The sequence below is a fragment of the Streptomyces sp. NPDC016562 genome, from assembly GCF_043076955.1.
In the GTDB taxonomy this organism is placed as follows: domain Bacteria; phylum Actinomycetota; class Actinomycetes; order Streptomycetales; family Streptomycetaceae; genus Streptomyces.
In genome coordinates this window covers 112,641-225,659 of the sequence record NZ_JBIBRZ010000009.1, presented here as the reverse complement: position 1 = coordinate 225,659, position 113,019 = coordinate 112,641, and the positions used below count along the sequence as shown (strand labels likewise).

Sequence of the window (113,019 nt, the reverse complement as noted above, 5' to 3'; positions counted from 1 at the left end):
AGCCGGCGATGTCGGGGCCCGTCGCGCTCACCGTGGCAGGGGAACGCATATCCATCAGCCCCGCCGTCATCGGCGAGCACCTCACGATGACGCCCGACGACGAGGGCCGTCTCGCCCCCGCCCTGGACTCCAAGGGCCTGCTCGCCGACCCGGCCGTGGCCCGCCCGATCGCGGCGGCCACCCACCCCCGCGGCGCCCAGCCCGGCACGGGACGCCAGGTCACCGAGAACGCGCTCGGCCGGGCCGTGATGCCCCTGCTGACCCGCACCGGCGCGGCCCGGAGCGGCGAGGTGGCCACCGTCCCGGCCCGGCTGGACCTCACGAGCGACGAGGCGCGGCGCCTGGGCATCAAGGAGAAGGTCTCCTCCTTCACGGTCGCCTTCCCGGCCGCCCCGTACCGCACCACCAACATCGGCCGCGCCGTCGAGCTCATCAACGGCTCCGTCGTCCAGCCGGGGGAGGAGTGGAGCTTCAACCGCACGGTCGGTGAACGCACCGTGGAGAACGGCTTCGTCGACGGCCTCATGATCAACAACGGCCAGTACGTGAAGTCGCCCGGCGGCGGCGTCTCGGCGGTGGCCACCACCATGTACAACGCCGTGTTCTTCGCGGGCCTGAAGCCCGTCGAGCACGGCGCGCACTCCTTCTACATCGAGCGCTACCCCGAAGGCCGCGAGGCGACGGTCGCCTGGGGCACCCTCGACCTGCGCTGGATCAACGACTCCGGCCACCCGCTCTACATCCAGGCCGAATCCAACGACACGTCGCTGACCATCACGCTCCTCGGCACGAAGAAGTACGACGAGATACGCGCGACCAAGGGGCCGCGCACGAACATCACGCCGCCCGCCAAGCGCACCGGCAGCGGACCGCTCTGCGAGGTCCAGACCCCGCTCGAAGGCTTCGACGTGACCGTCGGCCGCGTCTTCGTGCAGGGTGGCCAGGAGGTGAAGAGCGAGGAGTTCAAGACCCACTACACGCCGCGCGACGAGGTCACCTGCACGCCGGAGCCCGCGCCGACCCCGTCCACCACGGCGACGGCCCAGGCCCCCGCCCCGGCGGCCTAGGCTCCTGCCCCGGCGGCCTAGGCTCCTGCCCCGGCCGTCCAAGCCCTTGCCCCCACCCGCGCCCCACGTCCCTGCCACGGCCATGGCCGACGGCGGCCCGCTGACAGGGAGCCGGGGGAGGGGGGTCAGCCGAACTGGGCGGTGATGCGCTGGAGCGGAACGAGCTTGAAGTTCTGGTTGCCGCTGGAGCCGGGGGTTCCGTTCGAGCCGTCCTGGCAGATGAACACACCCTGCGGGAAGGCCGGGCCGAGGTCGGCGGCGGTGGCGTCGATGCCGTCGGTGTCCTCGCAGTCGTCGGCCGAGGTGCCGTTCGCGACGGAGAACCGGCCGAGGTATGCGCGGGTGGTGCGGTCGTAGACCGTGAAGTCGTTGCTGCCTTGCGAGGAGACGTAGATCCGGTTGCCGGCCGCCGTGATGCCCTCCGTGTCGGCGTTGATGTGTCCGCCGGAGCCGGTGGAGTCGAGCGGGGTGCGGCTGGTGCCGGCCGTGGGCTCGGCGCCGTAGATCCACACGCCGACGTCCTCCTCGCCGAGGTAGAGCTTGCCCGTACGGTCGTCCGCGTAGCAGCCTTCGACGGCGGAGCCCGCGTCCCACAGCCGGACGGAGGTCGCGCTCACCGAGTTGCCGCTGACCGCGAGTTCCCACTGCTCGACGCGGCCGGAGGTGGAGTTGGGGAAGGCGTACAGCTTGCCCGAGACCGGCGAGGTGTAGAGACAGACGCCGTGCGCGGTGACCTCGGTGGGAACGTCCTTCAGCCAGGTGAGCTTCCGGGTCGCGGGGTCGATGCGGTAGACGTGCAGGGCGCCGTTGCCGTCGGCGGCCTCGTCGTCCGCCGAGACGACGATGTCGCCGCGCAGGTCGACGTTGTTGCCGAAGTCGCCGCTGATCCGTTGGATCCGGGTCCCGGCCAGGTCGTAGACCTCCAGCGCGCCCTTCTTGTCGGTGCCGATGACCACGGACCGGGCGGGGTCGGTCGGGTGCACCCAGATCGCCGGGTCGTCGGCCGCGTCCCCGCTGTGCGAGACCGGCGCGGTCTCCACGGTCGCGGTGACGGCGACGGCGGCAGAGGCCGAGCTGGAGGTCGCGTGCGCGGGTGCGGCCGGGAGGGTCAGGGCCGCCAGGAGAGCGGCGGCCGTGACGGCGGACGGCAGGGCGGCTGTACGGGCGGATTCGGTGAAGGACACCGGGTGCTTCCCCTCGGTCGGTGACGGACAGAGGGAGGCTAGGCGGTCAACCCGGCAGGCCCGGCGGGCGTGATGTGAACGGCAGTTGAACTGCTGAGACCCGGCCGGTCCGGCCGTCGGGTCGGCAGACGGTTCGCCTACGTCCCGGCCCCGGCCTCCTGGAGCACGGACAGAATATTGCCGGCGGGGTCCTTGAACCAGGCGATCGACGTGCCCTCTTCCTGGCTGCGGGCGATGCCCTTCGCGTCCTGGCCGAAATCCTCGTAGCGCTCGAAGCTCACACCGCGCGCGACCAGGTCGTCGACGGCCTGCTCGATGTCGGGCACCGGGAAGTTCAGCACGGTGAACGTCGCGGGGACGTGGTTGTCCTTGGGGTACAGCAGGACGTCATGGCCGCCGCCGAGGTGCAGGAACAGCATCCCGTGTTCCTCGGAGACCCGGAGGCCGAGGGTCGAGCCGTAGAAATCCTTCACGTTGTCGATCGAGTCGACCGAGAAACCACTGAAAGCCTTGCTGTCGCCCAGCATGATCGCTCCCTTCCGCCCCGACCGTCCGCCCCGACCTTCGCCCTGACCTTCCTCCCTGTCCTTCCACCCACCCGCCCGGATCCGACCGCGGGCCGCCCCACACGCTCCATCGTCCCCCCGATCCCGGGCACCCGCACGGCCGCCGCGCAGCCCCGCAGCGGAGGGGCCGCGGCCGGTGTCCCTCACACGGCGCGTTCCATGCACACCAGCTGATCGCGCGCGTCCCATGACGCGGTGACGGTGAAACCGAGCCGCTCGTAGAGCGCGATGGCCCCCACCCGCCACTTCCACACCGACAGCCGTACCGTACGGACGCCATCGGCCGCGGACCGCGCGAGCGCGGCGTCGACGAGACGGGAGGCGACCCCGCGGCCCCGGAAGGCCGGGTCGGTCCAGATCCGCTTGACCTCGGACCGCCCGTCGACGGGGGCGGTCAGTACCAGGCACCCCACCAGGACGTCCCCGCTCGCGGCCACCATCACGACGTCGTCGGCGAAAGCGGACCGCGGATCCGAGATCTCCGCCCGGTAGCGGTCGGGCAAGCCGTCCACGTCGGCCACGGCCGCGCCCTTCTCCGCCTCCGTCCGCAGGTGGTAGGCCGCCAAGAGCTCGGCCAACCCGGCTTGGGCGGCAGGGCTTTGGCGTGGCCAGAGGTCGATGACAACCTGACACTGATCAGTCATGTCGCCAGTCTCTCCTGTCAAAGAAGTTGAATCCGGGCTTAGTTCAGGATGCGACCCCGGGCTCACGGTGCTGTGATGAAGAGAAAGCGATGACCAACAAGGCAAGGCACCAAGGCACTGGTGGAGATGGTAGCGATGGCTTCCTTCAAGCTCGGAGAACCAGTTGAACAGGAACGGAACGGACTGACGAAGTTCTCTTCCGCGTCTGCCGCGGCGGCGCCGCCCGTCGTCCTGCGCGTCCAGCCCGAGTCCTACATCCGTCTGCAGACCCCGGAAGACCTGCGGGCGTGGGAGGAAGGGGTCCGGGCCACGACGGGCCTGAAGATCGATGCCAGCGAGATGGCGGGCTCGGCATCCGAATCCTGCTCGTGCGGGTGCAGCGACGACTGCTGCGTGGACTGTCCCGAGTAATGATCCTCACGGTATCGATCAAGGACGATCTGCACACGCTCGCCATCGGCGAGGCAGCTGCCCGCCGCGGCTACGAGCCGTTCCACGTCGTCGAATGCGACCGGATCGGCGGGCAGCGCAGCCTCAGCTGGAGCTCGCACGGAGACTCACCCGCCACGGTGCTGACCTCCGACGGGACCACGGTCGCGCTGGAGGACGTCTCGGTGCTGTGGTGGCGGAGGATGAGGGCGAACCAGCAGACCTCCGCCGGTGCGGCGAGCGACCACGAGCGACGGCTGGTCAACAACGACTGCCGTGGAGCACTCGGGGGCATGCTGGCGGCCGCCTTCACCGGCCGGTGGGTGTCCTCCCCGGAGGCCACCGACCGCGCGGCGGACAAGCTGTACCAGCTCGCGGTGGCACGCGAGGAGGGCTTCCGGGTGCCCCGCACCCTGGTGTCGCAGTCGCGCCAGGAGGTGATCGAGTTCGTACGCCGCACCGGGCGGGTCATCGTCAAGCCGGTGCTGGGGGCCAGCGGGCCGCTGATGTTCACCCAGTACCTCGACGACCCGTCGTCGATCCCCGAGGCGTCCTTCCAGGCGTGTCCGGCCGTCTACCAGGAGTACATCCCCGGCCGGCGTCACGTCAGGCTCAACTGCTTCGGCGAGGACATGTGCGCGGCGCTGATCGAAACGGACAACCTCGACTGGCGCCCCGACCTGAACGTCCCCATCTCCCGGTGGAAGGTCGCGGAACCACTGGCCCGGCGGGTCACGGCCGTCCTGCGACGGCTCGGGCTGCGCATGGGGATCATCGACATCAAGCTGACGCCCGACGGCGAACCGGTATGGCTGGAAGTCAACCCGCAAGGACAGTTCCTCTTCCTTGAGCCGCTCCTCGGCGAACCGCTGGCCGACCGCTTCCTGGACTTCCTCATCGCAGAGGCCGCCACCTGACCGTCACCGGCGGCCGGCCCGGGCCCATGCACATACGCCGCCTCCCTGCGGACACCGCACTGGGTGTGCCGCCGCACCTGCACGCCGCCTCGGTCGTTGATCACTGGATGCCGGTGGCGCGCAGGGCGCCCCGGCCGTCCGGGGAGCACGAGGGGAACTGATGGCGTTACTGAAGGCCGTACCGACGGGGTTGCGGGGCGCAGCGCCAGAGCACCGGCCGGCGCGCGGTGGGGTGAAGGGCCGGGTGGCGGCATGAGTGCCTTCAGCCGCGTCACGGAGGTCGCCGTCCACCTGCCCGCCGGACGGCAGACCTCCGCGGCCATCGAGGACCGGCTGCGCGAGCACAGTGCGGGCTCCCGGATCCCACCCCGGCTGCTGCGGCGGCTGTACGGCCTTGAGGAGCGGGTCGTCGCTCAGGACGGGGACCTGCCGACGGACCTGGCCGCCCGCGCCGTCGAACAGGTGCTGCGGCAAGCGCAGGTGGAGGCGGGGGACGTCGACCTGCTGCTGTTCGCCGCCGTCAGCGCCGACCTCCAAGAACCGGCCAACGCCCACGTCGTCGCGGCCAAAACCGGCCTCACCTGCCCGGTGTTCGACGTGTCCAACGCCTGCAACGGCGTCCTGAACGCGCTGGAGGTCGCCGACGCCTTCATTCGCTGCGGCCGGTACCGCAGGGTGCTCATCGCGTGCGGGGAGGTCCTGAGCCGGCTCAGCCGCTGGTCCCTGGGTCCCCACGAGCTGGTCACCGGGCTCGCCTCCCTGACCGGCGGAGACATGGGCGCCGCCCTGCTCGTCGAAGGCAGCGAGACCCCGGGGATCCTCGCCAGCACCTTCACGGCGAACTCCGCGGGCTGGCCCGCCGCGGTCCTGTACAACCCGCACCAGGCCCCCGGCCGACCGGCCGGACTCCACATCGACTCCGAGCAGCTGCGCGCCTCCTTCCTCGGACTGGACACCCACGCCAGGCAGTGGCTGAAGGAACAGCGGACCGATCCCGGGGACCTCCCCCTGGTCTGCGTCCACCAGCCCTCGGTCCCCTTCGTCCGCCTGATCTGCGAAAGCCTGGGCGTCCGGGAGGAGGCCGTCGTGCCCGCCTTCCGCACCACCGGCAACATGGGTGCGGGCTCACTCCCGCTCCAGCTCGCCCTCGCCAGGGAGCAGGGCCGCCTGCAACCGGGTGCGAGGACGGCGCTCTTCGGTCTGGCCAGTGGCGCCAGCAGCGGAGTCATGCTGATCGATTGGTAACCGGGTTCCGGCGCGTGTCGGCGGGCAGGGGCCGGGCAGTCGCGCCGCTGCCTTGATGCCTTGACAGCCGGAGTAGTTAGCCGCCATATTACGTGCATGACGAGGGACGGCATCGACGGCGAGACGCCCACGCTGGACCAGGCCGCACGGCAGGTGGAGCGCTACGGCCTGGAGGTCGATCCGCAGGCGGTGCTGGTCGCGGTGCGGTTGATTTCGGCGGGCGCGCGGGTCGGCCGGGCGGCCGAGGCGCACTTCGCGCGGTTCGGGCTGTCGACGGGGCGCTACCGGCTGCTCGCCGACCTCGAAGACCACGGCGGGGAGAAGTCCCCCTCGCACCTCGCCCTAGACCTGGGCGTCTCCAGGGCCACCGTGACGGGCCTGCTGGACGGGCTGGAGCGCGAGGGCTTGATCGCCCGCCGCCCTTCCGCGGAGGACGGCCGGGGCACCGTGGCCGTCCTGACCGCGCGCGGCGCCCAGCGTCTGCGTGACATGGCGCCGGAGCACTTCGGGCGACTGGAGTCGATGGTGGGCGGGCTCTCCGCTGAGGAACGTGCCGTGTTCCTGGAGCTGCTCGCCCGCGTCGTCCGGGGGAGTGAAGCCCTGTCCGCCGACTGATCCGCTCTCGTTCGGCTTGGCCCCGCCCCTTGGGCAGGGCCCTTTTTTCGGGGTGATAGTTAGGCCCCTAATCAAATGGGAAGAGGTCAGCGTGCCAGTCACCGAGCACAGAACCAGACGCAACCATGCAGTCTCCCGGCCGGCCCGGCCGTTCATCCTGTGGCGGGAGGTGCTGACCGCCTACGCCGCCCCCGCGCTCACGGCCGGCGCCGCGGGAGTCGTCACCGGGCAGCAGGACCTCACCGTGGCAGCCTGCACCTCCATCGCCGGCACCTCCGCCGTGGTGGCCCTCCTGGTCGGAGTCTGGCTCCAGCGCGGCGGCCGGCCCCGGCGGTGGACCACCACCGCGCCGCTCGCCGCCCTGGCCGTCGGGCTCGTCATCGCCACCGCCGGCGCGGCGGCCCTGCTGGGATGGTTCACCGCCGGGTGGCTCCCCGCCCACACCCCGATCCCCGCCACCCCGTGGCTGGAGCGGCTGCGTATCGACCTGCCCGTCTCCGCGGCCCTCGCCACCACCATCGTCACCCTGCGCTGGCGCGGCACCCTCACGCCCCCGTCAGCCGACCACCAAGGAATGAGCACACGATGATCGTCGTCATGGGAGCCTCCGGAGCGACCGGGAACGCCCTGCTCCGCAGCCTCCTCACGCGCGGCACACCCGTACGCGCCCTGACGCGCACCCCGCACAGGCCGATCCCCGGCCTCACCGGAGCGCAGCCACCGGCCGTCGAGGTCCAGTACGCGGACGCCACCGACCCCCACTCCCTGCGCTCGGCCTTCAAGGGCGCCGACCAGCTCTTCCTCGCCATGGCCAACGGTCCGGCCCAGGTCGAGCTCGAAACCCGTGTCATCGACATCGCCGCCCAGGCCGGCATCCGGCACCTCGTCAAGATCTCCGCGCCCGCCGCCGAACCCGACTCCCCGGTCGCGGTCTCCCGCGGACACCACGCCGTCGAGGAGCACCTGCGCGCCAGCGGACTCACCCACACGATCCTGCGCCCCTACGCCTTCATGCAGAACCTCCTGCGCCTGGCCCCCACCGTCGCGCAGGGTGTCATTCTCGGCACCATGGGCGACGCGGCCTGCACCTACATCGACTGCCGCGACATCGGCGACGTCGCCGCGGCCGCCCTCACCGGGCCCGGCCTGGCCGGCGGCACCTACGCCCTGACCGGCCCCGAAGCCGTCTCCTACCCCGAACTCGCCGCACGGCTCACGACTCTGACCGGCCATCAGGTACGGTACGTCGACCTCGCCCCGGACGACCTGCGGGCCCACCTCATCGGCAAGGCCCACATGCCCCCCTGGCTCGCCGACCACGTGACGGAGATCCAGCGCCTGGCCTTCACCCGGCCCGACACCCCCACCAGCACCGTCACCGACGTCCTGGGCCGCCCGCCCCGCACCCTGGACGCCTTCCTCCACGAACACCGCGCCGCCTTTCGCCGGTGAAGCAGGGCGCCCCCAGCCCGTGCGCCGGGCCCCACCGCCGCAGCGGTGGGGCCCGGTCCCATGAGGAGCCGGGCCTTTTATCCGGCGTTGACGGGGCTGTCAAGTCCCGACTTTCCGGAACGTGACCCTGGTGTGCCGGTCCGGCTTACTGGTGATGCGGGCCTCACCGGAAACGAAACGAGGCGGCAGGAGAGAGACAGAACATCCCTCCAAGGGGTTCTTCCTCTCACCGGCATTACCGCACCGTCCCGAATTCCCGGGCACTCAATAATTCATCCCAATCGGCAGGAGAAAGTCATGAACCGCAAGATTCGCACCAACAACGTCGTCCGTCCGCACCGTCGGGGCTTCCGATTCGCGACGCTGGCCGCCTCGGCCGCAGTGATCGCAGGAGGGGTCGTCCTCCCGGCCTCCATGGCCAGTGCGGCTCCGATGCCCGCTCACGTGGCTACCGCTCTCCCGGCCGCCGGCGGCGCCGGAGGCGACGGTGGCGCCGGCGGTGGCGGGCTCATCGGCGGCGGTGGTGGCTCCGGCGGCTCCGGTGGCGGCAGCGTCCTGGGCACTGGTGGTAAGGGCGGTAACGGTGGTGCCGGCGGGAACGGCGTCCTCGTCGGAGGCGGCGGCGGCGGTGGCGGCGGCGGCGGTGAAGGCGTGATCGGCGGCGACGGCGGCAAGGGCGGCAACGGTGGCTCCGGCCTCTTCGGCGGCAACGCCGGCAACGGCGGCGGCGGCGGTGACGGCGTCCTGAAGGGCGGCAACGGCGGTAAGGGCGGCAACGGCGGCTTCGGCGTCTTCCAGGGCGGCAACGGCGGCAAGGGCGGCCTGGGCGGCTTCGGCGGGCTCTTCGGAGGCACCGGCGGCGCGGGTGGTGCCGGAGGCGGCAGCATCTTCTGATCCCCGGACCGACCGACCGACGGGGTGGAGGCCTCCCCGGCCTCCACCCCCCTCACCCCCCAGCCCCACCAAACTCCCGAACCACCCTCCCCGAACCACCCCACCCCCACAGTCCTTGGCATACGGATACGGAGAACCCCCCATGTTCACGACTACCTGGCAGCGTCCGATCGTCCTGGCGGCCGCCTCACTGGCTCTCGTCACGGGCACGGCGTGCGCCGCGCAAGCGTCGCAGTCACACGCTCCGGTCGGCGTCAGCTCCTCGGCCGTGGCCGACCAGCCCTCGCACTGCATCCCCGGCGGAGGCGCGGGCGGTGAAGGCGGCAAGGGCGGAGAAGGCGGCAAGGGCGGCCAGCCCGGTCAGCCGGGCGAGCCCGGCAAGCCCGGCCGCGCGGGTTGCCTCCGGTTCGAGGACCTGCCCGACAAGCCCAAGTCGGAGCTTTCGATGGTGGACAAGGTGCGCATCGTGATCACCCTGCTGACCGACGACTCGGACGCGACGAAGGAGAAGATCGCCAAGAAGTACAAGATCTCGAACGAGGAGCTCGACACCTGGAAGCGGCAGTACGTGCAGGGTGACTGGTTCGCCCTGATGGGAAGCAGCCTCGCCTCCACCTGAGGCCGGAGGGCGCCAGGCCGGGTGGGACGGAAAGGGGCAAGGAAAGGTGGTGCCCCGGCCTTCGGAGGGCCGGGGCACGCTGTTCTTCCCCTCACCGGAATTCCGCCCCGTGTCGCCCCTCCGTATCAGTTCCCGCATTCTGCACCGCTTTGACCGACACCCCGAACAGACATTCTTGGCAGACATTCTCGGCAAGGGAGAATTCTCATGCGTATGCGCTCTTGGAAGTTCCGTGCAGGTCTCGTCCTCTCGACGACTCTGATCGGTGCCGGTGCGATGGTGCCCGCCGCGACGGCCGCGCCGGCGCAGCCGAGCCACGTGACCGCGGCCCCCGCCGGCCAGCAGTTCGGCTCCGGGTTCGGCAGCGGTGACATCCGGCCCGGCGGAAGCCGCTTCGGCAGCGGCACGGCGCTCGGCGGGGTCAAGGTGGGCAACGGCAGTGTCCGCGTCGGAGACGGGGTCTGTGCGGGCAACTGCAACGGGTCGGTCAACGGGACGAACGGTGGCAAGGGCGGGATCTGCGCGGGGCTGTGCAACGGCAGCGCCAACGGCGGCAACGGCACCACCGGCCAGCCGGGAGGCAACGGTACGAACGGTGGCAAGGGCGGGATCTGCGCGGGCGTGTGCAGCGGCAGCGCGAACGGCGGCAATGGCGGCAACGGCGGCAACGCGCTGCCCGGCGGCGACGGTGGCAACGGCGGTGCGGGCGGCGACGGCGGGATCTGCATAGGCGTCGGCTGCCAGACCAGCGGCCAGGGCGGCCGCGGCGGCAACGGCGGCGACGGCTGACCCGCCCCCGGCTCCACCTCCCGGCCCAAGGCCGGCGGCGATCTCGCCGCCGGCCTCTCGGCTGCCCGGCCGCCCGTACGTACTGGCCCCCCGTGCCTACTGGCACCCGTACCTACTGGCCCCCGTACGCACGAGCGTCTGCGCGAGTGGGCGAGTTCGCGTGGACACGACGAAGCGCGGGGATCCACCTTCTCGGTGGATCCCCGCGCTCAGTAGCCCGCCGGGCGGGCCCGGGTCGTTGTGGCGCCGGTCGTTCGGTCAGAGGCCCAGGGAGATGGCCAGCCGGGTCAGTTCCGCCGTGCTGTGGATGCCCAGCTTGGCCCGGATGCGGCGCAGGTAGGCGTCGACCGTGTGCTTGGAGAGCCCCATGTTGCGGGCCGCCTGCAGGTAGGTGCACCCGGCGGCGATGTGTCGCAGTGCCTCCTGCTCACGCGGGGCCAGCGCAGGTGCGGTCGCGGTCGCGGATGCGGTCGCGGGTGCAGGGGCTTCGGTGTGCGGCGCGATGAGTGTGAGGCTCATGGGATTTCCTCCGACGAATCGGTTCGGTCATCAGTGCTCACGCCCTCGGAAGCAGGGGACATATCGCTGAATGTGGCTGTATGTCCTTGTTGAAGAGCCTGTCGCTCCGACTTCATGACCGTGTCCGCCGACTGTCACAGGCGTGTCACAGGGACCGCCCGCCGCCCTCAGAATCCGACGAGGGACTGCTCCGCCCAGATGGTCTTGCCGATGGGGGCGTGCCGCGTGCCCCAGCGCTGGGCGAGCTGGGCGACCAGCATCAGACCCCGCCCGCCCTCGTCGAAGGTCCGCGCCCGCCGCATGTGCGGGGCGGTGTTGCTCGCGTCCGAGACCTCGCAGATCAGCGTGGAGTCCTCGTGGATGAGCCGCAGCTGGATGGGCGGCTGGCCGTAGCGGATGGCATTGGTGACCAGCTCGCTCACCACGAGCTCGGTGACGAAGGCGGCCTCGTCGAGCCCCCAGGCCGTCAGCTGCTCGGTGGCCTGACGACGGGCGTCGCCGACGACGGAAGGATCGGACGACAGGTCCCAGATGACGACCTTGTCGGCGTGCAGGGCCCTGGTCCGGGCGACGAGCAGGGCGACATCGTCATCGGGACGGTGGCTCAGCATGGTGGTCAGTACGCGGTCGCAGACCGTCTCCAGCGTCGCGGCCGGACGGGCGAGGGCCGCGAACATGCTGTCCAGGGCCTCGTCGATGTCGTGGTCGCGGGCTTGCAGCAGACCGTCCGTGTACAGGGCGAGGATGCTGCCCTCGGGTAGCTCGACCTCGATCGTCTCGAAGGGCAGGCCTCCCAGGCCCAGCGGCGGCCCCGCGGGGACGTCGAGGAGGTACACGGAGCCCTCGGGGGAGACCACGGCGGGCGGGGGGTGCCCGGCCCGGGCGACGGTGCAGCGGCTGGTGACCGGGTCGTAGACCACGTACAGACACGTGGTGCCGATGCCTCCGGCGGATTCCCCTGCGGACTCCCGGTCGGCCTCGTCGGCGGACAGGTGGATGATGAGGTCGTCGAGATGGGTGAGCAGCTCGTCGGGTGGCAGGTCGACGTCGGCCAGCGTCCGTACGGCGGTGCGCAGCCGGCCCATGGTGGCGGAGGCACGGATGCCGTGGCCGACGACATCGCCGACGACCAGGGCCACCCGGGCGCCGGACAGCGGGATCACGTCGAACCAGTCGCCGCCCACCCCGGCCTCGGTACCGGCGGGCAGGTAGCGGGTGGCGATGTCCAGCGCCGACTGGTTCGGCAGCGTGTGCGGCAGCAGGCTGCGCTGCAGCGTCATGGTGCTGGTGTGCTCCCTGGAGGGCCGGCTCGCCTTGTGGACGCTGAGGGCCGCCCTGCTCGCCAGTTCCTCGGCCAGCCGCAGGTCCTCCGGCCGGAAGGGCTCCCGGTGCTGCTGGCGGCTGAAGACGGCCAGGCCGACCGTGGTACCGGCGGCCCGCAGCGGCACCAGCATCACCGAGTGGGTCCCGTACTCGTTGATCCAGGCGGCCCCGGGGTCCTGGCCCGCCCACCGGGCGATGGCCGGGTCGGTGGTCGCGAACACCGCGCCGCGGCCCGCCGCCAGACATGCGACGGGAGGGGACTGCGGCGGATAGAGGGTCGTCTCCCCGACCCCGACAGGCGACTGCGGGGTTTCCTCCATGGCCGACCGTACGGCGGTGCGGCACACGGTGACCGGCCCGGCGGCCGGGCTGAGGGACGCCTCGTCTTCGCGCGGGAGCGGCTCCAGCAGGTCGATGACCGCGAAGTCGGCGAGCCCGGGGACGGCGGCTGCGGCCAGTTGTTCCGCGGTGCGGGTGGTGTCCGAGGTCGTGCCCACGGGGGCGCCGGCGAGGTTCGGCAGCAGCATCTCCTGCGGGGCCACCGGCGGCGCCGTCCTGCCGTGCGCGGCCAAGTACACGGCGCGCACCCGGCCCTCGGGGTCCCGCAAGGGAGCGAGCGAGGTCGACCAGCCCTGCTCCGCGCCCGCGCCCGCGCCCCGGGAGGGGACGAAGGCGTCCACCTGCTGCGGTTCGCCGGTCTCCAGTACCCGGCGCATGCTCCGCTCGGTCGCGTCGCTCACGGGATCCGGCGCGATGTCCGGCAGCCGCAGTCCCCGCATCTCGGCCTCCGTGAGGGCGAGCATCTTCTCCATGCCGGTGTTCGCCCGCACGAGCCGCAGGTCGGCGTCGAAGACCGCCAGCAGGCAGGGGGACTGGGCGAAGGTCCACTCCTGCAGCGGTTCGGCCCAGGACGTGCCGGGCTCGCCCGCCACGGCGGACACCACCAACCACTGGGCGATACCACTGGTGGACGTCCAGCGGTGTGCGAGCAGCGGCACCTCCAGCCGTCGGCCGTCGCGGTGGCGCAGCGCCACGGTGCCGTTCCACCGCTCCTGGCCGGGCGCCGGGATCCGCCGCACCGTCTCGCTGCCGCCGTCCGCGAGCAGGCGGGAAGCGGGGGACCCCACGACCTCGGAGGCCGCGTAGCCGAGGAGTCGGCGGGCGTCCTCGCTCCACTCGGTCACGATCCCCTCATCGCTGACGGTGGCGGTGGCGGTCGCGGTGGCCGTGGCGGCCGTGGCCGTGGACGCCCGCTCGTCGTGAGCCGCCCCGTGCACGGGGTTCGTGTCCTCCGGCCGCTCACCAGGAGAGGTGGGAAGTTGCTCCATCGCCGCTCATCTCACCCTCGCTAGTTCCTCTGCCGCCGTTCCTACGGCGACCTGCACGGCCGGGGGCTCCACTGACAAGCATGATCCGGCAGGGCAATGAGCACCAACGCAGTGCTCTCACGGACGGGGGGCACGGACGGGGCTGGTGTCACGCCCGCGCGAGGACGAGGGCGAGGACCGCATCCTCCTCCTGCCACACCATCGCGCGGCGCGGCCCGCTCAGCACGGGTGGCCGCAGGCCGAGGATCGCGATGCGACGCGGAGCCGCGCCGAAGATCCCGCTCCGGTCGGCCTTCGCCGCCGCTTCCTTCAACGCCCAGGCACCGGCCATGGCCTCCGGCCGGTCCGTCCCGATGAGGGAGAGCTCCGCGGGGGAGAGGGCATGGTCCGCGACACGGCGTACCGCGTCCGCCGAGGCGGTCGGGCACAGGTCCACGCCCACCGGTTGCGGGGCGACGGCGGCGGCGACGTGACCGGCGGTGTGGCTGAGGGAGACGTGGACCGAGGGCGCCGGGCTGCCGCCGACGACGGCGTAGGGGCTGCCGTCGTCGCGCGGAAGGATCTCCACAGCGCTCTCCGGCGCGGCGAGGACCTCGCCGACCAGGCGCTTGGCGAGCAGCCGGCCCGCCAGCCACTCGGATTGCCGCCAGGCCGGCAGCGCCCGTACCACGCACTCCTCGGCCGGTGAGAGAGCCGGTACCTCACGCAGGCCGGGGCGCCGGGCCACGAGGAGGGCGGCTGCGCCCCACCGCTGTACGACGCCCGGCGCGATGGACGGGAAGATCGACGGGAAGTAGGTGTGCATGGCGATCGCCGGTCAGGCGGCGGCGAGGACGGTGGGGTCCAGGCGCCGCAGCTCGCGCCCCAGCGTGGTCACCGCCTGACGGATCTGTTCGGGCGTGTGGTCGCAGGTGAGGAAGAACCGCAGCCGGGCCAGCTCCTCGGGTACCGCCGGATAGAGGATGGGGTTGACGCTGATGCCCTCCCGGAAGAGGGCCTCCGCGAGCCGCAGCGTCTTCATCGAGTCCCCGACGATGCACGGGACGACCGGCGTGTCGTGACTGTCCCCGGTGTCGATACCCGCTTCGTTCGCGAGGCGGACGAACAGGGCGGCGTTCTGCGCGAGACGGGCCACGCGCTGCGGCTCGGCGCGCAGCACGCGCAGGGCGGTCAGCGACGCGGCGGTGTCCGCCGGGGTCATGCCGGCGCTGTAGACGAAGCCCGGCACGGTGTAGCGCAGGTACTCGACGACCGAGCGGCTCCCGGCGACGTAGCCGCCGCAGCTCGCGAGCGCCTTCGACAGGGTGCCCGACCACAGGTCGACGTCCGAGCGGTCGACGCCGAAGTGCTCGCCCACGCCGCGTCCGGTCGCGCCGGTCGTTCCGATGCTGTGCGCCTCGTCGATCATCAACAGCGCGCCGTGCCGGCGCTTGACCTCGACGAGGGCGGGCAGGTCGGCGATGTCGCCGTCCATGCTGTACACGCCTTCGATGACGACGAGCACCCGCCGGTACTGGTGGCGGACCTGCGTGAGGATGGCGTCGAGGGCGGCGGCGTCGTTGTGGGGGAACGGCCGCCGGGTCGCGCCGGAGAGCTTGCACCCCTGCAGGATGCTGTCGTGGGCGAGGGAGTCGTGGATCACGAGGTCCTCGGGTCCGACGAGGTGCCCGATCACGGTGACGTTGGTGGCGTGCCCGTTGGCCAGGGTGATCGCGGCCTCGCATCCGAGCAGTCCGGCGAGTTCCGTCTCCAGTTCCACGTGCAGGGGACGGCTGCCGGACAGCAGCCGGCTGGCGGACACCGAGGTGCCACAGCGTTCGATGGCCTCCTTGGCCGCTTCGCGCACCCGGGGGTGCGTCGCCATGCCGAGGTAGTTGTAGCTGGAGAACGAGAGGAGTTCGCGGCCGTCGACGACAGTCGTGTCGGTCATGCCGCCCTCGTGGACGAGGAAGTACGGATTGGACAGACCCAGCCGGGCGATCGTGCCGACGCGCTCAGCGTGGGCGGTGACCTCGGGGAAGCGCTCGATCCGCGTGTGCTCCTCGGACTGCGGGGTGGGGGCGGGGGTGGGGTCGGCGGGCGCTGCGGGCGGTGCGGACTGTATGGGAGGCGCCGCCGGGGACGCGTCGCTGGGGACCGGGCGGGGCCCGGGGACGGCTGCCGGTACGGCGTCCGCCGAGCCGTCCGCGGAGCCGTTCGCGATCAGTGCGGCGATCCTCCCGACGGTCGGCCGGTCCGCGATCGTCTCGTCGAACATCCACCGCGGCCACTGCCGCTTGAGGGACGTGAACAGGTCGGTGAGCATCAGCGAGTCGAAGCCGAGGTCGTCGATGAGCAGCTGGTCGTCGCGCAGATGACTCACCGGAAACGCGCTGATCCGGGCCACGTGTGCCAGTACGGCCTCCTTGACCTCGTCCAGGTTCCCGATTAGCGAGGGCTCCCTGGCGGCCACGGAGCGGCGGGGAGCGGGCGGGGGCGGGGCCGGCGCCGGGGGCGCGGCTGCGGCAGGCGCCGGTGCGGCGACCTCGGCGGGGCGCTGCTCGCTGAGCGCCTCCCCGAGGCGGGTGAGCAGGCTGACCTGCTGCTGGACCAGCTGGAGCAGTTCGTTCATGCGGTCGTTCACGGGGTCGTGCATCGAGATCTCCTGGGTCTGTACGGGCTGTACGGGCTGTACGGGCGGTTGTGCGGGCTGTACGAGCTGAAGGGGCCGCGGCGGGAGGGAACCGGCGGAGGCCGCCTTCCGCGCCGGGCGCGGGCCCTGCACCCAGTACGACTGGGTTTCGAGCCTCGCCACCGGCAGGTCCAACAGACGCCGTTCCGCTACGGGAACCAGCGCGCGCGGGTCGACCGGCGCGCCCAGCACCGCCAGCCGGGCGAGGGCCCGTACGAAGGCGCTGCCGCTGTCCGGCGCCTCCCCTGCCGCGGGGATGACGTGCACGTCGCCGTGGCCGGTGAGGTTGCGGCGGACCGAGCTGAGGAGCGAGCTCCCGCCCGTCACCTGGAGGAAGACCCGCGCACCCTCGCCGTAGGCGGTGCGTACGGCGTCCCCGAAGTGGACCGGCGCGGACGCGTGCCGCGCCCACAGGTCGCGCAGGCGGTCGGGATCGGTGCAGACCTCGCCGCTGACCGACGAGACGAACGGCAGGGCGGGACGGCTGATGCGGCGGTCCGCGAGGTCCGCGCGCATGGTCTCCTCGGCCGAGGCCACCAGCGGCGAATGGAAGGCGTGGGACACCTCCAGCGCCACCGTGACGATCCCGGCCTCCGCGCAGGCCCGCCGCGTGGCCGCGAGCCCGTGCGCCGTGCCGCTGACCACGACCTGCCGCGGCTGGTTGAAGCAGGCCAGCCACACGTCGTCGATGCCGTCGATCAGTCGGCGGCAGGTCTCCTTGTCGCTCTGCACGGCGAGCATCCCGCCCCCCAGACCGGCCCCGGGACCGGCCCCGAGACCGCCCCCGAGACCGGCCCCGGCCTGCCGGAGGGCCGCGCCGCGGCGGGCCAGCAGCCGAACGGTGTCCTCGTCGGTGAGGGCTCCCGCCGCCGCGGCCGCGGCGAACTCCCCGACGCTGTGGCCGAGGGCGAGGTCAGGCTCGATACCGCAGTCGGCCAGCAGCCGGGTCGCGGCCGTCTGGACGGTACCGAGCAGGGGCTGGCACACCTCGGTGGCGGCGATCCGCCGCCTGAGCTCCTCGGGGTCCCGGTGCGGCGTGGCCGCCTCGCGGTACAGCAGGCCGCTGAGGTCGAGGCCGGTGTCCTGCCCGGCCACGGCGCTCAGGGTGTCGACGGTCGTCCGGAAGCCGGGGAACCTCTCGTACAGGTCCTGCATCATGCCCGGCTGCTGGCTGCCCTGCCCGGGGAAGAGGAAGGCGATGCGGCGCTGCCCGGCCGGCAGGGGAGCTGCGGCGGCGTAGGCGCCGTCGCCGAGGTCGCCCGTGGCCCCCTCGGCGAGCCGGCGGCGCGCCCGGCGCAGCCGCTCGGTGAACTCCTCCGTGTCGGCGGCGACGATCGCGAGCCGCGCCTTCATCGGTGCGCGTGCGCCCAGGGTGTGGGCCAGGGCCGTGACCGGCGGCCGGTCCGCCGGGTCGAGGCCGTCGAGCAGGTCGAGCACGGCGCTGGCGTGCTGCTCCAGCAGCTGGAGGTTGCCGGCCGAGAGCAGCACCAGCTGCGGCCCGGCGGTCGCGGCGCCCACCGGGGCGGGACGGGCGGCCGCAACCGGTCGCTCCTCCAGTACCACGTGGACGTTCGTGCCGCCGAAACCGAAGGAGCTGACGGCCGCACGGCGCGGAGCGCCCGCGCCCGGCCAGGGCCGCGCCGTGGGGGAGAAGCGCAGGCCGGCGGCGGAGATGCCCAGGTCCGGATGGGCGGCGGTCTGCGGCTGCGGCACGATCGTGCGGTGGTGGACGACCAGGGCCGTCTTGATCAGCCCCGCGATGCCCGCAGCGGACAGCGCGTGCCCGATGAGGGCCTTGCCCGCGCCGAGGTAGCACAGGCTGGTGTCGTCGTCGGGGAACTCGGTGCGCAGTCGGCGCAGCGCCTCGATCTCCGCTCGGTCGCCGGCTCCCGTGGCCGTGCCGTGGGCCTCCAGGAAGCCCACGGAGGAGGGGGCCACGCCTGCGTCCTCGTAGGCACGGCGCATGGCGCGCAGCTGGCCTTCGACGGTGGGGAGCAGGGGGCCCGGTGACGCGCCGTCGTTGGCGGAGCCGATGCCCTTGATCACCGCGTAGACGCGGTCGCCGTCGGCCAGCGCGTCGGCCAGCGGCCGTATCACGACGACACCGGCGCCCTCGCCGAGGACGAACCCGTCGGCAGCCTCCTCGAACGGGCGGCAGACCCCGCTGGCGGACAGCGCCCGGAGCCTGGAGAATCCGACCAGACTGTCGGGGGTGAGGTTGAGGTAGACCCCGCCGACGAGGGCGATCCGGCAGGTGCCCTGGCGCAGCTGCGCAATCGCCTGGTCGAGGGCCACCAGGGAGCCGGAACAGGCCGCGTCGACGGCGAAGCTGGGGCCGCCGAGGCCGAACTGCCGGCTGACGGTGCCGGCCGCCATGTTGAGCAGGCTCCCCGGCAGGGTGAAGGCGTCGACGGAGCCGAGCCGCCCTGACTCCTCCCGGACGGCGCGCTGCCCACCGGGGCGGCCCGCCGCATCAGCCGTATCCGCTGCATCCACTGCCTCCGCCGGGTCTGCCTCGCCGGCCAGGCTGATGGCCCGGAGGGGGGCCGTCACCAGGTCCTTGTAATCGGACACCGACACGCCGAAGAACACTCCGGTGTTCTCCCGGTCGAAGTCCCCCCGGCCCAGCCCCGCGTCGTCGAGCGCTTCACGGGAGACGTCCAGCATCAGCCGGTGCTGCGGGTCCATCGCCCGGGCGCGTGCCGGCGGCACCCCGTAGTGCAGGGCGTCGAAGCGGTCCACGTGCTTCAGGAAGGCGACCTGGTCGGTGTACGCGGTGTTCGGGGTCGTCCGCCCGGCGGGTTCGTGGAAGGCCTCGTGGTTCCAGCGCTCCGCCGGGACCGCGGAGAACTGCCGTTCCCCGCTCATCAGGAGCTTCCAGTACGCGGGGAGGTCGGGGGCGCCGGGGAAGCGGCACCCGAGTCCGGTGATCGCGATGTCGGTCATGAGGGTCTTCCTTGTCCTGGTGCCCTGGGTGGCAGCGACCGGAGCGGCGCGATGGGACGAGCGCCACGCGGTCGGCACGGCTGGAATCTCACCGTGCCCGGACAAGGCCGGAGGCCGTAGCCCCGGTTATTCGTACCTTGACAGACCCGACGGAGCAGTGGCCGCTCCCCGGCGTGCGGAGGAGCGGCCACATGCGGCCGGGCGACGATCGCTCACGGGGCGATGGCGTCGTACTGCAGCACCCGGTACGGCGACTGCCCGACCTGACCGTTCCACTGCGACACGATCAACGTCAGGGACGACGGGCCGGCGCTGCCCGGATGGATGTATCCGCCGTAGAGGAAGGGCAGCTCCGGCTTGCCCCAGTGCTGGGGCGGCCATGCGCTGTTCCCGACGATCTGCGGCTTGGGCGCGGTCCACACGGCATCCGGCCGGGGCGCGGTCCGGGTGCAGATCGAGTAGTCGGCCACGTCGAAGTAGCTCATGCAGTACGTGCCGCCGATCCGCTTCACCGAGAACTCCCCGATGTTGTTCCCGGTCAGGATCGGCGTGGGCTGGACGTCCCTCGTCCACTGCCAGCGGTTGTCCGCGAAGGCCCAGTTCTGCTGGGCGCCGAAGTTCCCCGCGCGGAAATCGTCCGGCCAGATGCGGAACAGCTGGATGGCGCCGCCGTCGGCGGTGTTGCGGTGGCTGCCGTTCCACCGCTTGGAGAAGATGTACAGCCAGCCGTCGGGGTCGATGCCCGCGAAGGACCACATCCCGTACATGGACTGGTTGACGCCCTGCGTGTCGCCGGCCCAGTGGTAGGGGTAGTCGTGCCAGGAGACGCCGTGGTCGTCGGAGTACGCCACCCCCGACATCAGCGAGCCGTCGTAACCGGCGGGCGGGTTCCACACGGCCACCGACGTGTACTGGATGTAGGTGCGGCCGCCGAACTCGATGCAGTCGTTCGGGATCCGGCTGACCTCCCAGCCGTGGCCGTTGTCCTGCTCGTGCCGGTAGTCGAACATCTGCCAGGCGGCCCCGCCCCTCGGCTGCGCCCAGGTGAAGGAGATCGGGGTCGCGCCCGAGGCGTCGAAGGAGGCCTGGTTGAGCATGACCGGCGAGCCGAGGTAGGTGCCGCTCAGGCCGGGACCGGCCCAGGAGTCCCCGAAGACGTAGCCCCAGGAGTTGTCGTGCTCGCGACGGTAGGGGATGGCGAGGTCACCCGAGCCCAGGCCCTGCGCGTTCGCCGAGTCACCGGGCTGCTCGCACAGGGGCGTACCCCGCTGGACGGTGGGTGCCGCGGCGGCGGGCGTCGCGCCGGCCGCCAGGCCCGTGCCCGCCGCGAGGGCGACGCCGGCTCCGGCCCGCAGGACCGTCCTGCGGGTGACGGCGGCGGAGTCGTCGCCGGAACGTGAAGGCTGGGACATCGGTCATTCCTCCAGTGGGTGGTGATGGGGGAGTGGGGTGGGGATCGGGGATGGGGGCGAACGCGGCGACGCGATGGAAGAGCCCCGTCCGGTCACTTGGCAAGGGACCCTCAAGCCACCCTGACCTGCGGACCTGTGAAGTTACCCACAGGTCCGGCGGTGCGGAAAGCGAAGTCGCCGCGCCTGCGGGCGGGTTGGATATGGCCATGGACCTCGCCGCCGTGCTCCCTGCGGCCCACCGGTGCCTCCCCACCGGAGGGCGCGGGTCTCCCCGTGGCCCTCCGGCAGGAAGGGGCCCGGAGTACGAGGTCACGTGGCGCTCCCCCGCCTCTCGTACGCCGTGAACCGGCTTCATTCAAACCGGAGTCGGGCCTCCCTGTCCCGGCCCGGTGACCTCGTCGGACAGTTCCCGGACAATCGCCGGACATCGCAGCCTGCCCGCCCCGCCCTCGCGGAGAAGGAGGACCACGACATGGGACGCCAGGAACAGCCGCTCGATCCCGGGCAGGGCCCCCTGGCCCGCTTCGCCCATGACCTGCGCGAACTACGACGGCGGGCGGGAAGCCCGCCGTACCGTGAACTCGCCACCCGCGCCCACTACTCCGCCTCCACCCTGGCCGACGCAGCGTCCGGCAACCGGCTGCCCAGCGCCGCGGTGCTGGCGGCGTTCGTCAGCGCGTGCGGCGGGGACCCGCAGGAGTGGGAACAGCGCCGCATCCGGACCCACGAGCTCATCACCGCCCCGCGGACGGACCCTGCTTCGCCTCCGGCACCGCCCGCGGACCCGGCCCGGCTGAGCGCGGCGTCGGCGACCCGGGTCGGACCGCCACGCCGAGGACGCCCGTCCAGGCCCCACGGGGCAGCGCCGATGAGGCGACCGGCCGCTCTGAGCATCGCCGTGGCCGCCCTGCTGGCGCTGGGCGTGGCCGTCTCCGGCGATGCGGGCCCGCGGCACACCCCCGTAGCCGCCCAGGGCCGATCGCAGCACGGGGCGGCGCCGCCGACGAGCCCCCGGCCTCCCGAGGACGCCGCGTGGTTGCGTACGGACGCCGACATCCCACCGCGCTACCGGAGCCTGATCGTCGAGGCGGGCCGGACGTGCGGCGTTCCGCAGGTCACCCCGGCGCTGGTGGCGGCCATCCTCAAGACCGAGAGCGGGTTCGATCCCGGGCTCAGCGATCCGGCCAAGGACGAATACGGCATCGCCCGTTGGACCCCGCGCGTCTTGCGGTACTACCTGCCTCCCGACCGGCAGCACGCCGTGCCGCAGCCCCCGCTCACCCCCGAGGACTCGATCCCGGCGCTGGGCAGGATGCTCTGCGCCATCGCCCCCGAACTGGAGGGCGTCCCCGGCGATCCCGCGCTCAACCTCGCCGCCGCCTACCGGATCGCCACCTGGAGGGTGCAGAAGCAGGGCGCGGAGCTCGAACGCATCCGGCCCTACCTCGACCAGGTGCGCACCGCGATGCTCGACTACCGCCCACCGTCGAGCCCTCCCTCGGCGAGCGGCGGCGCCCCCTGACCCCGGTCCGGGCCCGGGGGCCGGCTGCCCCCGCCCACCGGTTAGCATCGCGGCCATGCAGAGGCCCGAGGAAGCCGGTCCCACCGCGGGGGCGACGCCGACCCCCTGGCGTGCCACCGTCGTACGGCACCGACGGAAGGCCGGCGACCCGCCGCGGGAGCCGGACCGCACCGAAGGGCAACCCCTCGCGTGGCGCGACGACCTGCGGATCCACGGCACGCAGGGGGAGATCAGCTGCGTCGACGCGGCCGGCCGCACCCGGTGGACCCAGCGGTGTACCGGCATCCCCAACGCCGCCCACATATCCGGCGGTCGGGTCCTCGTCACCACGGACTCCACCGAGTACACCGCCTGGGGCCACCTCGGCCCGGCCCTGCTCGTGGACCTGGCCGAAGGCACCCTCATCGCCGAACTGCGCGGCGAGCGCGGCGCGGCGCTGAGCGGCGGCCGTTTCCTGCTCGGCCTTGAGGGCTACGACGTCTTCCACACCTGGCAGTACGACCGCGACGGCACCCTCGTCGACTCGTGGCGCAGCTACGGTCACTACGTCATCGGCAGCGGCGTCCGCGTCGTCGAGACCGACCGCAACCTCCCGACCGAGAGCAGGGTGGTGCGTCTGCTGCCGGGCGGCGTCATCGAACGCGGTCCCCGGCTCACCGGCTGCTCGGTCCCGCGGCCCGTGGTCCTCGACGACGGAACCGTCCTGGTCCTCGACGCCGGGGTGCTGCGCGCCGTCGACCGCCGGCTCGATGCCACCGTCCTCGCCGAGCTCCTCACCGTCGAACCCGACCGGGCGTGGGCGTACACGGCGACCCTGCACCGCGACGGGGACCTCCTCACCGCGCGGATCGGTGCGCCCCATCCGCGCCGCCAGGACCGGCACACCGTCCACACCTGGACGATCTCCCTCCACCAGGGCTCCTGAGCGCTCCAAGCCGGCCCGATTACACCTGAATTCCGGGCCCAGTCGCCACTACTCCTCGTACTCCCCTGCATGCAAAGGGTAGTTCCGGCAGTCGGACGATGAGTCCCTTGAGGTACTCCGGAAAGGCCCGGATGGCATTTGTCAATATGCAAAATGCACGGGGACGAATGCGGAGTGAATCTGTCTGACGTCACCTTCGACTGCTAACGTCGAAATTGCTTCCAGGGGCCGAGGCCGCGGTAACTGGCGGATTATTCGTGGTTACTCGCAACACAGCGGATCGATGATGTCAGGCGGCCGTCGACGGGGGTCATGCCGGGGGAGTCAGGTCGTGCCGTACCAATCTACAGGCCGTATTGCGCCGCGGGGTGAAGGGGCGGATTTCGCCGAAGACACCCGACCGTGTACTCACACCGGCTCCGCCTGACCATCGAGACGAAGCTGGATGGCGAGCGGTACGAATCGCTGGACCAGGAGTGAAAATGAAGCCTCACCGGAAGAGTTGGTTCACATGCACTGCAAGACCGATATAGATGTAACTTCCGAGGAAGTCAACGAAAAGGTCAGGCAGCTTGACCCGCTCAAGCTGGACGAAGACCTCCGCACTCTGTCGAAAATGAACGACTCCGCGGACGTCGGCGCACTGGCGCGCGTCCTCGGTGAGGCCCTTCCCTCCAGGGAGCGCATCGCCGACTTCACACTCCCCGAGTGCATCGCCGCGATGCGGGACCTCGGCATGTACCTCGGAAGTCTCAAAAGGCACGGCGTGTCGGCCTTCGACGTCATCCCCAGCGCCACCGAGTCATTCCAGCTGCTCGGGCAGCGCACGCACATGATCCCGCGGGACACGGTGTATCACTACACGTGCTGGAATCCGGTGGGTGAGCGCGAGCGGCTCTACAGCGGGCAGCAGATGGAGCGCAATCTCATCGGCGCGGTGCGCGCGTGCGTGCCGGACCTCGCCCACGCCGTCGACGTCGGCCGCACGCTGCAAGGCGACGATCCGGCCAGTCCTGCCTACGCGGACAAGATGGAGTGCCTCGCGGCGCACCTATCGGCGGCCGACAGGGCGATGGTCAGTGTCATAGAACACGTCACCCCGGAATTCTTCGCCCAGGTGCTCAGGCCGTTCTTCGAGGACGTCCACATAGCGGGCCAGAAGTACATGGGACCTGCTGCCGCGCACATCCCGCTCTTCCTCATAGACATCCTCCTCTGGGCATCCGACCGAGGGAGCCCCGAATACTTGAAGTTCTGCGACGAAGTCGCCCTGCACACCCTCCCCAGCTGGCAGGAACGGTATGCGGACTGGGCGCACATGCCGTCCATCTCCTCCCGCGTCACCGACGCCCTCGGCGATACCTCTGCGTCACCCGAGGTGGAGCGCGTGCAGTCCAGCGCGAGAGGCCTGCGGAAAGCCCTCAGATCGCTCACTTCGTTTCGCGGTAAGCATCTGGTGATGGCACGGCGTGCTTATCACGTCGAGGTGGGGCTCTATGAACTGGGCAGTGGGGGAGGGAGCGTGGAGCTCCTCGAAGAGATCCTCACCCTCACGCGGCACAATGGAGCCATGATCGGCGCGCCCGGAGCGCCCGCCGCACCGCGCATTCCTACGCCGTGATTCCTACGCCGCGACCTACGGGACGGGAGTGAAGTGAAGGCGACGAAAATCATCGTTGCCGGGTCCGGGATAGCCGGACTGGCCGCCGCGATCAGTCTGCACGCGGCAGGATATGAGGACGTCACCGTCTTCGAGTCCGATTCCGACCTCCGCTCGCTCGGGCTCGGTCTGAACATACTGCCCAACGCCGTGCGCGAGCTCGCCGAGCTCGGATTGCTGGACGAGTTACTGCAGTGCGCGATCCGCACGCAGGAACTGGCGATGTACAACCCGCACGGACATCTCGTGTGGCGGGAGGACCGCGGACTCCTGGCCGGCTACAAATGGCCCCAGATCTCGATCTCCCGCTCCCACCTCGTCCTGGTCCTGGCCAAGGAAGTGCGCCGCCGGCTGGGCGACAGCGCGATCGTCACCGACGCCAGACTGGTTGCCCTGGTCAATGAGCCCGGGCGGACCTGCGGCATCTTCGAGGACCGGGACGGCCGTCGGCGGACCGTCGAGGCCGATGTGCTCATCGGCGCCGACGGCATCCATTCGGCCGTACGAGCGCATTTCTACCCCGACGAGGGCCCCCCGCCGACCAACGGGATGACCCTGTACCGGGGGACCGCTTGGGGGGACAGCTTCCTCACGGGACGTTCCATGGCCGTCCTGGGCGATGACAGGCGGCGGCTCGTCCTGTACCCGATCGACAAGGACGAAACGACGGGCCAGACCCTCATCAACTGGGTGGCCGCCTTCCCGGACGTCCACGCCGACGGAGCCGACGGTGCCGAGCGCCCGTCGGAGGACGACGCAGCACGGCGGACATGCGTCCTCAGCCAATTCGGCACCTGGTCACCTCCTGGAGTCGACCTCGCGGCCCTGCTGGAAAGCACCCCGCGCGTACAGCGGTATCCGATGATCGACCGGGATCCCCTCCCGCGGTGGACGTTCGGCAACGTGACGCTGCTGGGCGACGCCGCCCACGCGATGTACCCCGCCGGATCGAACGGGGCCACGCAGGCGGTCATCGACGCGCGCGTACTGGCGTGGCACCTCGCCGCACACCGCGACGCCGACACCGACGCCGACGTCGGTGAGGCGTTGCGGGCGTACGAAGACGAACGCCGGCCGCAGATGACGGAACTGCAAAGGAGCAACCGCTCCATGGGCCCGGAAAGAGTCATCACCCTGGCCCATGAACGAGCCCCGCACGGTTTTGAAGACGTGAGGGACGTCTTCAGCGAAGAGGAACTCGCGGAGATCTCCCGCACCTACGCCGTGACGGGGAAATTCGATCAGGACTGGGTCAACGCACGGCCCTCACTGTCTGTCAGTTGATCACCACCATCAGCCGGCCATGCGGCGGCGCAACACCAGGAGCACAGAGTGACGGACACAGCCCGGCCGGATGACAAGTCCGAGGCCGTCAAGGAGACCAGTTTCATCACGGCCGTCATCAGAGCCATGGAAAACGATCTCCCGGACCCGTACCTGGTGGACCGTCATGCCACGCTGCTGAGCACACCCCGGTCGAAGACGATGGCGGAAGAGGCGCTGGCCGCAGGCGGTACGGTGGGCTCAGTGATCGTGCGAGGCCGTTTCGGCGACCTCGCACTCACTGAGGCGGTCGCCGAGGGAATCACGCAGGTGGTCTGCCTCGCGGCGGGAAGCGACACGCGCGCGTGGCGCCTCCCTCTTCCCGAGAGCACCCGGTTCTTCGAAGTCGACCTGCCGGGCCAGCTGGAGGCGAAGGAGGAGCTTCTCGCGTCCGTCGAGGACCAGCTCACCTGCCGCCGCGTCTCCCTCAGCGCGGACCTTCGGGACGAGACGTGGCCCCGCCAGCTGGAAGCCGCCGGCTACGAACCGGACAAGCCCACGGTCTGGATCATCGAAGGCCTGCTTCCGTACCTACAGCTCGACCACTTCACCCGGCTGATCGCGAACGTCACGAAGCTGTCGAGCCGTGGTTCGGTGCTGCTGATCGACGCACCGCACGCCGAGTTCTACCGTGACCCGGTCAATGAGAAGTTCCTGGCGTTCATGAAGTCCCGAGGATCTGCCTTCCAGCTGGGCTTGGAGGACTTCGGCACCTTCCTCGGCCAGCGCGGCTGGCAGGCCGAGGCCTACACCTTGAGGCAGCTGTCAGAAGGCGCCTGCACCTGGCTGCCGGCTCCCCCCGAGCGCCTCTGCCCTTCCCACGACCACCACTGGGTAGCCCGCGCCCACCTCGCCTCCTGACGGCGAGCGGAAGGCGCCGGCCCTCGGAGCGGCCTGATCTGGTCGGGCCCCGGCGACTCGGGCCTCGCGCGTGTGGCAGCCTGCCGTCATGCCAGCCGAGCTGCGAGAACATGCAGGACGTCACTACGCCGTCCAGTTCCACTACGCCTTGCCCGACGACGCCTGGGCCGTGGAGCTGAGCGAGGCCGTGCCGGCGCCAGCCGCGGGCGCCGAACACCCCAGCACAGAGAGGCACCTGCCAGGAGCCGCCTTCTTGGTGGCGTTCGTCCCCGATGAGGATCCGGGTCTGGAACCGACCGTCCACATCCACAGCCATGACGAGCACGTCATCCCCTACGAGATCATGCGCTGGTTCATGGAGCATGTGGCCGACCAGGTAGAACGCTGCCGCATCGCGTTCGCGCAGGAGGGTCGGTAGCCGACGGCACGGGGGCTACCCGGGCACCGGCCTTCTCATGCTCCGCCGCCGCACCCGCGCGAAGAGTTGCCGGCCTGGAAGCGCGAGCACGGGCGACGGGTCCGACACGCGATGCTCGGCGTCGCAGTCTCGGAGGAGAATCAGTCGAGGCAGAACTCGTTGCCCTCGATGTCCTGCATCGTGATGCACGACTCGTTGACGCCATCGGCGCGCTGCGTCAGCACGTGTTTCGCGCCGAGCGCCATCAGCCGTGCGCATTCGGCCTCGAGTGTGGCCAGGCGCTCGTCACCCACGAGCCCCGCGCCGACCCGCACATCGAGATGCACCCGGTTCTTAACGACCTTGCCTTCGGGAACGCGCTGGAAGAGCAGACGCGGGCTCACCCCCGAGGGATCCGCGCACGCGAAGTAGATCTCGTCCTCGGGCGGCAGGGTGCGGTGGTACTCCTCCCACGTGGCAAAGCCCTCAGGGACCGCGGGTACGACGTACCCCAGCACCTCGCACCAGAAGGCGGCGAGGCGCGCAGGCTCCGCGCAGTCGAAGGTCACTTGAAACTGCTTGATCGTTGACATCGGCGCACGATAACAGGGGCCAACCTCCCCTCACCAGGCGGGTGGATCCCCACGCCTGCCGGAAGGACGGCCCCTGCCATCCGCTGCTGTGTCGTGCCGACTCCGCCAACTGACCGAGCAGGAGGGCCGAAGCTCCAGCCCATCGTACAGAGGGGCACTACGCGCTCGGTGCGGTTTCGCCGGGCGATGATCCTGCTCGCCTCGGCTGGCCGCAGCAGCAGCGCCCCGGCCATCGCGCGCCTGGCCCAGGCAGACGAGGACACCGCCCGCGCCGTGATCCACCGCTTCAACGCGATCGGGCTTGGCAGGCCTTAACCCTCATGGGGAGGGGGAGTCCCGCCTGCTCAGGCTTGACGACGAGGACCTCGTCATCCAGACGGCCACCACCCGCCCGTTCCACGTCGGCAAGCTCTTCACCCGATGGCCGTTCCGCAAGCTAGCCGGTTGTCAATGGGCCCTCCACCAGCATGCTTGAATCACCGGATGGTCGACTGGTCCACTCTGCACGATGCCTACGGCACGGCGGCTGCGATACCCGGGTTGCTGGAACGGGCAGCGGATCGTGATCAGGACGCGATCAGCCGGCTTTGGGACCGCTTGTGCCATCAGGGGACGATCTTCTCGGCGAGCATTGCCGCGCTACCGCAGCTGGCGGACATCGCCGACGACACCGGCTTCGGAGACTGGGCGCTCGATTTGGCCGGCGCCATCGCGGGCGGCCTGCTCCAAGACCATCATGGCGCCGACGAAGAGGTCACCCGCCAGAAGCCGACCCTGGCTAGGCTGAGGGGCTTGGCCGCCGCGCGCCTGGCACCCGGCCAGGACAGGCGAACCTACCTTGGCTTGCTGCGGGCGATACTCGCCTTCGATCTCCAGCCCCTGTGGTTCGAGACTCTGGACGACTTCACGGACTCCTTCTACACCGTCGCCTGCCCGCACTGCCGCGCAGCCGTGACGATCGCGATCGGCGACTACGGCTGCTACTCCTCGATCCGGGACTGGGATCTGGGGGACGTCCACCGGATCCCCCTGCGGCCGGCCACGGCAGACGGGCTGACCGGTGCAGGGACGATGCTGCATGAGTTGGCAGAACGGGACTCACAGACAAGGCTCGCCTGGGGCCTCACCTATCTGTTCGGCCGGGCGGAGTGCCCCGGTTGTGAAAGCATCTTCGGTATCGCCTCGGAGTATGAGGCCGCGAACGCACCCGCCCCGCGGGACTTCGTCCGTCGCCCCACCACGGAGACCACCTGATTACCGGCGCGACGTTCACACCTCATGCAGCTGCGAAGGCGGCCAGCAGGGTGTCCGCCCGGACCTTGAGTTCGGGCGTCAGGTCTCCCTTCACGGCCACCATGAGCTCGTCACCGCCGACCGCACGGGCAAGCCGCACCTCGACCTGTCGCTGCGCACCGACCAGGGGGTACGAGTACCAGCCGTCGGGCCGCTCGTCATCGGTCCCCTCGACCGCCAGTGCCACCGTCTCCCAGTCGGTGGCATCGAAGCCGTAACCCACGTAGTGCGACAGCAACTCCAGGAACGACCGCAGGTTGCGTTCCCAGATCCATCCCCCGACCTCCGGGCTGCACGACGCCGCCCCGGGCGCATCAGAGATCCAGAACATCGCATTGCACGGGGACCACGAGGCCGATGCTCTCGGCCGCCACGGCTACCGCGTAGTCGAAGAAGGCGGCCTCGTCCTTGACGCTGTCGTGGGTCCGGCTGAAGACCTGGAATACCAGGAGTCCGATGAGGCTGCTCCACAGGACGATGCCGCGCTCGATGACGTCCGAGTACGGGGCTTCCGGTACGCCGCCGAACAGCTCCACCGCCGAAGGCAGGAGCAGGGGTGGTCCGGGCAGCGTACGTCGGGGCGGGAGGAGTTCGCCGTTGAGGAGCGCTGCCCGCACGATGCCGGCGAGTACCGCGGGGGTGCGTGACGCGGGTGGGACCGTGTCCTGCGGGGCGTGGTAGCCCGGGACGGGCGAGCCGTAGATCAGGGTGAACTCGGCGGGGTGCGCGAAGGACCACTCCCGCAACGCGCGCATGACGGCCAGCAGCCGCGCACCCGCTGACGCGTGAGCGTCGTCGGCGCTCTGATCGGCCTGCTCCATCGCGGCGCCGGACGCGTTGTAGGCGTCGATGACCAAGGCGGTCAACAGGTCGTCCCGCTGCGGGAAGACGGCTTCCACCTCGGTCACTGCAAGGCCACAGGCATGCGCGACGGAGTCCAGAGACAGCCCAACGGCGCCTGTCTCCATGAGCTGTTGACGCGCGGTGTTCTTGATGATGGTCGGCAGCGACATGGCGCCGTCGGTCGAACTTGCTGCGAGAACATCCATGTTCACACCGTACCCGCGGGCACCGGCAGGCCGGACTGGTCCGTCCCGCCAAGCGCACGGGGTCGTCAGTTACCGCTGCCGAAGTGCCAGGCGCCGATGTCGCGGTAGTGGATGGGGCCGGGACCGCGGCCGAAGTTGCTGGCGACGAGGTGGAGGCGTTCGGTGTGCCACGGGCGGCCGGAGAACGCGGTGAGCCGGGTCGCGGCTTCGACCGCGGAGGTGACGTCGTTGCGGCGGGCTCGGGCGAGTGTCAGGTGGGGGCGTAGCGGCCGGTCCTGGAAAGCGATCCCGCACTCCTTGACCAGCTCACGCACCTGGGTGGCGAGGCGGTGCAGCCCGGGGACGTCTCCGTCGATTCCGCTCCACAGGACGCGCTCGTCGAAGTGGCCGCCGCCGCGCAGGGCCAGCCGGAGCGGCTCGTGAGTTGCCGCGAGGTCTGCGAGGCCCGGCTCCAGCAGGGCAATGGCCGTCACGGGGAGCTCCCCGAGGAACGCCAGGGTGATGTGCCAGTCCTCGATGCGGTTCCACCGCATGCGCGGGTAGTCCTCGTACGAGGGGCGCAGCTCCCGTGCCAGTTCGTCCTTCGCGTCGTCGGGCGGGGCGAGGGCGATGAATATCCGCACGGTCGCGGGCCGGGTCTCATGGTTCACAGGAGTCTTCGTACCGTGTCCGGGGCCGTCCCGTCACCTTCGGCCCCCTCGTACGGGCAGCCGGACGGCGAGGCGCCAGTGGTGCGGGCCGTCCGGGGCGGACTGGAACTGGCCGTGGAGGAGGCGAACGCGTTCGGCCAGGCCGGACAGGCCGTGGCCGGAGGTCGGGAAGGTGCGCGGGCTGGTGCCGGTGTCGCCACGGGTGCCCGTGGGTGCGCCGGTTCGGTTGATCACGGTGAGGTCCAGTCCGTCGGGGGTGGCCGTGACGTGGACCTGGATGGGGTCGCCGGTTCCGTGGCGCAGGGCGTTGGTGAGTGCTTCCTGGAGGATGCGGTAGGCGGCGCGGGAGAGGGTTCCCTGGACGTGGGTGAGGTCGCCGGACAGTTCGGGTTCGACGACGGCGCCCGCGTGGCGCAGGCGGTCGAGGAGTTCGGGGAGGTCGGCCAGGGTCCGGGTCGGCGCGGTGCCGGACTGTTCCTCGCGGAGCACTCCCAGGACGTAGTCCAGGTCCTCCAGCGCGGCGCGTGTGGATTCCTCGATGCTGCGCATGGCGGCCCGTGCGGCGGTGGGGTCGGCGGCGAGGACCTCGCCGGCCACGGCGGCCTGGATGGTGGCGGCGGTGAGGGTGTGGCCGATCGAGTCGTGCAGTTCGTGGGCGATGCGGTTGCGTTCGGCCAGGAGGCGTTCGCGTTCGGCGGCCAGGGCGAGCCGTTCGGCGGCCGAGGGTCCCAGCAGCCGGGGCGCCGACCACCGCAGGGTCTTGGTCACCAGTACGCACACCGCCGCCGCCAGCAGGAGGCAGCCGAGCCCCGTCACCCAGCTGCCCCAGCCGTCCTCCACCCGCGCCGACCAGCCGAACAGGCTCAGCTCCAGCTCGGCGCCGAGCCGGCCGCCCGGGAGGGTCAGGCCGGCGAGCAGGAGAACCCCGCTCGTCACCACCCCCGCCCAGCCCAGCGCCACGTGCAGCACGAGCCAGAGCGGGGTCCGCCAGCGGTCGGGGCGAGGTGAACCGGGGGGCCGGCGCCCGGCCACCGGATCCGGCAGCTGCACCCGCAGCAGCCGACGGGCGGACGCGACCAGCGCCCGCCGTACGGGACGCGCCAGGCCGACCAACGCGACCAGTACCGTCCAGACCGACAGGACCAGTACGGTCTGCGCTCCCTTCGGAGCGGATTCCCACATCACCAGCGGCAGCAGAGCGAAGGGCAGCAGGGGCAGGCTCGCCAGCGCGCCGCCGAAGGCGAACAGCGCACCTGTGTACGTGGAGCCGCGCAGCAGCGGCCGGATTCCCCTGATCATCATCGGCCAGTATCGCCGCACGGGTCACCGGAGAGCTCCCTGGCGGTCGCCCCGAAGCCCCCCGCCTGTCAGAGCCCTCCCCGGTACCCCGGGTCCGGGTCCTGGCGGGGCATCCACCACTCGGTGAGGCCCCACAGCCCCAGTGCGAGCGCGGCCACGGCCACGAGCGCCGCGACCCAGGGGCGCCGCGCCCACCGCCGGGTCAGGGTCCAGGCCGTGAGCGGAATGAGGATGCCGCCGAGCACGATGAGCGGCAGATCGACGTAGATCACGCTCAGGTCCCTGGCGTGGCCCTCGAAGCCGCCGTCGATGCTGAAAGCCGCCCGTGGCACCCAGACGAGCACCCCGGCCGTCGCGCCCACACCGGCGATCACGCGTCCGACGGTCTCCGTGCCCTGCGCGTGCGCACCCGGTGTCCGGCTCATGGTCGTCTCCCTCGTCCCCCGTTCTCGCGACAGACGCACGGGCGTGGTGCGCGGTTCCGGCGTCAGCGTGACTGCGGGGAGAGGTCCGGACGGGATACCGCGCTCGGGCCGCTCGGGCCGCTCGGGCCACCCAGGGAGGCGGGAGTCGTGGGCAGGTCGCGGGAGCGCCGGATCGGGGAGAAGAGCAGGATCAGCGCGGCGAGCGGTACTCCCGCGGTCGTGATCCACAGGGCGGTGCGCAGGTCGTAGACGGTGCCGAGCCAGCCGCCGAGCAGGGCCCCCAGCGGGATCGTGCCGTAGTTGAGGAAAGCCGTGCTCGCGGTCAGGCGCCCGAGGAGCTCCGGCGGGCAGTAGCGCTGCTGGAAACTCGCCTTGATGACGTTGCCGGCGACCACGCCCGCCGCTACGCACCACCCGCCGACGACGAAGAGGACCAGCCCGGCTCCGCCGAAGGTGGCCGGTATCAGCAGGGCGAACATCGCGAAGCCGAGCTCGAACAGCAAGGTGGCACGGGCCGTCCCGATACGGCTGGAGGTACGGCGTGCGAGGAGCGCCCCGGCGATACCGCCCGCGCTGGTGGCCGCGATGAGTCCGCCGACCGCGCCGGGTGCCAGGCCGACGGTATGAACGAGGAAGACGACCTGGATGGACTGGTAGCCCATGAGCGCCAGGTTCGAGGCGGCCCCGAACAGGGTCAGCGTACGGAGCCGCGGACGCGCTGCCGTGGAGTTTGGCATTGCCCTCGGGCTGGTCCGCGGGGTCGAGGAGGCTGGGGAGGTAGGCGCTGTAGGCGGTCTGGAAGAAGACCGCGGCCGTGCCCGTCAGCAGGGCGACGGCCATCAGCAGGCCGATGCTCAGGTGGCCGGTCCGCTGGGCGAGGGGGACGAGGGCGAACAGTACGAAGGACACCGCGGCAGCGGTCACCATGATGGGCCGGCGGCGCATGCGGTCGACCCAGACACCGACGGGAACCCCGATGACGAGCCATGGCAGCCAGGCCGAAGCGCTCAGTAAGCCGACCTGCAACGGGTCGGCGTGCAGGGTGGAGACTGCGATCAAGGGCATCGCCACCGCGGTGACGGAAGCACCGAACTTCCCGGCGGTCTCACCGCACCACAGCAGACGGAAGTCCCGATGCCGTCGCAGGAGACCGAGGTTCGCTTTGGGCTTCCCTCTCCGTTTCGAGTTCATTCTCCGGCGCTCCGTTCCACGGTCCTGCGGGGGAACGACTGGATCTGCACGATGACCGGCAGTGCCCCGGGCTGCGGCTGTGCGTCCGCCGGGAGGGTGTGACGGGCTACGACGGCCATCAATTTCTCGTTCATGGTGGCTAGCTGAGCAGGGGTCAGGCGTAGGTCACGCCAGTCGGAGATGGTTCCGGCACGCCGCCAGTCCCGGTCCCAGCTCTCGCTCAGGTAGTGGGTGACCCGGCTGAAGTACTGCTACACCAACTGGTGCATGTAGACGGAGAGCGGACCCCGGGTGTCGGGGTCGTCGCTGAAGTCGGAGGTCTCCAGGACCTTCGTGCCCTCCACGACTCGCCACCAGCGCTCCCGCTTGGTGCCCCGGCCCGTCTCCTCCTCGATGAACCCGTGCTCGGCGAGGTGCCGCAGGTGCCAGCTGACGGTGCCGGTGCTCTCGCCGAGACGAGTTGGCGTGGTGTCAGCGCAGGTCGAGCCGCATCAGGACGCGGGGGTGGCCGGCCAGGACCGAGGTGGTGTCGGCGGCGTGGCTGAAGCCGGCGCGTTCGAAGTTCTTCCGGATGCCGGCGTACGCCATCGTCAGGTCGACCCTGGCGTCGCCGTTGTCCAGCGGGTAGGCCTCGATCGCCGGCGCGCCGTGGGCGCGGGCGCAGTCGACGGCGCCCGCGATGAGGGCGTGGGAGATCCCCTTGCGCCGGTGACCGGGGCGTACGCGGATGCACCACACGCACCAGACGGGCAGGTCGTCGACGTGAGGGATCTTCCGGCTGTGGGCGAAGGAGGTGTCCGAGCGCGGCCCGACGGCGGCCCAGCCGACCGGCTCGCCGTTGTCGTAGGCGATCACTCCCGGCGGGGGCTGCTCACGGCTCAGCTCGGCGACGTAGGCCCCGCGGGCCGGGCCGCGCAGCTCGTTGTTGAGCTTGGACGGGATGCGGTAGCTCAGGCACCAGCAGACGTTGGATCCGGGGGACTTCGGGCCGAGCAGGGCACGGACGTCCTCGAAGACCGAAGCCGGGCGCACTTCGATGGTCATGGCACCACGATGTCACGGCGCCTGTGTCGCAGCCCGCCCGGACCAGGCCGTGGCGACGGGCGGACGGTGCCGGAGGCGGCCGTTCTGCGTCCTGTCAAGCCACGAATGTCCGAGACATGACCTGCGGCGTTCTGATCATGCCTAGTGGTCTCCAGAGCCGGCGACACCATGGGAGAGGAGCGTGGCGATGAATTCCTCACTTCGTCACAGGTGCGGATCGCGTACGTCGACGCAGCGGGAGGCCAGGCGGTGGGCGGCCGCCGAGCAGGTTCCGGACGCAGCCGACGGCATTTCCCTCGCCCGGTCCGTCACGGAACACGTGCGGCGGACCGGAAAACATTTCCTACCGGATCATCTTCTGATCCAGCTCAGTGAGATCCGTCGCCGACATACCGAAGGCCGCCCCTTTCTCGATGCCTTTCTCGACTGTGCGCTCGACAAACACGAGGGACGTTTCTGGAATCGCACTTACCTGTCATTGCCGGTCCTGGAGCTGCTCATGGACGGCGAACAAAAGTCCGCGCCGAGCGCCGAACGCATGTCCACGCTGCTCATATCCGACATCGTCCGCTTCGAGGTCAAGGCGGCGTACGGGTCGGGCGAGGGGCCCGGCGCAGGTCGCCCGGACGAGGCGACACTGGCCACACGGTTGCGGCACGCCCTGCGCCTCGCGACGCATGGCCACAGTCGGCCGGAAGCCGACAGCCTGCCGTCGCGGCTGGGGGAGGTATCCCGGGCCCGCCTGGAAGACCTCGCCGATCAGCTGCCCCGGCCACCCACAACGGAGACCTGGAGGTGGTTCGACGTCACCGTGCAGCCCGTCTCCGTCCTCCATGACGAATATTTCTTCATCCGCGTCCTGCAAGCGCATGAAATGCTCTTCACCGCGCTGGCGGCAGACGTGCAGGCGGCGATCACAGAATTGCGTGTCGGGTGCCCGGGCGGAGCTGCAGAACGCATAGACCACGCGGTGGCCCTGTTCGAGCGCGCCGCCGCATTGTTCCGTATAGCCGCCACAATGCGGGCGGGCCAATTCTCCGCTTTCCGGCAGTTCACGCAGGGGGCCAGTGCCATTCAGTCCGAACAGTACAAACGGTTCGAGATTCTCTGCGGCCTTCCGCCCGCGTCGCGCTTGCAATCGGCGGCCTTCACGAGCGTGCCGGCCGTTCGCGCCGAGGCGGTGGACGTCGGCCATGACTCCCTGGCCCGGGCCTATCGGGACCTCCGGGGAGAGGGCGGCATCGGCGGGGCGGACGGGGACCGCCTCGACGCGGCGCTGAGCCGGTTGGAGAGCCGGCACCAGCGGTGGAAGTCGGCGCACCGCAGCCTCGCCGTGCGCATGCTCGGCGACGAGCGCGGCTCGGGGCACACCGACGGTGTTCCGTACCTGACGCGATGCCTGGAGAACCGGCTGTTCTGGCAGCTGGGTACGAGCGGATGAGCCGCAGCGTCCACCGTCGCCGGAAAATGCGGAGACGGTCACGGCCGCGGCTGCCTACGCTCACCTCATGCCGGACCCCGACCCCGCGCCGCAACCCGACCCTGCGCTGCAACCGATCAACGCCTTCCTCTCCGCCTTCGCCCGCCGCCAGGCCGCTCGTACCGTCGACCTGCCCGGCGGTTTCGCCGTCTACGACGACGCCTTCGCGCACTCCCGCGCGAACAACCAGGTCGTCATCGACACGGCCCTGGACCCGGAGGAGCTGCCCGCCGTCACCGAGGAGGCGCTCGGGCATCTCCCGCACCGGCTCGTCTCGGTCCTCGACGACGAGGTCGCGCGGGCGTGCGCGGAACCGATGCTCCGGGCCGGATACACCCACTCCACCTATCTGGTCATGTTCCACGAGGGCCCGGTACCGGCCGGGGGGGCCGCCGAGGAAGTGGACCTCGACGCGCTGCGCACCCCCCTCACCCGGCGGTGGCGCGGCTTCCTCCCGGACGTCGGTGACGAGGTCCTGCGCCACCTCGTCGACCGGCGCGAGGCCCGCCGCCGAGGGGCCGACGCCGTGCACTTCATCGGTGCCCGTACGGAGTCGGGCGAGGTCGCCTCGTGGGCCGATCTCTATCTGGACCCGGCGACCGGCGTGGCCCAGATCGAGGACCTGATCACTTCGGAGGCCCACCTCGGGCGCGGTTACGCCGACGCCGTCCTGAGTACCGCCTTGCGCTGGGCGGCCGACGAGGCGTGCGGCACCCGGTTCCTCACGGCTGACGCGACGGACTGGCCACGGCACTGGTACGCACGCCGCGGCTTCCGCGTCATCGGCCACTCGCACTGCTTCGAACGCGGCTGACGAGCGGCTGCCGAGCACCACGCGTCCCGGCCGCCCGGTACTTCGCGCGATTGCGCGCGGAAACGGAACCTTTCAACAGGATTTCGGCTCGGCCGTTCGACGGGAATCGCATGAATAGCATCGGGCCGCGGACTCGCACATGGATCCGCTCGCCGGCGTGCTTCCGGATGGCAGCGGGCACGCCATTCCCTCATGAACGGGGTTTCTTGAACCATGGAGAACGCGTCTGCACCCAGGCTCCCGCTGACCGAAGGCCAGGCCGGAATCTGGTACGGACTCCAGCTGGACGACTCCAAGCTCGCCCACTTGATCAACGAGTTCCTGGACATAACCGGTCCGGTGAGCCCTGACTTACTCCGGGAAGCGGTCCGCCGCACCGCGCACGAGGCGCAGTCACTGTCCATATCCTGCGGTGAGGACGCCGAAGGACCGTGGCAGCGCGTGGAAACCGACGCGGCCGTGGACGTTCCCCTCGTCGACTTCACCGGCGAAGAGGAGCCGTGGACGGCGGCCCAGGACTGGATGAGGGCGCAGGCCGGCGTCCCGTTGAGCCCGGTCCTGGGCGAGATGCAGCGGCACACGATCCTCCGCGTATCCCCGCAACGGCACATCTGGTTCTACCAACTCCACCACCTGGGTGCCGACGGCGCCTCCACGCACCTCCTGACGCAGCGCGCGGCCGAGGTGTACGACGCCCTGGCCGCCCGTCGGCCCGTACCCGACACGCGGTTCGACACGCTGCTCGCCCTGGTCGAGGAGGACCAGCGCTACCGCTCGTCCGCCGAGTTCTCCGAAGACCGCCGCTACTGGTCGCAGGAGTTCGAGGGCATCGAGCGCGTACCCGCCCTGAGCGACGACGCGATGATGCCGGCGGGGGTGCCGGTCCGGGAGACCTGGCACGTCACCGCCGAACTGACGGACCTCGTCTACGCGTGCGCCCGCACCCACGGGACGAACCTGCCCCGCATCGTCATCGCGGCCTTCGCCGCCTACCTCGGTCGCCTCACCGGCTCGGCCGAAGTCGTCGTCGGACTGCCGGTGGCGAACCGCCGACCGGGACCCTCGGCGACCACTCCCGGCATGGTCTCCAACGTGATCCCGCTGAGGCTGCGCGTCCCCGGTTCGCTGCGCTTCTCGGAGCTCGTCGCGCAGGTCGGCGGGAAGATCAGGGAGTCCCGCGCGCACCGCCGCTACCGCTTCGAGGAGATGCGCCGCGACTTCCGGCGCACGCACGGGGACGCACGTATCTTCGGTCCCCTCGCCAACGTCCTGACGCTCGGCGCCGGGCTGACCTTCGCTGGGTGCCCGGCCCGGCACCAGAACATCACGCCCGGTCCGATCGAGGACTTCATGTTCGGCGCCTACGAAACACCGGAGGGCCTGAAGTTCGGATTCGACGCCAACGCGGGCCTCTACACCGCCGAGGACCTCAAGGACCACCGCGCCAGGTTCGAGTCCTTCCTGCACCAGGTGGTCACGGACGCCGGGCGCCTCATCGGCGAGGTCGACCTGCTCGCCGCCGACGAACGACGCCGCTTCCTGGAGGTCCGCCCGCACCGTACGGAGCCGGCGGAGGACGCGCACCACACTCTCGTGCACGCCTTCGAAGCGCAGGCCGCCCGGACACCGGACGCACCGGCCGTGAAGTCCGGGACGTCCGGGGCGTCCGGGACGTCCTCGCTCTCCTACGGTGAACTGAACGCGCGGGCGAACCAACTGGCGCGGCTGCTCGTCCAGCACGGCGCCGGACCGGAACGGCTGGTGGCGGTCGCGATGCCGCAGACGGCCGACCTCGTCGTCGCCCTGCTAGCGGTCCTCAAATCGGGAGCCGCGTACCTCCCGGTCGACCCCGACTACCCCGAGGACCGGATCGGGTTCCTGCTCCAGGACGCGCAACCCCTCCTGCTGCTCACGACGTCGGGCGCGGTGGCCGCCGGGGCCTGCGGGCCGGACGTACCCACCGTGGAGACCGATGCCGCGACCACCCTCGCCCACCTTGCCGGTCTGGCGCGCCACGACCTGGAGCCCGGCGAACTGCGCTGCCCCACCTCGCCGGACAACGCGGCCTACGTCATCTACACCTCGGGTTCCACGGGACGCCCCAAGGGCGTCGTCGTGCCCCACCGCAACGTCCTGGCCCTGTTCGCCGCCACCCGCCAGCTCTTCGACTTCCGGGCGTCCGACGTCTGGACGATGGCCCATTCGTACTCGTTCGACTTCTCCGTCTGGGAGCTGTGGGGACCGCTCCTGCACGGCGGTTGCCTCGTCGTCGTCCCCACCACCACGAGGCGGTCGCCGGACGAGCTCCTGCGGCTGCTCGCCGAGGAGAAGGTGAGCATCCTCAGCCAGACCCCCTCCGCGTTCTACCAGTTGCTCCAGGCCGACCAGGACGATCCGGCGACCGGCCAACGGCTGGCCCTGCGCTACGTGGTCTTCGGCGGCGAGGCGCTCGACCTGGCCCGGCTGGAGGACTGGTACGGGCTGCACGCCGACGACGCTCCCGTCCTGGTCAACATGTACGGGATCACGGAGACCACCGTCCACGCCAGTCACATCGCGCTCGACAGCGCGCCCCGCGCGGCCCAGCCCGGCAGCCTGATCGGCCGGAGCCTGCCGGGGCTGGCGCTCTACCTGCTCGACGCGAACCTGCAGCCCGTTCCTCCCGGTGTCACGGGCGAGCTCTACGTCGCCGGGGAGCAGGTGGCCCGCGGGTACCGGGACCGGCCGGGGCTCACGGCCGGCCGGTTCGTCGCCGATCCGTTCGGAACCCCCGGGTCCAGGATGTACCGGTCCGGGGACCTGGCCCGGCGGCAGCGCGACGGGCTCCTCCAGTACTGGGGCCGCGCGGACGACCAGGTCAAGATCCGGGGCTACCGGATCGAGCTCGGGGAGATCGAGGCCGCCCTGCGCGCGTGCCCGGGCGTCACGACCGCCTGCGTGGTGGCGCGCAAGGACGCGGTCGGAGACGACGCACTGATCGGGTACGCGGTGCTGGAGGACGCCGCCGGCGCCCCGGATCCCGCCGAGCTGCGCCGCCTGCTGGCACTGCGCCTGCCTCCGCACATGGTGCCCGCTGCCGTCATGGCGATCGACGAGATCCCTCTGACGGCCAACGGCAAGCTCGACCGCCGGGCCCTGCCCGAGCCGGCGTACGCGCACCCCCGCGCCGAGCGCGGTGCGGCCGGGCGGACTCCCCTGGAGCGGGAGGTCGTCGACGCCTTCGGCCACGCCCTCGGGATCGCGGACGTCGGCGCCGAGGACGACTTCTTCGACCTGGGCGGTGACTCCTTCAAGGCGGTGCGTCTGGCCCGCCGGGTGGGCCGGGGACTCTCCGTACTGGACGTGTTCCAGAACCCCACCCCGGTACGGCTCGCCCGCCGCATCCTGGAACTGGCGGAGTCGGACGGCAAGCAGCCGGTCCTGCGTCCGATGACCGGTCCCGCAGCGGGGCGGGGCGCGGGGCCGGAAGCGGAGCCCGACGCGGACTTCACGCTCGTGTGCATCCCGTACGGAGGCGGCACGGCCGCCGCCTTCCAGGGCCTCGCCGCCGAGCTGCCGCCCGGCATGGCCCTGTGGGCGGCCGCACTGCCCGGTCACGACCCGACGCAGCCTGACGAACCCCTGCTGTCCATGGCCGACAGCGTCGAGCTGATCGCCGCGGAGATCAGCAGTTCCCTCAGCGGTCCCTTCGCCCTGTACGGCCACTGCGCCGGTTCCTCGCTCGCGGTGGCGGTGGCGCGACGCCTGGAGCAGACGGGCCGGCCGCCGGCCGCCCTGTACATCGGCGCCGCCCTGCCCGAAACCGATCCGGCAGCTCAGCTGGACGTCGCCGCGAACCTGCCGGCGGAGGACCTGCACGCCTACATGGCCTCGATCGGAGGGTTCAACGGAGCACTCGACGACTCCGACCTGCAGACCGTCCTGAACGTGATCAGGCACGACATGATCCAGGGGCTCCTCTTCCAGGTCGAGGCGGAGAAGGGCCAGGAGAAGCGGCTGACCGTTCCGACCGTGGTCGTCATGGGTGACGCGGACAGCGTGACCGAGGGGTACGAGCGCGAGTACCTCAGGTGGGAGCGCTACGCGACGCAGATCGAGCTGGAGGAGGTCCCCGGCGGCGGGCACTACTTCCTCACCGAACAGCCGGACGTCCTGGCCTCGTTGATCGCCGCAAGGTTCGCCACGCCGGAGCCCGTCGAGTGAGGCGCGTGCCCGTCAGCCGGTACGTCGACGGCCCGGCCGCCTGACGGCCCGCGGGCCGGGGGCCGGGAGTGTCCGCGAGTGGCGCTCCCGGCCCCAGGGCCGGGCCGTGATCTGTACCGCGCCCTCCCGGCTTCCTCCGGCCTGAATGTCACCCCCGGCCGAGGGGGATGCGGCACCATGGAGCGGTGCCCACGGAGCCGGACGACATCGAACTGAGCGAACACGAGCTGCGGGAGATCGCGGGCTACGCGGCCGGTTGCGCGCGGAGGGTCCTGTCGGTCTTCGAACAGAGCCTGCCCGCCGACACACGCCCCCGTGAGGCCATCGAAGCGGCGGAAGCCTTCGCCGGGGGCGGCCGGCGCACCGCCGCCCTGCGCCAGAGCGCGTGGGCGGCCTACCGCGCCGCGCGGGAGGCCGTTTCACCCGCCGCGGTCGACGCGGCACGGGCGGCGAGCCATGCGGCGGCCGCCGCGTACCTCCATCCCAAGGCCAGCGCCCACCAGGTGAAGCACATCCTCGGTGCGGCAGCGCATGCGGCGCGGGCAGAGGAGTGGGCAGCGGCCGAAGATCGGAGTGGGAGTGAGACCGGTGGGACCCTGCACTGGGCCCTCCGTCACGCACCCGCAGCGGTCCCCGCAGTGCTCGGCCGGCTGCCGGCCGCGCCGCCCGGAGACGGGCGCGTGGGGGAGCTGCTCCGCGAGCTGGACGCCGCTCTGCGCGCCTGAGGGCGAGCGGCTGCGAGGACGTTTTCGGGGCCCGCGAGGGACCCGTATGGACAGATAGTCTGCGCGCAGATAATCTATGCGAAGTCTTTCCAGTCCGAGCCGAGGAGCCCCCTGATGTGGACGTACGAGCACAGCACCGAGACCACTGTCGCGCCCGAGGCGATCTGGCGCCTGTGGGCCGACGTCGAGACCTGGGGGAAGTGGAACGCTGACATCGAGAGCATCGAGATCAGCGGCCCGTTCGCGGCGGGCACCGACATCGTGATGAACCCGGCCGGCCCGGACCCCGTACACCTGCGGATCGCCGAAGCGGTCGTGGGCGAACTGTTCGTGGACGAGGCCCGGTTCGACGGCCTGGTGCTGCGCACCGTCCACCGGCTCGACCGGGGCGAGCGGCTGCGTACGCGGGTGACGTACCGGATGGAGATCACCGGGGCGGCGGCCGACGAGGTCGGTCCCCAGATCGGCCCGGCCATCACCGCCGACTGGCCCTCGACCATGGACGCCCTCGTCGAGCTGGCGGGCGCCTGATGGCCCTCGCCCCGGGCGAGAGTCCGGGATTCCTGCTCTGGCACGCCACGCTGCGCTGGCAGCGCGGCATCGCCGCGGCCCTGGCCCCGCTCGGCCTGACCCACGTCCAGTTCGTGCTGCTGGCCTGCACCTGGTGGTTCAACACGCAGGGCGAGCAGCCCAACCAGCTGGCGCTGGCGCGTCAGGCGGGCACCGACGTCAAGATGACCTCGCAGGTGCTGCGCGCCCTGGAGGCCAAGGGGCTGATCGAGCGCGAGACCGATCCGGCCGACACCCGTGCCAAGCGGCTGCGCGCCACCGACGCCGGCGCCGAACTGGCGCCGCGCGCGATCGCCGCCGTGGAAGAGGCCGACGCCCGCTTCTTCCAGCCGGTCGCCGTCCAGGAGGCGGTGGAACTGCTCGGCCGACTGGCCCGTCCCGCGCCGTGACGCCCGGAGGTCAGGGCCCGGCTGGGCGGGCGTCCCGCCCAGCCGGGCGGTAGTCCGCGCGCTTCAGGAGCCGGGCAGCATGCCGACGACGCGGTTCCACAGCGAGCGCGTGGCGCCGAAGCCGGTCTCGTGCACCCAGACGTGCGTGCACGTGGGGCACTGGAGGTGGAGCAGGCTGCCGGTGTTGGTGAGCAGGTAGCGCCAGTGGGTGGAGCAGGTACGCCGTTGTGCGCAGGGCTCGCAGCCGCCCGCGTCCTCGCACTTCGGGCAGGCCACCCAGGCGCGGCGCCCGGGGTCGGCCTGCGGGTCAATGGGCAGCACGGCCGTCTCCTCGCGCGGGCAGCACACCGGCCGCGACCAGGTCGTCGTACAGGCGCTGCTGCCCCGCGTCGAGCCCGGAGTACAGCAGGTCGTACGCCTCCTCCTCGCCGAGCAGCACCTCGACCGGATTCCAGTCCGGGCCGAGGGCCTCCATCACCTGGGCGCGCCGGAGCACCTCCTGCGAGGTGAGGTCGACCGCGAAGTCGACCAGCGCGGGGGCGCCGGAGGCGTCGGGGGACGGGACGGGGACGGGGGAGTCGGGGGCCATGCTGTCGAAATTAGGTAGCCCTTCCTTCCCGGGTCAAGAGAGGGTGGGCGGAGTCACAAGCCCAGGTCCCCGAGCCCAGGCTCCGGCCCCCGCCCAGGTCCCCGAGCCCCGGCACCGGCCCCGGCCCCGGTCAGGACCACCGTCGGCCGTTGCGGACGGCCGGAGCCGTCCGCAACGGTCCCGGACCTCAGGGCGAGGGGCTGACCTGGAGGGTGGTGAGGGCGCCGCCCGCGGCCTCCTTCTCCACCGTGATCCGCGTTCCGGTGTCCGGGACCCGGACCCCGAGCTGAGGCAGCTCGGCGTTCCAGTACGAACCGTGCCGGTCGTCGAACACGGCCACCCCGGGCCGCGACGGGACCACGACCGGCGCGCCGGCCTTGTGCAGCACGATCCGGTCACTCGCCCGGCGCGAGAACGGCGCGTCGAACGTCTGGGCGCGCGCGTTCAGCAGGCTGCCGTCCGCGAACCGCAGCGGCTCGGGACGGGCGTCGACCGGCAGCAGCAGACCGGCGCCCGGGTGGGCCTTGGTGGTGTTGTCGCTGTACTCGGTGTTCCAGAGCCAGATCAGCACGCCCTGCTGGTACGGGTAGAACTCCACCTTGTCCCCGCTGAAACCGAAGTTGTACGGGCCGGTCTTCAGCAGGCTGCCGTAGCCCGTGTAGCGGCGGTTCTCCGCGAAGTACGCGCGCGGGTGCTCCGCGGTGCCCGTACGGCCCTCGGTGCGCGACCACTTGTGGGCCGTCCACCCGTTCGCACCCTGCTCCGCGCCGTCGCGCAGCACCTCCCGGCCGTCCGCCGTGATCCGCAGGTCGTCGAAGGTGACACCCTTGCCATGGGTGTTGCCGTCCGAGGTCACGCGCAGGCGCAGCTGGACGCTCCGTCCGGCGAACCGGTCCAGGGGCACGCTCAGTTCCCGCCAGCCGGACGAGGTGCCGGAGACGCCGTTCGCGGGGATGGCGGCCCCGTCGACGGTGCCCGGCAACGGCGCCCAGTTCGTGCCGCCGTCCGTGGAGGCCTCCACCGTCAGGAAGTCGAAGTCCTGCTCGATGTCGTGCCAGACCCGGGCGTCGAACCGGGCGGAGCCGGCTCCCGTGAGGTCGACCGTACGGCCCAGGGTGTTGTCCATGAAGTCCCCGGTGCCGCTCCACCACTGGCTCGCGCCCTCGTACGGGTCCGTCAGCTCGGTACGCGTCACCGAGGGCGGCAGGTGCACCAGCAGCGCCTGCGGGTCCTCGGTGTTGTAGCCGGAGACACCGAGGACCGCACGGGTCTTGCGGCCCGCGTCGGCTTCCGTGTACTCCAGCCAGCCGAGCTGGAGCTTGCTCCACGGGTCGAGGTCGCCGGGGAACTCGCCCGTCGTGTTGGGGCCCTTGCCGAGGTAGGACGCCGAAGACATGAGGGACCAGAAGTTGACGCTGTTGTCCCCGTCCGAGCTGTACAGGTCGGGCAGACCCAGATCGTGGCCGAACTCGTGGGAGAACAGCCCGGCTCCGCTGTTCTCGCCGCCCGTGAGGTAGTCACCGGCCCATATGCCGCTCTCACCCACCGGGGTGCCGCCGGCCTTGTTGCCCTCCGGCCCCGCGCTGCCGGCCTGGTTCCAGTACGCGAACCAGCGGTGCGCCCAGACGGCGTCCTTGCCCTGGGCGCCGCCGCCCCAGGTCTGGTCCTTGCCGGCGTGCACGACGACCAGGTGGTCGAGGTAGCCGTCCGGCTCGTCGAAGTTCCCGTCGTGGTCCGCGTCGTAGCGGTCCCACACGTCGTACTCGGCGAGCTGCTCCTTGATCTGCCCGGGGCTACGGCCCTTCGCGCGCTCGGCGTCGTACCAGGCGGCGGTGGCGTCGCGGATCATGTCCCAGTTGGTGCGGCACTGGCCCGGCTCGGTGCAGTTGTCGGTGCCGTAACGGGCCTCGTTGTAGGGGAGCTTGACCCAGTCGGAGACCGTGCCGTCCATGTCGTAGCGGCCGGAGGACTGGAGCCGGTAGTAGGCGCGCATCGACGCCGATCCGGGGTCGGTGGAGAAGAACTGCCGCTGGTAGAAGTCCCGTCCGAAGTCCTTGCGCCACAGGGTGTGGTTGTCGTCCTTGGCGGGTTTGCCGATGGTGTTGTGCAGGGGGCCGGGGGTGCCGCCGAAGCGGGGGTCCGTCTGATCGCCGAACTCGGCCAGGATGACGAAGACCTTGTCCTTGCGTTCCTGGGCGAGTTCGACGTACCGCTTGCCGATCTTCGCGGTGCGGGGGAGGGTGCCGTCCGCCTCCGCGCGCAACCCCTCGGCGCCGCCCGCGGCGACGCTTTCGAGGGCCTGGCGGCGCAGGGACTGCCTCTGGAGTTCCAGCGGCGCGGGCGGCGGGGCGGCGGCGTGTTCGGCCTGCGGCCCGCCGAGGGGCGGTGCGGGGGGTGGTGTGGCGGCGACGGCCGGGGCGGAGAGGAGGGTGAGGGCGGCGAGGGATATCGCCGCACCCACCGCAGCGAGTCTGCGCAACGTGGCGTGCCTTTCCGTGAGTTGAGCCCGGCGGGGTGCCGCAGCGCAGGTAATATTTCACATGTGACAGGTCATGGATAGGTGTAGGTCGGGGGAGGAGAGGGGGAGGGTGCGACACGCCGGCGGAGAGCGCGGCGGATCCGTCCAAGCCGGTCGAGCAGGTGCGGCGCACGCTGAGGGGCATGGGCAACGACTTCGTACGCTTCTTCTACGCCCCTTTCCTGCTGCTGGGAATCAACGGGGCGGGCATCGCTCTACTGGCTGCGGGCGCCTCAAGGCTGTGGCTGCTCGCTCTCCTCGCGGTCGCGGTAGCCGCGTCCTTCACCGCCGAGCGCCTCGTGCCGTACCTCCCCGAGTGGAACGAGGCCGCCGGGGACGGCGGCCGTGACACCGCGCACGCCGTGGTCAACGAGACCCTGGTCCTCGCGAGCGTGACCGCCATCCCGCTGCTGGCCGCCGTCGTCACCGTCGCCGACGTGTGGCCGCACGGCTGGCCCTTCGCCCTCCAGGTGCTCTTCGCGATCCTGGCGGCGGACGCGGGCATCACGCTGGTGCACTTCGCCAGTCACAAGGTGGGCATCCTGTGGCGGTTCCACGCGGTCCACCACTCGGTGAACCGGTTCTACGGGTTCAACGGACTGATGAAGCATCCCCTGCACCAGAGTGTGGAACTGACCGCCGGCGTCGCTCCCCTCCTGGTCATCGGGCTGCCGGTCGACGTCGCCGCCGGGCTCTCCCTGGCGGCGGCCGTGCAGCTGCTCTTGCAGCACTCCAACGCCGACTACCGCGTGGGGCCGCTGCGCGGGGTACTGGCGCTGAACGAAGGGCACCGCTTCCACCACCTGAAGTGGGCGGGGGTGGGCGACGTCAACTTCGGGCTCTTCACGCTCATCTGGGACCGGATGCTGGGCACCTACTCCTTCGACCCGGCCCGGCGGTTCACCAGCGCGGACCTCGGAATGGCGGCCAAGCCCGACTATCCGGTCGGCTACCTCGCCCAGCTCGCGGAGCCGTTCCGGGCGAGCGGCGCGTGTACGGCGCATCCGGAAGAGGAGGGCCGGGGCCTGCCCGCCGTGCCGAACCGGGCGGAGCAGGCCGAGGCGGGATCCGGGTAGGGCGTGGGCGGCCATGCGGGGGCGACGACCTGGCGGCTCCGCCCGCCCGCCCCCGCAAGGCGTTCGCCGAGAAGTGGAGGCCGTACCGCAGCTGGACCAGGCGTCAGGGCACGTTCCACTGGCCCGTATTGCGGGAGAACCCGCTGTTCATCGTGAACTGCACCTTGACGATCTTGGATGCGCTGGGAACGTCGAAGGTGATGAACCCCAGCGCCGTGTCTCCCGGCGCGACGGTGATGCTGCCCGGGAATTCGGGTCCGGCGGTGGTCCCCCCGTACGTCGCGTCGAACTGCTGGCCCTGGGTGTCCACGAGCTTCGCGCCGTTGCCGGGGGAGTCGTGGTAGACGTCGGTGCCCGTGTTCTTCAGCCGGAACTGGACCGCCACGAACCGGGCTCCCGCCTCCGGCGTGAGGTACGGGTTCTTGGGCCGGGCCGGATCGACGAGCTTCACGAGCGTCACCGCGAGCTTCTCGCCCTCCTTGAGGCCGGTGAGATCGATGGTGGCCCCCACGGCGGCGGAAGCGGACCGGGACGGTGTGGGCGTGGGCGTGGGCGTCGAACGCTCCACGGCGATCGCCGCTTCCCGGGCCGACGTGCTGCCGGCCGGCGTGGTGGTGACCGTGGCCTGTCCGGCACAGCCCGTCGTGGCGGCGACCAGTCCGCAGAGCACAAGAGCGAGTACACGGCGCATGGGACCTCCCGGAGGCCGCCGCGCTCGGGCGGAGCGCGGAAACAAGAGCCTGGATCCACCATCCTCGGCGGGGCCGGGACGCGCATCCCGGCGTGATGCCGGCTCAAGCTCCGGCTCCCGGCTCCCGGCTCCCGGCTCCGCGTACGGGCGCCGCTGATCGGGTGTTCTGCCCGGCGGGCCGGTGTCCGCGCCGCCGCCCTCGGGTAGGGCGCCGCACATGACCGCAATGGAACTGCGCAGCACCGCGTTCGACGACCACGCCGAGATCCCCCGCCGCTACAGCGGCGAGGGGGAGAACCTCTCGCCGCCGCTGACCTGGTCGGCGGCGCCCGAGGGGACCGCCGAGCTGGTGCTGCTCTGCGAGGACCCCGATGCCCCCGGAGGCACCTTCCTGCACTGGCTGGTCACCGGCATCGATCCGGCGGCCACCGGGGCCGAGGAGGGGCAAAAGCCCCGGGGCGGGCTGCCGTGGCCCAATGACTTCGGGCACGTGGGCTGGGGCGGACCGATGCCTCCGCCGGGTCACGGACCGCACCGCTACTTCTTCCGCCTGTACGCGCTGTCCGAGCCGCTGAGCCTGCACGGCCGACCGGCCGTCGACACCGTGCACCGCGCGATCGAGGGCAGGGAACTGGCCGCTGCCACCCTGGTCGGCACGTACGAGCGCTGACCGGGCCCCGAGGGTGAGCGGCCGGACCGATCACCCTCACCGGCCCCGGGTCACGACGAGGGGCGCTGCGCGCGCACGGGCTGGGTCAGGGCCTGCTGGCCCCCTGACGGCAGTATCCGCAGCTCGCCCTGGTCGCTGATCTCGGCGCGGATGATGCCCGTGTCGTCGGCGTAGACGGGATGACCGCCGGGACCGGTCTGCTCGGTGCGTCTGACGACGACGATGTCCGTGCCTTCCGCCCCGGGCTCCCTCCTGTCGAACACCAGCTCGTAGCGATCCTCTTGGTCATCGCCCACCGTGTACCTCCACGTCCGTGCTGTCGGGTGGCGCGCCCACCGGCGGGCGCCGCGTACCAACGTGCCCCATGAGCCGCGATGACGGGACGCACCACGCGGCACCGGGACCCGACTGGGGGGACGGAGCCTGGCGGCATCGTCCCCCCAGGGGCCAGGGGGTCAGCGGTCCACGTGGATGCGGTTGCGGGGGACCGGTGGCTCGATGATCTGGATCAGGGTGTGCGTCATGCAGTAGCCGCCGCCGAGGCCGACCATGAGGACGTAGTCGCCCGGGTACAGGCGCCGTTCGCGGATGAGGTGGTCGAGGCCGAGGAACTGGTCGGCGGGGCCGATGTGGCCGGTCTGACGGGCGTAGTACCAGGTGGTGCGTTCGCGGGTGAGGCCGAGGGGCTCGGCGAAGTAGAAGTCGGCCATCTGCCAGGCCGACGACGGGACGATGGTGTGCGCCAAGGCCTTGGAGTCGATGTCCTCCTCGGCGAGGACCGCTTTGAGGGTCCGGTCCAAGGCCTTCCAGATGAGGTGTTCGTGCGGGGGCAGGCCGGTGTCCGCGAGGAACTTCCGCCGCTTGGCGTTCCACTGCTCGTCGTCCATCTGCGCCTGTTCCCTGCTGAACTCCTCCAGTTCGGGGATCGAGGTGTGGGCGGTGGCGCAGAGCCGGGCGAAGCCCGAGCGGCGGGACATCAGGAGCGCGCTGCCCCCGTCCGCCATGATCATTCCCGGGCTGCCCTGCCAGCGGTCCAGGTGCTCGGGCGGGAAGATCGCGGCGGCGGTGACCAGCGCTTCGCCGTCGGGGCGGGCGGCGAGGTGGCCGGCGGCGGCGAGGAGGCCGGTCATGCCGCCGTTGCTGGCGGCCCGCAGTTCGTAGCACTCGGCGTCGGGGGCGGCGAGGGCCCGTTGGAGGTACTGGGCGGGAGTGCTGTGGGCTTGGCTGCCGACGGTCGTGTAGACGAGCAGGGAGAGGTCCTGCGGGCTGACCGCGGCGTTGACCAGTGCGTCGAAGGCGGCCCGGGTCGCCATGCGGACGGCGAGCTGCTCGGTGGTCGTGGTGGTGAAGGAGGAGCCGAGCTGGTCGGCGCGGCGCTGGGGGATCAGGCCGAGGGCGAGGGCGTCGGAGGTCGCGGTGGCCGGCGGCAGCCACCGGCCCGTGGCGCGGATGAGGATGTCGTCCCATTTCATGACCGGGCCGCCGTTTCGGTGGGGTCCGACAGGGCGGGCGTCGCCGTGCCGGGGATGCCGAGTGTGTGGGGTCGTGCGGGGCCGGCGGCGCGGTCGACGCGGCCGGTGGCGCGGTCCAGGGTGCCCAGCACCGCGCCGTGGATGCCGTGCATGCGCACGAGGGTGGTGGTGCCGGCGAGGGCGTGGACGCTGCCGGGAGCGGTGGAGGCCGGGGCGTGGATGAGGATCCCCGGGGCGGGATGGGCCTGGGTGAGGGCGGTGTCGTTGTGGGAGGTGGCGAAGTCGATGGCGTCGATGCCGGTGAGCGCCGACAGGGGGACGGGGGTGTCGTCGGGAGCCGTGGCGAGGCCCGCGGTCTGGATCATGGCGTCGAGGGTGAGTACGGGGATGCGGAAGGCCGCGAAGGCGGTGTGCCACAGCGGGGCGAGCGCGAACCGGGCGCTGGCTCCGTGGTGGTCCGCGCGGTGGCCGGTGGTCGAGGCGAAGGGGCCGGTGAGGTGGACGAGCGGGTTGGGCTCGTGCAGGGGGATGCCGGGTGACGGCCGGCTGGGCCGGGGGTGGTCCTGCGCGGGGATCGGGCGCGGCTCGGGGGAGAGGAGTACGTCGACGCTGTGGCAGAGGCGGTCCCGGACCAGGACCGTGCCGTTGGGACTCGTACGGTCGGTCAGGATGCGGACGCGGACCCGCCGGCTGCCGTCGTCGGCCGCGGGCAGCAGGTGCGCCCGGGTCCGTATGAGCAGCGGGGGGTGGTGGGGCGGGACGGTCAGGGCGCTGTGGCAGCGCAGGTCCCGGAAGCCGACGACGTGCAGGTCCGGCGCGAGGGCCAGGGCGGCTTCGGCGGCGATCTCCAGGCCGAAGGTGCCGGGGACGACGGGGACGCCCTTGACCGTGTGGTGGGGGACCCAGGCGTCCGGGCCGTCGGCATCGCGGGGGTGGGACAGGTGGTGTTCGAAGACGCTGTCTCCGCCCTCGTCCGGCAGGCGCCGTCCCAGGAGCGGCGCGTGCGCCGCGGGCTGCGGTAGGGCGGAGGCGGAGGTGGAGGTGGTCGCCGGGGGTTGGTCCGCGGCCTCGGGGCCCTGGGCGCCGAGGAAGGCCAGGGCCGGTACGCGGGTGTGGTGGGTCAGTGCCCGGATGAGCTGGCCGGCGCCCTCGCGGGCGGTGACGGCCTCGTACTGGCCGGTGCTGGCGATCTGCTCCGCCAGGAGGGGATCGGACCCCACCCCCTGATCGGACCACACGGCCCACATCAGGCTCAACTCCTCGGCCTTGGGCGTGGAGTGGTGGCGGGCGGCGCAGGTCAGGAAGTCGTTGCCGGCGACGTAGTCGGCGTCTCCCGGGTTGCCGTAGACCACGGACATCGAGCTGAAGTTGCACCACAGGCGCGGCGGGTCGTCGCGCAGGGCCTCCTTCAGATGGAGGTAGCCGAGGACCTTGATGTCCCGGACGGTACGGAAGTCCCCGAGGGTCTTCACGCCGAGGGCGCGGGACCTGATCTCGGTGGCGGTGTTGAGCAGCAGGTCGATGCGGCCGTGCCGGTCCAGGACGTGCCGGACCGTCCGCGTCACCACTTCCGCGTCGGTGAGGTCGCAGGGGAGGTAGTGGACGCGGTCGGCGCCGCACTGTTCCCGGAGCCGGGCGAGGGTCCGGGCGGTCTCCTGGGCGCGGACACGTCGCGCGTGGGAGGCCTTGATGTCCTTGACGGAGAGGGAGGGGTCCTCGGCGCGGGCCCGGCGGATGTGGTCGGCCAGGGAGGGCACGGATCCCTCGTCCGGATCCGGCAGGGGGGTGCGGCCCATGATGTAGAGGTGGGGGGCCTTGTCGGCGGTGAGGGCGAGGAGGAGCGAGGGGGTGATGCCACGGGCTCCGCCGGCCGCGAGGATCACCGCATCCCCGTCCAGCGCGAACGAGGGGGCGGGGGTCGCGGGGTTCGCCGGGGTCGCCGATTCCGAACCGGGGACGGGTGCCAGCCGGTAGCCGAGGCGTTTGCCGTTCAGATGGGCGACGGCGCAGCCGGGGACGCGCCGTGACGACTCGGCCGCGAGCAGGCCGAGGGCCTTGCGCGGCGGTACGTCCTCGGCCAGCACCGTCAGGGCGACGCAGCCGGGCAACTCCGTCGCGAAGGAACGCAGCGATCCCGTGAACAGGCCGCTGAAGGGGTGCGGGACACCGGCGGGCAGGGCGTGGGTGAGCAGCACCGTGATGCTGCCCGTCGCGAGCGGCCCGGCCAGGGCGCTGACGGTGGCGAAGGTGAGGTCGTGCAGGGCCAGGACGCGCGCGGTGGAGGTCGGCGAGGTGATGGCGGGCAGCCGGGTCAGGATCCGCACGTGCCGCGGCGGCGCCTCCAGCCCGGCCAGGGCCGCGGCGACGTCCTCGGCGCGCACGGGCGTGGCGTGGGGCGTCGGGGTGGCGGCGGGGCTCCACAGATGGACGTCCGGGGCGTCGGGCACGAGACCGGCCAGGAACGGGTCGTCGCACAGCACCAGCGTCCCGGGGGCGAACGGGTCGGGCCGCGTACCGGCTTGGGGCTCCGGCGCGGGAAGCTCGTACAGGCCGTACTGCATCGGCCGGGCCTGCTCGACGTCCGGCGTCTGGTGGAGGGCGCGGGGGGCCGGCTCGGCTGCGGCGCCGGCTGTCCCCGCCGGGGTGACGTGGACCGCCGGAGCACCCGGCGTGCGCGGCGTGATGACGGTGTCCGATCCGGTCGTCAGGGCGCCCAGCACCGCGAGGGCCCCGGCCGCGGCCCGGTAGCGGGGGCCGTCGGCGAGGTGCTGACCGTCCTTGGGCGCCGGCGGGTCGTCCGGGTGGGGCATGCGGGTCCGTACGGTCGCCAGTACGGGCAGGCCGTGACGGGCCGCGGTCCGGGCCCGGGTGAGGGCGAGGACGACCACGCCCTCGCCGGGCGCGCGGTCGCTGGGCACGTCGAGGGTGCCGGCCGGTGTGTCGCTCTGCGGCAGTGAGTTCCCGTCCGCGGCGCAGACGAGGACGAGATCGCAGGAGCCGTGGTGCAGCCACCGTTCGGCATGGCGCAGTGCGGCGAGGGCGCTGTCGGTGTCGGCGTGACAGGTCGTGATGGGACCTTGCAGGTCGTGGTAGTTGGCCACGCGGCCGGCCACCAGGCCCGTCGGCGCACCGGTGAAGGTGTGGGCGTGCGGACTGGCGGACCCCTCGGTCACGGCGGCGGACAGCACCGCGCGCAGTTCCTCGGCGGCCTCGGGGCCGTGGAGCGCGGCGACCGGCGCCGTGGCGTCGGTGAGGTGGATGTGGGCCATGGCCTCGACCGAGCGCCGCGTCATCGTTCCGGCGGCGGCGATGACGGCCGTGGTCGGGCGCAGCTCGTCCCAGGCCGCCCCGAGGGCGGGGGCCAGATCGCGGACGGCCTCGACGGACATGATCTGGGTGCGGTCGATCTGGCGGAGCGTGGGCGGCGGGATGCGCAGCGGAGGATCGGTCGGATGGGGGTAGCGGTCGCCGAAGCCGGGCTCGGGGGCCGGTCCTTCACCCCGTAGCCAGGCGGCGACCGTGTCGGTCGCGGCCCCGGGGAAGAGCGCGGTGCGGGCGACGATGACGATGTCGTCCTGCGGCGAGTCCGCCCCGGTGGACTCGGGGCCGCGCAGGCTCAGGTGGTCGTCGGTGAGGACGACGTGACCGTTGACCCCTCCCAGGCCGGCGGAGCAGACGGCAACGGTACGGGGGCGGTCGCCGGGCGGCCAGTCGATGTGCCGCAGCGGGACGGCGACGGGATCGACGGCCGGTCGGGCCTCGCGGGCGGGGTCGGGCGCGGGAAAGCGGTCGAAGTAGGGCTGGCGCAGGATCCGTTCGTTGCGCAGGCCGAGGACGGCATGCAGGACGGAGACCAGACCGGCGTTGGCGATGGTGTGCCCGAAGATCGCCTTCGCGGAGGTGATCGGGCAGGGGCTGGTCCGGTCGGCGAGGGCGTCGCGGAGCATGTCGAGCTCGATCGGGTCGCCCTTGGTGGTGCCGGTGCCGTGGGCGACGATCCAGTCGAGGTCGTCGGCCGCGATGCCGGCTTCCCGCCAGGCGCGGCGCAGCGCGAGCAACTGGCCGCGGGCGGCGGGAGCGTGGATGGACGCGGCCCGTCCGTCGGCGGACAGCCCGATGCCGCGGATCACCGCGTGCACGGTGTCCCCGTCGGACCGGGCCCGGTCCAGGCGCTTGAGGACCAGGGTGATGCTTCCCTCGCCGGTCCGCGTTCCGGAGGAATGCTCGTCGAAGGGACGGATCTCGTCCCCGGTCGCCAGGGTGCCGGTGGTCCCGAACAGGCGGCACAGGGACGGGCTGATCATGACGCTGGAGGTGCACAGGGCGATGTCGGAGGTGTCCTGTTGCAGGGATCGGACGGCCGCGTCCAGCGCGTAGAGGCTGCTCGCGCAGGCCGCCTCGGCGACGACGCTCTCCGTGCCGGCCGGTAGGAGGCCTTCCAGCGCACGGTGGAGGTAGAAGGGGGCCGTGGACAGCTCAGGGGGGAAGGAGTCGCGCTGGTAGTGGGCCGCCAGGAGGTCGCCGGTGTGCTCGTTGAGCCAGCCCGCCCCGGGCCGGGTCTCGGTGGCCTGCTCGAAATGACGCGCGTAGGTGCGGGCGAGCACGTCGTTGTAGAGGTGGGGGTACTCGTGCTCGCCCATGGTGGCCGCCGCGCACAGCCAGCGGTCGTTGTCGCGGGAGCGCAGTCCGTCGAGGGCCTGGAGGGCGGAGTGCCGCAGGAACGTCATGACGGGCGGGGCGTCGGCGGGCCAGTCCCCGGCCTCGATCTCGGCGGCCAGGCGGGGGTGCGGCGTGAGCCGGTCGATGAAGCCGCCCTGGGCCGCGCTCCGCAGCTCGGGCGGCATGATGTGCTCGGCGCTCCACAGCAGGGGCGGCTTGAACTGGTTGCGGCCGGCTTCCAGGACTTCCCATACCTTGTGGGGGCTGTCGGCGCCGGCCAGGACCGCGCCGTACCCCACGACCGCGATGGGTGGGTTGCTCATGGTGTTCTCTCCGGATTCCTCTGATCGGGCAGGGCCGGCACAGGTGTCCGTCCAGCCGGTGTGGTGTGCTGCGGTGCCGGGACCCACGCCCGCGGGCTGATCCGGCCTGATCCGAAAGACGGGCGCTGGGCCCGGCTCCGTGGCCGGTTCGGTCCCGCCGGCGAGTTCCCGGTGCTCCCCTCCCGGGGACGAAACCGCGCTACACCGCCGCTCGGGCCTCGATGACGGCGTCGGCGATCCTGCCCAAGGTGGCCAGTTGGAGGAGCTGCGGGTGGTGCCGCAGACCCTCGACGCCGTAGAGCTCCTCGGTGCGTCGCAGGAGGGCCAGTTGCTGGAGGGACTCGATGCCGAGGGACGCCTCCAGGTCCGCGTCCTCCTCCAGCACCTCTTCGGGGTACTCCAGGGCCTCCGCGTACAGGGTGCGCAGGCGGGCCACGATCTCCTGCCGGTCGAGTGCCGCCGCCGGTACGGCCGTTGCGGCGGCTTCGGCCACGGCGGGCTCGTACGCGGCGGGCTCGGACACTGCCGTCTCGTACGCGGCGGGAGACTCCCGCAGGGTCTCGGTGGCGGGGTGCACGGGTTCGTGGACCGGTGCGGGGGCCGTCGCCCAGACCGGCGTGGCGGGGGAGGGGTGGGCGGACCGGGAGTCCTTCACCTTCCCCTTGGTCCTGCCCTTGTCCTTGTCCCTGCTCTTGTCCTTCTCCTTGCCCTTGTGCTTCTTTCCGCCGCTCTTCCCGGCCCCGACGGGGCCGAGCGGTGCCGAGGTCGCGGCGCCCGACGCGAGGGCGCGCAGCACGGCGGCCGGACCGGCCGGATCGGCCAGCGGGACGTGCACCCGGATGCCCGGCAACGAAGCCTCCGCGAGGGGGCCGGCGACCGGTCGCGCTCCGCAGTCCACGAAGACGTTCACGCCCTGCCCGTGGAGCTCCCTGAGGGTGTCCAGGAGCCGGACGGGGCTGGTCAACGCGTCGATGGTCAGCTCCAGCGGGTCCTCGTCGCCCACCTCGCGGGCCAGGTTCGTGGACCAGATCCGCCAGTTCCTGCCCCCGTACGCCACCGGGGGCTGCTGGGCCCTCAGCAGGCGGGCCGCCGGGCCGAGGGCCGGGGAGTGCGAGGCGTGCGGGACGTCCAGTTCTGCGGTCGGCCACCCCATGAACTCGGCGATCTCCCCGGCGCGTGCGATCGCGGCGGCCGGTCCGCTCAGGACGGACTGGCGCGGCGCGTTCACGCAGGCTACGACCAGGTCGGGGTCCCCGACCAGCGCGGCGACGCTGCGCGCGTCGGCCTCCCGGGTCCCCACCGCCAGCATCGCGCCCGGCCAGTCCTGCTCGGACAGGGCCCGGGAACGTGCCACCGCGATGCGGGCCGCGTCCACGACCGTCAGATGCCCGCCGGCGGCCAGCGCCCACAACTCGCCGATGCTCTGCCCCGCCACGGCGAAGGGCTCCAGGCCGCACTCGGCGGCAGCCGCGCACACCGCCGCGGAGACCGCGAAGATCTCCAGGTACTGCGCGTCCGGATCGGCCGTACCGGGCGGCGGGGCGCTCGGCCCGACCAGGCGGGGAGACACCTTCTCCATGCCCAGCTCCACCGCGACGTCGTCGATGCGCGCCAGCATCTCGCCGACGGAGGCGAACTCCCGTGCCAGCTCGCCCAAGACACCGCTGCTCGGCCGGGGAACGGTCCCCGGTATCAGCAGGACAACGCGTCCATCCATCTCGGAACTCCCTTTTCTTCAGTACGTTTGTGATCTTGCCGCCGCCGGGGCGTCCGGCTCTGCGATGACATCGGGACCGCGATGACATCGGGACCGCCGGAAGTGGAACCATTAATTCTTCGCGTCGGACACGTGAAAACAGGGCGGAATTCAGCTCCGTGGGAATCCTGGCGGCGTCGATAGGTGCCCCAGGCGATCGTGTAGGGCGAATGCGCGGCGTATCTCGTCAGGCGAGATGCGAATCGCACCCCGTAAAAACGTCCCAGGCGCCGTCCGCGACCGGGCTCACCTCGGCCGGAACCTCGACGGCCCTTGGCGTGCCTGACATCGCGGGAGCGGGGAATGCGCCGCCGACTGCCGTTGGCCGACCCATGTGGACGTACTCACGGATTGGCTCCCCCTTATTCTCGCGCACCCCGCTGACACGTGACCAAAGGCGTTCGGAACAGACGGATAAACACTACATACGCCGGATTGAATATCAACTTCCTTTCTTTTTCCTGTCTCTGGCTGAAAATCATCAGTGCGCGATGGATAAGGGGCGCGGATGGTCACCGGGATGCTGGTCACCGTGGAGATGGCCGGAGCGTTAGGGTGGCGAGATGTCTACGCTGCCTGTGATTCTCTTGCTGTCCGGAAGCCTGCGGGCCGGTTCCTCCAACGAGTCGGTGCTGAGCACCGCGCACGCGGTGGCGGCCTCCTCGGGGGTGCGCACGGTCCTCTACGAAGGGCTGGCGGCGCTGCCCCACTTCAACCCCGACGACGACAAGGACCCGCTGCCGCAAGCCGTTGCGGAGCTGCGGACGGCGATCCGCGAGGCGGCCGCGGTGTTGATCTGCACGCCGGAGTACGCCGGTACCCTGCCCGGCTCCTTCAAGAACCTGCTGGACTGGACCGTCGGCGGTACGGAGATCTGCGACAAGCCCGTCGCCTGGGTGAACGCCGCCGCCCCGGGGCGCGGCGGGGGCGCGGAGGACACGCTGCGCCTGGTGCTGGGCTACACCGGCGCTGCGATCGTGGAGCCGGCCTGCGTGAGGATCCCGGTGTCTCCTCAGATGAGGGGTACGGACGGACTCATCATCGATCCGTCGGTGCGCGCACAACTCGGCGAGCTGCTCGCCGTGCTGGCGCAGGCTCACGTCACGTCAGACGGCGAGAACGGCCGGTGAACCTTCGACGGTCGCCCGCTTCTTCGCCTACGGGCCGAGCGAGGACCGTGTATAAGTGCTGGGGCGGATGAGACCACCGGGGCACGCGGGGCCCGCGGGCCGTGCGGGGGCCTTGGGGGCCGTGGGACGGGGGATAACAGAAGTTCGAATGGTTTTCGACCCGAAGCGCTGATCGATGATTAGCGTCGACCTCCATGACATCTTTAGTACAAACCGCGTTCGGGGCAGCTGACCCCACGCTGGATGACGGGGCGGGGTCGGTGCCCGGGACCGGCAGGACGACGGTCCGGCTGGACGTGGACGAGACCGATCGCTGTTTCTACGACCATCCGCTCGATCACATACCCGGCATGCTGCTGGTGACGGCGCTGCTCGATCTGGTCCGCGCGCAGGTGCGGGACCAGGCGGACGCGGGTCTCAACCGGCTGCGGATATCCCTGAGTTTCGACCGGATCTGTGAGCCCGGCGAGCCGGTGATGCTGCACTGCGAGCCGGCCCCCGCCGAGGAGGGGCCGGCCTGGCAGCTACGGGCCGAGCAGGAGGGCAGCACCGTGTGCCAGGCCGTCGTAGGCCTGGCCCGCACCCCCGCCGCTCAGCCCGTAGGCCAGGCGCAGGACCGGTTGCAGGGTCAGTCACAGGACCGGGACCGCACCCGCCCCGCCGATGCCGCTCTGGTCCACCGGCACCTTCCCGAGAACATTCTGCTGGGCGCGCCGCTGCGCACCGAGGAGTCCGCCGTCCTGGTGCCGCCCGCCGGGCACCGGCTGCACGGCGGCCCGGACGGTCTGCACACACCGGACGCGCTGATCGAGTCGGCCCGGCAGATGTCCACCTTGCTGGCGCACACGGCGCACGGCCGTGAACCGGACATCCAGCTGCTGTGGCTCAGCCTCGAAGCGGACGTGCCCACCGATCTGCCGGTGTCGGTCCCGCTCTCGCTGCGCTGGGAGTTCACCCCGGCCCGCGGTGCGCGCGCCCCTTACCCCATGGCGTTGCTGGATGCGCGCAGCGGTGAGCGGCTGGGCGGCATCGCGATCACCCACCACTCCATGAGCCGTGCCCGCTACCAGGAACGGAGGGCCGCCAAGTGACCACCGTGAAGCCGGCGACAGGGCGCGGACCGTCCTGGACCGTTCAGGCCCCGCGCCTGCTGTTCCTGTGCGCGGTGGCCGCGGTGACCACCGGCATGGTGGTCCACCTGCGCGACGCCGGGAACACCCTCGACCTGGTGGCCGGGATCCTTGCCGCCTGCTACCTGGCGTGGCTCGCGGTCGAGATCCCCGTGACCTTCCGCAAGTCGACCGCCCCGCCGAGCGAGTCGGCGTCGCTGCTGCTCTACGCCACGGCGCGCATCGCGACCGCCGCCGCCGCGGTGCTGGGCCCGCTGCCGTGGGACGGCTGGTCGTGGGCGCTGCTCGTGCCCGCCCTGCTCTTCGTCGGCGGAGTGGTCCTGCGGCAGGTGGCGATCCACACGCTCGGCCGGTTCTACTCGCACCACGTGATGCGCCAGCAGGACCACCAGATCGTCACCTACGGCCTCTACCGCTTCATCCGCCACCCCGCCTACGCGGGCATGCTGCTGGCGCACGTGGGGTTCGTCGCCTTCTTCCTCAACCCGGTGAGCGTGGTGCTGCTCGTGCTCCTCGCGGCCGCCATCACGTTCCGGATCCGCACCGAGGAGCGGATGCTGATGAACATCCCCGGTTACAGCGCCTACGCGGCCGGCCACGCCCGGCTCGTCCCGGGGGTCTGGTGACCGTGCACACTGATCCGAGGGAGTCACCGCACGTGCTGTCCCCCGACGAGCTGCTCACCACCACCCGGTCGGTGCGCCGGCGTCTGGACCTGACGCGCCCGCTCGACCTCGCGGTCGTCAAGGAGTGCGTGGAGATCGCCCTGCAGGCGCCCAACGGCGGCAACACCCAGCGCTGGCACTGGCTGGTCGTCACCGACGCCGCACTGCGGGCCGAGATCGGATCCGTCTACCGACGCGCCTTCGAGTCCCGGTATCCGCCCGCGGAGGCCACCACCGGAGCCACCCCCGGCGCCGCCGACGCTCCCCAACAGGACGCCACGGCCCGGATGATGACGAGCGGCCGTCACCTGGCCGCGCACCTGCACGAGGTGCCGGTGCTGGTGATCCCGTGCCTCCAGCTGCGCGAGGGGCAGTTCCCCGAGGGCAGCCAGGCCGGCCTGTGGGGCTCGCTGCTCCCCGCGGCCTGGAGTTACATGCTCGCCGCCCGTGCCCGCGGGCTCGGCACCGCCTGGACCACCGTGCACCTGGACGCCGAGCAGGAGGTCGCCGGCCTCCTCGGCCTGCCGCCCGGTGTGCGCCAGGGAGCGCTGATCCCGACCGCACACGTACTGGGCGAGGGCTTCAAGCCGGCCCCGCGCAAGCCCGTGGACAGCGTGCTGCACCTCAACGGCTGGACCTCACGCGTGAAGAACGGTGACCCGGATGACTGACCTCCTGACCACCACGGCCGCCGGAGCCGACGCGCTGGCCGACGCCGCCCAGGTGGGCAACAAGTTCGCCCGCCAGGAGGTGCTGCGGCGCGCGGGCTTCCGGGTCCCGGAGTTCTTCTGTCTGCCCGCCGCCGCCTTCGACGAGGCGCTCGACGCCGTACGGCCGCTCCTGCCGCCGCTGCCCGCGGACCCCGAGGACAAGGCGGCGATCGAGGACTGGTGCGCGTCCGCCCACGAGGCACTGACCCGGGCGAGCCTCCCGCCGACCCTCGCCCGCCGGATCCGGGAGGAGTTCACGGCCCTGGTCGGCGCGGACGGCCTGGTCGCCGTACGGGCCTGTGTCGTCCCGGCCGCACGCACCACCACCCCCGCGGCCCCGGACGAGGCCCTCGCCCCGGACGAGGCCCTCGCCCCGGACGAGGCCATCGGCGAGGACAGCGCCGTCGACCCGTTCGCCGGGATGAGCGACAGCTTCCTCTACGTGGACGAGGCAGGCCTCGCCGACGCCGTGTCGGGGTGCTGGGCTTCGGCCTTCAACCCGCAGGCCGTGCACTACCGGATCTTCCGCGGACTGGATCCGACGCAGGCACGCGTCGCCGTCGGCATCCAGCGGATGGTGCTCGGCACCCGCTCCTTCGTCGCGTTCACCCGCGACCCGCGCGACGGCTCGCAGCGTCATCTGATCGCCGCCGCCCACGGGATCGGCGAGGGCGTCGTCCAGGAGAAGGCCGACGTCGACCACTTCTTCCACGACCCCGCGACCGGCACGGTGAGCGCCCAGACCGTGCACAAGCGGTGGTCGATGGGGCTGCCCGAAGGCGCTGCCTCGGGTGCGCCCGTACTGCTGCCGGTCCCCCCGGAGCTGGCCGACGCGCCGGTCCTGGACGACAAGGAGGCCCGTACGGTGGCCGAACTGGCCGCCCAGGTGGAGGAACTGTTCGGCGTCCCGCAGGACATCGAAGGCACCATCACCCCCGACGGCACGATCCATCTGGTCCAGGCCCGGCCCCTGGTGAGCGCCCCCCACACGGACGCGCCCACCGGCCCGGACGGGGCCCGGTCCACCGTCTACTGGGGCAACCACAACATCACCGAGAGCTTCCCCGGGACGTCGGGAGCGCTGACCTACTCCCAGTCCCGCGAGTTCTACCGCCGCTCCTTCTCGGACCTCTACCGCCGGATGGGCGTGCCCGCCCGCCGCATGCGGGAGAACGCGCACCGCCTCACCCGGATGGTCGGCTACCTGGAGGGCCAGGTCTACTACCGGCTGGAGGACTGGCACCACCTCCACGGCCAGATGCCGATGTTCGAGCTGGTACGACGCCAGTGGGAAGCCTCGATGGGCATCACCGGCCCGGCCGCCGGCGTCCGCCGCTGGTCACCGTTGCGAGTGGCCCGCTCGGTGCCGCACCTGGCCTGGCGCACCGCCCTGCACCCGTGGCAGGTAAAACGGTTCCTCAGTTGGTGGGACCGGCAGATGACGGAGATCAACACCGTCGGGGACACCCCCGAGGAACTGATCGCGCTCTACCGGCGCGTGTGGGAACGCGCCGAGCGGCAGTGGGGCGTCACCCTCGTCAACGGGCTGATCGCCCTGGTCGTGCTCCGCTCCGGCACCGCACTGCTGCGCCGCTGGACCGGCCTGGGCCCGCAGCTCTTGATGGGGCTGATGGCCGGAGGCAAGGAGAACCGCTCCCTCCAGGCCGTCCGCGCCGCCATGGCCCTGGGCGAACTCGTCGGATCGATCCCCGAACTGCGCAGCGCCGTCCTCGACCACCAGGACCCGCGCCAGGTGTGGGCCGACCTGACCGCCGGCCGCTACGGCACACAGGTCGCCGACGCCGCCCAGGCGTACGTCGCCCGCTACGGGGACCGCGCGCTGCACGACCTGAAGCTGGAGGAGCCCACCCCCCGCCAGCGCCCCTGGACCGTCGTCCCCCTCATCCGCCCCCTGGTCCGCCAGGGCACCACCGTCGCCGCCAACCGGGCCGAGGAGCAGGCGGCCGCCGCCCGGGCCCGCGAGCAGCTGCGCGCAGCGTGCCCCAGCCCGGTGCGCCGGGGAGTGCTGCTGGCCCACGCGGCGCTGGCCCGGGACCTGGCACGCGTACGCGAGGACACCCGTTTCTGCCGCACCCAGCTCTTCGGGATGTCACGCGACGTGATGTGGCGCCTGGGCGCCCACCTCGCCCGCGCCGGTGTGCTCGACGACCAGCTGGAGGTGGCCGACCTGACCGTCGAAGAGGTCATCGGCGCCTTCGACGGCACCGGTACGGCCGGCGACCTGCGGGCCCTGGCCGCGCTGCGCCGGGCCGAGCGCCTGCGCTGGACGCACACCGAGCAGCGCCCGCCCCTGCTGGGTGTGCCGGGTAACCTCCCGCTCGCCAGCGCGCTGCCGTACGCCGTACCGGTCCGGGTCGGCAACGACTCGGACGACCAGGTGCTGCGGGGCATCGGCTCCAGCGGCGGCGTGGTCCGCGGCCGCGCCAAGGTGGTCCTGGACCCGGGCACCGACCCGGACCTGGCCGGAGGCCGCATCCTCATCGCCCGGGAGACCGACCCCGGCTGGCTGTTCCTGATGATGTCCGCCAAGGGGATGGTCGTCGAGCGCGGCACCCTGCTGTCCCACACCGCCATCACCGGCCGCCTGCTGGGCGTTCCGACGGTGGTGGCCGTCGCGGACGCCACCAAGATGATCCCCGACGGAGCCTGGCTGGAGATCGACGGCAGCGCCGGCACGGTCCGCCTGCTCCCCGACCCGGCGCCACCGGCCGACGCCTCGGCCCCACCGGCCGCCCAGGCCGCCCCGGCCGATCCGGCCGATCCGATCGACGAGGCTGAGAAGGATGACTGACGACCCGGCCCGCTTCCCGTTCCCCGTCGACCCCGGCGTCCGCCCACCCGACGCGTACGACCGTCTCCTCGCCACCGGCGCACCGCACCCCGTCCAGCTCTCCAGCGGACAGCCCGCGCTGCTGGTCACCCGGCACGAGGACGTGACCGCCGTCCTGGGCGACGACCGCTTCAGCCGGGCCGGGTACGCGGCCCGCGCCCGGCCGCTGCTGGCCCGGGAGACCGACTCCCTCCCGCTGGTGACCGCCGACGCGCCCCACCACACCCGCCGGCGCCGCGCGGTCATGCCCGCCTTCACCGCGCGCCGCGTCCGGCAACTGCGCCCTCGCCTGGAGCAGTTGGCCGACGAGCTCCTGGACGAGGTGACCGCCGGCGCCGAGACGGGGACGGCCGAGCTCGTCAACACCTACACCGTGCCCTTCGCGATGCGGGTGATCTGCGAGCTGCTTGGCATCCCCTTCACCGACAGCGCTCTGCTGCGCCGCGAGGTCGACGTCCTGATGTCCACCTCCGGCCACACCCCGCAGGAGGTCGCGGCCGCGCAGGCCCGCATGGACGGCTACTTCGACTCGCTCATCGCCGACAAGCGGCGCGCCGTGGACGCCGGCGAGCCGGCCGACGACGTCCTCACCAAACTGATCACGCGTCCCGCGGACGACCCCGACCAGCACCTCTCCCACAAGGAGGTGCTGGCGCTGGGCTCCGGGATGCTGATGGCCGGCTACGAGACCACCGGCAACTCCTTCGCCATGTGCGTCCTGCTGCTCCTCCAGCACCCCCGGCTGGCCGACCAGCTGCGCGCGCACCCGGACCGCATCCCGGGAACCGTGGAGGAGATGCTCCGCTTCACCTCGCTCAACAACACCGGCGGCTACCCCCACTTGGTCACCGAGGACACCGTTCTGGGCGGCTGCCCCGTCCGCGCCGGCCAGGTCGTCGTGGCGCTCACCGACGCGGCCAACCGCGACCCGGCCGTCTTCAAGGACCCCGACACGTTCGACCCCACCCGCGCCGACAGCGGCGGCCATCTGGCCTTCGGCCACGGCCGCCACATGTGCCTGGGCGCCGAACTCGCCCGCGCGGAGCTCCAGATCGGCATCGCCGCCCTGCTCAGGCGTTTCCCCGTACTGGAACTGGCGGTGGCCGAAGACGAGTTGGCGTGGCGGCAGACGATGTTCATCAACGGTCTCTGGCAGCTTCCGGTCCGCTGGGCGATACGGACGGAGCAGCCCGCATGATCCGCCGCCTCGCCCTCTTCGTACAGGGCAGCTACCCGCTGCCCCTGGCTCCCCTGATCGCCGCGGCCTGGGCCGTGGGGGTCACGGGGCTGTACGCGGCGGTCGACCCGCGCGCCCACGACTGGCGGCCCGGCTGGGGCACCGCCGTCGCCGCCCTCACCGTCATCGTCGACCTGCTCCTGATGCGGGCCGCCGACGACCTGCGCGACCTCCCCTACGACCGGCTCCACAACCCCGGCCGCCCGCTGGCACGCGGCGCGGTCCGGCCCCGGGACCTCCTCGTACTGGCCGCCGTAGGCGTCGCCGGCCTGCTCCTCCTCAACGCCGGCAACCGGCCCGCCCAGCTCCTCCTCGCCGCCCAGTTCACGTACACCGCCGTCCTGGTGGGGGCCGAGATGCGCTTCGGCTGGCCACCCAGCGACAAGGTGGTCCTCGGCGTCCTCCTCAGCTCCCCGGTCCAGATCCTGCTGAACCTCTACCTGTACGCGGTCTTCCTCCACGACACCGGCCTGAGCGCGGGCCGGCACGCCTGGCCGGTCCTGGTGATCGTCATGCTGGCCGCCACGCACCACGAGCTGGCCCGCAAGATCGTCCGGGTGCCCGGCGACAGCGAGCGGACCTACGTACACGTCTTCGGCCTGCGCACCACCACCGTCCTGGCCGTGGGCTTCGCCATCGCCTCCACCGCGGTCGCCCTGGCCGCGCTGCGCCCCTGGACCACGTCCGGCCCCGGCGCCTGGGGCTGGCTGGTGCTCCTGCCGACCGCCCTCGTCGCCCGCGCGGCGTGGAGCTTCACCCGCGACGCGGCCCCCCGCTGGCCGCTGCGGGCCACGATCGGCTACCTGCCGACCGCATTCACCTGCTACCTGCTCATCGGCCTGGGAGTCACCTCATGAGGACGGACAACCTGTACATCGCCGGCGCCGCCGCCCGCGTCCCGGACCTGTTCCCGGTCGCGGAGGCGGTCCGGCGCGGCTGGTACGACGCCGGGCGCGCCGAGGCCGAGGGCTGGACCAGCGTGGCCATCGCCGGCGACCTCTCCGCGCCCGAACTCGCCGCCGAGGCCGGCATCGAGGCCCTCAAGCGCTCGGGCCTGATCGGCGACCAGATCGACCTGGTCCTGCACTCGGGCGTCTGGCACCAGGGCCCGGAAGGCTGGTACGCCGCGAACTACGTCCAGGACCAGGTCGTCGGCACCACCGCCCCCGCCATCGGCATGAACCAGGGCTGCACGGCGGTGCTCGACGCGATCCGCCTCGCCTACGGCTACCTGAGCGTGGACCCCGACGCGAACGCCGCCCTGGTCACCGCCGCCGACAACTTCGGCACCCCGCTCGTCGACCGGTGGAACTACGCGGACGGATGGGGCTCCGGACGCGGCTCCATACTCGGCGACGCGGGCGGCGCGGTCGTCGTGTCCACCGAAGGCGGTCCGCTGCGGATCCGCGCCCTGGCCATGTCCTCCCTCTCCGGCTGGGAGCACCTCTACCGCGGCGACGAGGCGATGTACCCGCCCCCGGTCACCCGCGGAGTCCCCGCCACCCTGGGCCGCCGCATGGCCTCCTACGTCCAGCGCCACGACCCCGAGGGATACCTCCTCCAGGCCGTCACCCGCGACCTGGTCCGCGCCCGCACCACCCTCGCCCGCCAGGTCATGGAGGAAGCCGGCGTCGGCCCGGACGACATCACGCGCGTCACCCACGTCTTCACCGGCCACCCCCGCTACCTGGCGAACCTCCTGAGGCCGCTGGGCATCGCGCCCGAGCGCGGCCTGCTGGAACTCGGCCGCGCCCACGGTCACCTCGCCTCCACCGACCAGGTCCTCGGCCTCACCCACCTCGTGGAAACCGGCGCCGTGTCACCGGGCGACCACATCCTGATGATGGGCAACGGCGGCAGCATCTCCCTGGCCTGCGCGGTCGTCGAGGTACTGGAACAGCCCTCCTGGTGAGAGCAGCCGGCTCACTGTGACAGCCGGGAGCCACCGGTGACCGGTCACCGGCCTCCCCGTCCACCGGTCACGGCGGCGGGGAGGCGGACGTTGACGCGCGGCAGGAACCAGCCCACGAGCGGCCCCACGCAGAGCGCGATGAGTACGGTCCCCGCGCCGAGGGCGCCGCCGAGGAGCCAGCCCGCCCCGGCGACGGTGACCTCGATGCCGGTGCGCACCGCCGCGACGGGCAGGCGCGTGAGGCGGACCAGCCCGGTCATGATGCCGTCGCGCGGGCCCGAGCCGAACTGTGCGCCGAGGTAGAGCGCGTCGAAGAAGGCCAGTGCGACCAGGCCCACGACGAGGTAGCCGACCTCGGCGAGCGTCCCGCGCGGGTCGGGGAGCACCAGGGCGGTGGCGTCCGCCGCGAAGCCCACGATCGCGACGTTGAGGAGGGTGCCGAGGCCGGGCAGCTCGCGCAGAGGGATCCAGGCGAGGAGCACCAGCACCGAGATCAGGTTGGTGGCCCAGCCGAAGGTGATGCCGAGGCTCTTGGCCGTGCCGTCCGTGAGGACGCTCCAGCTGGCGGTACCGAGCCCGCACTGGACGAGCACCATGACGGCGGCGCCGTAGCCCACCAGCCCGACCAGGAGCTGGAAGAGACGACGCGTCGTCCGCCCCGCCCGCAGGTGGGCCGAGGCGTCCATGCGCAGGAGCTCGGGGCGGTCGCGAGGAGCCGGGACGGACGGGGGCGCGGAGGGAACGGAAGGAGCCATGGCCCCAGCCTCGGCGCCATCTGGACCCCGATTCCATAGCCAGATTGACTACGCTGGTCTGATGAAGATCAGCGCACACGCCGTCGGGACCATGCTGGGAGCCTGGCAGGAGGGCCCCGGACCGGCGCACCAACGCCTCTCCGACCGACTGCGGCTGCTGGTCCTGGACGGGCGTCTGTGCCTCGGCGCCGCGCTGCCGAGCGAACGCGACCTGGCCACCGCGCTCGGCACCAGCAGGACCACGGTCGGCGCCGCGTACCGCACCCTGGTCGAACACGGATACCTCGCCACGAGGGAGCGCGCCAGGGCGACGGTGCGGCTGCCGCACGACACGCCGTCCGAGCCCCGCTCCGGCGGGGACCCGTCGACCATCGACCTGTCGTTCGCCGCGCCGCCCGCCCCGTCCGAGAGCCTCCACGCAGCCTTCGCGACCGCCCTCGAACAGCTCCCGCGGCACTTCGGGCGGCACGGATACGACCGGTACGGCACCGCAGAGCTACGCGAGGCGGTGGCCGGCTGGTACCAGCGCAGAGGACTGCCCACCGCACCCGACCACATCATGATCACCAACGGTGCGCAGCACGCGCTCGGCCTGCTGGCGCGCACGCTCCTGTCGCCGCGCGACAAGGTCCTGATCGACCATCCCACCTATCCGCACGCGATCAGGGCCTTCACCGACGCGGGCGCCCGACTGCTGCCCGTCGCCGTGGGGCCGTCCGGCTGGGACCCCGTACACCTCCTCGCGGCAGGACGGACCGCCCAACTGGCCTACCTCATCCCCGACTTCCACAACCCGACCGGGATGTGCATGCCAGCGAGCCTGCGCCGCAGGCTCCGGCTCGCCTGCCCCACGATCATCGACGAGACCATGTGTGACCTGGCGCTGGACGGAGCGGATCCGGAACCCTTCGCCCTGCACGTACCGACCGCCGTCAGCGTCGGCTCGGTGTCGAAGAGCATCTGGGGCGGCCTGCGCATCGGCTGGATCCGCGCCGTGCCCTCGGTGCTGGAACGCGTCGTACAGGCCCGCCCCGCCACGGACCTCGGCACCCCGGTGGTCGAACAGCTCGCCACCGCCGTCCTCCTGAACGAGCATCGGACACAGCGGCCCGACATGCTCCGGCAACTGCGCGCACAGCGTGGGGCGTTGATGCAGGCACTCACCGAGCACCTGCCCGACGTGCACGCACCGCTGCCGGCGGGTGGAGTGACGCTCTGGGCGCGCTTCCCCGATCCCATCAGCTCCCGGCTGGCAGCGATCGCCCCCGACTGCGGAGTGACGATCGCGGCCGGACCGCGGTTCGGCGTCGGCGGCGCCTTCGAACGCCACGTCCGCCTGCCGTACACGCTCCCGTCGGATCGGCTCGCCGAGGCGATCCGCAGACTCGCCCGGGCCCACCTGGCGTTCCGCCGGGGCGCCACCGGATCCCACACCCCCGCACCGGTCGCGTGAGCAAGGTCTCCCGTGGGCGTCGCAGGCAACGAAGTTCGGGCGCGGTCGTTGTGAAGCCGGGGCGGACCGGGCCGGATCGGCTCGTCCGGCCACGTCGCGCCGATGAGTTTCATCGGCCCGCGCAGTCTCCATCCGGCCATCGACACCACAGGAGGAACGCATGACCCAGCTTCTGAGAGTCCAGAACTTCAACATCTCAAGCGACGGGATCGGTGCCGGCGAGGACCAGAGCCTCGAAAGGCCGTTCGGCCACGTCGATCCCGGGAGGCTGTTCGCGTGGGCCGGTGCCACGGCGAGCTGGCCCATGCGTACCGCACCCGGCGGGAGCCGCGGCCTCGACGACTACTTCACGCGCGACTACGCACGCAACATCGGGGCCGAGATCATGGGCCGCAACAAGTTCGGCCCCCAGCGCGGCCCCTGGCTCGATCACGACTGGCAGGGCTGGTGGGGCGACGAGCCCCCGTTCCGCACCCCGGTGTTCGTCATGACCCACCACCAGCGCCCCTCGTTCCGGCTCTCCGACACCACGTTCCACTTCGTCGGCGGCGACCCGGCCGCCGTCCTCGAACAGGCGCGGGAGGCGGCGCAGGGCAAGGACGTCCGCCTGGGCGGCGGGGTCACCACCATCCGGCAGTTCCTCGACGCAGACCTCGTCGACACCCTCCACGTGGCCGTCTCGCCGGTGAAACTCGGCTCGGGACTGCGGCTGTGGGAGTCCCCGGACGAACTGCTCGACCGGTTCCACTTGGAGGTCGTGCCGAGCCCGAGCGGCGTGACGCACCACCTGTTCTGGCGGAAGTGACGCGGCGGTTCGCCTCGTCCCGCACCTGTCCGGACGGACGGAGCTCGCTTGTGCTTCCTAGGGCCCCTAGGCTATACCTAGGGACCCTAGGAAGGATCATGAGGAGGACCGATGGCGCGAGCCGGACTGACGGCGGAGCGGGTGACGGTCGCGGGCGCCGAGCTGGCGGACGAGGCCGGCTTCGACCAGGTGACGATGTCGCAGGTCGCGCGGCGACTCGGCGTGAAGGACGCGAGTCTCTACACGCACGTCCGCAGCCTGGAAGACCTGCGTGGCCGGATCGCGCTGCTGGCGGCGGACGAGAAGACCATCCGCATCGCGGAGGCCACCGCCGGGATGGCGGGCCGGGACGCGCTCGTCGCCTTCGCCCACGCCTGGCGGGAGTACGCCCACCAACACCCGGGCCGCTACACGGCGACGCAGACCCCGATCCCGATCGACCCCGAGCTGGCCGCACGAGCGAGCGGACCGCGGCGCGCGGTGGAGCTCACCTACGGCATGCTGCGCGGCTACGGACTGACCGAGCCCGACCTGACCGACGCGGTGCGGTTGCTGCGCAGCACGTTCCACGGATTCGTCGCCTTGGAAGCCGCGGGAGGTTTCGCGCACGCGCGCTCGCCGCAGCAGTCGTGGCTTCGCGCCCTCGACGCCCTCCACACCCTCCTGGAGCACTGGCCCGCGGCCCGAGAAGGAGACCCCTCATGACCGAACCGACCACCGGCAGCCTGCGCGTGAACGGCGCGACGCTGCACTACGAAGTGCGGGGACAGGGACCGCTCCTGCTCCTGATCCCCGGAGGAGCGGGAGGCGCGGCCTCCTTCGACGGGATAGCCGACGGCCTGGCCGGCGTCTACACGGTCGCCACCTACGACCCGCGCGGCATGTCCCGCAGCACACTGGACGACCCGGAGGCCGCGCAGCGGGTGTCCGAACACGCCGAGGACGCGCTGCGGCTCCTCGACCTGCTCTCGCCGGGCGAGCCCGCCCGGGTGTTCGGCTCCAGCTCGGGCGCGATCGCCGCCCTGCACCTGCTCACCGCCCATCCCGAGCGCGTCGAGCGCGTCGTGGCGCACGAGCCGCCGGTGGTGGAGGTGCTGCCGGACGCCCGTGAGCACCGGGCCCTCATCGCGCGCGTACAGGAAACGCTCCACACCGAGGGGCTCATGCCGGCGATGGCCGTCTTCGCCGCGGGCCTGAAGAAGGACGGCGCGAACGGCGAAACCACCAAGGCCGACGCCGAGGCCGAGATCCGGCTTCCGCCGCAGGCAGCGGCGCGAGCCGAGCGGACGATGGCCAACCTGCCGTACTTCGTCGGGCGCATCGTGCCCGGCTTCATGTCCTACGCTCCGGACCTCCACCGGCTGGAGGCGTTGTCGGACCGGCTGGTCCTCGCCTGCGGCCAGGACTCGCGCGGCGAGCTTCCCTACCGGCCGGCCGCCTTCCTCGCCGAGCACCTCGGCAGGGAACTCCTGCACTTCCCCGGCGGACACACCGGCCTGACTACGCATCCCGCCGCGTTCGGTGCACTCCTGCGGGAGGCCTTCCGCGCCTAGCGGGTGTCTTGTTCGGGTGTTCCGGTCGTGGGCCGGGGGAGACGATCCTTTGTATGATCCTCTCGCTTCGGGACCGGAAGGTCCTCCACGGGGGGGGAGGGGCAAGGCGTCATGCATGCAACAGGGCCGTCCGGGCCGTCGTCCGTAGGTCCGTTCCGGGCGGTGACAGAGCTCGGGCAGGGCGGCATGGGATGCGTGCTGCTCGCTGTGGCCCCCGACGGCCGCCTCGTCGCGGTCAAGCAGGTGCACCCCGAACTGGCCGAGGACGACGGGTTCCGCGCCCGGTTCCGGTGTGAGGTGGCTGCCTCGCGCACGGTGTCCGGGGCGTACACCGCCGCCGTGATGGATGCCGACACCGAAGCCCAAGAGCCCTGGCTGCCTCGGTCTTCATCCCCGGCCCCACCCTGAGCCAGGCACTGGACGCCGCGGGCCCGTTACCGGAGGAAGCGGTGAGGCTCCTTGCGGCGGGCCTCGCCCAGGCGCTGGTCGACGTGCACCGGGCGGGCCTGGTCCACCGCGACCTGTAGCCCTCCAACGTCCTGCTCGCCGAGGACGGCGTACGCGTCATCGACTTCGGCATCGCCCGCGTCGCCGAGGGTACGGAGGCGACCGAGCTGACCCAGACCGGCTGGGTGGGCGGCTCGCCCGCGTTCATGTCACCGGAGCAGGCGGAAGGCCGCGAACTGACTGCGGCCAGCGACGTGTTCTCACTCGCCACGGTCCTGGCGATGGCCGCGACCGGCGAGAGCCCCTTCACGGGTACCTCGATGGCGGGGACCCTCTACAACGTCGTGCACCTCGAACCCGACCTGTCGGCCCTCACGCCGGGCCTGCGCAGGGTCGTCGGGCCGTGCCTGGCCAAGGACCCGGCGGCCCGCCCCACCCCCGAGCAGCTCCTCACACTCCTCGGACCGGTCGCGGTCGCCGACCGACCGTGGCCGCCCGCCGTGCACCGGACGATCACCGCCCAGCGGGCCGACATCGACCGGCTGCTCGGCGACACGGACCGGACGCCCGTACCGGCCCCGGCCCCGGCGCCAGCCCCAGCCCCGGCCCTTCCCGCCGACACGGGAACGACCGCGCCGAGTCGGACGCCCGCCGCCACGGCGCCCCTGCCCCCGCCCCGTCGGCGCACCGGAAGGACCGTCTCCCTGATCACGGGCGGTGTGCTCGCCGTCGTCGGCATCGCGGTCGGGGTGTACGTGTGGAAGAGCGACGACGCACCGGTGCCGCTGCGTTACGCGAAGGCGCCGATCTGCTCCGAGGCGGCAGCCCAACTGCCGCTGCCCGCGCGCTCGGACGCGTTGGACTACTACCGCGAGGGCTATCAAGGCGCCTCAAGCAGCTGCGCGTGGGGAAAGATTTCCGGCGACCCCACGGAGATCAGGATCGACGGCCTGGTCGACGATGTCCACGCGTTCGTCGGCTGGGAACTGAAGCGCGACGCCGAGGAGGCCGATCAGCAGCGCAGGGGATTCCGCGAGAAGGCCGCCAAGGAAACCAGGGCGACGGACCTCGGCTTCGGCGACGAGGCGTACTGGAGCGCCCCGTAGGTGACGTACCCAGATCCGGAGGAACACTGCAACCTGACGGTCCGCGACGGCAACCTCGTGGTCCGCGTGGCCCTGGGCGGGGAGGAACACCCCGCATCGACCTGCAAGCCGGAGGTGCAGGAGATCGCCCGCGCCGCCATCGCGGCCATGCCCCGCTGAGGTACCGGGCCGCCACCACGCCTTGTGCGTGGTCCGGGAACAGGCCGTCCCGTGCCGAGTTCGGATGTTGCCGGGCGCCCCGAACAGACGAGGGTTAGGGTCGTTGTGATCATTTGTATGACGGCGATCGGGGGACGATATGCGTGCGGTGATGGTTCTGGACGATCCGGCGGCGACGCTGGAGATCGCGGGCGGCAAGGGGTCCGCGCTGGCCGAGCTCGCCCGCGCCGGGTTACCGGTGCCGGACGGCTTCCATGTGACCACCGCCGCGTACCGCGCCTTCGTGACCGCCGCGGGTCTGGCGGAGCGCATCGAGGAGGCGCTCGGGCAGCCCGACGCGGGGAAGCGCATCCGCGCCTTGTTCACGGAGTCCGAGCTGCCGGGCTCCCTGCGCGAGGCGATCGTCACGGCGTACGCCCGGCTTGGCGAAGGCCAGGACGGCGGCCACGGCGACGCGACCGTGGCCGTTCGCTCCTCGGCCACGGCGGAGGACCTGCCGGACTTCTCCTTCGCCGGCCAGCAGGACACGTACCTCAACATCCGCGGTGAGCAGGCGCTGTTGAGCGCGGTCCGCGACTGCTGGGCGTCCCTGTGGACGGACCGGGCCATCACCTACCGCGACCGGGCCGGGATCGCCCATCAGGACGTGACGCTCGCGGTCGTGGTGCAGAAGTTGGTGGCGGCGGACGCGGCCGGCGTGATGTTCACGGTCGACCCTCTCGGCGGCCCCGCCGACCGCATGGTCCTGAACGCGGCGTGGGGCCTGGGCGAGGCCGTGGTCAGCGGCCTCGTCACACCCGACACGATCTACGTCGACCGCGCGACCCTGGAGATCACCGACCGGCTGACCGCCTCCAAGGAGATGATGACCGCCCCCACGGAGGACGGCACCCACGAGGTGGCCGTGCCGGCCGACCTGCGCGACGCCCCGGTCCTGAGCGACGCGGAGGCAGGGGAACTGGCGCGGCTCGGCACGCGGATCGAGGAGCTGTACGCTGAGCCGCGCGACATCGAATGGGCCCGCGAACAGGGCCGGTTCCTCATCCTGCAGGCCCGGCCGATCACCGCCGCCGCTTCGCCCCGGCCCGAGGTGTGGAACGACAGCACCGGCACCGAATCGCTCTGGACCAGCGCCAACCTCGGCGAAGCCGTGCCCGATGTGATGACGCCCGCGACCTGGTCGTTCGTACGGCAGTTCATGCGCGAGGTCATGGTGGGGGCCACCCTGGAGGGGCGGCCCATGTACGGCAACATCGGTGGCCGCTTCTACATGAACCTCTCCGTCACGGCCACGCTGGCGGCCGCCTTCGGGCAGGGCAGGAAGTTCGCGCAGGCCAACGAGCTGGTCTTCGGCCGGCTGCCCGAGGGTGTGGAGATCCCCCTGCTGCCGGCCTCCAAACTGCACGTGTGGCGCGACACGTTGGGAGAGGCCGCCCGTGTGGTGAGCCGCATCCGTGCCAACGGCAAGCACCTGCCGACGTTCCTGGAAGAGGCACCGGCGCGCTGCGAGGGTCTGCGGGCCCGGGTGAGCGGCGCCCCGTCCGCCGACGAGCTGCGCGAGCTGTGGGACACCGAGGTCGGCGAGTACTTCCGGCTCTGCTGCCACATGCTCCAGGCGGCCACCCGCAAGGACGGCGACACCCTCGTCAAGGTGCGCGGCGCGCTCCGGGACCTGGTCGGTGAGGAGGACGCCGACCTGATGACGACGGGCCTCGGCGACGGAGCCCGACTCGCCAGCATGGGACCGCTGTTGGGCCTGGAACAGCTGGCGCGCGGGGAGATCGACCGCGACACGTACACGCGGACGTACGGTCATCGCGGCCCGCACGAGTTCGAGATCTCCCTGGCCCGGCCCGCCGAGGACCCGCAGTGGATCGACCGACAGCTCGCCGCGCTGAGCAGCGTCCAGCAGGACGCTGACGCCCGCCTGGGGCGCCAGGCCGAGGCGCGTGCCGCGGCATGGGAACGGTTCGCCGCGCGCCACCCGAACCGGGTCGACGCGATGCGCCGCACCGTGGACCGGTGGGCAGCCTCGGCCCGCCTGCGCGAGGCGGCGCGTACCGAAGTGGCCCGGGTCTTCTGGCTGTTGCGTGACGTCGTCGTACGCGCCGGTGAACTGACCGGCCACGGTGACGACCTCTTCTTCCTCGACGCGCGGGAAATCCAGACCGTGCTGGCCGGGGACGAGCGGCCGCTCGCCGCGGTGCCGGCGCGGCGCGCCGCCTACGAGCTGTACCGCTCCCTGCCGACCTATCCCACGCTCATCCGGGGCGAGTTCGACCCGCAGACCTGGGCGGCGGATCCGAACCGGCGCGCCGACCTGTACGACGCGCACACCACGGTGCCCCCCTCTGACACGGTCAGCGGTTCACCGGCCTCGGGTGGCGTGATGGAGGGCATCGCCCGAGTCGTCGCCACGGTCGAGGAGGGCGAGACCCTGCGCCCAGGCGAAATCCTCGTGACGACCGTGACGAACATCGGCTGGACCCCCCTGTTCACCCGGATCTCGGCCATCGTCACCGACGTGGGCGCGAACCTCTCGCACGCCTCCATCGTCGCCCGCGAACTGGGCATTCCCGCCGTCGTCGGATGCGGCAACGCCACGACACGGATCCGGACGGGCCAACGCATCCGCGTCGACGGCGGCCATGGGACGGTGGAGGTCTTGGCCGAGGCCTGACCGACGGTGTGAGCGGCCCCCGACCGCTCCAGCCCTCACCCCCACAACGCTCGGGTCCAAGAGGCCACTTGGGCAGCGAAAACGCAACTTCGACAGGGACCGCAGAGGCAGCTACCTTCACCTGGTCTTCGGCGATCGCCCCGGACGCAAGCCATCGAACCGGGTCCGCACCAGGCACCCCACCACCAGGGAGAGACGCATGCCCCATCTCGCGCTGTACACATTCGGCGTCCTGAAGTCACCCCTCACCGATCCCGGACCTGTCACCCGCGAGTTCTACGAAAGGGGTGAGGCGGTCTACCGGACGATCAGCCAGCACCCCGGCTACCTCGCCCACGCCGAGGCGGCAGAGGCAGGCCGGGGCGCGCTCTTCGGCGCGGACTGGGGTGCATGGGGAGAGTTCGCCGTACCGACCTGGTACGGCAAGGGCCGTACGGTGGAGACCACCGCCCTGGCCGCGACCCTCTCCCTGTGGACCGACCTGCACCCCGCCTTCGACGCCATCTACAGCGGCCTGCACCGCGAGGCGTTGAACAGGCGTTACGACTGGTTCGAGAGGACAGGACAGCCGAACTATGTGCTCTGGTGGGTCGGCGACGACGTGATACCCACCTGGCAGGAGGGCGTCTCCAAGCTGGAACACCTCCGCGACCACGGCTCCGCGCCGGACGCCTTCACCTTCCACCACGCGTTCGCCCCGGAGGGAACCGCGACGAGGATCGACGGCATCGGGCCGAAGAGCGACGCCTGAGCCGCGGGGGAGAGGCGCGTACCTGCGGCTTCGCCCCCCGACCTCGCCTCAAGGCCCCGCAATTCCAGCCATTATTGCCATGTCCCTGACATGAGCCCTGACAGTTCAGGGTGGCTGTGGGACTCTCCCGGCACGCACTCCGCACCCCCCTGAGAGGCCCAGCGCCTCGTCTACCCCCACCAGTACGTGGCATGGAGGAGCGAACCATGAGGCACAGCACGCCCATCGCGCACAGCACTCACACCTCCCACACCGCGCACGGCACTCACCCCACGCGCAGGCTCCGCATCTCCCGCATCGCCCCGGTCGCGATGCTGGTCGTCGCGGCGGCGTTCGCCGGTACCGGCAACGCCCTCGCGGACGGCGCCGGAGCCGGCGCCCAGGCCGCCGACCTGAAGGTCGACGGGGTGATCGTGGTCGCCGGCAACAGCTGCACCTGGACCAACGCGAGCACCAGCGCGGCACCCCCGAACGCCCTCACCGTCAACCGCGCCACGATCAACACGCCTGGAGGCAATCTGGCCTGTAGCGGCGGCATCGTCGCCACCCTCAACAACGACCCCGCCTTCACCTTCGACGATGCCGCCGCCACGGCGCGTACCGATCTGATCGACATCACCGGCAAGCAGAGCTTCATCTCCTGCCGGTACAAGGCGACCGGCATCGTGTGGGACCGCGACGGGGTGACCCGCAAGTACATCAACCGGGCCTTCAGCGCCACCAAGACCTCGGGCAGCTTCCTGTGCCCGGGCTCGGTCGCCACCCCCGCCGGGGACGCGTCCATGCTGTTCCGCTGACCCCACCGTCCCCACCATCCCCACCACGCCGCCTCCTGGGCGGGTTCCGGCGAAGCGCCCCCGTCCCGGACCCCGGCTGCGGCGCCCGGCCGGTCCCGATTCAGGGACCGGCCGGACCCACGAGGCCGCGGGCGAACACGCAGAGGGCCTGGGCGATGCGCTCGTGGGGGATCCCGAGGGTGTTGCGCTGATGGTGGTAGAGCTGCGGGGCCAGTGGGCCGAGGGCGAGGTCGGCGAGCGCGTCGGGGTCCGGGGCGCCAGCGGCGACGAGCAACGTGCGCACGTGCAGGCGCCAGAAGCCGTACGCGCCGGTGGCGAAGCGGGCGGCCCCGGTCTCCGCACCCAGCGCGAGGGGCAGATGCCGCTGGAGCAGGTCCAGGTACGCGACGTAGAACGCGGCCAGGCGTTCCGCAGGAGGCGCCTGCGGCCCCAGCGGGGGCGGACCGTAGATCATCTGCCCCTGTAGCCGGCGTTCGTGCTCGTCCAAGAGTGCCGTGGCGACGGCGGCCGGGTCGGCGAACGACCGGTAAAGGGTCGCACGGCCGACGCCCGCGGCCTTGGCGATCTGGTCCATCGTCACGCTGCTCGGATCGTGCGTGGTGAACAGCAGCTCGGCGGCGGAGAGGATCTGCGCGCGATTGCGCACCGCGTCGGCGCGCTGGCGCGGTGCGGTGGTGCCTCGGGGCACCGCTTGGAGATCGCCGCGGAGGACTGCGGGCGGGGCGGGACGCTCGTCGCCGTTACTCATGCGGATCACCTTACTTGTCACCCCATTAAGTGGACGCCTTGTCCGTTTGGCATGCTGCAGGCTATGTTAAATGAGACGACCGTCCGTTTAGAACGAGGGGGAACAAGGTGAACGCTGCGCTGCTCGCGGCAGCCCTGCTGGTCGGATGCCTTCTGGCCGTCCAGGCTTCGGTCAACCTGCAACTGAACAAGGCCGTAGGGACCCCGTACGGCGCTTCCACCGTCCAACTGGGCGTGGCCACCGGTCTCCTGGCCGTCCTGGCGGCCGTGACCGGCTCGCTCGGCGCGCTCGGGAAGATCCCCGACGTCGAGTGGTGGCACCTCCTGGGCGGTCTGGCCAGCCCCCTCTACATCACCAGCGGCATCCTGCTTTTCCCCCGGCTGGGAGCCCTGGCCTCGGTCGGGCTGTTCGTCACCGGGCAGATGTTCTCCTCGCTGGTCCTGGACCTGGGCGGCCTGTTCGGGCTGGAGGAGAAGGACCCGAGCCCCGGCATCGCCCTCGGCGCACTCGCCGTTCTCGCCGGCATCATCGTGATCATCCGCGGGCAGCAGGCGACCGCCCCGCCCGGAGCCCCGGCGATGTCACGACCGGGCCGGATCGGATGGATCGCCCTCGGCCTCGTCGCCGGCGGCGTGCTCCCGGTGCAGGGCGCGGTCAACGCCGAGCTCCGGCACGGTCTCGGCGCCCCGATCGCGGTGGCGGCCTTCAGCTTCACCGTGGCCACGCTCACCATCGCCGTCGTCCTGCTGGTGCTGCGCCTGACGGGCAGGACCCCCGCGCCGCGGCTGAGCCCGCTGAAGGCGATGCCCTGGTGGGGCTGGCTCGGCGGAGCCTGCGCCGCGGGCTATGTCACCGGAACGTTCCTGCTGATCCCCGAGATCGGCGCCGCGGTGACCGTCGGGCTGACGGTCACCGGCCAGCAGCTGACCTCCGCCCTGATCGACCACCGGGGCATGTTCCGGCTGCCGACCCGGGTGCTGAACATGCCGCGCCTGACGGGACTGGGCCTGCTGCTCGCCGGATCGCTCGCCATCCAACTCGTATGAACGCGCGCCCACATGCTCCTGCCCCGCCCCTGAAATGCTCTGCAAGGAAAAGGCCATTGCCCATGGAGACCTACGCCGTAGGGCCCGCACTGCACGCGCTGTCCTCCCCACTGCCCCTACCCGACCTCGGTCTGCAGCCGGTCAACGCCTACCTGCTGCGCGGTGAGCAGCCGATGCTGGTGGACACCGGAATGCCCGTGGACCGTGACGCCTTCGAAGAGGCGCTGTGGTCACTGGTCGATCCCGCGGACCTGCGGTGGATCGCGCTCACCCACGACGACCGCGACCACACCGGAAGCCTGGCGCGCGTCCTCGCCCGCGCTCCCCGCGCCAAGGTCGTCACGAACGGCATAGCGCTCACCCGGTTGTCCGAGGAATTCGACATCCCGCGTGAGCGGGCGGTGACGGTCAACCCCGGGAGCCGGATGTCGATCGGTGACCGGACCATCAGCTTCCACCGGCCGCCCACCTACGACTCGCCGGGCACCCTCGCGCTCTTCGACCACGCGGCCGGCACGCTGTTCAGTTCGGACAGTTTCGGCACCGTCCTGCCCGACGTCGTGCGGCACTTCGGTGACGCCGACGAAAGGGAGTTCTTCGAAGGCTTCGACGTCCTGAACCGGGCGATCGCCCCCTGGACGGCCCTGGTCGACGCGCAGAAGTTCCAGCGCACCGTCCGGACGATGTCCTCCCTCTCCCCGGCCCGGCTGCTGTCCGCCCACGGGCCGACGGTGGAGGGCCGCACGGTCACCTCCCTGATGGAGGCCATGGCCCGCATCCCGTACCTCCCGACGTGGCTTCCGGGCGCGGACACCGACCTCGAAGCCGCCCTCGACGCGCACGACGCCCGAGCCGCCGCCTTACGGTCCGAGCCCCGCTGATGCTCTGAAACCAACCCATTTCGCCATTTTCCTCGACCTACCACCGACCCCAGGAGTCACCTTGAGCACCGTCGCCGCACCCCTGACACCGCCACCGGGCATCATCACCGTCTTCTCGGACATCTGGTGTTCCTTCGCGCACATCGCCATCCACCGTCTGCACACCACCCGCAGGAGGCTCGGACTGGAAAACCAGGTCAGCTTCGACCTGCGGGCCTTCCCCCTGGAGCTCCTCAACGACGCCCCCAGCCCCCGCCCCGGAACCGACAGCGAAGTCGGCCGGATGGCCAGCCTGGAACCGGCGGCCGGCTGGCAGCTCTGGCAGGCCAAGGACTGGCTCTACCCCTCCACCGTGCTGCCCGCACTGGAGGCGGTCCAGGCCGCAAAGGCGCAGTCCCTGGCGGCGTCCGAACAGCTCGACCTCGGCCTGCGGAAGGCCTTCTGGGCCGAGTCCCGGTCCATCAGCCACCGCAAGGTCATCCTGGACGTGGCCGCCGAGACCGGCGTCGTGGACGTGACGGCGCTGGCGGAGTCCCTGGACGACGGCCGTGCCCGCAGCACCCTCTCCGGCCAGGCCGCGCTCGCCCGTACCGACGCGATCAGGTGCAGTCCGCACCTGTTCCTGCCCGACGGCAGCGACTGGGCCAACCCCGGGATCGACGTGCGCTGGGAAGGCGCCTACGGCGTCGGCTTCCCGGTGATCGAGTCCGACGACCCCAAGATCTACGAAGGCCTCCTGCTGGCGGCCGCCACGGGCTAGAAGGGAGGCGGCGGCGGGCGACCGTGGCCGGGCAGGATGAGTACGAGGACCTGCCCGGCCTGAGTACGCCCGCGCAGGCGTCCCGGGGCCGGGGGCGATGGACTGGGCCCATGCCCGAGACCTTCCCCGACCTGCCGACCGACACCGCCGCCGAAACGCCCGTCACCGGCGGCGCGCTGAAGTGGGCCGCGACCGTGGCGGTGGCCCTGATCCCGGTGGCCTTCCTCTTCGGGGGGCTGGCCCCGATGGCCGCCGAGGTCCACCCCCAGACCGTGGCGGTCGTCACGGCCGGCTGGTGGGCGTCCTGGACAGCCACCCCGCTGCTCGTCACGGCCTTCTGGGTCTCCCGGCGATACCCCGCCCTGGCCGCGGCGGGCCGCTGGGCGGGCTGGATCGCGCCGGTCCCGCCCACCCTGACGATCCTGCTGGCCCTCGGCCTGTAGACGCAGGGGTGCAGCGGGCCCGCCTCACCGCCCGCCTGTCCGTCAGCGAAGACCGGCGAGCCGGCCTTCAGGCGTGAGCCGATGCCCGGCCGGGTGGGGCTGCCGGGCCCCCCGCCGCTGCCAGAACGGCAGGTGCGGCCAGCGGGTCTCCGCCGCGTACGCCTGCGCGTGGTGGCGGGCGTACGCGGCGGAGACACCGTCGAGGAAGTCCGTGTACGCGGCCAGGACCGGGCGCGGTGGCGCGCCCGCCAGACACAGGGCCACGGCGAGGCCGGCGCGGGCACCGCTGTGCAGGGCGGTGAGGATGCCCTGGGAGGAGAGCGGGTCGAAGGCCAGCGCCGCGTCGCCGGCGGCGATCCAGCCCGGGCCGCCGTACGGCGCCAGGCGCATGCCGTGGGCGGCGCTCCAGCGCGGCGCCGGTGCGCCGGTGAGGTCCGCGGCCGGGAGGCGGGCGCCGATGTACCGCGTGCCCAGGGCGGCGTCCAGGAACCCTTCCGGGGTGCGCAGGCGGGGGTCGGCGAGGTCGGGGTCCGTCAGGTGGGCGACGATCCGCCCCGCGGGGGTCAGCGTCGTGTACCACCACCCGCCCGGCACCGCTTCGACGACGGTCCTGGCCTCCCGGTCGCTCTGCCCGCCCGCGCCGACCCCGTGACGTGGCACCAGCACATGGGCGGCCACCAGCCGGTCCTGGCGCCTGCGGACCGCCCGACGCCGGGCGACGGCCGCACGCCGTCCCGTCGCGTCGACCACCCACGCGCAGCGCAGCTCCCGCGTGCCGCCCTCGCTGCGTACGAGGAGCCGCAGGCCGGCGCCCTCGTCCACGGCGTCCAGGACCCGTCCGCGGAGCGGCTCGGCGCCCGCCGCATGGGCGGTCTCCCGCAGGAACGCGTCGAAGCGCAGACGGTCCAACTGCCATCCCGCGCCGTACGGATCCTGCACCGGGCCGCGTTCGTGCAGTGCGGGCGAGCCCCAGGAGAGGTACGTCCCGGTGGAGCGCAGGTGCGGCGCGGCGACGGCCTCGGGCCACAGGCCCAGGTCGCGCAGGAGCGGCGTGGCGGCCGACGGCAGGCTTTCGCCGACCTTGTGGGCGCCCGCCGCGGGCACGAGCGGCTCGTCCACGATCGCCACGCGCCGCCCGGCCCGCGCGAGCACGAGGGCGGCCACCGCCCCGGCCGGCCCCGCACCGGCCACGACCGCGTCGTACGCCTCGCGACGCGTCACCGCCGGCCCCCGGGGCCGGCCGGCGCACACCGCCCCCACGCACGCTGCCCCCACACCTGCCGGTTCATCGCTTGCCCGGGAAGCGGGCGACCTTCTCGATGTAACCCGCCGACAGTTCCTCGTCGGGTTCCTCCGCGAGCGCGATGGCAGTCGCCAGGACGGCGTCCCGCAGCCGTTCGTCGGCGGCGAGCGGCACGTGCAGGCTCAGCAGGTTGCGGCCGCGCGGTGGTGCCGGCTCGGCGGGGAAGGACACCTCGGACTCGACGAGCATCTCGGCAGGCAGCAACGGGTCATCGGTCACGCCCCGACGGCGTTCGACCAGGCCCAGCCGGCCGAAGTCCTTCACCATGGCGTTGATGTTGGCCTTGTAGGGCGTGGGCAGCCAGCGGTTCCACGGGGAGCGCTGTGCGAACGCCGCGAGCCGCTCCTCGCGCGGCCGCGTGCTGTCGACGGCGACCAGGTAGTCCTCCTCGGTGAGGACGTGGTTGGGCACCCGCGCGGGCCAGAACGTCGGCAGGTACGGGTCGTACCGGCTCTCGTACCCGGAGCGGCAGCTCGCGGTGTCCGTCTGCCAGGGCACCGCCATCCAGCGGGTCAGGTCGCCGGGCCCCTGGGCGTACACCGGCCCGTCGTACTCCAGGGCGCTCTGCGGCGTGAGGACCTTGCCGTAGGAGTGCTCCGGTTCGCTCTCCGTGCGGTGGCGGATGCGGAACGGCGCGCTGTACAGCGTGGTGCGGCGCATCGGCCAGGTGAGCTCGCACCCGGGGTGGAAGGCGTCGGCGAGGCAGAAGGACAGCGCCGCGCGGTCCAGGGCGGCGGGCCGGTCGGCGAGCGGCAGCCGGTCGAGTTCCAGGGGCGCGGTGTCCGCGCCGAGGACCAGGTCGGGGACGAACTCGCCGAGGGTCCAGCGCGCCAACAGCCGTGCCTGGAGCGGGGAGATGGCGAGGTGCTGGCGGGCGGAGATGGGGGGCAGGCTCATCGCGTCGCCGTAGACGGGCGGCCAGGGAACCGGTGACGAACCGTCCCGGTCGTGATCGCGCATGGTCTTCGAGATCTGCCGGCGCAGCTCCTCGTGGCGTGGGCCGGGGTCGGCGAGGGCGGACAGCAGATCGGGATCGAGGAAGTGTTCGCGGCCGCCGTGACCGAACAAGGTGGCCAGGCCCTGGTTGACCCATTGCAGCTCGCACAGGCGGCGCAGGATGGGCAGGATGTCGCGGGTGAAGGAGACCTGCGCCGGCTCCGGCAGCGCTCCGGTCGCCGTGAACGCGTCGCGGACGAGGTCGTACAGCGTACGGACCGACTTCAGCTCGGGGGCGTAGCTGGGCGGGCCGACCACCACCCAGGCCGGATCGACCGGCAGCGCGCGGTCGTCGACGCGTACCTCGGCGGTGACGGGACCGTCCGAGATGTCGTCGTACCAGCCGTCGTTGTTGGCGAAGGTGTCCGCCGGCTTGTGGTCGACGGACTCGGCGACGCCGCGGCCGCCGAGGAAGACCAGCCGCCCCGCCCCGTCGGTGCGCAGTTCACCGAGGTAGACGGGGATGCGCAGGAACGTCCCGGTGTCGAAGCGCAGTTCGGGACCACCGGCGCGGTCACGGCCGTGTACGGAGCGGGGGCCGGGGTCGATGATCAGCTGGGCGCGGTCCGCACCGCCGACCAGCGGATTGCGGAGCTGGCTCTCTTGCGCCTGGGCGGCCTCGTCGATGTCCAGGGCCAGCTGGAACTGGTACCAGGCGCCCTTCTTGTTGGCGACGTGCACGGTCCAGCTGATGTCGGCGTTGGCCGCGGTGAGTTCGGCCACCGGCTGCCCGGCCGCGTTGTAGCCGTAGACCCGGAACCGCGCCGCCTGCCGCTTCAGGGCGCCCGTCGCGTCCTTGTACGAGCCGGTGGGCAGCGGCGGCTCGTCCTCGGTCTCGGGGCCGAGGAAGAACTCGTCCGCGCTGTCGCCGACCCGGGCGACGCCGATCGCGGGGTGGATGGCGGCTCGCACGATCCGGGTGTCCTGCCCCGAAAGCGCGGCGACGGTGAAGCCGCGGGCTTGGGGGGCGTGGGGGTCGTGAGGGTCGTTCTCCGGGAGTCCGGCGGACGGGGAAGCGGAACTGACGGCCATGGCTCGATCTCCCGCGATGCGGCGCCACCGGCCTGTAGGGGCTTACGGGGGCGCGGGCGTGCAGGGGCACAGGGGGTGCACGGAGTGCTCGCGGCTCTGGGCGCGTGGTGCAGCAGGCGTGCATCGTGCGTACAGCTCTCCATGCTGACAAACGAGCGCGCGACGCGCGACCCAAGGGCGGGCGAGACACCGAGTCGCACGTCAGCGGGCGCGCCCCCAGACTGGAAGCCGGATGGCATGCGGCGCGAGACCAAGCCCCGGCCCGGACCTGCGCGGTCCGCAAGTCCGGCGGCCGGGGGGCCCGGGGGATCAGCCCAGTGGTCGCCTGGACTCGGCGCGCACCTTGAGGGTGGTCTCGGCGACCTTGGCCAGATCGACGGAACCGGGCTTCTGCTGAGCGATCTCCGGGGTGATGACGCCGACCGAGGCGCCGGTGTTCCCGTCCGCCCAGGCGCAGAGGGGCAGAGTGCTCTCGACGCCGTCCTGCCTCATGGTCAGCACCTGGCAGGACAGCGTGATGTCGGAACCGGGGGGCCGGATGTCCCTCGCGGGGACCGCCACGGTCGCACCTTCTGCGTCCGCCGCGCCGCTCAGCATCTTCCTACGGGCGCCGTCGGGGTCCTTGAACTGGCCGTACATCCCGGAGATGACGAGCGCACCCTCCCCCTGGGGAGACCGGGAGGCGTACTGACCGACGGCCGGCTTGGGATTGCGGACCTTCGGGTCGTAACTGCCCTCCAGTGCTTCCTTGCCCTGGGTGTCCGACAGGTCCTCGACCAGCTCGTACGAGCCGTCCAGCAGGGTCTTGGGCACGGTGAGCCGGTGGGTGGCCTCGGGGAAGCCTGCTCCACTCGCCACGGATCCGGCCTCCGTCACCGCGCGCACCCCGAACCCGAGAGCCCCGAGCGCCACCAGTGAACCCGCCACGATCCCGATCACCAGTCCGGCCCGGTTCCTACGCGGCGGACCCGCCGGGGGCTGCCCCCAGGCGCCTTGACCGGGGTACGGCTGCAGCGGATAGGGCTGCCCCGGGTACGGCTGCTGGTGCGGGTGAGTCGAGGACTGCGGGACGTACTGGGGTCCACCGTACGGATTCGGGGGCTGCGGGGGCTGCGGGGACCCGTACGGGCCGGGGGAGTGCTGGGATGGCGGCATGCTCATGCCCGAACGCTACGTCACGGACGGTGGCCGGGCGGACGGCGCCAGCTGGTCGCCGCCGGGCGGCCCCCCTCTCAGGGTCCGAGAGGACCCCCCTCCCACACGGGGCATGCGCGCGACTGAAGGCCGGGCCGTCAGACATTTACCCACACTCCGTGCCCTTGACGGGCGCCTCAAGGACGAAGAAGAGGAAGCACATTGAGGTCGACAAGCCGTGGAAGTCTTCGGGGAACAGCTCACGGGCGGCCGGGTCCGGCTGCGGCTCGCTGATGGCGGTCATGCGGAAGCCGGCGGCGGTGAAGGCGTCGGTCATCGCATGCAGCGGTCTGCGCCAGAAACTCATCGGGGCGGACTGTCCGCCGAACGTCCAATCGAAGGTGTGGCGGGTGATCGCGAAGTAATCGGGCCGGGGATCCTGGATGGCGTAGGCCACGAAGGGGTGTTCCACCGACGCGATCAGCCGACCACCAGGCCGGAGCACGCGCCGCATCTCGGCCAGCGTCGGCCCCCAGTCCTTCAGGTAGTGCAGGACCAGCGACGCGACCACGTCGTCGAACGCACCGTCCTCGAACGGCAGCCGGTCGCGCAGATCGACCACGTGCAGGGCCGCGTCGGCACCGAGCCGGCGCCGGGCCAAGGCCAGCATCCCGGCGCTGGCGTCGATGCCGGTGACGTCGGCGCCGCGATCGCGGAGCGCGGCGGACAGGGGCCCCGAGCCGCAGCCGGCGTCCAGCACCCGGCGGCCGGCCACGTCACCGGCGAGGGCGATCATCGCGGGCCGCTCGTAGTACGCGTTCAGGAGGTTGTTCTCGTTGTCCGCCGAGTACGCCTCGGCGAAGCTGTCGTAGTCATTGGCGCATACCGCGGATATGTCGGTCACTCGGTCCATCACCGCAGCCTAATGTTCAGCCGACTCAACTCCCCGCACTGAACACGGTGTTGCGCCCCCCTTTTCGGACGTTCGAAGTGCCGGGCCCCGCCCCCTGACAGAGGGCCGGTGTTCGGGGCACACGCGGTAGTGGCTGCACCGCGCAGACCGCTTGACCCGACCACGAACAGGGAGAGAGACAGCCATGCTGATCACGGTCACCCGCTCAGGAGGCTTCGCCGGCTTGGAGAAGCTCCGCACGCTCGACACCTCAAGCCGCGCGGACGCGGCGGAACTGGAGGAACTCGCCCAACGGGCCGTCGCCCCCGTTGCCGACGGATTCCACTACCGGATCACCGTCGACGACGAGGTGCTCGACCTCCAAGACCCCTTCCTGTCCGACGCCCAGCGCACGCTGATCCGCACCGTCTTAGGCGAAGGTGCCTAAAGAAGCGCTTCGCCCCGGCAGGGTCGTCGGTTGATTCGGACGCGCCGTGGGGCCGGTCAATCACCCGTGTGAAGATCCTGCTGTGTGCGCCTGCATCGTGCAGTTCGACACGAAACCGAGCGGGGGACCTGGAGTGTTCGCGGGGAGAACGGCGCGGCTGGCGGTGAGCAACGACGGGCAGGAGCTGCTGGACCTGACCGTGGAGCCCTGGGCGGACATGCACCGCATCCCGCCGAAGGGGACCTGCATCGTGGTGACTCACGCGCCTGCGGGCGACGGCACCTGGGGTCTGCCGTCGCACCGTGACGCGCCGTTCGAAATCGAGTATCGGCCTGATTCGGTCACGGTGTGGGTGAACGGCCACTGCTTCCACCTGAGCGACAAAGAGGGCAACCCGATCGACGAGGGCGTCTATGGGGGCGGTTGTCCCGCCCAGACCCGGCCGCCTCAATGAGTGTTCGACCCGACCCGCTCCACACGCACAAGCGCGACCTGACACCTGCCACGCACGGCAAACCTCCGCAGACCTACCCGCGGGCGGGGATTGCGGGTTGCTCTCGCAGGTACCCCTGCGCATGATCAATGACATGAGTACGGAAACGGTGGTTGAGAAGACCTGGCGCATGCTGTTGGAGCGCCACCCTGACGCCCGCCGCGGGGATCCCGAGGTGATCGAAGCGGCATTCGCAGAGCCGCGCCTGCGCCAGCTGTTCCCCTTTCCGAGCCACGGCTGCCTGACCTTTCACCGGAACACAGACTTCCCGTGGAGTAACGACCTTCCCTTCATAGCCAGCTGGGAGAAGAGTTACTTGGTGTATGCCGCCGCCTGCGCCGACCTCCTGGGCGAGGTGGCTACCCCTGAAGAGGCCGCCGCGCTCGTCGTAGCGCACCTCCCGAGCGACTGCGGGGCTGCCGTAGAGGGGCCCTGGCAGGAGCCGAACTCCCCTGAATAGACGGCGCCCCTGGGACGAAGTCTCTACAAGGTCCGTTGAAGCCCCTTCGCTCCTGCCCGACCCCAACGCACCTCCCCCCGCCTGGGCAAGGCCGGCCGTCCGAGTACGACCTGCGGCGGACCATGGATGCCGTCCTCTACGTCGACCGCCTCGGCGTCCCGTGGAGATACCTGCCGCACGAACTTCGCGCCGGGGGAGACGGGTCTACGCGTACCTCGACACCTTCGCCGGGCCAGACGCCCTTTGAAGCCCGATGCGACGCCGACAGCGCGGGCCCCCACCATCCGGTGGCGGCCCGCGCTGTCGGTGTCCGGACTGTGCCGGGCTGCTGCCGCCGGGGTCCGTAGCCCGGGGGCGGCGGTATGAGCGCCGGCGCCGGGGGCGTGCCGGGCGACCCCGGGCCCCCGGCCGGGGAGGGGGCCGGGGCGGGGTGTCCGGGGTGCCGTACGGATCAGGGCGGCAGCCCCTCGTGCGGGCGAGCCTGCCGCATGACGCCGGGGGGAAGGGAGTCATGCGGCGGGGCCCGCTCCGGAAGCTCCCGCACCCACGGGTTCGCTTCCGACATTCACGCGTCTAACCCGGCTGCGGTCCGGCAAACGTGCGCGCGTCGAAGAATCTTGAGGAGATGTCAGGACCCGGTGTTCTCGCGGTACCTGAGGGGACCGCCCGGCTCACTTGAGGTGCCTGTCGAAGAACCGGTTCCCGTCCTCCACCTCGAACCACGGTGTACCGGTGTGGCCGCCCGGATTGGCGTGCAGCGTCTTCTCCGTGGCGCCGAAGGCGTCGAACAGGTCCAGCGCCCGTTGTCGCGGATTGCCCTCGTCGTCCCACTGCAGCAGGAACAGCAGCGGAACGGTGACCCGCGGCGCCTCCTCGCGCTGCGCGCGGGGTACGAACCCTCCGGCGAAGAAACCGGCGGCCGCGATGCGCGGCTCGGTCACCGCAAGGCGGATACCGACGGCGGTCCACCCCGAGTACCCGACCGGGCCGCCGATCTCGGGAAGCGCAAGGAGGGCGTCCAGGGTGGTCCGCCATTCCGGCACCGCCTTTTCGACCAGCGGGCCGATGAAGGACTCGAAGATCTCGTCGACCGGCTCACCGGCCTCCATCGCCCGGCGCAGTGCGGCGCGAGCCTGTTCGTCGGCGACGGAACGGGGCCGGTCGCCGCACCCGTAAGCGTCGATGCTGGCCACCGCGTAGCCGCACGAGGCAGCGTGCCGTGCTCGGGCCACCAGCCGGGCTGCTCCCTTGGGGAGGCCGTTGTTGTGGGCCATCAGGATCAACGGGACCGGGCCTGCGGATCCAGGCACCCACAGGGTTCCGGGGATCTCGCCGAGGGTGAACTCGCGTTCGAGGACGCCGTCGTCGAGGCGCTGCTCGGAAAGGAAATGCATGATCGTGCCTTTCGGGAGTGCTCATGAACGGCGCTCCCGGACGACCTGCCTAACGTCCGACCGTGACCCCGGAGGGGAGCACCCATGTCGATACTGCGTTCACGGGTACCACCTCCTCGTTCTCTCGCACGGCCTCCGGAAACGTAGCAGCCCGCCGTGGGTCTCCCAAGCGGGTTTTCCCTCGGAGTCACGTCCCACCCAGTCAAAGGCCGGCATGAGACGAAGGGGACCGGGTAGTCGGGGGACGACTGTTACCTCAGAGTAGGAGGAACTCCCGTGCTCTTCCTCGTAGGTGCACTGCTCGTCCTCGGCGTCATCCTCGGCGCCGTGGCCCATCTGCCGGTACCGGTCAGCGTGGCCGCCGGCCTCGCGATCGCGCTCTGGCTCGCCGTTTTCGCCGCACGTGAGCGCCTTTCGGGCCACCGCGCCGGGCGCCCCCACCATCGCCAGGGAGGTCTGTGATGAACCCGCGTACCGACACCAAGGTTCCGGCACACGCCCAGGTCCCGGCACACCCCCGCCCTCGTACCCGTGGCCGCTACCGTGACGCCGACGCGATGGCCGTCACCGCGTTCGTCCTCGGTCTGGTCGGACTCCTGGTGATGAACCTGCTGCTCGGCCCGATCGCCATCGTCCTCGGCTCCCTCGCCCTCTGGCGGCACACCACCAGGCCGGGCCGCGCCCGCCTGGGCATCACGCTGGGCGTGGCCGACCTCGTGGTCCTGGCCTTCCTCGTCACCGCCGACGACACGTGGTCGTGGAGCCTCACCTGAGCCGTACCGATCACCCCGGGCGCGAAGACGAAAACCGGCGCCGGGCAGAACGTCGCTCGGCCCGCCGCGCCCCATGGCGGACCAACGCCCAGAGCGCCACGGCGTTGATCACGGCACCGGCCAGAACCGCGACGTGGAAGCCCAGTCCGGCCCACATCTCGGGCTGCGCGGCCACCGACGTGTCCGGTGCCCAGTCGGCGGGCAGCGGGGCCGACTCCGAGGACGGGGCCGGCAGCGGGGTCGGCGGCTGTGAGCCGTAGTGGGGTTCCACGACCGGGGCCGCGTCCAGGGCGTCCGACGCGGGCCCGAAGGGGACCAACAACAGGAGGCTGACCGGCGCCGTGGCCAGCAGCGGCCATATTCCGCCGAACCCGATGTCCCCGGTCCGGCTCCCCCCTCGACCCAGACGAGCAGGGCGACCACCAGGGTCAGGTATCCGCCGGGTATCCACACCTCGGGCTTGGACCAGCGCCGTTCCATCAGGTTCCCCGTTTCGTTGCGTTCGTCCTGCCGCCAGTCTCAAGGCGGCCGGGGCACGCCACCCGAGTACGCCTACTCATCCTGCTCTGCCCTGCATACCTGGTCAGCCACGTGTACGGGGGAGGGCAAGGGCGGACCACCAGGCGGCGTGGAACCCGAACCCAGGCGGGCGGGCCTCGTCCCCCGGAACCCGTTACGGCCGGAACCCGTTACGGCGGGCGTCGTGGCCCCCCGCCCGCCGCCCCCTCCGGATCTGCAGTCCGTCAGAGGGGCACACCGGCCCGGTCCAGGACGGCAGCCATCTCGGCCTCGGGGAGCGCCGGGTTGGCACCCGCGCTGGAGGCCAGTTCCGGGACATGGAGTGCCTCGCGGAGCCGGTCGAGCGGCAGACGCGGGTCACCGGCAGCCGCCTGGCGCGTCCAGACGACGGGGTCGTGGCTGAGCCGTTCGATCAGCTCCGGGGTGGCGGCCGGGTCCCGTACGGCCAGGCGGCGGTAGTTCCCGTCGGGGTGGTCCGCGTAGCGGGCGGCGAGGCCCTCGCGGGGAAAGCGGGGGTGCGTCTCCGCCATCCAGGCGGAGAACGTCCCACCCAGCCGCGCGAACACACGCATCAGGACCTCCTCCGGAGCGTCGGGCTGGTGAATGCCCAGGAGGTTCTCCAACGTCGGGTCCTCGACGCGTGCGAGGAGGCGCAGCAGGTCGGGCGGCAGGTGAGGGCTTTGCGCGGCCGCGCGCCGCAGCAGCGGGTGGGCAGAGGTCGCGGCCCGGCGCAGCGCCTCGGAGTCGGCGAGCCCGTCCCGTACCCACCCCACGCGCTCACCCGTGTCGAAGTCCCCGACCATGACGTCGATCGCCATGCGCCGCGCCTCGTCCAGTTCCGGCCTGAGGGAGACGGCGAGCCGCACGTCCTGGTCCGGGTCGACGGCGAGCCGCTCCACGAGGTCGGCGGGCAGCGACGGGTTCTCGGCAAGGGCCGCCAAGTGCGTCCGCTCGGCGACGCACCGCTCGGCGTCGGCGCGGACGAGGAGCCCTCGGCGCAGCGCCTCGGCGGTGGACTCCGGATCGCGGAGGAGTTCGGCGGTGACGCGTGCGTCCCGTCGGCACTCCCACAGCGCGGCGTCCCGTCGCACTTCGGGGTCAGAGTCGGCCAGCAGCACCGACCGCTCGCCCGGTGCCAGGACCTCCCATGCGCGCACCGCTCGCCGGCGCGCTGCCGAGCTGTGATGAGTGGCCATGGAGGCCACGAACGACGGCGGCAGGTGGGGCGAGTCCAGAAGTGCCGTCCGGACAGAAGGGGCGGGGTCGTCGAGCAGGCGGGCGCATACGGCGTCCGGGAGCGGCGCGACCCGTCTGCGCGAGTCGTACACCTCGGGTCCGTACGCAAGAGCAGTCCGCACCTTGGGACAAGGATCGTCCGCAAGCCGGGCCCGCTGCGCAGGCTCTGCCCTGGCGCTCATGGCGAAGTCGATCCGAGCGCCCGGGTTCGGGTGGGCCAGGATCAGCGCGACGGCCGACTCGGGGAGTTCCGCCCGCTGGAGTGCGTCACGGGGCGGCCGCTCGCCGTCCTCCGCGAAGGCGAGCAGGCGCAGGAGCAACGGCGTCGGCAGCACCGGATTGCGACCGACCCCGTCCAGCGCGGACGAGTGAAACGCCACCATAATTCCCCTACCCCCGTGTCTTCACCCCGCCTGGCCCGCGACCATGATCTCCCGCCATCGGTTCATTGCCGCGCCGGCACCCTTCCGGACTCTAGCCAGCCCAAAGGCCGATCGACCGGCGTGCCCGACGACAGGGGCACGCCCCACGAAGAACTGAGCCGACACCTGGCGGTGCAAGTCGCCAGAAGCCTCGATACCCGCGCCAGGCTCGATACCGCAGCACAGGTCTGCCTGAGGGGGGTGAGCCCCGTACGCTCACACGCGTTGCACGCTGGTCGGACGGGCTGGAAAGGGGAGGGGGCTCCGCCCCTGCCACCGCCCCGCCTGGACTTGTCCGGGATGGCACTGGCGGATGCTCCGTCCTTGCAGTTGGAGTTCGTTTCTCTTGGTCAGCTGTCCTACCGTCGCCCAAGCAACCGGCCCTGCTGCTGCTTCAGGCCCGCGAACCCGTGTCGCGCGTATGCGGCTATCTCCTCACTGGGGAAGGGCACCACGGACAGGTGTTCGTCGTAGCTGCCCTGCTCCCACCGGGCGGCTGTGATCTCGTAGCCGGAAACGTGTGCGCACAGCTGAAGCAGAATCGGCGGCATCTCTGGTTCGCTCAAGAGGTCAGCGCGCTTGATGACAAGGTCGCGCATCGCCTGAATGTTCGGGAGGAAGACGGTCCTGACCCACAACCGCCACTCGGCGAGTTCCTCTTCGGAAGGCGGTATCTCATGCACGAAGGGCGACCTGCCGTCGGGACGAGCGTTGCGCTCCATGAACGCGCCGAAGATGCGGCTGTTGGCCTCCGTGAGGGCGAACAGCGGTCCGTAAAAATCGCTGAGCTGCCGATTCAAGCGAGCGATGCGCTCTTGGCGCTGCGACAGGCGCAAGCCGTTGAGATAGGTGGCTACATAGCCTGCGAACGCCAGTGCGATGGTAACGACTACTGTGATCATGGGAGGCGATGCTAGTGAGCATCGCCTCCTTTGGTCAGTCTGCGGCAGCAGATCAGGGTCGCCGCGATCCCGGCGAAGGCGAGGAAGTGCTCGGCCTTGCGTTCGTCGCGGCGGTGGAGTCGGCGGCAGCCGACGAGCCGGAGACCGTCCTCTCGATGACCCAGCGGTGACGGCCCAACCGCTGTGAAGACTCGATGCCCCTGCGGGCGCTGCGGTGCCGAATACCTCGCTTGCGGAGCCAGCAGCGGAGATGTTCGTAGTCGTAGCCCTTGTCCGCATGGAGCTTGCCAGAGCGCCGCCGACGAGGCCCTCGGCGGGATCGGATCGGTGGAATGCCACGCACGAGCGGTTCGAGGCCCTGGCTGTCGTGCATGTCGGCGCCGGAGATGCCCAGCGACAATGGCAGTCCGTTGCGGTCGGTGATCAGGTGGATTTTCGATCCTGACTTGCCGCGATCGGTCGGATTCGGTCCGGTTAGCGGCCCCCTTTTGCAGCCCGCAGGCTGACGGAGTCAATCGCGCAACGAGACCATTCCACTTGTCCTCTTGCGGCAAGTTCGTCGAGGACGACGCGATGGAGGCGAGCCCAGACGCGGGCTTGGCTCCACTGGGCGAAGCGCCGGTAGACCGTCTGCCAGCTCGGGCCGAACACCGGAGGGAGCTGCCGCCAGGTGCAGCCCGAGGTGGCCACGAAGATGATCGCGGCCAAGGCCTCGCGGTCACCGGCCCGGCGCCGGCCTCCACCCTGCGGACGCTTCACCTCCGTTGGTGGCACCACCCGTCGGAACAGAATCCACAACTCGTCCGGCACTAGGACCTGTCCGGTCGATCAAGCCGGGCTCGATGTTCGGGAAGCCGCACCGCCAGGGTGCTACGGATGCACCTCTGTCGGATCAGGCGGCGACGGGTTTGCGGTAGCGGGCGTACTCGTTCTGGCGCCGGAACCCTACGCTTTCGTAGAGGTCGTAGGATCGCTGGGGATTCGCGGTCCCGGTGTACAACCGGGCGGTCTTCGCACCGTGCTTGCGAAGACATCGCAACCCGTCCAGCAGCAGGGCCCGTCCAAGGCCCAGACGCCTCGACTCTGCCCAGATGCTCAGTTCTTCGACTTCGCCCACAGTTGGGTCGTGCCGACGGATGGAGCACAGGGCGACCCCGGCCATGCTTCCCCCGTCCCAAGCAGCCCGCCAGCAGGTCGGGTCGGCCGTGGCGAGGAAGCTCTCGAACGTCCACTTCTGGGTGGAGGCGGCATCTGCATATGAATCGACGACCGTCTTCCAGGCGGCGCGGTAGTTACTTGGATCGACCGCATCGATTCGGATGCCGGCCGGCAACGGCTTGCCGTCGGGGAGCTGTCGGAGATCGGCCAGCTCCAGCTCTACCAGGCTGAAGACACGCCGGTATCCCGTTTCGAGCAGCAGCGCCGTTGCGTCCTGTTCAGAGGCCATGGCGTTCGCGCCGAACACAGCCGTCTGTGTGGTTCCATGCTGCTGCACGAGCTGGCGGATACGGCTTTCTGCCCAGTTGAGCATGGCTGAGCCGATGCCCTGGCCGCGGTGCTCGGGCAGTAGGTAGCCGCGGTGCAGGTACAACCACGTTCCGTCCCGCTCCTGCCACCACCTGATCGTCGAGTAGCCGACGACGCCACCGTTGTGCTCCACCAAGACCTGGTTCTGGGACGGGTCGTCGAGCTTGGCGGAGGCTTCGGCGATCTCGGCTGCCGTCGGGATTCCTTCCACAACCGAGCGGGCGTCGGCCCGATCCCGCTGTGCACAGCCCAGCCGCACACCGGCCATCGCGTCATGGTCGTCGTGGCCGCGATACGGCCGGAAGACATAGCCAGGCAACCGTTCCCGCGATGCAGGGCCGCTGCCGCTGTTCACGTCCACATCAAGACCCCCGTTACGTTGGATATGCGGTGTCATCGATCACGGAAGCGTAGGCCTTGACGATCACACGGCAGAACTCGTTTTCCGCAGCATGACCGTTCGCGGGGACTTGACGGACGAGGCGTGGGACCGGCTGCGGCCGTTACTGCCCATGAGCAACGGCCGGTGTGGCAGGTAGCGGGACCACCGCCAGGTGATCGACGGCATCCTGTATCGGGTACGGACCGGGGTGCAGTGGCGTGACCTGCCGGAACGCTTCGGACCGTGGAAAACGGTCTATGAACGGCACCGGCTGTGGTCGGCTGATGGGACCTGGGAGCGTCTGCTTCAGCAGGTCCAGGCCGCAGCCGATGCAGCTGGCGAGATCGACTGGGACATCTCCGTGGACTCCACCATCGTGCGCGCGCACCAGCACGCTGCCGGCGCCTGCACCGACCCGCCGCCGACCCTGCATCAAAGGGGGCCACAACGGCAGAACACCAGGACGAAACGCCGTGGCAGAACCTGCACGGCCACCTGGTGGAGGTGGCGCATCGGGTGAGGGCCTGGGCCGCTCGCGCGGCGGCTTCACCACCAAAGTCTATCTGAGCGCGGACGGACGCTGCCGCCCGCTGTCCCTGCTCGTCACGCCGGGGCAGCGGGCGGACTGCACCCAGTTCACATCGGTCCTGGAGAAGATCCGCGTCCCACGACACGGGCGCGGCAGGCCGCGCAAGAAGCCTCAGAGCGTCGCGGCCGACAAGGCGTACAGCAACGGGCCCTGTCGCCAGTACCTGCGACATCGAGGCATCCGGCACACCATTCCGGAGAAGGCAGACAGCCAGGCCGCCCGCCTACGCAAAGGCTCACGCGGCGGACGGCCCCCAGGTTTCGACGAAGAGCGGTACAAGAAACGCAACACCGTTGAGCGAACGATCAACCGACTCAAGCAGGCACGAGCAGTCGCCACCCGCTACGACAAACGCGGATACGTCTTTCTCGGCACCGTCACCGTCGCAGCCATCGTCATCTGGCTCCGCACGTGATCGCCCGGACAGGTCCTAGCCGCTCAACGAGATTAGTCATGCACGGTTCAACGAACGACCACGCCATAAGAAACGACGCCTAACTCGCGATTGGGCCGTGGCTGTATGCCTTGTCGGCCGCGAGGCTGTCGGGCTTCATACGCGGCCGACCCGGGCCAGGTCTGGGCACCCGGACCTCCTCAAGAACCGGCTTGAACTGGGTGCAGTCCGCCCACTGACCTGGAGTGACGATTAGGGGCAGCGGGCGACTGCGGCCGTCCGCACTCAGGTGCAGCTTGCTGATGAACGCGCCGCGTGAGGGCCCAGGCCCTCGCTTCCAGCACTACCTCCACCTGACCGGCAGGGGGAACGGCCGCATCTGCCACTCGGCAGCAGGCAGACCACCCCGCCCATGTCCACGAACGACTTGGGCACGAGGTAGACACATGATCGGCCAAACAAGCCCTAAGGCCTGTCTGATAATTGATCTGGACTGGGGCTCCGTGGCTGACCTGCCCGAGCGGTATAAGCCGTGGCAGACCGTCTGGTCGTACGCCGCCGCGGACGACCACGGAGTCGTCGAAATCCGAAAGAGTGACATGACGGCTCTCTGGTGCTCCAGGTGCGCGGATGGCGGAACACCCCAATCGATGCCCCCAGGGCGCGCCGCGCACGCCCCGGACGGCCGTGTGTCAGCTCGGGCGCTCGTAGTTGGTCAGGACGCAGCCCTCGACCTGGGCCTTCTCCAGCCGGTAGCCGGCCGGCGCGGTGAAGCCGGTCTCGCAGTTCAGGTACAGGAACTGGAGCTGGTACAGCCCGCGGCGGACGTTCGCGTTGTTGGTCTCCACGGCGATGTTCGTGCCGACCAGCAGCTTGCTCGCAGTGGCCTTGAGGCGCCCGTCGTCCTTCAGGTCGGCCAGCTGCGCCGCCTTGGCCTTGGTCTGGAGGGTCTTCATGTCGGAGACGGTGTCCAGCCAGTTCAGGTTGTGCGCGCGCCGCTCCCCGCCGAGCTGGCCGCAGACCGCTCGCTGCTTGACGCCCCAAGCGCTCGCGGGGCCGTCGACGACCGGCATGTAGTCGATCGACTGTACCTGCTCGTCGGTGACCTTCATGCTCGTGCAGTCGACCGTGTGCGGGCTGACGAGCGTCTTCAGCTCGGCGATGCTGCCGGCGCTCGGCAGGCCCAGGCTGCCGGTGGACGGCTGGCCCGGCTTCGCGGCTCCCTCGGTGGAGGGGTCGCGGACCGCCCCGCGGTGGGGGCTGCCCTGGCCGTCGGGGCTGTTGACGTAGTCGGTGAGGAAGCAGCCCTCGACCAGGGCCTTCTCCTTCTTGAACCCCTCCGGGACGAAGACGTCGGGGTTGCAGCTCAGGATGCGCAGGTCGGAGTTGGGCGGGTCGACCAGGGACACGGCGGTGGCGGTCTTGAGCGCGGTCAGGGCGAAGGTCTTGCCCACGACCGTGCGGCTGGCGAGGTCGGTGTCGTCCCGGCCCTCGGCGAGCAGCTTCGCGGCGTTGTCCTTGGCGGCCTGCTGGAAGGCCTTCATGTCCGGGGTCAGGAAGAGGACGATCTCGCCCCGCGCCTTCTTGTCCGTGCAGACGCCGCGCTCCGTGATGCCCCAGTCCCCGGCGCCGATGAACCCGCTCAGCGGCACCCGGCTGTCGTTCGGGTCGGTGCTGAGGTTCTCGCAGGACGTGTACTGCTGTACGTGGGCCTGCGCCCCGGCCAGCGTGGCGGGCGCGGCGCCGGCGCCGGCGGCCGTGGGGGAGGCGGGGGCGGCGCCCCGAGCGCTCGCGGAGGGCGGGCCCGGCTTGGGGGAGTCCTCGCAGGCGGTGGCGAGGGTGGTGAGCGCGGCGAGGGCCGCGGTCGCGGCGGATATCCGCTGGAGGCGCATGGTTGTCTTCCGTCGGCTGGACACGGCACGGGGGGATGGCGTGCCCATGCTAAGGCCACCTGTCTGGAAATTGATCTTGTGGCAGGTCGAGGTGAGTTGACGGAGGCGGCGTGGGAGTGGGTAGAGCCCTAGTTGCCGCAGGTGGATGGACGTGGTCGGCCGTGGCGTGACCTGCCCGAGCGGTATGGGCCGTGGCAGACCGTCTATGAGCGGTTTACCTGGTGGGAGGCGGACGGCGCGTGGGCAAGGCTGTTGGAGCATGTGCAGGTCCGCGACGACACGGAGGGCGGGGTGGAGTGGACCGTCGCCGTCGACTCCACGATCAACCGTGCTCACCGGCACGCCGCCGGCGCACGTAAAAGGGGGCTGCGGACGGGGACGAACTGGAAGATCCGGTCGGCTCGCAGACGCGCCAGGCCCTCGGCCGGTCCCGAGGCGGGCTGACCACCAGGGTCCACCTCGCCGTCGACGGCCGGGGACTGCCGCTGTCCATCGTGCTCACGCCCGGCAACGTCAACGACGCCACCGCATTAGGTCAGATCCTCGACGGGATCCGCGTTCCGCGAGCCGACACCGGCCGCCCACGCACGAAACCGACCCGAGTCCTGGGCGACAAGGCCTACTCCAGCCGAGCGATCCGGCATCTGCTACGGCGTCGGGGCATCGCCGTCACGATCCCCGAGCGCCGCGACCAAACAGCCAACCGCCGACGCCGAGGGCGCCTCGGCCGCCGGCCGCCCGCCTTCGACAAGGAGCTCTACCGCGACCGCAACGTGGTCGAACGATGCTTCGCACGCCTGAAGCAGTTCCGCGCGATCGCGACAAGATTCGACAAGCTTGCCGACCGCTACCGTGCCGACGTCGTCCTGCCCTCGCTGATCCTCTGGCTCCGCGAACCAGCCCGTGATCATTTGTCAGACGCTGCCTAGCAGCGCGCCGCGATACCCCGGGCCGCGAGGACCTCCAGTGCGCCCGGGACCATGTGTTCGAGCGCGCGCCCTCCGGTGAAGAGCTTGAGGTTGGGCAGCAGTTCCAGATCATCCAGGCAACCCACGTCGAAGAGGTCGTCCTCGCCGTCCCACACCGGAGCGCACTCCATGAAGACCTGGTGCCCGCCGTCGAAAGTCAACTCCTCCACGGTGGCGAGGAGCCCCGGCGGTATCTCCAACTCCTCGAAGTAGGCCCGCGCCTCGTCGAGGATCGTGTACTCGAGCTCGTTCTCCTCGACGTAGGCGTCGAGGTCCTCGATCCCGCGCGCCCGCATGTGCTGCTCCAGGCTGAACGCCGGCGCCAGTGTCTCGTCCCAGTACATGAGCTTCTCGACCACGAGGAGCTTGAAGTTGAAGTCGCGGAAAGTTGCCATGGTGTACGTATATCAACGGCGACTGACACGGCCGGCGAGCGCTGCTCCCGTGCCGGCCGGCGGGCGGAGATCGAACCCCAGAGGCAGGCCCACGCGTGAACCACCGCCCGTCCTCCTGCGAAGGACCTGCGCCTCGGTGGTGCGGTGGCAGAGAGCGGCCGCGCATGAAAGTCGCTCGCGTGGCCGGTCGAATGAAATAGTGGCCCGATGAGTAGGGATGCCGCGTTCATCGTCCTGGCGTGCGAGGCGGAGAAGGTGATGGAGCCGCTTACCCGACGGGATGATGAGAGGGGCGGCAGCCTGTCTCGGCTTGAAACAATGGATCATCCGCGACGGCCGGTTGGCGGGGGCGTCCCTGCCTCGGACCCACGATACGGACGACACGACCCTGACGGGAACAGCCGGTCCCGCCGGCACTGTTGCACCGACCGAGGGACCGCGCCGCGGGTGGGGAGCACGGGGACCACAAAGCCGTCCACTGCACCGGGTCCGGGCCCCAGGATCGCGGTACGCCCGCCGCGCGCTTTGACCAGCAAGCACTTTTACAGGAGGACTGTTTCATGACTGACCGGCCGCCCTTGACGCTCATGGCAGTGCACGCCCACCCCGACGACGAGGCCACCGGAACCGGAGGCGTCCTCGCGCGATACGCGGCGGAAGGCATCCGCACGGTGCTCGTGACGTGTACCGACGGCCGTTGCGGTGACGGACCGGGGGGTGTCAAGCCGGGTGATCCGGAGCACGATCCGGCAACCGTCGCCTTGATGCGTCGTCAAGAACTAGAGGCTAGCTGTGAGGTCCTGCAGATCAGCGATCTGGAGATGCTGGACTACGCCGACTCCGGGATGATGGGCTGGCCGAGCAACGACGTACCCGGATCCTTCTGGCAGACCCCCGTGGAGGAAGGCGCCGCCCGGCTTGCGGAGCTCATGCGGCACTACCGACCCGATGTGGTCGTCACTTACGACGAGAACGGCTTCTACGGCCACCCCGACCACATCCAGGCCCACCGCATCACGATGGCGGCCCTGGAGATGACCGAGCTGACACCGAAGGTGTACTGGACGACGATGCCCCGCTCGGGCGTACAACGGTTCGGGGAGATCATGCGCGAGTTCGGTGAGGACATGCCGCAGCCGGATCCTGAGGAGGTCGCCGCGATGGCCCAGATCGGCCTGCCCGACGACGAGATCACCACGTGGGTGGACACCACCGCGTTCAGCGGTCAGAAGTTCGATGCGTTGGCCGCGCACGCCAGCCAGGGCGAGAACATCTTCTTCCTCAAGATGGGCAAGGAGCGGTTCGGCGAGCTGATGGGCATGGAGACCTTCCTACGGGTCAAGGACGCCACCGGCGCGCCCGTACCCGAAAACGACCTCTTCGCCGGACTGCGCTGATCCACCCGCGCCCGCAAGGGCTGGGGCCCGGGAAAGCCCAGCCTCCGCCGCACTGCGCGACCGGCCCAGTCACCCGCCCCGAGGGCACGCCCTCGAACGTCCGCTCTGACGGCCCGCGTCGAGGCCCTCGCTCGCGTGGCACCGCCCATCCCCGCCTGAACGGCGAGGAGGGGCGGTGCCGCGGCAAACGGGCCGGCCCCGCCGGAGCGTTCACCGCGGGCTGTAGGGGGGCGGCGTCGCGCGGCGCTGGGCTACGAGTACACCTGCCACCAGCGGTCCGCCTCCGCGCGAGCCACTTCGGCGTCGTACTGGCTCGCGTCGAAGTGGAGCTCCGGCGGAGGGTAGGGCATGGCGCTGTGGCCGATTTCCCACGGAACCACCCAGTCCGACCACTGAACGATCTCCCCGAGGCGCTGCACGGTCACGGCCAGGAAGCCGCAGCATCCGCCGGTGCACTCCGGTTCCCCCAGCTCTAGGCGACGCGCCTCGTCGGTCGCCCGGAGAGGGCTGGGCCGGCCGGACGGCAGCGCAACGGCCGCGTAGGGTCCACGACCGCCTTCGCCGACCGCCGCTTCGACCACATCCTCATCGTTGACCCAGAACCGCACCTGGGCAGCAAACCGGGGCCCCGGCGGCAACACCCTGATCTCCAAACGATCGAACATCAGACCACCTCGGTGCATGCCTCTGCTTCTCAGCGCAGTGGCTCGGCCAGACCGACGATGATGCCCTCCGGGCCGCGGAGGTAGCACAGCAGGTAGCTGTCCTCGAATCGGGCGATCTCACCGACGAGTTCGGCGCCGTGCGGGCGCAGCCGGGCAACGGTGTCCTCAAGGTCGTCGACGGCGAACATGACGCGGTGCGTGCCCAGAATGTTGTGCGGCCGGTTGCGCGGCTCGGGGCTGATCGCCGCGGGGCTGTGGTACTTCGCGAGCTCGATCCGGCTGTGTCCGTCCGGGGTCCGGACCATCGCAATGTCACAGCGGACGCCGTGGAGTCCGGTGCACTGATCAGCGAACGGCCCCTCGACCTCCGCCCTGCCCTCCAGCTCCATACCGAGTTCCACGAAGAACGCGATGGCGGCATCCATGTCCTCGACGACGATGCCGACGTTGTCCATCCGTTGAATCGCCATGCTGGCTGCTCCTTCTTCCTCGTCCGGCCGGTGGTGGAAGATCAGGATTGCGTGTCAGTCCCGCTACGGCAGCCCCGCGAGCCAACGTCACGACCTCGCCGCCTTCGCGCAGGAAGGTCGAGGCGCGGGCCACACCGCAGCCGGCCGGCCAGGCTTCGGCCCGAGGCCGCCCCGTGTATCCCGCTCAGCGACGGCGTTCTTCAGGGGGATCGTCCTCGGGCTGCAGGCCGAGCATGTCCAGCAGGGCTCTGAGATCCGCAGGACCGGTGGCCCTCGCGGCGAGGGCGCGGCGGGCTGCAGCGCGGTCCACCGAGCCCACCCGTGTCAGGAGCGCCGGCTCTTCACAACCGAATGGATCCTTCATCCACCGATGCCACCACGGCCGCGGCATTTCCGCAGCCGCCACTGCTCCAACCACCAGGGCAGCCCGATACCCGCCAGCCGGCCGATTCGATGGCCCATGTGGCGCGGCGCACGTGCATCAGGACTGCGCAGGCGTGATCACGGCATTCGCGGAAGGATCGCACCATGAGAGTCGTGGTGCTGTCCGATACGCACGCGCCCCGGTACTGGAAGTCGTGTCCGCCCCGCGTTGCCGAACACCTGCGCGAGGCAGACGTGATCCTGCACGCGGGTGACGTCTGCACGGCAGACGTTCTCGACGAGCTGGCCCAGTACGCGCCCGTGCACGTCGTCATGGGCAACAACGACGGGCCCGACGTCGCTGCATGGGGTGCGCCGGAAACGTTGCAGCTGACCCTGGACGGCCTGACGGTCGGCATGATCCACGACAGCGGCCACAAGACCGGGCGGACCGGCCGGATGCGCAAGCGCTTTCCCGAGGCCGATCTCGTCGTCTTCGGGCACTCCCACATCCCGATGGACCAGACCGGTGACGGCGTCAGGATCTTCAATCCCGGCTCGCCGACCGACCGACGCCGTCAGCCACACGGCACTCTGGGCGTGCTGGACATCGAGGACGGAGCGCTGACCGACGCGAGGATCGTGAACGTGACGTAGTCAGCCGGCCGGGTGGCCTGCGGCGATGAGCGCGGCGCTCCTCGACCCCGTGCACGCCGAGCACAAAGCGGCTCCACAGCGGCTGCCACTTGTCGGTGTCAGAGCGCCGCAGAGGGGTCGGGACCGTCCGGACCGTCGGAGCCGCGCTGTTCGTCGCGCCAGGACTGTTCGGCCCAGATGGTTTTACCGGTCGCGTTGTGCCGGGTGCCCCAGCGCTTGGAGAGCCGGCCGACCAGAAACAGTCCGCGTCCCCCTTCCTCCAGGTCGTGGGCCCGGCGCGGGTGCGGGGAGGTGCTGCTGGCGTCCGAGACCTCGCAGATGAGGCTGCCGTCGTGGATCAGGCGCAGCTCGATGGGGGCATCAGCGTGGCGGATCGCGTTGGTCACCAGCTCGCTGACGATCAGCTCGGTGGTGGCAACGGCCTCCGGCAGTCCCCACCGCAGCAACTGCGCCGTGGCGCGCCTGCGCGCCTGGGGGACGGCCGACGGGTCGCCGGGCACCGTCCAGGACGCCACGTGGGAGGCCGCGAGCGCGCGGGTCCGGGCCACCAAGAGGGCCACGTCGTCTCCGGGGACCTCGGGCAGCAACGTCTTGACGACCGTGTCGCAGACATCGTCCAGCCCTGTCGCGGGGTGCGTGAGCGTGGTCCGAAGCTGGTGCAGGCCCACGCCGATGTCACGATCTCGGGCCTCGATCAGGCCGTCGGTGTACAGCACCAGCAGACTGCCCGCGGGTACGGGGAAGGCTGCGGCCTCGAAGGCGACGCCGCCCACGCCCAGCGGCGGCCCCGTCTCCACGGCGACGAACTCGGCCGCACCGTCCGGCGAAACGATCACCGGCGGCGGGTGGCCGGCGCTGGCGAGCGAGCAGTGGCGCGAGACCGGGTCGTAGACCACGTACAGGCACGTCGCTCCGACCTCTCCACCGGCTTCCGCGTCCAGCCGTGCCTCCTCCAGGATCAGATCGTCGAGGTCGGTCAGCAGTTCGTCCGGGGGGAGGTCGATGTCGGCGAGGGTACGGACCGCGGTACGCAGCCGTCCCATGGCGGCGGACGCGTAGATTCCGTGGCCGACGACGTCTCCGACGACCAGAGCGACCCGGGCGCCGGACAAGGCGATGACGTCGAACCAGTCGCCGCCGACGCCCGCCTGCGGATCGGCCGGCAGGTAGCGGACGGCTGTCTCCACTGCCTGCTGGACCGGGGGCCGCTGGCGCAGCAGGCTCCTCTGGAGGGCCAGCGCGGCGCCGTCGCTCTCCTGGGGCACGGCCGCTTGGACGAACCACTGGCTCTGCCCCTGACCGTCCAGCAGCGGGCAGGCCCGCAGATCGACCTCGATACGGCGGCCGGACTCGTCCCGCAGCAGGGCCCGCCCGATCCACGCCTGCTGCTGGGCCAGATGCCGCCGGGCGGAATCGGGGAGGGTCTCGGCCAGCAGGTCGGCCGCGGCGCGCCCCACCACGTCCTGCGCCGCGTAACCGAGCAGCAGCTGGGCGCCCGGACTCCAGGCCGTCACCCTGCCCCGGGCGTCGACAGCCGCCGCAGCCATCTCCGTAGCCGGGACGAAACCGTTGCCGCTGCGATCCAAAAGGACACCGGGCCTGCTCATGTTCGGTGTCGCACCCACTTGGCGCATGTCTCCACGCCCCTACGTCCTTCGCCTCCGGTAAAACACGTCGTGATCAAGACGTCGCCTGCCGGACTCGCGAGGGTCTTCTCGCGTCATTCCATTTCTAAATAAACCAAAATGTTTCAAGTTTCAAGGGGTGTTTCGGAGCGGGGGAGTGGCGGGGCGCCCAGGGGGTTCTTTGCGCCCCCCCCCCCCCGCGAGATCATCGGCCCCTGCGTGGGGGAGTCGGAGGGAGGGCAGAAGCGGGGAAGGGGAGGGGAGGGGGAAGAGAAGAGAAGGAAGGCAGGGGAGGCGAACCGGTATCCCGACAGCGGCCGGGATACGGCGTGGGAGGCGGTCCACCACGCCCAGGAGGAGCCGTGGAGTGGTTTACGGACGGCGATTACTGGCTGAGCAGACTCGTGTTCCAGCGAGGTCTGGCCGCGCTCTATTTCATCGCCTTCCTGAGTACCGCCCACCAGTTCCGGGCGCTCATCGGTGAACACGGATTGCTGCCGGTCCCGCGTTTCGTCGCGGCTGTTCCTTTTCGCAGGTCGCCCAGCATCTTTCACTTCCATTACTCCGACCGCTTCTGCGCGATCATCGCCTGGACGGGCGTGACCCTCTCCGTCGCCTTGGCCGCGGGTGCGGCGGACCGGATACCCCTATGGGCGTCGATGCTGCCGTGGGCGCTGCTGTGGGTGCTCTACCTCTCCCTCGTCAACGTCGGTCAGACGTGGTTCGGCTTCATGTGGGAGTCGCTGCTCCTCGAAGCGGGCTTCCTGGCGATCTTCCTGGGGAACGAGGAGACGGCGCCCCCGCTCCTGATCCTCTTCCTCCTCCGCTGGCTGCTGTTCCGGCTGGAGTTCGGCGCCGGACTGATCAAGCTGCGTCACGACCCCTGCTGGCGCGACCTGACCTGCCTGTACTACCACCACGAGACCCAGCCGATGCCCGGCCCGCTGACCTGGTTCTTCCACCGCCTCCCGCGGCCCCTGCACCGCGTCGAGGTCGCGGCCAGCCACGTGGCCCAGCTCGTCGCCCCGGTGATGCTGTTCGCGCCGCAGCCGACCGCGAGCGTGGTCGCCGGTTTCATCGTCGTCACGCAGCTCTGGCTCGTGGCGTCGGGAAACTTCGCCTGGCTCAACTGGCTCACCATCCTGATCGCCGTCACCGCGATCGACGGGGCGCGCGCCGCGGACGTACTCGGCTTGCCCCGGCCCCCCGCCTTCGCCGGCCCGCCGGCCTGGTACGAGGGCACGGTGCTCGCCGTCACCGTGCTCATGGTGGTGCTCAGCTACTGGCCGATACGCAATCTGCTCTCCCGCCACCAGGTGATGAACTACTCCTTCAACCCCTTCCACCTGATGAACACCTACGGAGCCTTCGGCACCATCGAGCGCACGCGCCATGAGGTGGTGCTCGAAGGCACCGACGAACCAGAGATCACCGACGACACGGTGTGGCAGGCCTACGGATTCAAGGGCAAACCAGGTGACGTACGCCGAATGCCCCCACAAGTCGCCCCCTACCACCTGCGGCTCGACTGGATGATGTGGTTCGCGGCGATCTCACCCGCATACGCCAGGCCCTGGTTCACCCCCCTCCTCGCCAAGCTGCTCGACAACGACCCCGTCATCCTCAAGCTGCTGCGTCACAACCCCTTCCCGGATTCCCCGCCGACCTTCCTTCGCGCCCGCCTGTACCGCTACCGCTTCACCGACCGCCACGAGCTCCGACGCACCCACGCCTGGTGGCACCGCACGTTGGTCGGGGAATACCTCCCACCCGTCACCAAGCCGAGATGAAGCCGTACGCCATGATGTGGTGATGTAGTGGTTTATTTTGCATATCGGCGGCCGGCGAGCTGGTCGAGACCTATCACTGTCGATGCGGCACCACCTGGACCAAGACCTACGAGGTCCGAGGTCGAGAGCCGGGCACACTGCCAGGCACCACCTGAGCTGTGGCCGCCGCGTACGGCCGGGGCGGGAACAGGCTCGCGGGGTACCTCACCCCCTCACGCTTCCCCAAGGGTCACCGGCAGCGTCCCCTCCACCCCCTTGCGTAGGTAGGTGACCTGGACTCTCTCGCCCGGTTTGTGCGAAGCCAGAACCTCGGCCAGACCCCCGATGGTCTTGGTTTCCCCGCTACCCACCCTTGTGATGATGTCCCCGGGCCTCAGGCCCGCCTGGTCCGCGGCACCGCCGGGCGCCACGTCCACCACTGCGACGCCCACGGGCCCGTAGTCCGCATCGAGCACGGTGCGTGCGGTGATGCCCAGTGCTCCCCGCCCCGAATGGGTGACCCGGCCATCCTTGATGAGCTGGTCGGCGATCGATTTGACCGTGGAGGCGGGGATGGCGAATCCGATGCCCGGCGCCGCGCCGCCACCGAGCCCGGGATCCCGCGCCGCCAGCGTCGGAATACCGATCACCTCGCTGTCGAGGTTGGCCAGCGCGCCGCCGCTGTTGCCCGGGTTGATCGGCGCCGAGGTCTGCACCATGTTGGCGATGGCCACCGTCGCGCCATCGGCCCCACCCCCCTCGCTCACGGTGCGGCCGACCGCCGAGACGATGCCCTGGGTCACGCTGCTGGACAGGCCCAGCGGTGACCCCATGGCCAGTACGATCTGGCCCACCGCCACCTCGGGGGAGTCGCCGAACCTCGCGGGCTTCAGGCCGGCCGGGAGGCCCTCCACCTTCACCACGGCCAGGTCCTGCTCCGGGTAGGAGGCGACCAGTCGGGCCTCCAGCGGCTGCTCCCCCGTGGCCACGGTCACCCTGAACGCCTTGCTCGTACCCACCACATGCGCGTTGGTGACGACATGACCCTTGCCGTCGTAGATCACACCGGACCCGAGGCCGTCCTCCGTCTGGATTTGGACGACGGAGGGCAGCACGTCCTTGATGACGCTCTGGTAGTCGTCCTCCAGATCGTTCCCGGCCCGGGGAGCGGCCGCGGGCGAGGGCCTCTCGCGCGCCGGGCTGGTAGAGCACCCGGCAAGGGTGACGATCGCGAGGGTCACGAGCCAGAGCAGACACCGTCGTGCAAGCGATGCAGGCATGCCCGGAGTATTCCATTTGTCCGCATGGATCACCGGCACAGACAGGCGCGGTCAGAAGAGATCGCCCCCCCTGCAAGCGGCGTGCCGAAGCCCGCCTCCTTCCCGATGCGGAAGGAGGCGGGACCACCGGCCGTTCCCGCCGCAGACGGGCGGTGTTACTTCGGGACTTCGTTACTTCGGGACTTCGGGACTTCGTTACTTCGGCATCAGGACGCTCTCGACGATGTAGACGTTGGCGTTGGCCGTCTTGACGTTGCCGCAGACCACGTTCGCGGTGGTGTTGACCTTGTAGGCCTCTCCGGAGCCGGTGGTGGTGACCATGCCCTTCTGGAGGGTCTCGAAGCTGCCGTTCTCCAGCTGCTTGGGGGTGAGCTTCTGGCCGACGACGTGGTAGGTGAGGATCTTCGTGAGCTGCTCCTTGTCGGCGAGGACCTTGTCGAGGTCGGCCTTCGGGATCTTCGCGAAGGCGTCGTTGGTGGGGGCGAAGACGGTGATGTCCTTGGCGTTGTTGAGGGTGTCGACGAGGCCGGCCTGCTTGACGGCGGCGACCAGGGTCGACAGGGCGGGGTTGTTGGACGCCGCCGTGGCGACCGGGTCCTTGGCCATGCCGTCGAAGGAACCCGCGCCGTCCTTGGGGACGCCGGCGCAGGCCGGGCCGAAGGGCTTGTCGCCGGTCATCGTGTCGCCTGCGGGGGTGCTGGCGGCGGTGTTGCCCTCATCGCCGGCGGCCGCGGTGGGGCCGGCCTTGGTGTCACTGCCGGAGTCGGAGCACGCGGCCAGGGAGAAGGGGAGCAGGGCGGCTGCGGCGACGGCGATCGCGGTACGGCGGATCTGCATGCTGTTCATGATCGATTGCTCCTTGAAGGGCTTTGTGTACAGGGTGAGTTGACGTGGCTGGTCGTGCTGCCCGAGGCGCGGTCCGCCCGCTTCTCGGGTGGTCTAGGGGACGGTCACGAACACGCTGTGCCAGCCGCTCGCGCCGTCGGGGATGGTCCGTGCGCGCTGCTCGGTCTGCACCAGCCCGGTGCCGTCGGTGGCGCGGACGGTGATCGTGTGGCCGCCGGTGGCGGCGTTCCAGCGGTAGGACCACTGCCGCCAGGTGTCGAGGGGCGCCTGGGCGGCGAGGTCGGCGTCCTGCCAGGGCCCCTCGTCGATGCGTACCTCGACGCGGGTGATGCCGCGTCGCTGGGCCCAGGCGACCCCGGCGACGGTGACGGTGCCGGCTGCGGGACGTCCGAAGGGCTTGGGGGTGTCGATGCGGGCCTGGGTCTTGATCGGTGCCCTGCGGGCCCAGTTCCGCTTCACCCAGTAGGGGTCGTAGGCGTCGAAGGTGGTCAGCTCGATGTCGGTGATCCACTTGCAGGCCGACACGTAGCCGTAGAGGCCGGGGACGAGCATGCGCACGGGGAAGCCGTGGTCGAAGGGCAGCGGTTCGCCGTTCATGCCGACGGCGAGGATCGCGTCGCGTCCGTCCATCACGTCCTCGACCGGGGAGCCGAGCGTCATGCCGTCCACCGACCGGGCCACCAGTTGGTCCGCCGTCCCGCCTTCTGACGGCGGCCGCACACCGGCCTCCTTGAGGAGGTCCGCGAGGGGGACGCCGAGCCAGCGGGCGTTGCCGATGTAGGGGCCGCCGACCTCGTTGGACACGCAGGTGAGGGTGATGTCGCGTTCGATGAGGGGCCGGGCCAGGAGCTGGTCGAGGGTGTAGGTGCGGGGGCGCGCCACTCCTCGGCCGTGAATGCGCAGCCGCCAGCTTCCAGCGTCGACCTTGGGGACGGTGAGGGCGGTGTCGACGCGGTAGAAGTCGGAGTTCGGGGTGGTGAAGGCGGTGATGCCGGGAGCCTTCAGTTGGACGCCGGCCGGGACCGCGGGGGCGGGGGAGGCGGGCGCCGGCAGGATCAGGCTCGCGCGGGAAGCGACGGCTCCCTGGCCCTGTCGGCCGGTGAAGAACCGGCCCAGGGCGCCCGCCGAGGTCGCCGCGGCGGCGGTCACGCCGGCGGCGGCCAGGAAGCTCCGCCTGCTCCACCCCGCGGTCCCCTCGCCGTCCGCGCCGGCATCGGCCGGGACGGGGACGGCTTTCGACGCCAGGACGTACAGGGTCAGAGCCCCCGCAACGGCTCCGGCGACCGAGGGCAGTGCGTCACCGGCGCCGGTGGAGTCGGGGCGGCTGAGGGCGGATACGACGCCCGCGACCCCGAACAGCAGCACCCCCGCAGCCCCGGCACGTCGGTGAGACAGAGCGAGGATCCCCAACGCGACGGCGATGAGGGCGAGTACGGCGACGATCCCGAGCTGCAGGACGGCCTTGTCGTCCTCCCCGAACGTCCGGATCGCGAAGTCCTTCACCGCGGCGGGCGTCCGGTCGATCACCGCGCCACCCACTACGGTCACCGGCCCGGCCGGCGGCCGCACCAGCCCGGCGACCAGCTCGGCCACGGCGAGCGCCGCGAACGCGGCCAGGAGTCCGGCCAGCGCGCCGAGGGCGGCGTGGGAGAGGGTGCTGCGGAAGCTGCTCACAGCCGTCATTCGGCGGCCGTGGCCCGGCGGATTGGTCCGACCCCGAAAGGGTCGCGGCGCTCCTTCCTCCCGCCCGGGGCGGACGAACGGGAGGCTTGTGACGAACGGCGGCAATCCGCTCGACGCTTCGTCCCGAATTGTTCATGTGAGGCTCCTGACGGAGCCGCACAGCACACCGATTGAAGGACCGATATCGAAGGAGGTGAGTGCGATGACCGCATCCGTGAACGTGCGTCGGCTGGTGGCCGGGGCGGCTTCGGCCGGGCTTCTGGCCGGGACCTGCGTACTGGGCGTATCCGCCACGGCGAACGCGGCGCCGGCACCGTCCGCGGTGACCTCGACGGTCACCGGCGACCGCGACCACCGGCACGACCGGTGGGACCGTCACGACCGGTGCAGCTGGGTGCAGGGCCACTGGGGCAAGAAGTGGGTCGAGGGCCACTCCGAAGGAAAGTGGCACCAGGGCGCCTGGCACAACGGCTACCGCGACCACCACGGGACGTGGCACGACGGCTGGTGGGGCAAGGGCCACTGGAAGCAGCACTGGGTGCCCGGCCACTACGTCAGCCACTGGGTGCCCGGCCACTGGAACTGCCACGACAAGTGGTGACCGCCGGCAGGCCGTCGTGGGGTTCCGGGATCACCGGGACCCCACTCCCGTTCCCCCGCCCCGGCCTCCGCAAGCGGGTGCCGCCGACTCCAAGGAATGATCATGGACACCGCCATCGCGTCCTGCGGGTGTCCGGCCACGCTGCACATCCCGCTCCCGCCGGGCGCACAGGCTGCCCGGCACGCACGACGGACCGTCGCAGGGCTGCTGGCCCTTGACTCGGCGTCCTGCCCGAGCGTGGTCGCCGAGGACCTCGTACTCATCGTCTCCGAACTGGTCACCAACGCGGTCCTGCACGCGAAGGGCCCCTACGCGCTCACGGTCGGCCTGGAAGACGGGCGGGCCGGGGTCGCGGTCAGCGACGGGTCCCCCGACCTGGCCGAGTATCACGGAGACGGCAACCACCGGCAGCAGCCCGAGACGGGCGGCCGCGGGCTGAAGATCGTACGTGAGCTGGGCGCTGACCTCTTCGTCAGCCGCTCGGGCATCGGCAAGCAGGTCATCGCGGTCCTCACATGGTAGGCCGCCGGAGGGCCGCCGGCAGGCCGCAGGACGCAGGGAAACGCACGACGCACGAACTGCGGGTGGCTGTACCTACAACCACCCGCAGCCGGCGCGCCCCGCTCGGCCGCCTACGCGAGGCGCCCCCAGGAGTGCCTCGCGCCCTCTATCGGGTCAGGCGTTGACGCAGGTGTTGCCGAACGACGGGTTCAGCAGACCGATGACGCTTACGCTGTTGCCGCAGGCGTTGACGGGGATGTGGATCGGTACCTGGATGAGGTTGCCCGAGCCCACCCCCGGCGAGTACGCGGCAACGCCCCGCGCGCCCGCGTCGGCGGAAGCGGCCGACGCGCCCGCCATCACGACCGCGCCGGCCACCAAGGCCACGGCCAGACCTCGTCGCACACGAACCATGTCTCTTACCTCCGGTGAGGATGCGCGGCCGCGCGGAGGTCCCGCACGGCCGGTGGGGAAAGCCTCGTGAACGCCCAGTGACACTTCGTGACACCTCGTGACACCTCGTGACACCTCGTGACACTTCGTGAACGCCTTCGGCTTCCTCACACGCCGTCTTCGCGGCCGCTTCCGGCCCGGCTTGGCGCCTTCCGCGCGCTTCACTCCAACGGGCCAGCCCTGCCCGGCGTGGCGGACGAAGAGGCTCCCATCCGCAGCCCGGTCCGCTACGAAGAACCCTCGACACACGCACAAGCATCCGAAGGCCGGACCCTCCCACGGGGGCGCCCCGGCCCCGCACAGACCACACGCAAGGACCGGCATGCGATGGACGCCCCGCCCCCCGACGGCCGACCCGGGCCGCCGCTCCGCCTCCTCACCACGGCCGGAGCCCCGAAGGTGAACCAACCGATCCCCTTCCACACCGGCCGCTCCGCCGACCCCGCCCGCAGCGACCTGAGCGACGTCATGCAAAAAGTCGCTCACGGCGACAAACAGGCCTTCTCCGCCCTCTACGACGCCCTCGCGCCCCTGGTCTTCGGGATCGTGGTCAAAGTCGTCCGCGACCGGGCCCAGTCCGAGGAGGTCGCCCAGGAGGTCATGATCGACCTGTGGCGTCAGGCCGCCCGCTACCGCGCCGACGCCGGCTCCGTCACCACCTGGGCGGCGACGATCGCCCACCGGCGGGCCGTGGACCGCGTCCGCTCCGCCCAGGCCGCCACCGACCGCGAGCACGCCCAGGCCGCCCGCGAGCACACCACCGCCTTCGACGAGGTCGCCGAACAGGTGGAGACCCGCCTGGAGTCCGAGCAGGTACGCCGCTGCATGCGCGGCCTGACCGAGATCCAGCGCCAAGCGGTCACCCTGGCCTACTACCAGGGCCTGACCTACCGAGAAGTCGCCGAAGCGCTGCGCACACCGCTTCCCACGATCAAGACACGCATGCGCGACGGGCTGATCCGGCTCCGCGACTGCATGGGGGTGACCGCATGAAACACCACGCCACCGACGCCCACGCCCTCGCCGCCGCCTACGCCCTCGGCGCACTCGAAGACGGCGAACGCCAGGACTTCGACGCACACCTTCAAGCCTGCGAAGCCTGCCGGCAGGAGGCGGCGGAGTTCCAGGCGACCGCGGCACGCCTGGCCGCAGCCGTCTCCCAGCCCCCGCCCCCGGCAGCCAAAGCACAGGTCATGGCCGCCATCGACGGCGTGCGCCAGCTTCCCCCTCGCCTTCCCACACCCGCCGCCAGACCCGCCCCCGCCGGCATGCTGCGCCGCAAGGCCGTGCCCCTGGCCCTGGCCGCCGGCGTGGCCGCCGCCGCACTCGGCGGCATCGCCGTATGGCAGACGCAGAACGGACAGGACCTCAAGCAGCAGGCCCGCCAGGCCGAGCGGCAACTCGCCGCGGTGAGCGCCGTGCTGGCGGCCCCGGACGCGCGGACCGTCCACGGCCGGACGGCCAACGGAGCCTTGGCCACGGTGGTGTCCTCCGACCGCCAGAACCAGGCCGTCTTCACCGCCGCCAACCTGCCCAAACCGGGAGCGGGCAGGACCTATCAGCTGTGGCTGGATCACGACGGCAGGATGCGCCCGGCCGGATTTATCGACGACGATGGCACTGTCGTCCTCACCGGCAACCCCGCCGACGCGGGCGCTGTCGGGCTCACCATCGAACCTGCCGGAGGCTCTCCCCAACCCACCACCCAGCCCCTGCTGTTGATGGCCCTTCCCGCCTGACCGGGCGCCCACC

At 71.3% G+C, this 113,019-nt stretch carries 102 protein-coding genes and 8 pseudogenes (1 of these 110 cut by a window edge); 63 read left to right on the top strand and 47 right to left on the bottom strand.

Annotated elements, in window-relative coordinates:
- Positions 1–1,067, top strand: partial view of a VanW family protein gene (locus ACF059_RS29905; protein ID WP_392063126.1) — the 3' portion only. It extends 760 nt beyond the left edge of the window; 1,067 of the gene's 1,827 nt are visible here — the last part of the coding sequence; the start codon falls outside the window, past its left edge; the stop codon is at positions 1,065–1,067.
- Between the two features lie 125 nt (positions 1,068–1,192).
- Here ACF059_RS29905 and ACF059_RS29900 read toward each other — a convergent pair whose 3' ends face one another.
- The 3 genes from ACF059_RS29900 to ACF059_RS29890 all read right to left on the bottom strand — a co-directional run bounded on the left by ACF059_RS29900 (position 1,193) and on the right by ACF059_RS29890 (position 3,461).
- Positions 1,193–2,251: a phytase gene (locus ACF059_RS29900; RefSeq protein WP_392063123.1), complete on the bottom strand. Its 1,059-nt coding sequence runs from the start codon at positions 2,249–2,251 to the stop codon at positions 1,193–1,195.
- Between the two features lie 137 nt (positions 2,252–2,388).
- The gene (locus ACF059_RS29895) at positions 2,389–2,778 is read right to left on the bottom strand and encodes a VOC family protein (RefSeq protein ID WP_392063120.1); all 390 of its coding nucleotides are present in this window, start codon (positions 2,776–2,778) and stop codon (positions 2,389–2,391) included.
- A gap of 182 nt (positions 2,779–2,960) precedes the next feature.
- Positions 2,961–3,461: a GNAT family N-acetyltransferase gene (locus tag ACF059_RS29890; RefSeq protein ID WP_392063117.1), complete on the bottom strand. Its 501-nt coding sequence runs from the start codon at positions 3,459–3,461 to the stop codon at positions 2,961–2,963.
- Between the two features lie 135 nt (positions 3,462–3,596).
- Between ACF059_RS29890 and ACF059_RS29885 the strand changes: the two genes are divergently transcribed.
- The 9 genes from ACF059_RS29885 to ACF059_RS29845 all read left to right on the top strand — a co-directional run bounded on the left by ACF059_RS29885 (position 3,597) and on the right by ACF059_RS29845 (position 10,421).
- Positions 3,597–3,872, top strand: a complete 276-nt coding sequence (locus ACF059_RS29885) for a hypothetical protein (RefSeq protein WP_392063114.1) — start codon at positions 3,597–3,599, stop codon at positions 3,870–3,872.
- Positions 3,872–4,807, top strand: a complete 936-nt coding sequence (locus ACF059_RS29880) for a RimK family alpha-L-glutamate ligase (RefSeq protein ID WP_392063111.1) — start codon at positions 3,872–3,874, stop codon at positions 4,805–4,807. Before ACF059_RS29885 ends, ACF059_RS29880 begins: the two co-directional genes overlap by 1 nt.
- A 252-nt stretch (positions 4,808–5,059) precedes the next feature.
- Positions 5,060–6,052 (top strand): 3-oxoacyl-ACP synthase III family protein, encoded by a 993-nt coding sequence (locus ACF059_RS29875; RefSeq protein WP_392063108.1) that lies wholly within the window; start codon positions 5,060–5,062, stop codon positions 6,050–6,052.
- 96 nt (positions 6,053–6,148) lie between these two features.
- A complete protein-coding gene (locus ACF059_RS29870; RefSeq protein ID WP_392063105.1) occupies positions 6,149–6,667 on the top strand; it encodes a MarR family winged helix-turn-helix transcriptional regulator in 519 nt (172 codons plus the stop codon).
- A 169-nt stretch (positions 6,668–6,836) separates the two neighbouring features.
- Positions 6,837–7,256: a hypothetical protein gene (locus tag ACF059_RS29865; protein WP_392063102.1), complete on the top strand. Its 420-nt coding sequence runs from the start codon at positions 6,837–6,839 to the stop codon at positions 7,254–7,256.
- Positions 7,253–8,119, top strand: a complete 867-nt coding sequence (locus ACF059_RS29860) for an SDR family oxidoreductase (protein ID WP_392063099.1) — start codon at positions 7,253–7,255, stop codon at positions 8,117–8,119. The genes ACF059_RS29865 and ACF059_RS29860 overlap by 4 nt, the downstream gene beginning before the upstream one ends.
- A 297-nt stretch (positions 8,120–8,416) precedes the next feature.
- Positions 8,417–9,013: a hypothetical protein gene (locus tag ACF059_RS29855; RefSeq protein WP_392063096.1), complete on the top strand. Its 597-nt coding sequence runs from the start codon at positions 8,417–8,419 to the stop codon at positions 9,011–9,013.
- A gap of 142 nt (positions 9,014–9,155) precedes the next feature.
- Positions 9,156–9,632, top strand: a complete 477-nt coding sequence (locus tag ACF059_RS29850) for a hypothetical protein (RefSeq protein WP_392063093.1) — start codon at positions 9,156–9,158, stop codon at positions 9,630–9,632.
- A gap of 207 nt (positions 9,633–9,839) precedes the next feature.
- Positions 9,840–10,421, top strand: a complete 582-nt coding sequence (locus ACF059_RS29845) for a hypothetical protein (RefSeq protein ID WP_392063090.1) — start codon at positions 9,840–9,842, stop codon at positions 10,419–10,421.
- Between the two features lie 258 nt (positions 10,422–10,679).
- Here the strand turns inward: ACF059_RS29845 and ACF059_RS29840 are convergent, their stop codons facing one another.
- The 5 genes from ACF059_RS29840 to ACF059_RS29820 all read right to left on the bottom strand — a co-directional run bounded on the left by ACF059_RS29840 (position 10,680) and on the right by ACF059_RS29820 (position 20,620).
- Positions 10,680–10,940, bottom strand: coding sequence for a response regulator transcription factor (locus ACF059_RS29840; protein WP_392063087.1), 261 nt, complete (start codon positions 10,938–10,940; stop codon positions 10,680–10,682).
- Positions 10,941–11,107: 167 nt separating this feature from the next.
- On the bottom strand, positions 11,108–13,591 hold the full coding sequence (locus ACF059_RS29835; RefSeq protein ID WP_392063084.1) for a SpoIIE family protein phosphatase: 2,484 nt from the start codon (positions 13,589–13,591) through the stop codon (positions 11,108–11,110).
- Positions 13,592–13,739: 148 nt separating this feature from the next.
- Positions 13,740–14,396, bottom strand: coding sequence for a 4'-phosphopantetheinyl transferase family protein (locus ACF059_RS29830; protein ID WP_392063081.1), 657 nt, complete (start codon positions 14,394–14,396; stop codon positions 13,740–13,742).
- Between the two features lie 12 nt (positions 14,397–14,408).
- Positions 14,409–19,208 carry an aminotransferase class I/II-fold pyridoxal phosphate-dependent enzyme gene (locus tag ACF059_RS29825; RefSeq protein ID WP_392063078.1) on the bottom strand — a complete coding sequence of 1,600 codons (4,800 nt, stop codon included), beginning with the start codon at positions 19,206–19,208 and terminating at the stop codon, positions 14,409–14,411.
- Positions 19,209–19,420: 212 nt separating this feature from the next.
- The gene (locus tag ACF059_RS29820) at positions 19,421–20,620 is read right to left on the bottom strand and encodes a DUF4185 domain-containing protein (protein ID WP_392063075.1); all 1,200 of its coding nucleotides are present in this window, start codon (positions 20,618–20,620) and stop codon (positions 19,421–19,423) included.
- Positions 20,621–21,092: 472 nt separating this feature from the next.
- Here ACF059_RS29820 and ACF059_RS29815 point away from each other — a divergent pair, with 472 nt between their 5' ends.
- The 6 genes from ACF059_RS29815 (at position 21,093) to ACF059_RS29790 (ending at position 27,329) form a co-directional block, all read left to right on the top strand.
- Positions 21,093–22,142, top strand: a complete 1,050-nt coding sequence (locus ACF059_RS29815; RefSeq protein WP_392063072.1) for a helix-turn-helix domain-containing protein — start codon at positions 21,093–21,095, stop codon at positions 22,140–22,142.
- Positions 22,143–22,197: 55 nt separating this feature from the next.
- Positions 22,198–23,067 carry a hypothetical protein gene (locus ACF059_RS29810; protein WP_392063069.1) on the top strand — a complete coding sequence of 290 codons (870 nt, stop codon included), beginning with the start codon at positions 22,198–22,200 and terminating at the stop codon, positions 23,065–23,067.
- A gap of 511 nt (positions 23,068–23,578) precedes the next feature.
- Positions 23,579–24,688 (top strand): monodechloroaminopyrrolnitrin synthase PrnB family protein, encoded by a 1,110-nt coding sequence (locus tag ACF059_RS29805; protein ID WP_392063066.1) that lies wholly within the window; start codon positions 23,579–23,581, stop codon positions 24,686–24,688.
- 33 nt (positions 24,689–24,721) lie between these two features.
- Positions 24,722–26,011: a flavin-dependent oxidoreductase gene (locus ACF059_RS29800; protein ID WP_392063063.1), complete on the top strand. Its 1,290-nt coding sequence runs from the start codon at positions 24,722–24,724 to the stop codon at positions 26,009–26,011.
- Positions 26,012–26,059: 48 nt separating this feature from the next.
- Positions 26,060–26,911, top strand: a complete 852-nt coding sequence (locus ACF059_RS29795) for a class I SAM-dependent methyltransferase (protein WP_392063061.1) — start codon at positions 26,060–26,062, stop codon at positions 26,909–26,911.
- Between the two features lie 88 nt (positions 26,912–26,999).
- On the top strand, positions 27,000–27,329 hold the full coding sequence (locus tag ACF059_RS29790; RefSeq protein ID WP_392063058.1) for a hypothetical protein: 330 nt from the start codon (positions 27,000–27,002) through the stop codon (positions 27,327–27,329).
- A gap of 140 nt (positions 27,330–27,469) precedes the next feature.
- Here ACF059_RS29790 and ACF059_RS29785 read toward each other — a convergent pair whose 3' ends face one another.
- A complete protein-coding gene (locus ACF059_RS29785; protein WP_392063055.1) occupies positions 27,470–27,901 on the bottom strand; it encodes a VOC family protein in 432 nt (143 codons plus the stop codon).
- A gap of 168 nt (positions 27,902–28,069) precedes the next feature.
- Between ACF059_RS29785 and ACF059_RS29780 the strand changes: the two genes are divergently transcribed.
- Together ACF059_RS29780 and ACF059_RS29775 are read left to right on the top strand one after the other, a co-directional pair.
- Positions 28,070–28,216 carry a helix-turn-helix domain-containing protein gene (locus ACF059_RS29780; RefSeq protein WP_392063052.1) on the top strand — a complete coding sequence of 49 codons (147 nt, stop codon included), beginning with the start codon at positions 28,070–28,072 and terminating at the stop codon, positions 28,214–28,216.
- A 168-nt stretch (positions 28,217–28,384) separates the two neighbouring features.
- Entirely contained in the window at positions 28,385–29,155 is a 771-nt protein-coding gene (locus tag ACF059_RS29775; RefSeq protein WP_392063049.1) for a hypothetical protein, read from the top strand.
- Between the two features lie 22 nt (positions 29,156–29,177).
- Here ACF059_RS29775 and ACF059_RS29770 read toward each other — a convergent pair whose 3' ends face one another.
- The 8 genes and pseudogenes from ACF059_RS29770 to ACF059_RS29735 all read right to left on the bottom strand — a co-directional run bounded on the left by ACF059_RS29770 (position 29,178) and on the right by ACF059_RS29735 (position 34,852).
- A complete protein-coding gene (locus ACF059_RS29770; protein ID WP_392063046.1) occupies positions 29,178–29,525 on the bottom strand; it encodes a hypothetical protein in 348 nt (115 codons plus the stop codon).
- Positions 29,509–30,243, bottom strand: coding sequence for a TetR-like C-terminal domain-containing protein (locus tag ACF059_RS29765; RefSeq protein WP_392063043.1), 735 nt, complete (start codon positions 30,241–30,243; stop codon positions 29,509–29,511). Before ACF059_RS29765 ends, ACF059_RS29770 begins: the two co-directional genes overlap by 17 nt.
- 65 nt (positions 30,244–30,308) lie before the next feature.
- Complete coding sequence (gene thpR / locus ACF059_RS29760; protein WP_392063040.1) at positions 30,309–30,893, bottom strand: RNA 2',3'-cyclic phosphodiesterase; 585 nt, start codon at positions 30,891–30,893, stop codon at positions 30,309–30,311.
- 33 nt (positions 30,894–30,926) lie between these two features.
- Positions 30,927–32,195, bottom strand: a complete 1,269-nt coding sequence (locus tag ACF059_RS29755) for a sensor histidine kinase (protein ID WP_392063038.1) — start codon at positions 32,193–32,195, stop codon at positions 30,927–30,929.
- 65 nt (positions 32,196–32,260) lie between these two features.
- Positions 32,261–32,617, bottom strand: coding sequence for a hypothetical protein (locus ACF059_RS29750; RefSeq protein ID WP_392063036.1), 357 nt, complete (start codon positions 32,615–32,617; stop codon positions 32,261–32,263).
- A gap of 62 nt (positions 32,618–32,679) precedes the next feature.
- A pseudogene (locus ACF059_RS29745) lies at positions 32,680–33,808 on the bottom strand (MFS transporter).
- Positions 33,805–34,269: pseudogene (locus ACF059_RS29740) on the bottom strand (ArsR family transcriptional regulator); the annotation flags it as partial. The pseudogenes ACF059_RS29740 and ACF059_RS29745, both read right to left, overlap by 4 nt.
- 10 nt (positions 34,270–34,279) lie before the next feature.
- Positions 34,280–34,852 (bottom strand): GNAT family N-acetyltransferase, encoded by a 573-nt coding sequence (locus ACF059_RS29735; RefSeq protein ID WP_392063033.1) that lies wholly within the window; start codon positions 34,850–34,852, stop codon positions 34,280–34,282.
- Positions 34,853–35,039: 187 nt separating this feature from the next.
- On the opposite strand from ACF059_RS29735, the gene ACF059_RS29730 reads away from it, so the two are divergent.
- From ACF059_RS29730 to ACF059_RS29705, 6 genes are all read left to right on the top strand, one after another.
- Positions 35,040–36,293 carry a tryptophan 2,3-dioxygenase family protein gene (locus tag ACF059_RS29730; RefSeq protein WP_392063365.1) on the top strand — a complete coding sequence of 418 codons (1,254 nt, stop codon included), beginning with the start codon at positions 35,040–35,042 and terminating at the stop codon, positions 36,291–36,293.
- Positions 36,294–36,360: 67 nt separating this feature from the next.
- Positions 36,361–37,146 (top strand): GNAT family N-acetyltransferase, encoded by a 786-nt coding sequence (locus ACF059_RS29725; RefSeq protein WP_392063030.1) that lies wholly within the window; start codon positions 36,361–36,363, stop codon positions 37,144–37,146.
- A 213-nt stretch (positions 37,147–37,359) separates the two neighbouring features.
- Positions 37,360–41,349 carry an amino acid adenylation domain-containing protein gene (locus ACF059_RS29720; RefSeq protein WP_392063027.1) on the top strand — a complete coding sequence of 1,330 codons (3,990 nt, stop codon included), beginning with the start codon at positions 37,360–37,362 and terminating at the stop codon, positions 41,347–41,349.
- A 185-nt stretch (positions 41,350–41,534) separates the two neighbouring features.
- Positions 41,535–42,074 carry a putative immunity protein gene (locus ACF059_RS29715; protein WP_392063024.1) on the top strand — a complete coding sequence of 180 codons (540 nt, stop codon included), beginning with the start codon at positions 41,535–41,537 and terminating at the stop codon, positions 42,072–42,074.
- Between the two features lie 114 nt (positions 42,075–42,188).
- Complete coding sequence (locus ACF059_RS29710) at positions 42,189–42,605, top strand: polyketide cyclase (RefSeq protein WP_366866666.1); 417 nt, start codon at positions 42,189–42,191, stop codon at positions 42,603–42,605.
- Positions 42,605–43,033 (top strand): MarR family transcriptional regulator, encoded by a 429-nt coding sequence (locus ACF059_RS29705; RefSeq protein ID WP_366866667.1) that lies wholly within the window; start codon positions 42,605–42,607, stop codon positions 43,031–43,033. Before ACF059_RS29710 ends, ACF059_RS29705 begins: the two co-directional genes overlap by 1 nt.
- Positions 43,034–43,096: 63 nt before the next feature.
- Here ACF059_RS29705 and ACF059_RS29700 read toward each other — a convergent pair whose 3' ends face one another.
- From ACF059_RS29700 to ACF059_RS29690, 3 genes are all read right to left on the bottom strand, one after another.
- Complete coding sequence (locus ACF059_RS29700) at positions 43,097–43,354, bottom strand: hypothetical protein (RefSeq protein WP_366866668.1); 258 nt, start codon at positions 43,352–43,354, stop codon at positions 43,097–43,099.
- Positions 43,341–43,622, bottom strand: coding sequence for a DUF6400 family protein (locus ACF059_RS29695; protein WP_392063020.1), 282 nt, complete (start codon positions 43,620–43,622; stop codon positions 43,341–43,343). The genes ACF059_RS29700 and ACF059_RS29695 overlap by 14 nt, the downstream gene beginning before the upstream one ends.
- A 187-nt stretch (positions 43,623–43,809) precedes the next feature.
- Positions 43,810–46,083, bottom strand: coding sequence for an immune inhibitor A domain-containing protein (locus tag ACF059_RS29690; protein WP_392063017.1), 2,274 nt, complete (start codon positions 46,081–46,083; stop codon positions 43,810–43,812).
- Between the two features lie 200 nt (positions 46,084–46,283).
- Here ACF059_RS29690 and ACF059_RS29685 point away from each other — a divergent pair, with 200 nt between their 5' ends.
- Positions 46,284–47,216, top strand: a complete 933-nt coding sequence (locus ACF059_RS29685; RefSeq protein WP_392063014.1) for a sterol desaturase family protein — start codon at positions 46,284–46,286, stop codon at positions 47,214–47,216.
- A gap of 103 nt (positions 47,217–47,319) precedes the next feature.
- Here the strand turns inward: ACF059_RS29685 and ACF059_RS29680 are convergent, their stop codons facing one another.
- Positions 47,320–47,907: a DUF4352 domain-containing protein gene (locus tag ACF059_RS29680; RefSeq protein WP_392063012.1), complete on the bottom strand. Its 588-nt coding sequence runs from the start codon at positions 47,905–47,907 to the stop codon at positions 47,320–47,322.
- A gap of 217 nt (positions 47,908–48,124) precedes the next feature.
- Here ACF059_RS29680 and ACF059_RS29675 point away from each other — a divergent pair, with 217 nt between their 5' ends.
- Positions 48,125–48,577 carry a YbhB/YbcL family Raf kinase inhibitor-like protein gene (locus tag ACF059_RS29675; protein WP_392063010.1) on the top strand — a complete coding sequence of 151 codons (453 nt, stop codon included), beginning with the start codon at positions 48,125–48,127 and terminating at the stop codon, positions 48,575–48,577.
- Positions 48,578–48,627: 50 nt separating this feature from the next.
- On the opposite strand, the gene ACF059_RS29670 is transcribed toward ACF059_RS29675, so the two are convergent.
- The 4 genes from ACF059_RS29670 to ACF059_RS29655 all read right to left on the bottom strand — a co-directional run bounded on the left by ACF059_RS29670 (position 48,628) and on the right by ACF059_RS29655 (position 56,748).
- A complete protein-coding gene (locus tag ACF059_RS29670; RefSeq protein ID WP_392063007.1) occupies positions 48,628–48,873 on the bottom strand; it encodes a DUF6296 family protein in 246 nt (81 codons plus the stop codon).
- Positions 48,874–49,032: 159 nt separating this feature from the next.
- Complete coding sequence (locus ACF059_RS29665) at positions 49,033–50,049, bottom strand: ketoacyl-ACP synthase III family protein (RefSeq protein WP_392063004.1); 1,017 nt, start codon at positions 50,047–50,049, stop codon at positions 49,033–49,035.
- The gene (locus ACF059_RS29660; protein WP_392063001.1) at positions 50,046–55,031 is read right to left on the bottom strand and encodes an SDR family NAD(P)-dependent oxidoreductase; all 4,986 of its coding nucleotides are present in this window, start codon (positions 55,029–55,031) and stop codon (positions 50,046–50,048) included. The genes ACF059_RS29665 and ACF059_RS29660 overlap by 4 nt, the downstream gene beginning before the upstream one ends.
- 199 nt (positions 55,032–55,230) lie before the next feature.
- Positions 55,231–56,748, bottom strand: coding sequence for an acyltransferase domain-containing protein (locus ACF059_RS29655; protein WP_392062998.1), 1,518 nt, complete (start codon positions 56,746–56,748; stop codon positions 55,231–55,233).
- 602 nt (positions 56,749–57,350) lie between these two features.
- On the opposite strand from ACF059_RS29655, the gene ACF059_RS29650 reads away from it, so the two are divergent.
- The 8 genes from ACF059_RS29650 to ACF059_RS29615 all read left to right on the top strand — a co-directional run bounded on the left by ACF059_RS29650 (position 57,351) and on the right by ACF059_RS29615 (position 66,422).
- Positions 57,351–57,917 carry an NADPH-dependent FMN reductase gene (locus tag ACF059_RS29650; RefSeq protein ID WP_392062995.1) on the top strand — a complete coding sequence of 189 codons (567 nt, stop codon included), beginning with the start codon at positions 57,351–57,353 and terminating at the stop codon, positions 57,915–57,917.
- A 194-nt stretch (positions 57,918–58,111) separates the two neighbouring features.
- Positions 58,112–59,008 carry an AfsA-related hotdog domain-containing protein gene (locus tag ACF059_RS29645; protein ID WP_392062992.1) on the top strand — a complete coding sequence of 299 codons (897 nt, stop codon included), beginning with the start codon at positions 58,112–58,114 and terminating at the stop codon, positions 59,006–59,008.
- Positions 59,005–59,673 carry a methyltransferase family protein gene (locus ACF059_RS29640; protein ID WP_392062989.1) on the top strand — a complete coding sequence of 223 codons (669 nt, stop codon included), beginning with the start codon at positions 59,005–59,007 and terminating at the stop codon, positions 59,671–59,673. Before ACF059_RS29645 ends, ACF059_RS29640 begins: the two co-directional genes overlap by 4 nt.
- Before the next feature lie 32 nt (positions 59,674–59,705).
- Complete coding sequence (locus ACF059_RS29635; RefSeq protein ID WP_392062986.1) at positions 59,706–60,383, top strand: nitroreductase family protein; 678 nt, start codon at positions 59,706–59,708, stop codon at positions 60,381–60,383.
- Entirely contained in the window at positions 60,376–63,234 is a 2,859-nt protein-coding gene (locus ACF059_RS29630) for a PEP/pyruvate-binding domain-containing protein (protein ID WP_392062983.1), read from the top strand. The genes ACF059_RS29635 and ACF059_RS29630 overlap by 8 nt, the downstream gene beginning before the upstream one ends.
- Positions 63,227–64,471, top strand: a complete 1,245-nt coding sequence (locus tag ACF059_RS29625; RefSeq protein ID WP_392062980.1) for a cytochrome P450 — start codon at positions 63,227–63,229, stop codon at positions 64,469–64,471. The genes ACF059_RS29630 and ACF059_RS29625 overlap by 8 nt, the downstream gene beginning before the upstream one ends.
- Entirely contained in the window at positions 64,468–65,367 is a 900-nt protein-coding gene (locus tag ACF059_RS29620; protein WP_392062977.1) for a hypothetical protein, read from the top strand. The genes ACF059_RS29625 and ACF059_RS29620 overlap by 4 nt, the downstream gene beginning before the upstream one ends.
- The gene (locus ACF059_RS29615) at positions 65,364–66,422 is read left to right on the top strand and encodes a ketoacyl-ACP synthase III family protein (protein WP_392062973.1); all 1,059 of its coding nucleotides are present in this window, start codon (positions 65,364–65,366) and stop codon (positions 66,420–66,422) included. Before ACF059_RS29620 ends, ACF059_RS29615 begins: the two co-directional genes overlap by 4 nt.
- Before the next feature lie 44 nt (positions 66,423–66,466).
- Here the strand turns inward: ACF059_RS29615 and ACF059_RS29610 are convergent, their stop codons facing one another.
- The gene (locus ACF059_RS29610; protein ID WP_392062971.1) at positions 66,467–67,177 is read right to left on the bottom strand and encodes a YitT family protein; all 711 of its coding nucleotides are present in this window, start codon (positions 67,175–67,177) and stop codon (positions 66,467–66,469) included.
- Between the two features lie 61 nt (positions 67,178–67,238).
- Here ACF059_RS29610 and ACF059_RS29605 point away from each other — a divergent pair, with 61 nt between their 5' ends.
- From ACF059_RS29605 to ACF059_RS29560, 10 genes are all read left to right on the top strand, one after another.
- Positions 67,239–68,630 (top strand): PLP-dependent aminotransferase family protein, encoded by a 1,392-nt coding sequence (locus ACF059_RS29605; protein ID WP_392062968.1) that lies wholly within the window; start codon positions 67,239–67,241, stop codon positions 68,628–68,630.
- Between the two features lie 160 nt (positions 68,631–68,790).
- A complete protein-coding gene (locus tag ACF059_RS29600; RefSeq protein WP_392062965.1) occupies positions 68,791–69,435 on the top strand; it encodes a dihydrofolate reductase family protein in 645 nt (214 codons plus the stop codon).
- 111 nt (positions 69,436–69,546) lie between these two features.
- On the top strand, positions 69,547–70,140 hold the full coding sequence (locus ACF059_RS29595) for a TetR/AcrR family transcriptional regulator (RefSeq protein ID WP_392062963.1): 594 nt from the start codon (positions 69,547–69,549) through the stop codon (positions 70,138–70,140).
- Entirely contained in the window at positions 70,137–70,988 is an 852-nt protein-coding gene (locus ACF059_RS29590) for an alpha/beta fold hydrolase (protein WP_392062960.1), read from the top strand. The genes ACF059_RS29595 and ACF059_RS29590 overlap by 4 nt, the downstream gene beginning before the upstream one ends.
- Positions 70,989–71,150: 162 nt before the next feature.
- Entirely contained in the window at positions 71,151–71,396 is a 246-nt protein-coding gene (locus ACF059_RS29585) for a hypothetical protein (protein ID WP_392062957.1), read from the top strand.
- Between the two features lie 131 nt (positions 71,397–71,527).
- Positions 71,528–72,541: a serine/threonine-protein kinase gene (locus ACF059_RS29580; RefSeq protein WP_392063362.1), complete on the top strand. Its 1,014-nt coding sequence runs from the start codon at positions 71,528–71,530 to the stop codon at positions 72,539–72,541.
- Positions 72,542–72,700 carry a hypothetical protein gene (locus tag ACF059_RS29575; protein ID WP_392062954.1) on the top strand — a complete coding sequence of 53 codons (159 nt, stop codon included), beginning with the start codon at positions 72,542–72,544 and terminating at the stop codon, positions 72,698–72,700.
- 151 nt (positions 72,701–72,851) lie between these two features.
- Positions 72,852–75,380: a PEP/pyruvate-binding domain-containing protein gene (locus tag ACF059_RS29570; RefSeq protein ID WP_392062951.1), complete on the top strand. Its 2,529-nt coding sequence runs from the start codon at positions 72,852–72,854 to the stop codon at positions 75,378–75,380.
- A 199-nt stretch (positions 75,381–75,579) separates the two neighbouring features.
- Complete coding sequence (locus ACF059_RS29565) at positions 75,580–76,131, top strand: DUF3291 domain-containing protein (protein WP_392062947.1); 552 nt, start codon at positions 75,580–75,582, stop codon at positions 76,129–76,131.
- A 206-nt stretch (positions 76,132–76,337) separates the two neighbouring features.
- Positions 76,338–76,928: a hypothetical protein gene (locus tag ACF059_RS29560; RefSeq protein WP_392062944.1), complete on the top strand. Its 591-nt coding sequence runs from the start codon at positions 76,338–76,340 to the stop codon at positions 76,926–76,928.
- A 100-nt stretch (positions 76,929–77,028) separates the two neighbouring features.
- Here the strand turns inward: ACF059_RS29560 and ACF059_RS29555 are convergent, their stop codons facing one another.
- Positions 77,029–77,676: a TetR/AcrR family transcriptional regulator gene (locus ACF059_RS29555; protein WP_392062940.1), complete on the bottom strand. Its 648-nt coding sequence runs from the start codon at positions 77,674–77,676 to the stop codon at positions 77,029–77,031.
- A gap of 107 nt (positions 77,677–77,783) precedes the next feature.
- Between ACF059_RS29555 and ACF059_RS29550 the strand changes: the two genes are divergently transcribed.
- The 4 genes from ACF059_RS29550 to ACF059_RS29535 all read left to right on the top strand — a co-directional run bounded on the left by ACF059_RS29550 (position 77,784) and on the right by ACF059_RS29535 (position 80,806).
- On the top strand, positions 77,784–78,722 hold the full coding sequence (locus ACF059_RS29550; protein ID WP_392062937.1) for a DMT family transporter: 939 nt from the start codon (positions 77,784–77,786) through the stop codon (positions 78,720–78,722).
- 62 nt (positions 78,723–78,784) lie between these two features.
- Positions 78,785–79,603, top strand: a complete 819-nt coding sequence (locus ACF059_RS29545; RefSeq protein ID WP_392062934.1) for an MBL fold metallo-hydrolase — start codon at positions 78,785–78,787, stop codon at positions 79,601–79,603.
- A 61-nt stretch (positions 79,604–79,664) separates the two neighbouring features.
- Positions 79,665–80,363 (top strand): DsbA family protein, encoded by a 699-nt coding sequence (locus ACF059_RS29540; protein ID WP_392062931.1) that lies wholly within the window; start codon positions 79,665–79,667, stop codon positions 80,361–80,363.
- Positions 80,364–80,473: 110 nt separating this feature from the next.
- The gene (locus tag ACF059_RS29535) at positions 80,474–80,806 is read left to right on the top strand and encodes a hypothetical protein (protein WP_392062928.1); all 333 of its coding nucleotides are present in this window, start codon (positions 80,474–80,476) and stop codon (positions 80,804–80,806) included.
- A 42-nt stretch (positions 80,807–80,848) separates the two neighbouring features.
- Here ACF059_RS29535 and ACF059_RS29530 read toward each other — a convergent pair whose 3' ends face one another.
- From ACF059_RS29530 to ACF059_RS29515, 4 genes are all read right to left on the bottom strand, one after another.
- On the bottom strand, positions 80,849–82,027 hold the full coding sequence (locus tag ACF059_RS29530; RefSeq protein WP_392062925.1) for an FAD-dependent monooxygenase: 1,179 nt from the start codon (positions 82,025–82,027) through the stop codon (positions 80,849–80,851).
- Positions 82,028–82,091: 64 nt separating this feature from the next.
- Entirely contained in the window at positions 82,092–84,137 is a 2,046-nt protein-coding gene (locus tag ACF059_RS29525) for a LodA/GoxA family CTQ-dependent oxidase (protein ID WP_392062922.1), read from the bottom strand.
- Between the two features lie 309 nt (positions 84,138–84,446).
- Positions 84,447–85,298, bottom strand: coding sequence for a hypothetical protein (locus ACF059_RS29520; protein WP_392062919.1), 852 nt, complete (start codon positions 85,296–85,298; stop codon positions 84,447–84,449).
- Between the two features lie 139 nt (positions 85,299–85,437).
- Positions 85,438–86,184 (bottom strand): class I SAM-dependent methyltransferase, encoded by a 747-nt coding sequence (locus ACF059_RS29515; RefSeq protein WP_392062916.1) that lies wholly within the window; start codon positions 86,182–86,184, stop codon positions 85,438–85,440.
- Between the two features lie 184 nt (positions 86,185–86,368).
- On the opposite strand from ACF059_RS29515, the gene ACF059_RS29510 reads away from it, so the two are divergent.
- The 4 genes and pseudogenes from ACF059_RS29510 to ACF059_RS29495 form a co-directional block, all read left to right on the top strand.
- Positions 86,369–86,611: a protealysin inhibitor emfourin gene (locus tag ACF059_RS29510; protein WP_392062913.1), complete on the top strand. Its 243-nt coding sequence runs from the start codon at positions 86,369–86,371 to the stop codon at positions 86,609–86,611.
- A 163-nt stretch (positions 86,612–86,774) separates the two neighbouring features.
- On the top strand, positions 86,775–87,065 hold the full coding sequence (locus tag ACF059_RS29505) for a hypothetical protein (protein ID WP_392062910.1): 291 nt from the start codon (positions 86,775–86,777) through the stop codon (positions 87,063–87,065).
- A 133-nt stretch (positions 87,066–87,198) separates the two neighbouring features.
- A complete protein-coding gene (locus ACF059_RS29500) occupies positions 87,199–87,564 on the top strand; it encodes a DUF6193 family natural product biosynthesis protein (RefSeq protein ID WP_392062908.1) in 366 nt (121 codons plus the stop codon).
- 89 nt (positions 87,565–87,653) lie between these two features.
- A pseudogene (locus ACF059_RS29495) lies at positions 87,654–87,746 on the top strand (transposase); the annotation flags it as partial.
- A gap of 489 nt (positions 87,747–88,235) precedes the next feature.
- Here ACF059_RS29495 and ACF059_RS29490 read toward each other — a convergent pair.
- Positions 88,236–88,958, bottom strand: coding sequence for a dienelactone hydrolase family protein (locus ACF059_RS29490; protein WP_392062905.1), 723 nt, complete (start codon positions 88,956–88,958; stop codon positions 88,236–88,238).
- A 276-nt stretch (positions 88,959–89,234) separates the two neighbouring features.
- Here ACF059_RS29490 and ACF059_RS29485 point away from each other — a divergent pair, with 276 nt between their 5' ends.
- Together ACF059_RS29485 and ACF059_RS29480 are read left to right on the top strand one after the other, a co-directional pair.
- On the top strand, positions 89,235–89,420 hold the full coding sequence (locus ACF059_RS29485) for a hypothetical protein (RefSeq protein WP_361952613.1): 186 nt from the start codon (positions 89,235–89,237) through the stop codon (positions 89,418–89,420).
- The gene (locus ACF059_RS29480; RefSeq protein ID WP_392062902.1) at positions 89,420–89,731 is read left to right on the top strand and encodes a DUF4190 domain-containing protein; all 312 of its coding nucleotides are present in this window, start codon (positions 89,420–89,422) and stop codon (positions 89,729–89,731) included. The genes ACF059_RS29485 and ACF059_RS29480 overlap by 1 nt, the downstream gene beginning before the upstream one ends.
- Before the next feature lie 10 nt (positions 89,732–89,741).
- Here the strand turns inward: ACF059_RS29480 and ACF059_RS29475 are convergent, their stop codons facing one another.
- From ACF059_RS29475 to ACF059_RS29455, 5 genes and pseudogenes are all read right to left on the bottom strand, one after another.
- A complete protein-coding gene (locus ACF059_RS29475) occupies positions 89,742–90,050 on the bottom strand; it encodes a hypothetical protein (protein WP_392062899.1) in 309 nt (102 codons plus the stop codon).
- A 424-nt stretch (positions 90,051–90,474) separates the two neighbouring features.
- The gene (locus ACF059_RS29470; RefSeq protein WP_392062897.1) at positions 90,475–91,869 is read right to left on the bottom strand and encodes a Mucin-2; all 1,395 of its coding nucleotides are present in this window, start codon (positions 91,867–91,869) and stop codon (positions 90,475–90,477) included.
- A gap of 398 nt (positions 91,870–92,267) precedes the next feature.
- Positions 92,268–92,810: a hypothetical protein gene (locus ACF059_RS29465; RefSeq protein WP_392062894.1), complete on the bottom strand. Its 543-nt coding sequence runs from the start codon at positions 92,808–92,810 to the stop codon at positions 92,268–92,270.
- Positions 92,811–92,821: 11 nt separating this feature from the next.
- Positions 92,822–93,620, bottom strand: a pseudogene (locus ACF059_RS29460) (IS5 family transposase).
- Between the two features lie 82 nt (positions 93,621–93,702).
- Positions 93,703–94,698, bottom strand: coding sequence for a GNAT family N-acetyltransferase (locus tag ACF059_RS29455; protein WP_392063358.1), 996 nt, complete (start codon positions 94,696–94,698; stop codon positions 93,703–93,705).
- Between the two features lie 91 nt (positions 94,699–94,789).
- On the opposite strand from ACF059_RS29455, the pseudogene ACF059_RS29450 reads away from it, so the two are divergent.
- Positions 94,790–95,723, top strand: a pseudogene (locus tag ACF059_RS29450) (IS5 family transposase).
- A gap of 671 nt (positions 95,724–96,394) precedes the next feature.
- On the opposite strand, the gene ACF059_RS29445 reads toward ACF059_RS29450, so the two are convergent.
- Complete coding sequence (locus tag ACF059_RS29445; protein WP_392062891.1) at positions 96,395–97,594, bottom strand: hypothetical protein; 1,200 nt, start codon at positions 97,592–97,594, stop codon at positions 96,395–96,397.
- Positions 97,595–97,726: 132 nt separating this feature from the next.
- On the opposite strand from ACF059_RS29445, the pseudogene ACF059_RS29440 reads away from it, so the two are divergent.
- Positions 97,727–98,523 (top strand): annotated as a pseudogene (locus ACF059_RS29440) (IS5 family transposase).
- Here the strand turns inward: ACF059_RS29440 and ACF059_RS29435 are convergent.
- Positions 98,520–98,957, bottom strand: a complete 438-nt coding sequence (locus tag ACF059_RS29435; protein WP_366867919.1) for a DUF6892 domain-containing protein — start codon at positions 98,955–98,957, stop codon at positions 98,520–98,522. The pseudogene ACF059_RS29440 and the gene ACF059_RS29435 overlap by 4 nt on opposite strands.
- Positions 98,958–99,517: 560 nt before the next feature.
- On the opposite strand from ACF059_RS29435, the gene ACF059_RS29430 reads away from it, so the two are divergent.
- Entirely contained in the window at positions 99,518–100,354 is an 837-nt protein-coding gene (locus ACF059_RS29430; RefSeq protein WP_392062888.1) for a PIG-L family deacetylase, read from the top strand.
- Between the two features lie 251 nt (positions 100,355–100,605).
- On the opposite strand, the gene ACF059_RS29425 is transcribed toward ACF059_RS29430, so the two are convergent.
- Both ACF059_RS29425 and ACF059_RS29420 read right to left on the bottom strand, forming a co-directional pair.
- Positions 100,606–101,019, bottom strand: coding sequence for a hypothetical protein (locus ACF059_RS29425; RefSeq protein ID WP_392062885.1), 414 nt, complete (start codon positions 101,017–101,019; stop codon positions 100,606–100,608).
- Between the two features lie 29 nt (positions 101,020–101,048).
- On the bottom strand, positions 101,049–101,489 hold the full coding sequence (locus ACF059_RS29420; RefSeq protein WP_392062882.1) for a VOC family protein: 441 nt from the start codon (positions 101,487–101,489) through the stop codon (positions 101,049–101,051).
- A gap of 528 nt (positions 101,490–102,017) precedes the next feature.
- Here ACF059_RS29420 and ACF059_RS29415 point away from each other — a divergent pair.
- Positions 102,018–102,509, top strand: coding sequence for a metallophosphoesterase family protein (locus tag ACF059_RS29415; protein WP_392062879.1), 492 nt, complete (start codon positions 102,018–102,020; stop codon positions 102,507–102,509).
- Positions 102,510–102,607: 98 nt separating this feature from the next.
- Here the strand turns inward: ACF059_RS29415 and ACF059_RS29410 are convergent.
- Positions 102,608–103,750: pseudogene (locus tag ACF059_RS29410) on the bottom strand (SpoIIE family protein phosphatase); the annotation flags it as partial.
- Between the two features lie 42 nt (positions 103,751–103,792).
- Positions 103,793–104,056 (bottom strand): annotated as a pseudogene (locus ACF059_RS29405) (PAS domain-containing protein); the annotation flags it as partial.
- A gap of 440 nt (positions 104,057–104,496) precedes the next feature.
- Between ACF059_RS29405 and ACF059_RS29400 the strand changes: the two are divergent.
- Positions 104,497–105,924, top strand: a complete 1,428-nt coding sequence (locus tag ACF059_RS29400; RefSeq protein WP_392062877.1) for a lipase maturation factor family protein — start codon at positions 104,497–104,499, stop codon at positions 105,922–105,924.
- A 212-nt stretch (positions 105,925–106,136) separates the two neighbouring features.
- Here ACF059_RS29400 and ACF059_RS29395 read toward each other — a convergent pair whose 3' ends face one another.
- The 3 genes from ACF059_RS29395 to ACF059_RS29385 form a co-directional block, all read right to left on the bottom strand.
- Positions 106,137–107,183, bottom strand: coding sequence for a S1C family serine protease (locus ACF059_RS29395; RefSeq protein WP_392062874.1), 1,047 nt, complete (start codon positions 107,181–107,183; stop codon positions 106,137–106,139).
- Positions 107,184–107,378: 195 nt separating this feature from the next.
- The gene (locus tag ACF059_RS29390) at positions 107,379–108,029 is read right to left on the bottom strand and encodes a fasciclin domain-containing protein (protein WP_392062872.1); all 651 of its coding nucleotides are present in this window, start codon (positions 108,027–108,029) and stop codon (positions 107,379–107,381) included.
- 93 nt (positions 108,030–108,122) lie between these two features.
- A complete protein-coding gene (locus ACF059_RS29385; protein ID WP_392062870.1) occupies positions 108,123–109,712 on the bottom strand; it encodes a molybdopterin-dependent oxidoreductase in 1,590 nt (529 codons plus the stop codon).
- Between the two features lie 202 nt (positions 109,713–109,914).
- Between ACF059_RS29385 and ACF059_RS29380 the strand changes: the two genes are divergently transcribed.
- Both ACF059_RS29380 and ACF059_RS29375 read left to right on the top strand, forming a co-directional pair.
- Positions 109,915–110,313, top strand: coding sequence for a hypothetical protein (locus tag ACF059_RS29380; RefSeq protein WP_392062867.1), 399 nt, complete (start codon positions 109,915–109,917; stop codon positions 110,311–110,313).
- A gap of 102 nt (positions 110,314–110,415) precedes the next feature.
- Positions 110,416–110,835, top strand: coding sequence for an ATP-binding protein (locus ACF059_RS29375; protein ID WP_392062864.1), 420 nt, complete (start codon positions 110,416–110,418; stop codon positions 110,833–110,835).
- Positions 110,836–110,988: 153 nt separating this feature from the next.
- Here the strand turns inward: ACF059_RS29375 and ACF059_RS29370 are convergent, their stop codons facing one another.
- Positions 110,989–111,228, bottom strand: a complete 240-nt coding sequence (locus ACF059_RS29370) for a chaplin (protein ID WP_392062861.1) — start codon at positions 111,226–111,228, stop codon at positions 110,989–110,991.
- A gap of 438 nt (positions 111,229–111,666) precedes the next feature.
- Between ACF059_RS29370 and sigK the strand changes: the two genes are divergently transcribed.
- Complete coding sequence (gene sigK / locus ACF059_RS29365) at positions 111,667–112,260, top strand: ECF RNA polymerase sigma factor SigK (protein ID WP_392062858.1); 594 nt, start codon at positions 111,667–111,669, stop codon at positions 112,258–112,260.
- Complete coding sequence (locus tag ACF059_RS29360) at positions 112,257–113,006, top strand: anti-sigma factor domain-containing protein (RefSeq protein WP_392062855.1); 750 nt, start codon at positions 112,257–112,259, stop codon at positions 113,004–113,006. The genes sigK and ACF059_RS29360 overlap by 4 nt, the downstream gene beginning before the upstream one ends.
- Positions 113,007–113,019 lie beyond the last annotated feature (13 nt).

Bases quoted from the DNA above. Each gene is read 5' to 3' on its own strand.
- ACF059_RS29895 (WP_392063120.1), bottom strand. From the start codon at position 2,778: ATGCTGGGCGACAGCAAGGCTTTCAGTGGTTTCTCGGTCGACTCGATC.
- ACF059_RS29890 (WP_392063117.1), bottom strand. From the start codon at position 3,461: ATGACTGATCAGTGTCAGGTTGTCATCGACCTCTGGCCACGCCAAAGC.
- ACF059_RS29885 (WP_392063114.1), top strand. From the start codon at position 3,597: ATGGCTTCCTTCAAGCTCGGAGAACCAGTTGAACAGGAACGGAACGGA.
- ACF059_RS29880 (WP_392063111.1), top strand. From the start codon at position 3,872: ATGATCCTCACGGTATCGATCAAGGACGATCTGCACACGCTCGCCATC.
- ACF059_RS29875 (WP_392063108.1), top strand. From the start codon at position 5,060: ATGAGTGCCTTCAGCCGCGTCACGGAGGTCGCCGTCCACCTGCCCGCC.
- ACF059_RS29870 (WP_392063105.1), top strand. From the start codon at position 6,149: ATGACGAGGGACGGCATCGACGGCGAGACGCCCACGCTGGACCAGGCC.
- ACF059_RS29860 (WP_392063099.1), top strand. From the start codon at position 7,253: ATGATCGTCGTCATGGGAGCCTCCGGAGCGACCGGGAACGCCCTGCTC.
- ACF059_RS29855 (WP_392063096.1), top strand. From the start codon at position 8,417: ATGAACCGCAAGATTCGCACCAACAACGTCGTCCGTCCGCACCGTCGG.
- ACF059_RS29850 (WP_392063093.1), top strand. From the start codon at position 9,156: ATGTTCACGACTACCTGGCAGCGTCCGATCGTCCTGGCGGCCGCCTCA.
- ACF059_RS29845 (WP_392063090.1), top strand. From the start codon at position 9,840: ATGCGTATGCGCTCTTGGAAGTTCCGTGCAGGTCTCGTCCTCTCGACG.
- ACF059_RS29840 (WP_392063087.1), bottom strand. From the start codon at position 10,940: ATGAGCCTCACACTCATCGCGCCGCACACCGAAGCCCCTGCACCCGCG.
- ACF059_RS29835 (WP_392063084.1), bottom strand. From the start codon at position 13,591: ATGGAGCAACTTCCCACCTCTCCTGGTGAGCGGCCGGAGGACACGAAC.
- ACF059_RS29830 (WP_392063081.1), bottom strand. From the start codon at position 14,396: ATGCACACCTACTTCCCGTCGATCTTCCCGTCCATCGCGCCGGGCGTC.
- ACF059_RS29825 (WP_392063078.1), bottom strand. From the start codon at position 19,208: ATGACCGACATCGCGATCACCGGACTCGGGTGCCGCTTCCCCGGCGCC.
- ACF059_RS29820 (WP_392063075.1), bottom strand. From the start codon at position 20,620: ATGTCCCAGCCTTCACGTTCCGGCGACGACTCCGCCGCCGTCACCCGC.
- ACF059_RS29815 (WP_392063072.1), top strand. From the start codon at position 21,093: ATGGGACGCCAGGAACAGCCGCTCGATCCCGGGCAGGGCCCCCTGGCC.
- ACF059_RS29810 (WP_392063069.1), top strand. From the start codon at position 22,198: ATGCAGAGGCCCGAGGAAGCCGGTCCCACCGCGGGGGCGACGCCGACC.
- ACF059_RS29805 (WP_392063066.1), top strand. From the start codon at position 23,579: ATGCACTGCAAGACCGATATAGATGTAACTTCCGAGGAAGTCAACGAA.
- ACF059_RS29790 (WP_392063058.1), top strand. From the start codon at position 27,000: ATGCCAGCCGAGCTGCGAGAACATGCAGGACGTCACTACGCCGTCCAG.
- ACF059_RS29785 (WP_392063055.1), bottom strand. From the start codon at position 27,901: ATGTCAACGATCAAGCAGTTTCAAGTGACCTTCGACTGCGCGGAGCCT.
- ACF059_RS29775 (WP_392063049.1), top strand. From the start codon at position 28,385: ATGGTCGACTGGTCCACTCTGCACGATGCCTACGGCACGGCGGCTGCG.
- ACF059_RS29770 (WP_392063046.1), bottom strand. From the start codon at position 29,525: ATGTTCTGGATCTCTGATGCGCCCGGGGCGGCGTCGTGCAGCCCGGAG.
- ACF059_RS29765 (WP_392063043.1), bottom strand. From the start codon at position 30,243: ATGGATGTTCTCGCAGCAAGTTCGACCGACGGCGCCATGTCGCTGCCG.
- ACF059_RS29755 (WP_392063038.1), bottom strand. From the start codon at position 32,195: ATGATGATCAGGGGAATCCGGCCGCTGCTGCGCGGCTCCACGTACACA.
- ACF059_RS29750 (WP_392063036.1), bottom strand. From the start codon at position 32,617: ATGAGCCGGACACCGGGTGCGCACGCGCAGGGCACGGAGACCGTCGGA.
- ACF059_RS29735 (WP_392063033.1), bottom strand. From the start codon at position 34,852: ATGACCATCGAAGTGCGCCCGGCTTCGGTCTTCGAGGACGTCCGTGCC.
- ACF059_RS29730 (WP_392063365.1), top strand. From the start codon at position 35,040: ATGAATTCCTCACTTCGTCACAGGTGCGGATCGCGTACGTCGACGCAG.
- ACF059_RS29725 (WP_392063030.1), top strand. From the start codon at position 36,361: ATGCCGGACCCCGACCCCGCGCCGCAACCCGACCCTGCGCTGCAACCG.
- ACF059_RS29720 (WP_392063027.1), top strand. From the start codon at position 37,360: ATGGAGAACGCGTCTGCACCCAGGCTCCCGCTGACCGAAGGCCAGGCC.
- ACF059_RS29710 (WP_366866666.1), top strand. From the start codon at position 42,189: ATGTGGACGTACGAGCACAGCACCGAGACCACTGTCGCGCCCGAGGCG.
- ACF059_RS29705 (WP_366866667.1), top strand. From the start codon at position 42,605: ATGGCCCTCGCCCCGGGCGAGAGTCCGGGATTCCTGCTCTGGCACGCC.
- ACF059_RS29695 (WP_392063020.1), bottom strand. From the start codon at position 43,622: ATGGCCCCCGACTCCCCCGTCCCCGTCCCGTCCCCCGACGCCTCCGGC.
- ACF059_RS29685 (WP_392063014.1), top strand. From the start codon at position 46,284: ATGGGCAACGACTTCGTACGCTTCTTCTACGCCCCTTTCCTGCTGCTG.
- ACF059_RS29680 (WP_392063012.1), bottom strand. From the start codon at position 47,907: ATGCGCCGTGTACTCGCTCTTGTGCTCTGCGGACTGGTCGCCGCCACG.
- ACF059_RS29675 (WP_392063010.1), top strand. From the start codon at position 48,125: ATGACCGCAATGGAACTGCGCAGCACCGCGTTCGACGACCACGCCGAG.
- ACF059_RS29665 (WP_392063004.1), bottom strand. From the start codon at position 50,049: ATGAAATGGGACGACATCCTCATCCGCGCCACGGGCCGGTGGCTGCCG.
- ACF059_RS29660 (WP_392063001.1), bottom strand. From the start codon at position 55,031: ATGAGCAACCCACCCATCGCGGTCGTGGGGTACGGCGCGGTCCTGGCC.
- ACF059_RS29655 (WP_392062998.1), bottom strand. From the start codon at position 56,748: ATGGATGGACGCGTTGTCCTGCTGATACCGGGGACCGTTCCCCGGCCG.
- ACF059_RS29650 (WP_392062995.1), top strand. From the start codon at position 57,351: ATGTCTACGCTGCCTGTGATTCTCTTGCTGTCCGGAAGCCTGCGGGCC.
- ACF059_RS29645 (WP_392062992.1), top strand. From the start codon at position 58,112: ATGACATCTTTAGTACAAACCGCGTTCGGGGCAGCTGACCCCACGCTG.
- ACF059_RS29630 (WP_392062983.1), top strand. From the start codon at position 60,376: ATGACTGACCTCCTGACCACCACGGCCGCCGGAGCCGACGCGCTGGCC.
- ACF059_RS29625 (WP_392062980.1), top strand. From the start codon at position 63,227: ATGACTGACGACCCGGCCCGCTTCCCGTTCCCCGTCGACCCCGGCGTC.
- ACF059_RS29620 (WP_392062977.1), top strand. From the start codon at position 64,468: ATGATCCGCCGCCTCGCCCTCTTCGTACAGGGCAGCTACCCGCTGCCC.
- ACF059_RS29615 (WP_392062973.1), top strand. From the start codon at position 65,364: ATGAGGACGGACAACCTGTACATCGCCGGCGCCGCCGCCCGCGTCCCG.
- ACF059_RS29610 (WP_392062971.1), bottom strand. From the start codon at position 67,177: ATGGCTCCTTCCGTTCCCTCCGCGCCCCCGTCCGTCCCGGCTCCTCGC.
- ACF059_RS29605 (WP_392062968.1), top strand. From the start codon at position 67,239: ATGAAGATCAGCGCACACGCCGTCGGGACCATGCTGGGAGCCTGGCAG.
- ACF059_RS29600 (WP_392062965.1), top strand. From the start codon at position 68,791: ATGACCCAGCTTCTGAGAGTCCAGAACTTCAACATCTCAAGCGACGGG.
- ACF059_RS29595 (WP_392062963.1), top strand. From the start codon at position 69,547: ATGGCGCGAGCCGGACTGACGGCGGAGCGGGTGACGGTCGCGGGCGCC.
- ACF059_RS29590 (WP_392062960.1), top strand. From the start codon at position 70,137: ATGACCGAACCGACCACCGGCAGCCTGCGCGTGAACGGCGCGACGCTG.
- ACF059_RS29570 (WP_392062951.1), top strand. From the start codon at position 72,852: ATGGTTCTGGACGATCCGGCGGCGACGCTGGAGATCGCGGGCGGCAAG.
- ACF059_RS29565 (WP_392062947.1), top strand. From the start codon at position 75,580: ATGCCCCATCTCGCGCTGTACACATTCGGCGTCCTGAAGTCACCCCTC.
- ACF059_RS29560 (WP_392062944.1), top strand. From the start codon at position 76,338: ATGAGGCACAGCACGCCCATCGCGCACAGCACTCACACCTCCCACACC.
- ACF059_RS29555 (WP_392062940.1), bottom strand. From the start codon at position 77,676: ATGAGTAACGGCGACGAGCGTCCCGCCCCGCCCGCAGTCCTCCGCGGC.
- ACF059_RS29545 (WP_392062934.1), top strand. From the start codon at position 78,785: ATGGAGACCTACGCCGTAGGGCCCGCACTGCACGCGCTGTCCTCCCCA.
- ACF059_RS29535 (WP_392062928.1), top strand. From the start codon at position 80,474: ATGCCCGAGACCTTCCCCGACCTGCCGACCGACACCGCCGCCGAAACG.
- ACF059_RS29525 (WP_392062922.1), bottom strand. From the start codon at position 84,137: ATGGCCGTCAGTTCCGCTTCCCCGTCCGCCGGACTCCCGGAGAACGAC.
- ACF059_RS29520 (WP_392062919.1), bottom strand. From the start codon at position 85,298: ATGAGCATGCCGCCATCCCAGCACTCCCCCGGCCCGTACGGGTCCCCG.
- ACF059_RS29515 (WP_392062916.1), bottom strand. From the start codon at position 86,184: ATGGACCGAGTGACCGACATATCCGCGGTATGCGCCAATGACTACGAC.
- ACF059_RS29510 (WP_392062913.1), top strand. From the start codon at position 86,369: ATGCTGATCACGGTCACCCGCTCAGGAGGCTTCGCCGGCTTGGAGAAG.
- ACF059_RS29500 (WP_392062908.1), top strand. From the start codon at position 87,199: ATGAGTACGGAAACGGTGGTTGAGAAGACCTGGCGCATGCTGTTGGAG.
- ACF059_RS29490 (WP_392062905.1), bottom strand. From the start codon at position 88,958: ATGCATTTCCTTTCCGAGCAGCGCCTCGACGACGGCGTCCTCGAACGC.
- ACF059_RS29480 (WP_392062902.1), top strand. From the start codon at position 89,420: ATGAACCCGCGTACCGACACCAAGGTTCCGGCACACGCCCAGGTCCCG.
- ACF059_RS29470 (WP_392062897.1), bottom strand. From the start codon at position 91,869: ATGGTGGCGTTTCACTCGTCCGCGCTGGACGGGGTCGGTCGCAATCCG.
- ACF059_RS29465 (WP_392062894.1), bottom strand. From the start codon at position 92,810: ATGATCACAGTAGTCGTTACCATCGCACTGGCGTTCGCAGGCTATGTA.
- ACF059_RS29445 (WP_392062891.1), bottom strand. From the start codon at position 97,594: ATGCGCCTCCAGCGGATATCCGCCGCGACCGCGGCCCTCGCCGCGCTC.
- ACF059_RS29435 (WP_366867919.1), bottom strand. From the start codon at position 98,957: ATGGCAACTTTCCGCGACTTCAACTTCAAGCTCCTCGTGGTCGAGAAG.
- ACF059_RS29430 (WP_392062888.1), top strand. From the start codon at position 99,518: ATGACTGACCGGCCGCCCTTGACGCTCATGGCAGTGCACGCCCACCCC.
- ACF059_RS29425 (WP_392062885.1), bottom strand. From the start codon at position 101,019: ATGTTCGATCGTTTGGAGATCAGGGTGTTGCCGCCGGGGCCCCGGTTT.
- ACF059_RS29420 (WP_392062882.1), bottom strand. From the start codon at position 101,489: ATGGCGATTCAACGGATGGACAACGTCGGCATCGTCGTCGAGGACATG.
- ACF059_RS29415 (WP_392062879.1), top strand. From the start codon at position 102,018: ATGAGAGTCGTGGTGCTGTCCGATACGCACGCGCCCCGGTACTGGAAG.
- ACF059_RS29395 (WP_392062874.1), bottom strand. From the start codon at position 107,183: ATGCCTGCATCGCTTGCACGACGGTGTCTGCTCTGGCTCGTGACCCTC.
- ACF059_RS29390 (WP_392062872.1), bottom strand. From the start codon at position 108,029: ATGAACAGCATGCAGATCCGCCGTACCGCGATCGCCGTCGCCGCAGCC.
- ACF059_RS29385 (WP_392062870.1), bottom strand. From the start codon at position 109,712: ATGACGGCTGTGAGCAGCTTCCGCAGCACCCTCTCCCACGCCGCCCTC.
- ACF059_RS29380 (WP_392062867.1), top strand. From the start codon at position 109,915: ATGACCGCATCCGTGAACGTGCGTCGGCTGGTGGCCGGGGCGGCTTCG.
- ACF059_RS29375 (WP_392062864.1), top strand. From the start codon at position 110,416: ATGGACACCGCCATCGCGTCCTGCGGGTGTCCGGCCACGCTGCACATC.
- ACF059_RS29370 (WP_392062861.1), bottom strand. From the start codon at position 111,228: ATGGTTCGTGTGCGACGAGGTCTGGCCGTGGCCTTGGTGGCCGGCGCG.
- ACF059_RS29360 (WP_392062855.1), top strand. From the start codon at position 112,257: ATGAAACACCACGCCACCGACGCCCACGCCCTCGCCGCCGCCTACGCC.